The sequence below is a fragment of the Streptomyces sp. NPDC104309 genome, assembly GCF_055584025.1.
On the sequence record NZ_JBVJMV010000037.1, the window covers coordinates 1 to 82,196 of the forward strand.

Annotated in this window: 79 protein-coding genes and 3 pseudogenes; 21 read left to right on the plus strand and 61 right to left on the minus strand. The window is 69.7% G+C overall.

All coding sequences use genetic code 11. The annotated features are described in order from the left end of the window. The first annotated feature begins 655 nt into the window (after positions 1-655). Complete coding sequence (locus tag ACZ68L_RS35510) at positions 656-781, plus strand: hypothetical protein (protein WP_392190443.1); 126 nt, start codon at positions 656-658, stop codon at positions 779-781. 204 nt (positions 782-985) lie between these two features. Here ACZ68L_RS35510 and ACZ68L_RS35515 read toward each other — a convergent pair whose 3' ends face one another. The 20 genes and pseudogenes from ACZ68L_RS35515 to ACZ68L_RS35610 form a co-directional block, all read right to left on the minus strand. Continuing rightward, entirely contained in the window at positions 986-1,546 is a 561-nt protein-coding gene (locus ACZ68L_RS35515; RefSeq protein WP_469585693.1) for a hypothetical protein, read from the minus strand. Positions 1,547-2,331: 785 nt separating this feature from the next. Continuing rightward, on the minus strand, positions 2,332-2,970 hold the full coding sequence (locus ACZ68L_RS35520) for a tyrosine-type recombinase/integrase (protein ID WP_469585898.1): 639 nt from the start codon (positions 2,968-2,970) through the stop codon (positions 2,332-2,334). After that, positions 2,967-3,458, minus strand: coding sequence for a hypothetical protein (locus ACZ68L_RS35525; protein WP_469585905.1), 492 nt, complete (start codon positions 3,456-3,458; stop codon positions 2,967-2,969). Before ACZ68L_RS35525 ends, ACZ68L_RS35520 begins: the two co-directional genes overlap by 4 nt. Positions 3,459-4,005: 547 nt before the next feature. Then, positions 4,006-4,455 (minus strand): annotated as a pseudogene (locus ACZ68L_RS35530) (NUDIX domain-containing protein); the annotation flags it as partial. Then, complete coding sequence (locus ACZ68L_RS35535; protein ID WP_469585696.1) at positions 4,433-4,915, minus strand: GFA family protein; 483 nt, start codon at positions 4,913-4,915, stop codon at positions 4,433-4,435. The gene ACZ68L_RS35535 and the pseudogene ACZ68L_RS35530, both read right to left, overlap by 23 nt. Before the next feature lie 19 nt (positions 4,916-4,934). Next, positions 4,935-5,990, minus strand: a complete 1,056-nt coding sequence (locus ACZ68L_RS35540) for a phosphotransferase enzyme family protein (protein ID WP_469585699.1) — start codon at positions 5,988-5,990, stop codon at positions 4,935-4,937. Continuing rightward, positions 5,933-6,319 (minus strand): hypothetical protein, encoded by a 387-nt coding sequence (locus tag ACZ68L_RS35545; protein ID WP_469585701.1) that lies wholly within the window; start codon positions 6,317-6,319, stop codon positions 5,933-5,935. The genes ACZ68L_RS35540 and ACZ68L_RS35545 overlap by 58 nt, the downstream gene beginning before the upstream one ends. Beyond that, the gene (locus ACZ68L_RS35550; RefSeq protein WP_469585704.1) at positions 6,316-7,068 is read right to left on the minus strand and encodes a class I SAM-dependent methyltransferase; all 753 of its coding nucleotides are present in this window, start codon (positions 7,066-7,068) and stop codon (positions 6,316-6,318) included. Before ACZ68L_RS35550 ends, ACZ68L_RS35545 begins: the two co-directional genes overlap by 4 nt. A 61-nt stretch (positions 7,069-7,129) precedes the next feature. Next, the gene (locus ACZ68L_RS35555) at positions 7,130-7,795 is read right to left on the minus strand and encodes a D-glycero-alpha-D-manno-heptose-1,7-bisphosphate 7-phosphatase (protein WP_469585707.1); all 666 of its coding nucleotides are present in this window, start codon (positions 7,793-7,795) and stop codon (positions 7,130-7,132) included. Between the two features lie 52 nt (positions 7,796-7,847). After that, positions 7,848-8,828, minus strand: coding sequence for an NAD-dependent epimerase/dehydratase family protein (locus ACZ68L_RS35560; protein WP_469585710.1), 981 nt, complete (start codon positions 8,826-8,828; stop codon positions 7,848-7,850). Next, the gene (rfaE2, locus tag ACZ68L_RS35565) at positions 8,825-9,280 is read right to left on the minus strand and encodes a D-glycero-beta-D-manno-heptose 1-phosphate adenylyltransferase (protein ID WP_469585901.1); all 456 of its coding nucleotides are present in this window, start codon (positions 9,278-9,280) and stop codon (positions 8,825-8,827) included. The genes ACZ68L_RS35560 and rfaE2 overlap by 4 nt, the downstream gene beginning before the upstream one ends. A 54-nt stretch (positions 9,281-9,334) precedes the next feature. Then, positions 9,335-10,795, minus strand: a pseudogene (locus tag ACZ68L_RS35570) (PfkB family carbohydrate kinase); the annotation flags it as partial. Positions 10,796-10,893: 98 nt separating this feature from the next. Further along, positions 10,894-12,264, minus strand: coding sequence for a GDSL-type esterase/lipase family protein (locus tag ACZ68L_RS35575; RefSeq protein WP_469585712.1), 1,371 nt, complete (start codon positions 12,262-12,264; stop codon positions 10,894-10,896). An 80-nt stretch (positions 12,265-12,344) separates the two neighbouring features. Further along, positions 12,345-14,078 carry a carbamoyltransferase family protein gene (locus ACZ68L_RS35580; RefSeq protein WP_469585715.1) on the minus strand — a complete coding sequence of 578 codons (1,734 nt, stop codon included), beginning with the start codon at positions 14,076-14,078 and terminating at the stop codon, positions 12,345-12,347. Positions 14,079-14,148: 70 nt separating this feature from the next. After that, entirely contained in the window at positions 14,149-15,318 is a 1,170-nt protein-coding gene (locus ACZ68L_RS35585; protein WP_469585718.1) for a glycosyltransferase family 9 protein, read from the minus strand. After that, the gene (locus tag ACZ68L_RS35590) at positions 15,315-16,601 is read right to left on the minus strand and encodes a PLP-dependent aminotransferase family protein (RefSeq protein ID WP_469585721.1); all 1,287 of its coding nucleotides are present in this window, start codon (positions 16,599-16,601) and stop codon (positions 15,315-15,317) included. The genes ACZ68L_RS35585 and ACZ68L_RS35590 overlap by 4 nt, the downstream gene beginning before the upstream one ends. Before the next feature lie 2 nt (positions 16,602-16,603). Further along, entirely contained in the window at positions 16,604-17,905 is a 1,302-nt protein-coding gene (locus tag ACZ68L_RS35595; protein WP_469585726.1) for a cytochrome P450, read from the minus strand. Further along, positions 17,898-19,010 carry an archaeosine biosynthesis radical SAM protein RaSEA gene (locus ACZ68L_RS35600; protein ID WP_469585729.1) on the minus strand — a complete coding sequence of 371 codons (1,113 nt, stop codon included), beginning with the start codon at positions 19,008-19,010 and terminating at the stop codon, positions 17,898-17,900. Before ACZ68L_RS35600 ends, ACZ68L_RS35595 begins: the two co-directional genes overlap by 8 nt. A gap of 227 nt (positions 19,011-19,237) precedes the next feature. Then, positions 19,238-20,488 carry a helix-turn-helix domain-containing protein gene (locus ACZ68L_RS35605; RefSeq protein ID WP_469585732.1) on the minus strand — a complete coding sequence of 417 codons (1,251 nt, stop codon included), beginning with the start codon at positions 20,486-20,488 and terminating at the stop codon, positions 19,238-19,240. Between the two features lie 81 nt (positions 20,489-20,569). After that, positions 20,570-21,379, minus strand: a complete 810-nt coding sequence (locus ACZ68L_RS35610) for a hypothetical protein (protein ID WP_469585735.1) — start codon at positions 21,377-21,379, stop codon at positions 20,570-20,572. 747 nt (positions 21,380-22,126) lie between these two features. On the opposite strand from ACZ68L_RS35610, the gene ACZ68L_RS35615 reads away from it, so the two are divergent. Next, complete coding sequence (locus ACZ68L_RS35615) at positions 22,127-22,495, plus strand: VOC family protein (protein ID WP_469585738.1); 369 nt, start codon at positions 22,127-22,129, stop codon at positions 22,493-22,495. A gap of 121 nt (positions 22,496-22,616) precedes the next feature. On the opposite strand, the gene ACZ68L_RS35620 is transcribed toward ACZ68L_RS35615, so the two are convergent. Both ACZ68L_RS35620 and ACZ68L_RS35625 read right to left on the minus strand, forming a co-directional pair. Then, complete coding sequence (locus ACZ68L_RS35620; RefSeq protein WP_469585742.1) at positions 22,617-23,330, minus strand: transposase family protein; 714 nt, start codon at positions 23,328-23,330, stop codon at positions 22,617-22,619. Between the two features lie 230 nt (positions 23,331-23,560). Next, on the minus strand, positions 23,561-24,007 hold the full coding sequence (locus ACZ68L_RS35625; protein WP_469585744.1) for a hypothetical protein: 447 nt from the start codon (positions 24,005-24,007) through the stop codon (positions 23,561-23,563). 310 nt (positions 24,008-24,317) lie between these two features. Here ACZ68L_RS35625 and ACZ68L_RS35630 point away from each other — a divergent pair, with 310 nt between their 5' ends. After that, the gene (locus ACZ68L_RS35630) at positions 24,318-24,713 is read left to right on the plus strand and encodes a hypothetical protein (protein ID WP_469585749.1); all 396 of its coding nucleotides are present in this window, start codon (positions 24,318-24,320) and stop codon (positions 24,711-24,713) included. A gap of 1,071 nt (positions 24,714-25,784) precedes the next feature. Beyond that, positions 25,785-26,024 carry a hypothetical protein gene (locus tag ACZ68L_RS35635; RefSeq protein ID WP_469585753.1) on the plus strand — a complete coding sequence of 80 codons (240 nt, stop codon included), beginning with the start codon at positions 25,785-25,787 and terminating at the stop codon, positions 26,022-26,024. A gap of 5 nt (positions 26,025-26,029) precedes the next feature. Here ACZ68L_RS35635 and ACZ68L_RS35640 read toward each other — a convergent pair whose 3' ends face one another. The 4 genes from ACZ68L_RS35640 to ACZ68L_RS35655 form a co-directional block, all read right to left on the minus strand. After that, positions 26,030-27,382 (minus strand): phosphomannomutase/phosphoglucomutase, encoded by a 1,353-nt coding sequence (locus ACZ68L_RS35640; RefSeq protein ID WP_469585755.1) that lies wholly within the window; start codon positions 27,380-27,382, stop codon positions 26,030-26,032. 76 nt (positions 27,383-27,458) lie between these two features. Continuing rightward, on the minus strand, positions 27,459-28,499 hold the full coding sequence (locus ACZ68L_RS35645; RefSeq protein ID WP_469585758.1) for a mevalonate kinase family protein: 1,041 nt from the start codon (positions 28,497-28,499) through the stop codon (positions 27,459-27,461). After that, on the minus strand, positions 28,496-29,413 hold the full coding sequence (locus ACZ68L_RS35650; protein WP_469585761.1) for a radical SAM/SPASM domain-containing protein: 918 nt from the start codon (positions 29,411-29,413) through the stop codon (positions 28,496-28,498). Before ACZ68L_RS35650 ends, ACZ68L_RS35645 begins: the two co-directional genes overlap by 4 nt. 107 nt (positions 29,414-29,520) lie before the next feature. After that, complete coding sequence (locus tag ACZ68L_RS35655; RefSeq protein WP_469585765.1) at positions 29,521-30,327, minus strand: ATP-binding protein; 807 nt, start codon at positions 30,325-30,327, stop codon at positions 29,521-29,523. Positions 30,328-30,527: 200 nt separating this feature from the next. On the opposite strand from ACZ68L_RS35655, the gene ACZ68L_RS35660 reads away from it, so the two are divergent. After that, entirely contained in the window at positions 30,528-31,397 is an 870-nt protein-coding gene (locus tag ACZ68L_RS35660) for a helix-turn-helix domain-containing protein (RefSeq protein WP_469585768.1), read from the plus strand. After that, a complete protein-coding gene (locus ACZ68L_RS35665; protein WP_469585772.1) occupies positions 31,394-31,615 on the plus strand; it encodes a DUF397 domain-containing protein in 222 nt (73 codons plus the stop codon). Before ACZ68L_RS35660 ends, ACZ68L_RS35665 begins: the two co-directional genes overlap by 4 nt. Positions 31,616-31,839: 224 nt before the next feature. On the opposite strand, the gene ACZ68L_RS35670 is transcribed toward ACZ68L_RS35665, so the two are convergent. The 3 genes from ACZ68L_RS35670 to ACZ68L_RS35680 form a co-directional block, all read right to left on the minus strand. Then, a complete protein-coding gene (locus ACZ68L_RS35670) occupies positions 31,840-32,400 on the minus strand; it encodes an NUDIX domain-containing protein (RefSeq protein ID WP_469585775.1) in 561 nt (186 codons plus the stop codon). Beyond that, the gene (locus ACZ68L_RS35675; protein WP_469585777.1) at positions 32,400-33,365 is read right to left on the minus strand and encodes a phosphotransferase family protein; all 966 of its coding nucleotides are present in this window, start codon (positions 33,363-33,365) and stop codon (positions 32,400-32,402) included. Before ACZ68L_RS35675 ends, ACZ68L_RS35670 begins: the two co-directional genes overlap by 1 nt. Positions 33,366-33,474: 109 nt before the next feature. Next, entirely contained in the window at positions 33,475-33,891 is a 417-nt protein-coding gene (locus tag ACZ68L_RS35680) for an NUDIX domain-containing protein (RefSeq protein ID WP_469585780.1), read from the minus strand. A gap of 305 nt (positions 33,892-34,196) precedes the next feature. Here ACZ68L_RS35680 and ACZ68L_RS35685 point away from each other — a divergent pair, with 305 nt between their 5' ends. Continuing rightward, positions 34,197-34,697 (plus strand): GNAT family N-acetyltransferase, encoded by a 501-nt coding sequence (locus ACZ68L_RS35685; RefSeq protein ID WP_469585782.1) that lies wholly within the window; start codon positions 34,197-34,199, stop codon positions 34,695-34,697. 309 nt (positions 34,698-35,006) lie between these two features. On the opposite strand, the gene ACZ68L_RS35690 is transcribed toward ACZ68L_RS35685, so the two are convergent. The 4 genes from ACZ68L_RS35690 to ACZ68L_RS35705 all read right to left on the minus strand — a co-directional run bounded on the left by ACZ68L_RS35690 (position 35,007) and on the right by ACZ68L_RS35705 (position 38,769). After that, positions 35,007-35,597 carry an NUDIX domain-containing protein gene (locus ACZ68L_RS35690; RefSeq protein ID WP_469585783.1) on the minus strand — a complete coding sequence of 197 codons (591 nt, stop codon included), beginning with the start codon at positions 35,595-35,597 and terminating at the stop codon, positions 35,007-35,009. A gap of 191 nt (positions 35,598-35,788) precedes the next feature. After that, on the minus strand, positions 35,789-36,922 hold the full coding sequence (locus ACZ68L_RS35695) for a hypothetical protein (RefSeq protein ID WP_469585785.1): 1,134 nt from the start codon (positions 36,920-36,922) through the stop codon (positions 35,789-35,791). 9 nt (positions 36,923-36,931) lie between these two features. Then, on the minus strand, positions 36,932-37,849 hold the full coding sequence (locus ACZ68L_RS35700) for a TauD/TfdA dioxygenase family protein (RefSeq protein ID WP_469585787.1): 918 nt from the start codon (positions 37,847-37,849) through the stop codon (positions 36,932-36,934). Positions 37,850-37,875: 26 nt separating this feature from the next. Then, positions 37,876-38,769: an amino acid--tRNA ligase-related protein gene (locus ACZ68L_RS35705; protein WP_469585789.1), complete on the minus strand. Its 894-nt coding sequence runs from the start codon at positions 38,767-38,769 to the stop codon at positions 37,876-37,878. A gap of 424 nt (positions 38,770-39,193) precedes the next feature. Between ACZ68L_RS35705 and ACZ68L_RS35710 the strand changes: the two genes are divergently transcribed. From ACZ68L_RS35710 to ACZ68L_RS35750, 9 genes are all read left to right on the plus strand, one after another. Beyond that, the gene (locus tag ACZ68L_RS35710) at positions 39,194-39,328 is read left to right on the plus strand and encodes a hypothetical protein (RefSeq protein ID WP_469585791.1); all 135 of its coding nucleotides are present in this window, start codon (positions 39,194-39,196) and stop codon (positions 39,326-39,328) included. Between the two features lie 116 nt (positions 39,329-39,444). Then, a complete protein-coding gene (locus ACZ68L_RS35715; RefSeq protein ID WP_469585793.1) occupies positions 39,445-40,524 on the plus strand; it encodes a fatty acid desaturase family protein in 1,080 nt (359 codons plus the stop codon). A gap of 108 nt (positions 40,525-40,632) precedes the next feature. After that, positions 40,633-41,763, plus strand: coding sequence for an inosamine-phosphate amidinotransferase 1 (locus ACZ68L_RS35720; RefSeq protein WP_469585795.1), 1,131 nt, complete (start codon positions 40,633-40,635; stop codon positions 41,761-41,763). A 67-nt stretch (positions 41,764-41,830) separates the two neighbouring features. After that, entirely contained in the window at positions 41,831-43,114 is a 1,284-nt protein-coding gene (locus ACZ68L_RS35725; protein WP_469585797.1) for a hypothetical protein, read from the plus strand. Then, a complete protein-coding gene (locus ACZ68L_RS35730) occupies positions 43,111-43,974 on the plus strand; it encodes a DUF3865 domain-containing protein (RefSeq protein ID WP_469585800.1) in 864 nt (287 codons plus the stop codon). Before ACZ68L_RS35725 ends, ACZ68L_RS35730 begins: the two co-directional genes overlap by 4 nt. Further along, positions 43,974-44,414, plus strand: coding sequence for a GFA family protein (locus ACZ68L_RS35735; RefSeq protein WP_469585803.1), 441 nt, complete (start codon positions 43,974-43,976; stop codon positions 44,412-44,414). Before ACZ68L_RS35730 ends, ACZ68L_RS35735 begins: the two co-directional genes overlap by 1 nt. 123 nt (positions 44,415-44,537) lie before the next feature. After that, positions 44,538-45,410, plus strand: coding sequence for a dimethylarginine dimethylaminohydrolase family protein (locus ACZ68L_RS35740; protein ID WP_469585806.1), 873 nt, complete (start codon positions 44,538-44,540; stop codon positions 45,408-45,410). A gap of 111 nt (positions 45,411-45,521) precedes the next feature. Further along, positions 45,522-46,799, plus strand: coding sequence for a cation:proton antiporter (locus tag ACZ68L_RS35745; RefSeq protein ID WP_469585809.1), 1,278 nt, complete (start codon positions 45,522-45,524; stop codon positions 46,797-46,799). After that, positions 46,796-47,386: a nitroreductase family protein gene (locus ACZ68L_RS35750; protein WP_469585812.1), complete on the plus strand. Its 591-nt coding sequence runs from the start codon at positions 46,796-46,798 to the stop codon at positions 47,384-47,386. Before ACZ68L_RS35745 ends, ACZ68L_RS35750 begins: the two co-directional genes overlap by 4 nt. A 47-nt stretch (positions 47,387-47,433) precedes the next feature. Here ACZ68L_RS35750 and ACZ68L_RS35755 read toward each other — a convergent pair whose 3' ends face one another. From ACZ68L_RS35755 to ACZ68L_RS35870, 24 genes and pseudogenes are all read right to left on the minus strand, one after another. Then, positions 47,434-48,735, minus strand: a complete 1,302-nt coding sequence (locus ACZ68L_RS35755; RefSeq protein ID WP_469585814.1) for a transcriptional regulator — start codon at positions 48,733-48,735, stop codon at positions 47,434-47,436. 201 nt (positions 48,736-48,936) lie between these two features. Then, positions 48,937-51,618, minus strand: coding sequence for a WD40 repeat domain-containing protein (locus tag ACZ68L_RS35760; RefSeq protein WP_469585817.1), 2,682 nt, complete (start codon positions 51,616-51,618; stop codon positions 48,937-48,939). Positions 51,619-51,827: 209 nt separating this feature from the next. Then, on the minus strand, positions 51,828-52,892 hold the full coding sequence (locus ACZ68L_RS35765) for a hypothetical protein (protein WP_469585819.1): 1,065 nt from the start codon (positions 52,890-52,892) through the stop codon (positions 51,828-51,830). 425 nt (positions 52,893-53,317) lie between these two features. Continuing rightward, positions 53,318-53,866, minus strand: a complete 549-nt coding sequence (locus ACZ68L_RS35770; RefSeq protein WP_469585822.1) for a hypothetical protein — start codon at positions 53,864-53,866, stop codon at positions 53,318-53,320. 455 nt (positions 53,867-54,321) lie between these two features. Next, positions 54,322-57,117, minus strand: coding sequence for a tetratricopeptide repeat protein (locus ACZ68L_RS35775; protein ID WP_469585824.1), 2,796 nt, complete (start codon positions 57,115-57,117; stop codon positions 54,322-54,324). A gap of 76 nt (positions 57,118-57,193) precedes the next feature. Next, on the minus strand, positions 57,194-59,104 hold the full coding sequence (locus ACZ68L_RS35780) for a glycoside hydrolase family 15 protein (RefSeq protein WP_469585827.1): 1,911 nt from the start codon (positions 59,102-59,104) through the stop codon (positions 57,194-57,196). A gap of 145 nt (positions 59,105-59,249) precedes the next feature. Further along, complete coding sequence (locus ACZ68L_RS35785; protein WP_469585830.1) at positions 59,250-59,717, minus strand: hypothetical protein; 468 nt, start codon at positions 59,715-59,717, stop codon at positions 59,250-59,252. A 215-nt stretch (positions 59,718-59,932) separates the two neighbouring features. Next, complete coding sequence (locus ACZ68L_RS35790) at positions 59,933-60,610, minus strand: hypothetical protein (RefSeq protein WP_469585833.1); 678 nt, start codon at positions 60,608-60,610, stop codon at positions 59,933-59,935. 42 nt (positions 60,611-60,652) lie between these two features. Further along, positions 60,653-61,927: a hypothetical protein gene (locus ACZ68L_RS35795; protein WP_469585835.1), complete on the minus strand. Its 1,275-nt coding sequence runs from the start codon at positions 61,925-61,927 to the stop codon at positions 60,653-60,655. 156 nt (positions 61,928-62,083) lie between these two features. Next, complete coding sequence (locus ACZ68L_RS35800; RefSeq protein ID WP_469585837.1) at positions 62,084-62,842, minus strand: helix-turn-helix domain-containing protein; 759 nt, start codon at positions 62,840-62,842, stop codon at positions 62,084-62,086. A 62-nt stretch (positions 62,843-62,904) separates the two neighbouring features. Continuing rightward, positions 62,905-64,824 carry a helix-turn-helix domain-containing protein gene (locus tag ACZ68L_RS35805; protein WP_469585840.1) on the minus strand — a complete coding sequence of 640 codons (1,920 nt, stop codon included), beginning with the start codon at positions 64,822-64,824 and terminating at the stop codon, positions 62,905-62,907. Next, positions 64,824-65,204, minus strand: a complete 381-nt coding sequence (locus tag ACZ68L_RS35810) for a hypothetical protein (RefSeq protein WP_469585842.1) — start codon at positions 65,202-65,204, stop codon at positions 64,824-64,826. Before ACZ68L_RS35810 ends, ACZ68L_RS35805 begins: the two co-directional genes overlap by 1 nt. 65 nt (positions 65,205-65,269) lie before the next feature. Continuing rightward, positions 65,270-65,632 carry a Scr1 family TA system antitoxin-like transcriptional regulator gene (locus tag ACZ68L_RS35815; RefSeq protein WP_469585844.1) on the minus strand — a complete coding sequence of 121 codons (363 nt, stop codon included), beginning with the start codon at positions 65,630-65,632 and terminating at the stop codon, positions 65,270-65,272. A gap of 248 nt (positions 65,633-65,880) precedes the next feature. Next, a pseudogene (locus tag ACZ68L_RS35820) lies at positions 65,881-66,090 on the minus strand (helix-turn-helix domain-containing protein); the annotation flags it as partial. Continuing rightward, positions 66,087-66,350, minus strand: coding sequence for a DUF5999 family protein (locus ACZ68L_RS35825; RefSeq protein WP_469585903.1), 264 nt, complete (start codon positions 66,348-66,350; stop codon positions 66,087-66,089). The pseudogene ACZ68L_RS35820 and the gene ACZ68L_RS35825, both read right to left, overlap by 4 nt. Before the next feature lie 432 nt (positions 66,351-66,782). Next, the gene (locus tag ACZ68L_RS35830) at positions 66,783-67,631 is read right to left on the minus strand and encodes an SAM-dependent methyltransferase (protein WP_469585847.1); all 849 of its coding nucleotides are present in this window, start codon (positions 67,629-67,631) and stop codon (positions 66,783-66,785) included. Further along, complete coding sequence (locus ACZ68L_RS35835) at positions 67,628-68,848, minus strand: cytochrome P450 family protein (protein ID WP_469585850.1); 1,221 nt, start codon at positions 68,846-68,848, stop codon at positions 67,628-67,630. Before ACZ68L_RS35835 ends, ACZ68L_RS35830 begins: the two co-directional genes overlap by 4 nt. A gap of 21 nt (positions 68,849-68,869) precedes the next feature. Continuing rightward, positions 68,870-70,066, minus strand: a complete 1,197-nt coding sequence (locus ACZ68L_RS35840; protein ID WP_469585853.1) for a cytochrome P450 — start codon at positions 70,064-70,066, stop codon at positions 68,870-68,872. Next, positions 70,063-70,674, minus strand: coding sequence for a GTP-binding protein (locus ACZ68L_RS35845; protein WP_469585858.1), 612 nt, complete (start codon positions 70,672-70,674; stop codon positions 70,063-70,065). Before ACZ68L_RS35845 ends, ACZ68L_RS35840 begins: the two co-directional genes overlap by 4 nt. Next, positions 70,643-70,972, minus strand: a complete 330-nt coding sequence (locus ACZ68L_RS35850; RefSeq protein ID WP_469585861.1) for a DUF742 domain-containing protein — start codon at positions 70,970-70,972, stop codon at positions 70,643-70,645. Before ACZ68L_RS35850 ends, ACZ68L_RS35845 begins: the two co-directional genes overlap by 32 nt. A 23-nt stretch (positions 70,973-70,995) precedes the next feature. Beyond that, entirely contained in the window at positions 70,996-71,424 is a 429-nt protein-coding gene (locus tag ACZ68L_RS35855) for a roadblock/LC7 domain-containing protein (protein WP_469585864.1), read from the minus strand. Beyond that, positions 71,421-72,764, minus strand: coding sequence for an ATP-binding protein (locus tag ACZ68L_RS35860; protein WP_469585867.1), 1,344 nt, complete (start codon positions 72,762-72,764; stop codon positions 71,421-71,423). The genes ACZ68L_RS35855 and ACZ68L_RS35860 overlap by 4 nt, the downstream gene beginning before the upstream one ends. Beyond that, entirely contained in the window at positions 72,761-73,012 is a 252-nt protein-coding gene (locus ACZ68L_RS35865; RefSeq protein ID WP_469585870.1) for a hypothetical protein, read from the minus strand. The genes ACZ68L_RS35860 and ACZ68L_RS35865 overlap by 4 nt, the downstream gene beginning before the upstream one ends. Positions 73,013-73,343: 331 nt before the next feature. Next, a complete protein-coding gene (locus ACZ68L_RS35870) occupies positions 73,344-73,799 on the minus strand; it encodes a hypothetical protein (protein WP_469585873.1) in 456 nt (151 codons plus the stop codon). A 750-nt stretch (positions 73,800-74,549) separates the two neighbouring features. Between ACZ68L_RS35870 and ACZ68L_RS35875 the strand changes: the two genes are divergently transcribed. Both ACZ68L_RS35875 and ACZ68L_RS35880 read left to right on the plus strand, forming a co-directional pair. Then, a complete protein-coding gene (locus ACZ68L_RS35875) occupies positions 74,550-75,938 on the plus strand; it encodes a tetratricopeptide repeat protein (RefSeq protein ID WP_469585875.1) in 1,389 nt (462 codons plus the stop codon). Between the two features lie 66 nt (positions 75,939-76,004). Next, entirely contained in the window at positions 76,005-76,493 is a 489-nt protein-coding gene (locus ACZ68L_RS35880; protein ID WP_469585877.1) for an SAM-dependent methyltransferase, read from the plus strand. A 170-nt stretch (positions 76,494-76,663) separates the two neighbouring features. On the opposite strand, the gene ACZ68L_RS35885 is transcribed toward ACZ68L_RS35880, so the two are convergent. The 3 genes from ACZ68L_RS35885 to ACZ68L_RS35895 all read right to left on the minus strand — a co-directional run bounded on the left by ACZ68L_RS35885 (position 76,664) and on the right by ACZ68L_RS35895 (position 78,523). Beyond that, positions 76,664-77,140: a DUF6415 family natural product biosynthesis protein gene (locus tag ACZ68L_RS35885; protein WP_469585879.1), complete on the minus strand. Its 477-nt coding sequence runs from the start codon at positions 77,138-77,140 to the stop codon at positions 76,664-76,666. Positions 77,141-77,423: 283 nt separating this feature from the next. Then, positions 77,424-77,936 carry a hypothetical protein gene (locus tag ACZ68L_RS35890; protein ID WP_469585882.1) on the minus strand — a complete coding sequence of 171 codons (513 nt, stop codon included), beginning with the start codon at positions 77,934-77,936 and terminating at the stop codon, positions 77,424-77,426. Next, positions 77,933-78,523, minus strand: coding sequence for a P-loop nucleotide/nucleoside kinase family protein (locus ACZ68L_RS35895; RefSeq protein ID WP_469585884.1), 591 nt, complete (start codon positions 78,521-78,523; stop codon positions 77,933-77,935). The genes ACZ68L_RS35890 and ACZ68L_RS35895 overlap by 4 nt, the downstream gene beginning before the upstream one ends. Positions 78,524-78,965: 442 nt before the next feature. On the opposite strand from ACZ68L_RS35895, the gene ACZ68L_RS35900 reads away from it, so the two are divergent. The 3 genes from ACZ68L_RS35900 to ACZ68L_RS35910 all read left to right on the plus strand — a co-directional run bounded on the left by ACZ68L_RS35900 (position 78,966) and on the right by ACZ68L_RS35910 (position 81,962). Next, complete coding sequence (locus tag ACZ68L_RS35900) at positions 78,966-80,360, plus strand: helix-turn-helix domain-containing protein (RefSeq protein ID WP_469585887.1); 1,395 nt, start codon at positions 78,966-78,968, stop codon at positions 80,358-80,360. Between the two features lie 33 nt (positions 80,361-80,393). Then, positions 80,394-81,299 (plus strand): phosphotransferase, encoded by a 906-nt coding sequence (locus tag ACZ68L_RS35905; protein WP_469585890.1) that lies wholly within the window; start codon positions 80,394-80,396, stop codon positions 81,297-81,299. Positions 81,300-81,485: 186 nt separating this feature from the next. Then, positions 81,486-81,962, plus strand: a complete 477-nt coding sequence (locus tag ACZ68L_RS35910) for a hypothetical protein (RefSeq protein WP_469585893.1) — start codon at positions 81,486-81,488, stop codon at positions 81,960-81,962. Here the strand turns inward: ACZ68L_RS35910 and ACZ68L_RS35915 are convergent, their stop codons facing one another. Next, positions 81,963-82,121 (minus strand): hypothetical protein, encoded by a 159-nt coding sequence (locus ACZ68L_RS35915; RefSeq protein WP_469585895.1) that lies wholly within the window; start codon positions 82,119-82,121, stop codon positions 81,963-81,965. It abuts the gene before it with no gap. Between the last annotated feature and the right edge of the window lie 75 nt (positions 82,122-82,196).

Genomic DNA, 82,196 nt, shown 5'->3' on the forward strand with positions numbered 1-82,196 from the left:
CGCCGACCAGGCAACGGCCGAACGAACGAACCTGAAACCCCGTCAACCCGCCCTGACCAGCTGATCAGCACCTCCCGCACGCCGGGGGAACCTCACCCAGCCCCACATCGGGATTCCGGCCCGGCCGGGCCAGAATTGTCAGCACAAGAGCCACCAGACCGCTCACCGCGCCGACCACACCAGCCTTCGGATCCGCTTTCTCCCACCCGTCAACGATGACGCTGATGACCAGCCACACCGCAGCTGCCGCGCACACACCCCACGGCACCACACGCAACCAACGCCCCCTGTAACCCATAACGGACCACTCTGTCGTGACCCACACGTGCCACGGGCGGGAATGGTCAGATTGGCTGGATCGAGCAGCCTCTACCTCCGCCAGCAACTGAGCCAAGTCACAAGAACGGCTGTCGACGAGACATTCGTCATCCCCGGTGACACCGAACGACCCGGCAGAGAGAGCTTGCCGCGCCGGACGCGACGAGAGCCTGTCAGCGCGCATGCGACAGCGACAGCAACCCCCCGACGCCGTAGAAAAGGCACTGCACCACCGGCACAAGCATGTCGGTCGTATTCGCCCGACGGCGTCTACCTGGCAACGGCCAGCAACGATCCGTCCTTGCGGATTTGGGGTCGCCAAGGTACTTCGGTCACCATGACGCGAACCGAGCAGGCCCTCGTAACCCTGGCGTGGGTCGCGGACGCCACTGGCTACGGCCTCATCGGCGGTGGCGGGGCCGGAGCGTACTTCTGGAAGTTCATAGCGGCCAGCACCAGCTGAGTTGCGCAAAACACAGGTCCCACTGCGCGCGGTGTCGAACCCGGTGACGACGACGGATGACCGCGGTCCCGGTCATGACATCCGCGGCGGCGTCGGCCTCAAGGGACAGGACCGTGAGACAGAAGCGCTGTGTCCCTCAAATGGGACAGCCGGAGGTCCCAGATCATTACGGTGAAACGGGACATTCCAAATGCGAGCCTGCAGTCACTCAGGGGCGGAGGGTGGTGGTCGGTCCTTCATCCGCATGGCGACGTAGCTTGCGCGGTCTGTGGCGGAGTGCTGGTGCCAGCGGTGGGCCGTGGCGTCGCAGGTGCCGATGAGGTCGGCGAGCAGCTTCCAGTGCACGGAGCTGACCAGGGAGAGCCAAGCACCGTTGCGGGCGAGGCGCGTGGCGGGGATGCCGTGGCGGATGAGTCGCTCACTCAGGGCGTTCGCGGTGAGGTGACGGCCGGGGCGCATGCCGGGGAAGAGGTAGGGGGTCGCGCGGGCACGGGCGATGACGGTCGGTGGTGTGCGGCCGTCGATCAGCCGTTGCAGCAGCGCAGACAGGCGAGGCCGGAGCCAGAGCGGATCACGTCCGAAGAGCAGGCCGAGAGTGTCGGGCTCGTTCGGGTGGTGCTGGACGTCGTCCAGCGTGAGGCTGACGATGCGGGTGCACAGCTGCCCGTACTGGAGGACCAGACATCCGGCGACGCGGTCGGCGAGAGGGACGGTCTCGTCGGTCTCCAGCCGCAGGGCAGCCAGGACACGTTCGGTGTCGCTCATGATCGAGCGATCTTCCGCGCGCTGGGCTGCAGCGATGGCGATGCGTGGCGGGGACAGGCGGGCGTCAGCCGACCAGACCAGGAACTGACGGAGTTCTGCCTGGTAGTGGCCGTGCTGGGTGACCCATCGGTCGCAGCGGGCCTGCGTGCAATCGGCCAGGAGGACGCCGCAGCCGTGGAGATGGCCGAGGAACTGTCGGGCGACACGAAGACGACGCAGGAGATAAGCGCGTTGACGGGTTCTCGTAGGCGGCCAGCTCGTCGACGAGTGGCTGCAGCCAATCGGGTGTGGCGCCGGTGACCGGGTCGGTGGTGAGGACAGCCAGTCGGGTCTGTGCGGTGCAGGCGCGGCAGCGCGCGTCGGATTCGAGTCGCGCGAAGCCGTGGCAGGTGCGGCAGCGGTAGGAGAAGCGGACGCCGGCACACTCAGGGCACACGGGGCCGCCAACGTGGTGTTGGAAGGCGATGCTGGGCTGCTGGCAGCGGGAGCAGACGGCGGGGCTAGCCAGCACTTGGTCGACACATGCCCGGCAGACCGGCCCTTCGGGCCAGCGGATGCCAGCAACAGATCGACCGGCATCTTGGGCGGCTTGTCGCCGCTGACCAGCCGATAGATGTGGCTTCGGTCGAAGCCGAAGCCGTGCTCGTGCAGGGCCTCAGTCAGCTTGGTGGTGGTGTACCAGTTCTTCCGGACGGCCATCAGCTCGCGCAGCCGCCACTCGTACTGTGGTCTTGAGCTGGCCCTGACGTCTTCCGGACGAGGCTCCGGAGCGGGCACGGCCCTCATCACGCCCCCCTCCGGGAGTCGGTACCCTGCAGAGCGAGGGCGATCGCCAGCTCCTCATCGCACTCCGCCTCGAGATCGGCCTGAGCGAACGCGAGACGGAGCACCTCGGCCTCGGCCGCCTCCAGGTGCTGGCGGACCTGCAAGTTCTTGTACTCGCTGCTGAGCGCCGTGTAGATAGCCGTCGTGGCGGCGTGAGAGTGGCCGACCTGCTCGGTCACGAACCCCGCGTCGTAGCCCGACTCGATGAGCCTGGTGACGTACGTGTGGCGAAGACAGTGGGGGCCAAGTTCCTCGGCCAGGCCAGCCTTGTCCCGCCAGTGCGCGAACCGGTCGTTGAGCGACCGCTCGCTGATCCGCGAGCCCCGCTCGGTTGGGAACATGACGCCGTCGTCCCGACGGCCCTGGTAGAACAACGGCCGCACGTGCTCGACGTAGAACCGGACCGTGGATACGGCCCACGGCCACACGGACACCACTGTTCGGCGCCGCGGCGGCTGCCCGGCCATCGCCTTGCCCCAGCGCACCGCCAGGCCCCCGAAGTCCCCGAACTCCGGAAGTCGGGGCTGCCGACGCCAGTCGTGCAGGTCGAGCCGGGCGGCCTCCCGTCGCCGCAACCCCCACGCGTACGTGGTCGTCACCAGGGCAAGGTCCCGCGCCGCGGCCAGAGCCCCTTGTGACCAGCCGCCTGCAGCCGCCGGATCTCCGGATCGATCTGTCCGATCAGTGAGCGGATCTCCGGCCGCGTTAGCGGGCGGTTCCGGTTCGGTCGGCCGACGTAATCCTGGGAGTGGCGAACCCGGTTCAGGTCCCACAGAGCACGCTCGTTGAATGTGCCGAACAGTTCCTGGCAGACCTCGCGCCAGCCGTATGCCGGCTCGCACAGATACGTCAGATATAGCCCGACCTTCTGCTGGTGGGCGATCACCGTTGAGGTGGCCACCTTCTCGGCGAGGGCCGCCGACCATCGGTCGTACAGCGGCGCACCCCAAGTGGGCTGCCATGGGAAGGCTCCCGAGAAGGCCTGTAGCTGCCGCACGGTCCGCTCCCGACCACGGATCGTGTCCGGGTCGAGATGCCGGGCCCGCTGACTGTCGCCGAACCCAGTGAGGGTCTGCTCGAAGACCACCGATGGGGACCGCAGCCGGGCTACTCCGTCCGGCACCCGGTGGGCCGAACTCCCGGGCTCTGACCGTCGCGTCCGGCGGGTCGGCAGGTCGATGGTCGTGCTCATGAGCGGCTCTCCACCTCGCAACTCGCCGATGCGATGGAGGCATCGGTGATGCCCCCCAGTCATCACAACGAGGGAAGCCGCAGATGGGCACGCTGAACAGGCAGGCAAGAAGTGGTAGAACTACGGAGAGATCGCTCCAGAGATGCGGACAGGGCGGCACTTTGGGGACCGCGCCGATGATGACTCCCCCGCAACTCTGCGCGGAGAGGACCAGGACGCGGCCATCGGGTGCGAAGAGCCACGCCCAACTTTGCCGGACGGGGAGGCCGCTTGGGACCGTTGCGCTGTGCCAGGACCAGCGTTGGGGTTTCCGGGCGGTGGCCAGGACTTTGTATTGGTCCAGTGGTGTCGGGTCCAGGGGGCGGCCGTCTTCGAGCAGGGCGGTGGTGCCGTTGATGCGTGCTCGGAGCGCGGACAAAGTACGGCGTGCGTCTCCTGGTTTCATGATGTCCGGGAGCCTGGCGGGTTCGACGAAGTCGATCGCGAGGATCTCGCGGTCGGGCAGGCGGACTGCGGCGATCTGCTCAGCATTCCAGGTGCCGCCGTCGTACACGAACAGGACTTCGCCAGGGAAGCGGGTCTCCGCCGGGTATCCGGGGGTGTTGGAGGGGATCCAGTCGATGGCGAGGCCCCGGGTGTACTGAACGGTGACACCGAGTTCTTCCAGGGCTTCGCGCGCGGCGGCCCGGGAAGGCGATTCGTGGGCGTCGACGGCACCGCCGGGCAGCAGGTGGACATCGCGGTAGTCGACCCTCTGGACGAGAACTCGTCCAGAGGTGTCTGTGATCAGTGCGGACGCGCCCGTCCACAGGGTCGATCTGGAAGCGCCGTATTCCGCGTCCGTCATCGCCGTTTTGGAAGGGGAGGGGTCATTCGGGGGGACGAGTGTCATCTGATCTCCGAGCGTGTGGTTGATCAGGGAGGGGGCACGATGAGGCAGGCTCGCGAAAGGAGTGTCCGACGGGCTCGATGCCGTGCGGGTCGTCGAGGCTGAAGCCGGTCACCATGACCATGTCCGACCCGGCGGCGGCGGAGATGAGGTGGGTCCCGCATCGCGGGCGAAACCCGCGCTGGAGGGTGGGGCCTGTCGCGTACCAGGCCGGCTCGCCGCCGGGGCCGGTCCAGGCCAGTCCGTCTTTACGGAAGCCCACCCAGAGCACGGCGGGGCCGCCTGAGATACGCGTTTCGTGGATGCACGAGCAGAGGTCCGGATCATCTGGAATGCCGGATACCTCGTAGGTGATATGGCCGCACTGGCAGCGTCCCGTCCGCACCTCGGCCGTGGGCTCGGCGGTGCTGACACCCTCAGCCTGAGCCCGGCGCTGCGACTGGCCGACCGTGATCAAGTGCACGTTTCCGACCTGAGCGAGCTCAGGAATGCTCCCAGGTGAGAGTGCCCGGGTAGGGGCGCCCTTCCACGTATGCCTGCATGTTTGCCACGATGCCGGCGATGCGGCGCGGTCCCCATGAGTTCGCGACGGCTTCGTTGACGAGCACGGCCGCAGTGACGAAGTTCAGGATGAACGCGTCGCGCAGCAGCAGGTACGGCTCCAGGAGCCGGGCGAAATCTGCTGGCAGAGGTCGCACCTGGGTGTAGCCGGCCAGGAACGCGCGGGCGAACTCCTCGTAGACGCCCTCTTCGGTCCGCGCGATGCAGTGGACGGACGAGAGCACGGTGGCGATGTCGAGCAGGTAGTGGCCGGTGCCGCAGTCGTCGAAGTCGATGACGCCGATGCCGCCGCCGGGCAGCGCGATCATGTTCTCTCGGTGCAGGTCGCCATGGATGCGCCCGCGGTCGTCCTGGCCGCCCTCCTGGAGGGCTGGGGTGATCGACTCGGCGACCTTGCGAAGAGCGGCAGTGCCTTCGGGGCCCAGCTGTTCCCTGGCGGCCGGATCGGTGAGGGCATGCCCCTTGAGGAGGATGGTCTCCGCGTCCCAGACCGGCCGATCGAACTCGGGCAGTGACACCGTCGCGGCGTGCTCGTGCAGGTGGGCGGTCACAGTGCCCATCTCCTGCGCCACGCCGGGCTGGCGGTAGGGGGGCTCTGCTGTGCCGGGAAGCCAGTGCAGCAGGGCGAGGGTGGACGGAGCGTCGTGGCCGGGGACCTCGACGGGGACCACGTGGTGGCCGCCGGTGGTGGTGACGGGCTCGGGAACGGCGACCGTGCGGGAGGCGGCCAGGCTTTCCAGCCACCGCATCTCACTGGCTTGCTGGTGGGCGGGGCGGCCGTCACGGACGGACATGCGGGCCACGAAGGACCTGCGGCCTGGCGGGGTGACACGCCAGACGGCGTTGTCCTCGTACTGCTGGACCTCCATCCGTACGGCCGCGCCGTCGAGTCCGTAGTACTCGCTCAGCGCGGCCCGGGTCAGCCCTTCGAGCAGGTCGAGCTGCGCGGCGTGGGGAAGGCGGGAGAACGACGGCACGGAGGTACGGGCTCCTTGGTGGTCGGGGTGGGCACGAGCGTAGCGCGGGCCGGCCGGGGGCTGGTCGGATCGGAGCGGGAATGCACCGCTTCTGGTGGCCGCCCCGGCGCGCCCGTCGCACAGAGGTAAAAGCTGCTCAGGGTCTGCAGCCGGGCGGCCTGGGTGCCGTCGGGGTCGGCGTACACCTTCAGCACTTGGTCAGCGCACAGGGAGTAGACCTTGGCTTCGGTGCCGACGGCGAGGAGATCACCGGGGCCGAGGCCATGGGCGGCCAGGAGCTGTTGCTCGGCCTGGGCGGTGATGTCGTTGATGTCACGACGGTGGATCATGGGGTGGCTCCGGGGGCGGTGGCAATGACGACAGTGCGATTGGCGGGAGTGGGGGGCCCGAGGTGGAAGTCGCCGTGGAAGGAGATGCGGGTGAACCCCGCGGCGGTGAGCATGGTGTGCAGCTGGGCGCGGGTGTACATGCGGGTGCGGCAGGTGCGGGACCATCCGGGGCGGCTGTAGGTGACGTGGGCGAGGTTCTCGGTCCAGTCGTACCAGGATGTTTCAGTGACCGTGCCGATGAGGGCCGACTTTGTGCTGACGGCCTCGTCCGCGTGGCGGTTTTCGTGCTCGGCCCGTTCTCGGGTGGTCAGTTCCATGATCAGGGTGCCGCCTGGCGCGAGCACGCGGCGCCAGGCGGCCAGAGCGTCGGTGTCGTCGGCCGGGGTGCGCAGGTAGCCGAACGAGGTCCACAGGTTCAGCACGACGTCGTACGGGCCGGGAGGCGGGGTGCGCATGTCCAAGGCGTGGAAGTCGACAGCTGGCCACAGACGGCGGGCATGGGCGAGTTGGACCGGCGAGGTGTCGATGCCGGTGACGCGGTAGCCGGCGGCGGCCAGGGGGCCTGCGTGCCGCCCGGCCCCGCACGGCACGTCCAGAATGCGGGCGCCGGGGCGCAGTGCGGGCAGGGCCGTGAGGGCGGCGAGGTCCTGGGCGGTGGTGTCGTACTTGCCGAGCTCGGCGAAGGTCTCCTCGAACCCTTCGTCGAAGAAGGTGTCGGCCCAGTGGTCGGGTGACGGGGTCAGGTGCACGGGGCTACTCCTGGGGGAGGGCGTCGTGATCCGGCGCTGACAAGCAACCCCGCCTCCAAGATCACTCCCGAGCTGGGGAGCCCTGCCGCCACCACCGCGTATCCCCCAGCCTGTAGCACGAAACACGGCTATGCGAGCGGGCGCCTTGCAGTAAGACTTGCCCGCTTGACCTGGATTCCTGATCGCCTATCCCGCCACTGCCGTGTGCTTGCAGCACGAGGTGGAGTGCCTCGGCCGTCGTCTCGCAGCGCACGTCCGGGAGCCCTCCACCGCACGGGCTTGCCCCGACGAGTGCGGTGCGCGTACCGGCCGCTCGGCCGGCGTCGATGTCGCAGGGCGAGTCGCCGACAGTCCACGATCGGGCGAGGTCAAGTTGGAGGTCGTGGGCGGCCTGGTGGAGCATGCCGGGCGCAGGCTTCCGGCACGGGCAGGCCCTGCGGTAGTCGGGCACCGTGCCGTCGGGGTGGTGGGGGCAGGCGTAGATGCCGTCGAGCCGAACTCTGTAGGGGGTGAGGAGCGCGCCGAGCCGTTCGTGCATGGAGTCCAAGGCGTTCACGGTGAATAACCCGCGGGCCACCCCGCTCTGGTTGGTGACGACGACAAGGGCCCAGCCCGCGTGTTGGAGGGCGCGCAGCGGTGCGCCGACGTCCGGTTGGAGAACCAGGCCGTCAGGGCGGGACGGGTAGTGGCGGGGTTCGGTCAGGGTGCCGTCGCGGTCGAGGAACACGGCCTTCCGACGCTGCGGTCGGCCTGACCCGGGCGCGCCGGGCCGGGCAGGTTCAACCTGTCGCACGGTTGCGGAAGGTCGTGAACAGCTCGACGGTGCGCACTTGGACGGCGGTGTCCGACTCGGTCGGCCTGTCGGGCAGGGCATTGTCAAGCGCGGTCATGTCCGCGCAGGTGAAGTACTGGTAGGCGCTGGGCACGGGATTAGGGACGAGTTCGAGGTGCAGCGGTTGGCCGGTGACTTCGTGGTACAGCCGGGCGCACCACTGGGCGATGTCGGCGAAGGAGACGGCGCAGCCGGCGCCGAGGTTGTAGACCGCGGCGGGCACCGGGAGCCGGGCGGTGGCGAGGTGGACGATGGTGGTGGTGACGGATTCGACGGAGATGTAGTCGCGGGCGGCTGTGAGGGAGTCGGCGAAGACGCGGATGTGCCCTGTGTCCGCGGCTTGCCGCAGGAGTTGGGACAGGATCGAGGCCATGGGGCCCTTGTCGGTCTCGTCGGGGCCGAAGACGTTGGTGTAGCGCAGCCCGGTCCAGTCGAGGCCGGCGGGGTGGCGGGTGCGCATCTGCTGGTCGAGTGTGAGCTTGGAGGCCGCGTAGGGGTTGAGGGGGCCGGTGCAGCGTGTGGGGTCGGTGTCAGCGTCCTCGGCGATGGGGGTGCGGTGGTGGAGGGTGCCGTAGACGGAGTGGGAGGAGGCGTAGATCAGGCGGGTCCTGCCGGTGCGGCAGGCGTCGGCCAGGCGGAGCGGGCCGAGGGTGTTGGTCTCGTCCAGCTCGGGTCCTGCCGGGGCGCGGGTGGAGCTGTTGCCGGCCTGGTGGACGACCGTGGTGAAGCGGCCAGCTGCGATGTCGGCGAGGAGCTGTGGGTCGGCGAAGTCGCTGCGGTGCCAGTGGGCAGCAGCGGCGAGGTGGGAGGGTGCGGGGCGCAGGTCGACGGCGGTGACCTGATGGCCGGCGTGGTGGAAGGCGGATACGGTGTGGCGGCCGATGAACCCGGCCGCCCCGGTGACCAGGACGCTGCTGTCAGGGGTCATTGGGCGCCTGCCTGCTGGGCGACGTGGTAGATCCGGGTCGTGGTGGAGTGGCCGTCCAGGAAGGGCACTGTGACGACTTCTCCGCCCCAATTCTCGACTAGGTCGGCCTCGGCGATCCGCCGGCCCGCGTAGTCGCCGCCCTTGACCCAGATGTCGGGGCGGAGCTCGGCCAGCACCCTCTGGGGGGTGTCCTCGCCGAAGACGATGACGCCGTCCACGCAGTCCAGCGCCGTCAGCAGCTGGGCGCGCTCGCGCTCGCCGACGACCGGCCGGTCCTCGCCCTTGAGGCGCCGTACGGAGGCGTCGGAGTTGATGCACACGATCAGGACGTCGCCCAGGCGGCGAGCCTGTTCCAGCAGGGACAGGTGCCCGGCGTGCAGGAGGTCGAAGCAGCCGCCGGCCCCGACGACCTTCCCGCCGCGCGCCCGTACGCGGGCGGCCAGCTCCAGCAAATCCGCGCCTTCGGGAGCGCTCTGGGTGGGCGAGGCGGTCAGGGAGGCGGGGCCACCTGCTTCGACGTAGCCGGTGGCGGCTTCGACGGCCGCGGCCATGGCGTGGGAGGGCAGTCGTCCGGCGGCGAGCGTCATGGCCGCGGTGACCGCCAGCTGGTCGCCCGCTCCGCACGTGTCCCCGGCGGCGGGCCGGGCCGGGACGGCCAGGGGGTGGCCATCAGGATCCGCGACCAGGACCGCGCCTCCGCGACCCCGGGTGACCGCCACCTGCTTGACCGGCCACGCGGCCAGCAGCTGGACGGCGCGGGCGGTGTCGCCACCGAGGTCGCGCGGCCCGGCGTGCCCGGTGAAGTGGAGTGCTTCGTCGATGTTCGGCACGGCCAGGCCCGTGCCCGGGACCGGGACGGTGCCCTTGGGGTGCGGGTCCCACACCAGCGGGCGGTCGGTGCCGGCAGCGGCGAGGGCTTGACGGAGTTCGTCGTGGGAGGTGATCCCGCGCCCGTAGTCGCAGACTAGGACGGCCGCCGCCTCGGCCAGCCGGGTGCGGACCAAGACGGGCAGCGGCCCGAACGTCAGCGGGCCAGTGTTCGTGTCGAAGCGGAGCAGGGTGCGGTCGGCGGCGCGGACGCGGGTCTTGACCGGGGTGGTGCCGCTGGCGGCCAGATCGATGACCTCGACGTCGGCTTCGTCCAGGAGGGCACGGAGGTGTGCCCCGGGCTGGTCCTCTCCGATGCCGCAGACGAGGGTGACGCTCCACCCGGGGGCCCGGGTGGCGAGGACGGCGGCGAGCCCGGCGCCGCCGGGCCGGTCAGCACTCCGGGCTCCAATGAGGACGGGGACGGGGGCTTCCGGGGATAGCCGGTCAGCAGTGCCGGTGATGTCGCGGTCCAGGAGGACGTCACCGACCACCACGAGCCGCCGCACGTCGGCCTGCTCCGCGCCGGTCGCGGGGGCCGGTGCGGTGAGGTGGGTGTCGACGGCCGCGCACAGCAGGTGCACGGCGACCAGGTGGCACTCCTGGACGGTGGCGACCTCGGGCGCGTCCACGCACACGGCGTGGTCGCTCGCGTCGGCGAGCGGGTTGGGGGCCGGGCCGGTCAGCGCCCAGACGGTGAGGCCGAGTTGGCGGCCGGCTTGCGCGGCGGCGAGCACGTTGGGGCTGGTGCCGGAGGTGGACAGCAGGAGCAGGACGTCGCCGGGGCGGCCGTGCGCGCGGACCTGCCGGGCGAAGACCTGTTCGGGTCCGTAGTCGTTGGTGATGGCGGTGACCGAGGAGGTGTCGGCGTGCAGCGCGATTGCGGACAGCGGCGCCCGATCGGCGCGGAAGCGGCCGACGAGTTCGGAGGTCAGGTGCTGGGCTTCGGCCGCCGAGCCGCCGTTGCCCGCGACCAGCAGTCGCCCGCCCGCGGGGAGCCGCTCGGCTAGCACGCTGCCCCAGATCTGAAGGCGGGCGGTGTCGAGCAGGGGTAACGCGGCGGTGAGCGCCTGTATGTGCGCGCGGCCCGGCAGGGTCACGGGTCAGCTCCCTCGAAGTTCACGAAGTGGGCGGGGGCGGGGGTGGAGGGGCCGGGGCGCCCGGCGGTGGCCGACCAGCGTCGGGCGCCCGCGGCTTTTCAGGCGCCGGCCGGCCGGTACCGGGCGAACAGCGGCCCCCACGCGGTCAGCGCGGCGTGGCGCTCCAGGAGGGGGTAGTCGAGGAGCTTTTCGACGATGCGGTGCTCGGCGAGGAGATGCTCGGTCTGCTGGAGCAGGACGGTGTCGCCGAGCTCGGTCAGGTGGACACCGTCGCTCCAGAGGCCGGCCGGGTCGCCGGTGAGGTGCCGGGCGGCGGTAGCGAACGGGTTCCACACGTCCAGGAACAGCGCGCCGTGCGCGGCGGCGGCCTGGGCGGCTGCCGTGTTGTAGCGGGCGAGTTCCGCGTTCATGGCGGTGACGGTCTCGGGGTCCTCGATCGGACCGAACGGGGTCTCGGCGACGACGATGATTCGGCGGGTGTAGCCGCTGAGCTGGTCGAGCATCCCGGTGAGGTGCCGGGTGTACTCGTCGAGTTCGACCGACTCGGACAGCCTGCCCTGGAAGCGGCGCCAGACGTCGTTGATGCCGCAGCCGAGGAAGACGAGGTCGTAGTCGGTGCCGTTGGTGGCCCGGTCGCCCTTGACGATCCCGGCAATGTCGCGGCTGGTGGCACCGCCCTCACCGAAATTCTTGATGTCGAAGCCGACATGTGGCCAGGTGGCGCGCAGGGACAGGGCGAGGCGGTGGACCCAGCCGCGCTGGGTCCAGCCCTCGACGGTGACCTTGGAGCCGATCTCGGGCAGGTCGGCCTGGGTGGTCATCCGCGCGTTGACCGCCTCCAGGTGCTCCATGATTGAGGTCCCGAAGAAGCCGACGGTCAGGGTGCGCAGGTCTTCGCGTGGCACCGGCACGCCGTCGAAGGTGCGGCGGGAGTGGGCTGGGACGCCTGCGGCGACGGTGTCGGGGGCGATGCTGTGTGAGACCACCGCGTTCGCGCCAACCAGCGCGTTCGCCCCGATGCGGACCCCGGCGGTGACGGTGGTCTTGTTGGACAGGGTCGCGCCGGGCTCGATGACGATCGGCGCGCCCTCGAACCCGGACGCCCACGGCACCAGTTCGCCGTCCGGCGTGTTCGCGGTGGTGCGGGGGCGGTGGTTGTGGTCGTGCAGGTCGCACATGTTCGACAGCGCTGCGCCGGCGCCGATGGAGATGCCGACCATGGCGGAGATGAACGTGTGCTCTCCGATGGCCACGTCGTCGCTGAGGGCGACGGTTGCGCCGGGGTGGACCTGGATCGTGGAGCCGCGGCGGATCGAGACCCGGTCGCCGAGGGTCAGGTGGCCGCCGGGGGAGATCTCGACCACGAGGTCGTCGGGCAGGTCGCAGTCGTCGCCGAGGGTGAGGGCTGAGCCGTGCTCGGCGCGCAGCCGCGCGGCGACGGACTGGTCGGGAGGAGTCGTGCTGGTCATCGCGGGAATCGGTCCTTCGCTTGCTGGTGATGGCCGGGCCGGGCTCAACGTACCGGCTGTGAGCGGGCAGTGTCGGACAGTCAGTTGCGTCGGTCCTTGCGGACGAGGAACGGGCCGATCGCGAGCGCGTCGAGGGGGCCGGCGGCGAAGGTCGCAACGGCGTCGCGGGGGGTGCAGACGATCGGCTCGGCCTCGTGGTTGAAGCTCGTGTTCAGCAGCGCGGGCGGGCGGCCGGTCTGCTCGGCGAACGAGCTCAGCAGCCGGGCGTATGGGTCGGTGTCGTCGGGGGCGACGGTCTGCGGGCGCAGCGTGCCGTCGGTGTGCACGGCGGCAGGGACGGCCTTGCGGGCGGCTTCGGTGGCCTGCCGGGCGACGATCATGAACGGGTGCGGGATGTTCGTGCCGATCAGGTCGGGTGCGGCCTCGGCCAGGAGGGCCGGCGCCAGGGGGCGCCACGGTTCCCGGTGCTTGACGTGGTTGTTGATGTGGTCGCGCATGGTGGTGTGGCGGGGGTCGGCGAGGATGCTGCGGCGGCCGAGCGCGCGGGGTCCGGCTTCCATGCGGCCCTGGAACCAGCCGACGGTGCGGCCGAGCGCGATCTGTCCGGCGGCCACGGTCGGCAGATCGGCGCCGAGGTCCCGGTAGGCCAGGCCGTAGTCGTCCAGGACGGCGCGGACGGGCCCCGCGGCGAAGGCGGGGCCGAGGGCGGCGCTGCTCATCGCCGGGCCGGGCAGGGTGAGGTCGCCGCGGCGCAGCGCGACCTCGAGCGCCGCGCCGATGGCGCATCCGGCATCTCCGGCGGCCGGCTGGACGAACAGCTCCTGAACGCCGCGCAGTTGGGCGAGGCGGCCGTTGGCGGAGCAGTTCAGGCCGACGCCGCCCGCGATGCACAGCCGGGTGGCGCCGGTGGCGGCGAGGGCTTCGCGGGCCAGCTCGTTCAGGCACTGCTCCAGCAGGCGCTGGGCGGAGGCGGCGAGGTCGGCGTGCTCGGGCCGGTAGCCGGTGTCCGGGATGATCCGGCCTCCGGTGTAGGTGCGGGCGCGGCGGTGGGGCGGGATGCCGAGGTCGGTGTACGCGGTCGTGTAGGCGGTCTTGAGGCGGCGGTAGTAGCGCAGGTCGGTGTACTGGTCGTCGACGCGCTCGTCGGGGCGGATGCCGTAGTGGGACAGGTCCAGGTGGTAGCCGCCGGGGCGCGGGGTGAGGAAGTCCAGCTGGTAGCGGTCCGGGTTGCCGTAGCCGGCCAGGCCCATGAGCTTGCCGGAGCTGGTCCAGTCGCCGAGCCCGAGGTGTTCGGCGACGGTCTCGTAGAACCAGCCCAGGCTCTGGGAGAAGGGGAACTGGCGCAGGACTTTCAATCCGTCGGTGGTGCCGTGGGCGAGGGTGGCGGAGACGCCGTCGCCGGAGCCGTCGACCACCAGGACCGCGGCGTCGGCGAAGCCGCTGGGGTGGAAGGCGGAGGCGGCGTGCGCGAGGTGGTGCTCGACCACGGTGACCTGCCGGGGCCGGTGGTGGCCGAACAGGGCGGGGTCGAGGAGTTCGGCGATCAGCTCGGCGTCGGTGCACGTGTCGCTCGGGGTGGGCCAAGTCGGGTTGAAGGCGATGGCGATCTCGTCGACCTGGTCCAGGGTGATGCTGGCCTCAGAGAGGCAGTATGCCGCGGCCACCGCGCAGGAGCGGGAGTCCTTGTGGTGCTTGCGGCGGGAGAACCGCTCCTCCTCGGCGAAGGCGATCACCTTCCCGTCGATGACCAGGCAGGCGGAGGCGTCGTGGTAGTACGGGCCGCCCAGCCCCAGCACGATGGCCAACAAGATCACGTCCTTCTCTTCAGAGTCCGTCCCGCCGTCGGCGCCGCGGCAGCGGGGCCGGGCCGGGCTGTGCGGGTGGTCAGGCGAGGTGGTTAAGGGTCGCCTTGAGGACGGCCTGCGGGTCGATGGTGTCCATGCAGCCGCCGACCCCGCCGCAGGCGACCTGGTGGGCGCACGGCGAGCACGGCAGCGTGGAGCGCAGCGCGGTGACGTTCGTGACGTGCTTGGGGATGACCTCGGCGCAGTTGGACGGGCCGAGCAGCAGCACGGTGGGACGGTCGTGGGCGAGCGCGAGGTGGAAGCCGAAGGAGTCGCCGGTCACTACGGCGTCGACGAGGCCCGGCAGCGCGGACGCCTCCTCCAGGCTGAGCGGCGCGTACGCCACCCGCGTCTCGTCGAAGCCGCGCATCCGCAGGTTGCGCACCAGCGCCTCACAGGCGGCCCGGTCGGTGAGGCCGCCCAGGACCGCCAGCTGCGCACCGTGCGCCAGAAGGCCGTCGGCGAGGTCGGCCCAGTGCCGAGCCGGCCACAGCTTCGTGGGCAGCGAGCCGCCCAGGTTCAGGCACACCCGCGGCCCGGTGCGCTGCCCGAGCAGCCCGGCGGCCCGCTGACTCGCCTCCTCCGGAACCTTCAGGACGTACGGCTCGCCGGCGTACTCGTATCCGGCGACGGCGAAGTACAGCTCGCTCCACGTCTGCGTGTTGGTGGTGGTGCGGTAGTCGTTCCAGGTGTTCTGCCGGAAGAACTGCTGCGCGGCCTCGCCCATCGGGTACAGGCCGTGGTGGGGTCCGCCGAACGCGAGCCCAGCCTTGTGCCCGGCCTCGATCCGGTCGACCAGGGCCGCCGCCGACGGGGTCCGCTCGAAGGAGTACACGGCGTCGAAGCGGCGCGAGGGCAGCTGGGCGGCAGCCTCCCAGTCGTGGACGAGGACCTCGTCCACGTACGGGTTCATCCGCAGGATCGGCGCGTTCGCCTCGTCGACGAGCCAGGTGACGTGCGCGTGCGGGTGATCGTCGCGGATCCGCTTGGGCAGGGGGGAGGCGATGAGCATGTCGCCGAGCAGGCCGAGCATCACGATCAGCACCCGGTGATCGACCGGGTCGTGGTGCGGGCAGCCGTGGCACGGCCGCCAGAACCGGCACGGCATCCCGCCGGCGAAGTGCCTACAGTCCGGCCGGATCTCGAACGTCCCGGTGGTGTGGACCGGGCCGAGAAAGGCGCCCTTGCCGGGGATCTGGGCGGGGATCATACGGCGCCGCCAATCCCGGCCGCGGCGAGCGCCACCCGCAGCACCTGCTCCTCCGGCCCGGAATCCGGGGCCAGCGCCTCGGCCAGGGCCCGGGTGCGGGGCGCGACAACGGCCGGGTCCTGGCCGTCGCGCAGCACGGCGGTGAACACCTCGGCCAGTTCGTCGATGCCGTCCTCGCGCATCCCGGCCCAGGTGACCTCCTGCACACCCAGGCGCAGCCCGGCCAGCGCGGTGATGTGCGGCAGCGGGATCGCGTTGACGACGATCCCGGCCTCGAAGAGGCGACGGGATGCCTGCTCGGCGTCCATGAGCGGCGCGATGTCGATCCACAGCTGATGGGAGTCGGTGAACCCGTGCTTCTCCCCGCACACCGTGAACCCGTGCCCTGCCAGTGCCGTGCCCAGCCGGCGGGCGCCCGCGACGGTGGCCTGCGCGTACTCGCGGCCGCGGGCGTCCATCTCGGCGGCGGCCACGGCCAGGGCGACGACGTCGGCCGGGTGGTGGTGGGAGACGAAGTGCGAGGCGTGCTCGTCCAGCCGGGCCGCGAGCCCGGCGTCGTTCGTGGCCAGCAGGCCCTTGTGCGGGCCGGGGTAGGTCTTGTGGGTGGAGCCGCCCAGGGTGTCGGCGCCCTCGGCGAGCGGGTTCTGCCAGGCGCCGCCAGCGATCAGCCCCATGGTGTGCGAGGCGTCGTAGTGGATCACCGTCTCCGGGCCGACGACCTGGCGAAGGCCGGGCAGGTCCACGGGGAGCAGGCACATGAACGCGTCGAGGTACACCAGCTCCGGCCGCGGCCCGGTACCCAGGCGGCGGTCGAGCGCGTCCAAGTCGAGGGTGAAGGAGGCCGGATCGACGGGCAGATCCTTCATCTGCAGCCCCAGGCGGGTGCCGATGAAACGCGTCGAGCCGTGCCCTCCGTCGCGCTCCGCCAGGTTGAATGCCGTCGTCCACGGCTGCGCCAGCGCGGACAGCGCCACCGTGAGCGCCGACACCCCCGAGACGGGCCTGAGGTTGACGAACTCGGCGCCCAGCTGTGCACCGAGCCGTACGGCCGCGGCCTGTTCGATGTCGACGAGACCCTGGCGGCCCGGCCACGCCCAGTTCTCGCCCCCGCCCTGCCCTGCGGGGAAGGCGTAGCGGACGGCGGCCGCCATCAGGTGCGTTGTGCGGGCGGCCAGCGATAGCCCGTTCTCACTGGGCACCAGGTGCAGCCGGCGGCGGTCGGCCGCGTGGTGCGCGGCGGCCTGCTCGAGTACGGCGAGGGCGGGCGTTGTGGGGTGGTTCACGATCAGGACTCCTGGCGGACGAGGGCGAACGGCAGCGGGTTGACCGGGGCTTTGGCCGGCCGGTGGCGGATCCGGGTGGGCGGCCCGTCGGGCATGTGCGGCAGCCCCTGCCCGAGGACGGACGTCACGATCGCCAGGGCCATCAGCTCGGCGAGGGGCCGGCCCAGGCACGCGTGCGCGCCCCCTCCGAACGCCCACAGCCGCGACGCCGAGACCTCGCCGGCGAGGAACCTCTCCGGCCGGAAGGTGCCGGGCTCGGGGAAGACCGCGGGGTCGAAGTGCCCGGCCGACGGGGAGTACGCCACCCGCGCCCCGGCCGGAACCTGGTGGCCGCCCAGCGTCACGGGGCAGACCGCCTCCCGCATCGACAGCAGGTTCGGCGCGTGGAGCCGCAGGGTCTCGGCGAGCACCGCACGCAGGACCAGCAGCTCCTCCCGGTCGAGAAGGAGACCGGGCTCGGCCAACGCCCGGCGGGCATCCGCCGCCGCGAGGACCGCCTGCTCGCGGTTGCTGGCCAGCTCGACCAGACACCAGGTGACCAGACTCGCCGTGGTCTCCCGGGCAGCGATCAGCAACGCCAGAAGGTGATCCTCCAGCGGCCCCGCGGACTTGGGCGCACCCTCGAACGCGCGCACCAGCCGGGCGAGCGCCGAACCCTCCTCGTCCCGACCAACGACGGCGGCCTGCCGGGCGAACAGCGCGTGCAGGCGACGCCGCGCCACGAGTCCCCTCCAGTACCGGCCGGACGCGCGCCGTCGCGGGCCGGCCGGCGCGCCCGTCGCCGCCACGAACCGCTCGAAATACCCGGCGAACGCCGCACCCTCCACCGAACCGGGCGCGATGCCCAGCAGGACGCGGGCGCTCATCGCTCCCGTCGCCGACCGGGCCGCTCCGTACAGATCCAGACCGCCGCTCTCCGCCCACCGGGCCGCCACCGGACCGGTCACCTCCAGCAGAGCCGGCACGTATGCGTGCAACGCCCGCCCGGACAGGGCAGTCCGTAACAGGCGCCGGGCCTGGCCGTGCCCGTCACCGGTCAGGTTGAACAGGGCTTGGCCGAACAGGTCGTGGACCAGCGGGGTGTTGAGGACCTCCAGGCAGCCCCTCTCGGCCCCGAAGAGGTCCCCCAGCCCCGGCCAGGTGCCCACCAGCACCGTGTCGACGCCGTCCACCGGCATGCGGAACACGGGACCGTGCCGACGATGGCCCTCCTGGAGAACGCGCAGCGGATCCGCGTCGAAGCCGAGCTCCGGATGCCGGGGCGGCAGCCCGCCGACCGCGATCCCCGGGGCCGGCTCAGACACCGGACCGCTCCAGCACGTCCATCTGCCGGGCGGCGCGCGCCGTGATCGCCTCGTGGTCGAGAGCGGCCACGTCCAGCGAGGGCCGGCACGAGCAGTCCGCAGGCAGGTCGGCGACGTCGCCCGTCTCTCCGAACCTCATCAGGGCGTCCACCACGCCGTCCGCACAGACCGGGCAGGCGTCGGGGAAGACCGACTCGAAGTCGGTACCGCGCAAGTTCACGCACGCCACCCGCACCGCGAGCCGCTCATGGACCCGGCGGACCGCCTCCACCACCGTCCACAGGTTCGGCGGGGTGTACTGGCCGGCCCGCCACAGCTCCCACGCCACCGTGTTGCGCGACACCCGGGTCGGACACAGCGTCATCCCCTGCACACCTAGGCCGGTGAGGTAGTCCACCGACTCCACGACGTCGGTCACCGCCTCGCCCTCGGTCAGGAACGGCGGCTTGATCATCAGGTAGATCTTCGGATCGACGCCGAGGCCGGACATCACGGCAAGGGCGCGCTCGAAGGACCTCTGGGAGATCCGCGTGTTCACCAGGGTCTCGCGCACCAGCACGTTCGCCGACTGCAGCCCGATCCCGATCTCCAGCCGCACACCACCCAGCGCCTCCACGAACGGGGCCAGCACCGGCGCGATGACGAACTGCGGCAAGGACTCCACCACCAGCCGCTCCACCCCGGCTGCGGCAACCAGCTTGGCGATTTCCAGCTGGACGTCCCGGGGGATCTCCTTGGGCGCGAAGAAGCTCCCGTCGTTGTAGAGGGAGAGCACCCTGTACGGCGGCTCGTCGTTTGTCCGCTGGAGGGTCTGCCGGACCTGAGCCAGCAGACTCTCGGCCGAGACGGCGCCCAGGCCGTAGTTGTTCAGGTTCGTGAAAGGGCACATGGTGCACGTCGGCACCGAGCAGCCGCCCGACATCACGATGACCTTCTTGCGGCCCACCAGATCGCCGTCGGGCAGCCGGATCTTGTCGTAGTCGGTGAACCGCGGCTCCGCCGGCTTGGGCTCGATTCCCGACGTGCGCAGCCGCAGCGACAGGTCTCCGATGCGGCGCCGCAGGTTGTCGACGGGCACGGGAACGTCGAGTACGTGCTCAGGCATGAGGAGCCCCCTTAATCCCCGGTCGGACGTCCAGGGCTGCCCGCGGACCGGAGGCGCGGCGCAGCCGATGCACCCCTCGATGCGTACCGAGTGGAAAGCTCGGGCATGACCGCCGAAGGGCAGGCACCGAAAGTAGCCGCGAATTCACACTTTGGGTTCACTGCGGTGAACCCACGTCCGAAACAGGGGCCGCTCTGGCCGGGAAGCCTCCCCCACACCGCGTAGCGTCAGTTCGAGAGGCCTACCCGATGGGCGAGTCCGCGCAGGTCACGAAGACTGCGGGCAGGAAGCGGACGCCCGAGCAGGTGGGCGACGCAGTCCCGGACCAAGGGGTCCACGCGAAGCCGCTGCGGCGCGATCTCCTCGGCGCTCAGCAGTTCTTGGAGGGCGCGGGTTTCCTTCCCACGCAGGTGAGCAAGGGCTTTGCCCAGGTCGCTGTGGAAGGCCATCCGCCGCCCCGGGGCGGTGATCGCGTCGGGGTGGAGAAGGCCGCCCGCGTCAACGGCGGCACCGTGCCGGCCCAGGGAGGTGTTCAGGCTCACCCGGTGGATGCCGACGTTGGTGATGCCGAAGTTCAGGTGCCAGTCCTGGGTCTCGCCGGTGCGCCGGGCAAGCTGCTCGGCCTCCGTGAGGTGGGTCGCCGCGTCCACACGACGTGCCTCGCCGGTGCGGGTCTTGTCGCGGGCGATCGCGGTCGCGGAAAGCAGGTGGAGCTCGCCGAGCAAAGCCTGCGGTGCCCGGCCGGCTCCCAGATGGTGCTCCAAGGAGTCAATAGCGGCCTCTGTGCGGACCAGGGCCTGGTCGGGGCTTCCGACGGCCATCAGGACGTGCGCGGTGAAGAAGTCAGACAGTGCGCCGTACACCGGATCCTCGAGTTCGGCGATCACCTCGGCAGCGCGCGTCACGGCAACGTAGGCGAGGTCCGGGTAGCCCAAGTTCTTCAACAGCAGGACGCAGGCGGGGTGGTACGCGCCGGCCAGCAGCTGCAGCAGCCGCCGCCGTACGAGCCCGTCGTGGGCCGCCACCGCGGCTTGCAAGTCGGCCAGAAGTGCTGGCAGCTCGACGGCGAGCGTTGCGTACTCGGAGGCGTGGTACAGGTTGTTTGCCCGTGTGACACGTGCGGTCAGCAGAACCACCGGGTCCCCCGGCAACCGCTCGCCGGTCTGCCCGGGCACGGTCAGCCCCATCAGCGCAAGCCTCAGGGCCGGGGCGGCCGCATGGGCGCCGCCGGTACTCGGGTCCAGCGGTGCCACCGGCTGACCCGTCAGATCGGCGGGCGACACCCGTAAGGCGGCGGCGATCTGCTCGATCATCACCGAGTTAGCCAGAAGCCGTTTGCCGTTCTCCACCATGCTCAGCTGGCCCACCGAGATCCCCGTGATCTCCGCGAGACCCTTGAGAGTGATCCCGCGCTGGAGCCGCGCCGCACGGACCGCGGTCCCGACGGTCTTGGCTCGCCGTTCCTGAACCTCGTCCATGATCGCCCACCCAGAATCAGATGATCAAAGGCTAGGCCGCCTCGGCCCGGCGAAGCCGGGCATTCCCCAAATCCGCAGGCCTCAATTCGCTGTGCGCGGTCCCGAGATTCGTACCACCAACCCGCTGTCGGACTCAGTTGCGGGACGGGCCGTCAGAGCATGGGCGAGCTCGCGCGCCAGGGGGATGAGCCTCACGAACAGGGGAGCAGTGTCCAGGGCCGCTTCCACCTGTGCGGCAGCCTGCACGGTCTGACCGAGCCGGACCCGGCCGACTGCCCCGAGAAGCAGCAGTGCCGCCCTCCGAGCGGCCGGCACCTGGGCATCGGGAACCGTCGGCAACTGCACGAGCTCGTCGTACGCCCCGGACTCCAAAGCGGCACCGGCTCTCCACACTGCCACCGTCGCCGCCTCCGCATCGTCCTCCACGTGGTCGGCCGCTTGGTCGAAGAGCCGGGTCGCCGTCGCGTCCCTTCCCTGAACGGCATGAGCGAACCCGGTCGCGCACAGCAGCTCAGCGGACGGGCAAGAGCCCGCGAACTGCTCGGCGCGGAGCAGAGCGTGATCGGGCAGCCCCATGCTCACCAGCAGTTTCACTTCCTCCGCCAGGACGTGCTCATGCGGGCCGGCCGCGCGCGCCCGCTGAAGCAGACTCCAGGCCAGATCCCGGTAGCCCAGCCGCCGCAGCAGACCCGCTCCGGCGACCTCCGCGACCGTCCGTTCCAGCGCGTTCGCATCCGAACCTGAGGCGGAGAGGCGGGGGAGAAGGACCTGTGCCAGTTCGTGATCGTCACCGGCCGCTTGCGCCCGCCGAACGGCTTCTGTGTGCGAGTCGTCGACGGGCCCGTAAGCGGGTCTGGTCCGGGCGAGGTGACGGCGCAGGTGCCACGCCATCGCGTGCACTGCCGCATGCCTCGATCCGAAGGGTGCGTACGGCTGGCCGCTAAGCTCCGTGACGTCGACGTGGAGCCCGGCAGCCAGAGATTGCAGAATGCCATGCTGATCGATCCAGTCCCGGCCGCACTCCAGATCCGCGATCAGCTGTTCGGAAAGGCCGGGATGTGATGCCAGATCGGCCACCGAGAGGCCACGGCGTATTCGCCACTCAGCGACGCGTCCCCCGATCGGGGAGGGGCCTTTGCCATTCACTTCCGCCGTCACCAGGGTGCTCGCATGGCCACAGGGGCGCTCCGTGCTCAAGTCGTTCGGCAAGGGCCGTGGGGTGCTCTGGTCCTTCAACTGGACCACGTGGGTGTCGCAGCGACACAGTAGCCACAGGAAACCAGCCAGAACGAATATGCCAGGTCGAAGCATCAGCGCCCGTTGTCAGCCTGACCGTCACGTCCGTCCTGAAGAGCCTGCTACTGAGTGTCGTCACCAAAACGAGCTCGCCCCTCTGGTGAGACTCAGGGCGCCGATCCTCGGGGGATTCCACGAGTTGACGAGATCATCCGAAACACAGTGGCTGCGCCATCTTGAAGTGGCTGGTCAGCAGGGGTGGCGTGACCCCGTTTCGGGGCGCTCGTGCTGGTCGTGGGCGGCAGTCCGGGGTGTAGATCGTCCGGCCGGGTGGTTTTGCCGATGAGTTCACCGTCCTCGAACGGTCTACCCAGCGACACGACCGTTCTCGACAGGAGTGCCATGTCCACCATCCAGCCAGTGATCATCACTGCCGACCAAGACGTCCTGGTCGGCTTCTATACGAAATTGTTCGGCGCCGAGGAGATCTTCCGGGTACCGGCGGAAGGCCCGGCCTTCTACCTCGGCTTGCGCATCGGCGACACCGACCTCGGGCTGGTGTCCAAGACGAACCCGGGGACCGGGGCGGCACCGCGGATCCTGCTCAGCATCGGTGTCGACGACGTCGACGAGACGCTCAGCCGGGTGACGGCGCTGGGCGGCTCGGTCCGCGGCGGCCCCAACGACATGCCGTGGGGACAGCGCGTCGCCCACATCCAGGACCCCGACGGCAACCCGGTGAACCTCACCCAGCCGATCCCGGCTCAGTGACGCTGCTCCGAAATGCTTGTGCTGGTCGCGGGACGCCTGCGGTAGAGATCAAATTCCTGTAGTGGCCTCGATGTTCGTCAGTACGAGCAGCGCGCGAAGCAGGTGGGTGGCGCGGGCGGCGTCAGTGCGGAGCTTGGTAAGGATCCGCCAGTTCTTCAGGTGGGCGTCCGGCGGCCAGAACCCGGTTCGCCGTCTTCTGCCCGGGGGTGAGCTTGCGGTAGCGGGTGGCCTTGAAACCGGTCACGATGACCAGGTCATCGGGGTCGTCGGGCTTGTCCACGCCGAGGAAGCCCAGGTCGGCGAGCGCACCGAGGCCGGCCGCCTTGAGATGTTCGACGAGATGGTCGTGGCGGGCGGCGGTGGCGTCGTGGGTGCGGCCGGGCCGCGCGGCGGAGATCCAGATCAGGCGGCCCCTCTCGTCGGTCAGGGCGAGGAAGTGCAGGCCATGACGGTGGTGCTTGCCGGAAAAGTGTTTTCGGTTGTCGCGGCCGGTGCGGCGCTGGGTGGCGATGAGGGTGCCGTCGACCAGGACGACTTCCCCGCCCCGCTTCGCGATCTTCTTCAGGGCCCGGTCCAGGCGCGGAGCGCGGGCGGCAAGCAGGTGGATCATCTCGTCGCGCCAGCGGCGGACGGTGGACTCGGCGATGTTGTTGCCGCCGGCCAAGTCGGCCAGGCGCTGATCGTGGCGGAGCACGGCCAGGACGATCACCGCGATCTTCCCCGGCGGCAGCGACCGCCAGCGCGAACCTATCGATTTCAGGTGACGCCGCAGCAAGCCGGCGAGGTGGTTGACAGTGCTCGTGGGTACGGGCTCCTTGGTGGTCGGGGTGGGCACGAGCGTAGCGCGGGCCGGCCGGGGGCTGGTCGGATTGGCGCGGGAATGCACCGCTTCTGGTGGCCGCCCCGGCGCGCCCGTCGCAGAGAGGGTCGATTGCGCTGGGGGCGGCTATTCCAGCTGGTTCATGTGCCCGGGGTGCTCGGGGCGTGGGGTGGGCAGGGGGAGCAGGAAACGCTGGCGGTACAGGCGGTCTTGGGCGGTGTCGATGTCGGGAGTAGTGGGATGAGTCAGCGGAGTGGGCAGAACGGTCGCAGGCAGGTCGGCTTCGCTGTCGTCGGAATTGGTGGTGTGGGTGGCGTCGGGCCGGAAGCCGAGGTTGGAGACGAGGTTGACGGCGGGGACGATCGCTGCGCCGCCGTGCAGGAGGCAGGCCAGGGACCACTGGTAGTTCCAGTTCTCCCGGTGCTCTCCCCAGTGGATGGCATCCTCCAGCCGGCCGCGATCACAGACGACAGATCGGGGACGCCCTCGCGCAGCGGCGTCGGCACTGCGATCACCGCCACGTCGAACCCCGCCGCGTCGTCAGGCTCAGGCGTTGCCGTGGGGCGGTAGGTGCCGTCCCGCAGCAGCGGGCCCAACTGCGCCGCGGTGATGTCCTCGACCGGCGAACTCCCGCACGCCAGAGCCTCGGCGCGCCGCACGTCGGAGTCCAGACCCACCACACGGTGGCCCATCTGGGCGGCGCGTAACGCCAGCGGAAGACCCACGTAGCCCTGGCCGACGACATGACCCGCAGCGAACTCACATCAGCGGGACAGCCGACCTCCTCTACGACCGCCCCGCCCGCGACCGGTTCGCGTACTCGACGGCGTGGACACACTGAACACGAGCGCTTTGACTCACCATTCCTCCAGCCATCTCGGCAAGCGTCGGATGTAGAGACGAGCTGTGGTTCTCGGGTGGGGACGCCCCGGCACCTCCGACACGAAGGCGACGGCGCAGGACACCCGCACCGCCCTTACCGCTTCTGAAACGATGCCCTCCATGCAGCCGCTGCCCGCCCCGTGCCCCGCCGCCCTGATCCCCGACGCCACGTCCGTCGGCACCTTCAACGCCGCATACCGACAGGCCAAACAGCAGCACACGGTGTTCATCGCCATTGAGGAGCAGGGAAAACGGTGGACAGTGAAGGCCGACGCGCTCACCGCCGTCCCACACCACACCGTTGACGACAGCACGTACGACGCGATCCGCGCCGCGGTCATCCGCCTGATCAGTTCCCGCGAAATCCGCCCCGACTCGTCAGCCGGCCCGGTCTACCTTGTGTTGCATGACGTGCAAACCGAGCCACGAGCCCGTGAACTCGCCGCCGCACTCCATGCTGCCCTCTACGGAGACCTCGCACCGCTGACCCAAGCAGTGCCCGAGACGTCCCTCTGACGCACCCGACGAGTGCGCGGCGCCGCACCGACACCCACTCTGCACCCCGTGGACACCGGACAATGACCAATGCGAGCATTCTCGGGCTCCAGCGGCTTGAGGAGCCCCCAACTACCCGGATCCAGTCGCCCGCGACGCAGGTAATGCTCGCTGAGAGACGGGATTCGGGCGCTGATCTCACGGCCTCCGCACAGGTGCTGCGGCGCCGGATGGAACGCCTGTTGGAGGCCGAGCACGGTCCTGGGGTGGTGCCGTTGCCGTCACGCACAGTTTTGCCCTTGCGGATCACACACTTCGCTCCTGGGCGGACTCCGCACTTGGGACAGGTCACTTTCATCCACTCCCCAGTGGGTACTGCCTGGGCGTTGGCGCTCTTGAACGGTGCGCGAGCCCCGCCCCGGGAACGCGGAAGCGTGGACGCCGGGTCCGGCCTCGTTGGCCGTTTCGGAGGCGTGGTGTCGCACTGGCCAGCTGCATGAGCGGGCTTGCCACGCGAGCCCGGGTCCTTGCTCTGCTTCGGCGCGCCCTGGATAGGGCCACCATGCCACGCGCAGATCAGCGGGCCGGTCCGGCGAGAGCGTCGAGTGGGCCGCGGCGTGGCCTTGGGGCTGCGAGCTGCTTGGACTTCCTGTGTTCCGTCCGCGCGGGTCACGGTCACCGCAGAGGCCGGCGGTACATCGAAGGAACGCAGTCTCGGGGTGGCGGTATGGGTCTGGCCCCTCTGGCCGCCGCGGCCGATGCGTGATGCCATGCCCGGAGGGTAGAACCTGGACGGGTAGAAGTCTGCCCGCACAGCAAAGTTCACCCTATGGTGGCTGCCGCGGCTCCGGCTCCGAGTTCAGAGGGTGAGGACAGCCCAGATCCGCCGCCTGCAAGGACCGGTGTCCGTCCCGCACTCGGTAACGCCCCTGATGTGCGGTGATCTGGTGCAGGACGACGCTACGGCCGTCGTCGTGACCGGCCGTCAGGCGGTGTGGTGGGAGAGGGTGAACATGCATGCCCGGTCCCTACCAGCACCTGGCGTAGGAGTTCGAAGGACGGCTTCGTGTCCTGCAGGCCGCCGGTCAGGTCGTGGATCCGCGCGTCGCTCAGATCGAGCGGCTCAAGGAGGAGAACGCCAAGCTCAAGGCACGCGTTGCCGATCGAGACGAACAGCTCGCGATGCTGGTCGAGTTCAGGACGCTGGCGATCTCGCGGCTGGCCGCCCAGCATGACGAGATCGAGCGGCTGCGGGAGCAAGTCTCCTCGGGCGGCAATGTCAGTTCGCTTCCCCGCAAGGGTGGGGTGCCGGTCATCGGCTCGTGCAGTTGATGGGCTCAGCGGATGAGGGCGAGGACCTCGTCCCGCAGCGTCGCCATGGTGGCCTCGTTGGGGGCTTCGACGTTGAGCCGCAGCAGCGGTTCGGTGTTGGAGGGGCGGAGGTTGAACCAGCGGCCGTCGCCGAGGTCGACGGTGAGGCCGTCCAGGCGGTCCGTGGTGACGTGGTCGAAGTGCCGGTAGGCGGCCTCGACCTCGTTGAGGGTGCCGGGTACGTCGGCGACCTCGGAGTTGATCTCGCCAGAGGCCACGTAGCGGGAATACCCGGCGACCAGCTCGGACAGGGTGTACTCGTCCTGCTCGCCGAGGGCGGCCAGGACGTGCAGGGCGGTGAGCATGCCGGTGTCGGCCCGCCAGAAGTCGCGGAAGTAGTAGTGGCCAGAGTGCTCGCCACCGAAGACCGCGTTGTGCTCGGCCATCAGGGCCTTCATGAAGGAGTGCCCGACGCGGGAGCGGACAGGGGTGCCGCCGTGCTCGCGGATGATCTCCACGGCGGCAGCGGAGGTGATGACGTTGTGGATGACCGCCGAGCCGGGGTCCTTGGCCAGCTCGCGGGCGGCAACCAGGCCGACGATCGCCGAGGGGGAGACGGCCTGGCCCTTCTCGTCGATGAAGAAGCACCGGTCGGCGTCGCCGTCGAAGGCAAGTCCGATGTCCGCGCCGGACTTCTTGACCAGGGCCTGGAGGTCGAGGAGGTTCTTCGGCTCCAGGGGGTTGGCCTCGTGGTTGGGGAAGGTGCCGTCCAGCTCGAAGTACAGCGGAACCAGCTCGGTCGGCAGGCCCGCCAGGACGGCCGGGACGGTGTGTCCGGCCATGCCGTTGCCGGCGTCCGCGACGACCTTCAGGCGGCGGATACCCGACAGGTCGACCAGCGCGTTGAGGTGGGCCGCGTAGTCGGCGAGCATCTCGCGCTGGGTGAGGGTGCCGGCGGTGGTCGCCGGGGCGGGGATGTCGTCGTTCTCCAGCCAGGTGCGGATCTGGGCCAGGCCGGTGTCCTCGCCGATCGGGGCGGCTCCGGCGCGGCAGAGCTTGATGCCGTTGTCGCGGACGGGGTTGTGGCTGGCGGTGATCATCACGCCGGGCAGGTCCAGGCTGCCCGAGCAGTAGTACAGGTAGTCGGTGGAGCCGAGCCCGGCGTCGATGACGTCGGCCCCGGCGCTGGTGGCCCCGGCCGCGAACGCCTCGGCCAGCTCGGGGGAGGTGGAGCGCATGTCGCGGGCGATGACGATCCGCTCCGCCCCGGTGAGGCGGATGAACAGCGCTCCGACCCTGGTGACGAGGTAGGAGTTCAGCTGCGAGGGGACCTCGCCGCGGATGTCGTACGCCTTCACGAGGCGGGAGTAGTCGGGCATTACCTGCCTTCCGGTTCTGCGGTTGCGGGGCCTTGAGAGGAGGTTACCGACGGTGCATGGTCGGCCACACATGCGGTCATGTGAGGTTCAGGCGGGCGGTGGGCCCGTTGGTGGTCAGCCCGTTGGGCTCGCCGGCGGGCAGCACGAGCGCGGTCACCGGTAGGTCGGCCAGGGCCTGGAGGACCGGGGCCACGGCGTCGTCCGGGACCAGGGCGAACAGGCAGCCGCCGTGCCCGGAGCCGCTGAGCTTGGCACCGAACGCGCCTGCCGTGACGACCCGTTGCGCGCATGCGTCGATCAGCCCGGTCGAGCAGTGCACCCTGTCCCGCAGCAGGCCGTGGTAGGCGCTGACGAGCCTTCCGACCTCCCGCAGGTCCACACTCTGGGCGGTGAGCGCGTTGGTGAGCGCGTCGACCAGCAGCGGGGCCTCGCGGACATAGACGAGCATGTCCGCCTCCCCGGCCTGGTAGCGGTCACGCTTGGAGGCCAGCACAGTCTTGGTGGTGCGTCGCTTGCGGGTATCGATCAGGACCACGGGGACGCCGAGGGTTGGGGCCAGGCGCCGGGCGGCGGGGACCTGGCCGGCGTCCACGCGGTTGACGCCGCCGTGCGCGCAGGCCAGGAAGTCCATCCACCCAGCCCCCGATCCGAGTTCGCCGGTCTCGGCGGCCCGGGCGAGGCGGCAGGCCGCGTCCAGGTCGAGCGCGGCCCCGCTCAGGCCGTCCAGCGCGGCCACGGCCGCCAGGGTCAGGGCGGCGCTGGAGGACAGCCCGGCCGAGACCGGCAGGTCCGTGGTGGCGGTGAGCACGGTCCCGGCGATCCGGCTGGCGTCTCGCAGGGTGACCCGGGCGGCGGCCTGCAGGTGGTCGAGCACGTCGCCGTCGTAATGCCGCTCGGCGGCCCGCTGGGCGGGCAGCAGGCGGCTGCGGTCCAGGGGCGAGCCCGAGGCCAGGGCCAGGCTCTCGCCTGCGGCTCGCCAGGCGGTGACCCTGGTGCGAAGCGGGACGGCCGCGACGACGGAGGAGCCGCCGGTCATCCAGTCCAGCGACTCGCCTGCCAGGCACAGCCGCCCCGGCGCGGAGGCCGTCACCACCCTGGAGGGCGCCACGGCGGTCACCGCCGGGTCTCCGGCAGGACCTGGACGCAGGTGCGGCAGGCCGGGGAGGCCGACCAGTCCGCGAGCGCGTGCCGGGCCCGCCAGTCGGCCATCACACCGCTGTGGAACAGCTCGGCCAGGCTCGCGTCGCGCACGTTTCCTACGACGTACTCCCGGTGCTGGGCGCCCTCCGGGACCACGTTGCAGCACATCTTCAGCTCGCCCCGGTAGGTCACGCTCAGCGAGGTGGCGGTCATCTGGCACGGCGCCGTCCGCTGTCGGCCGGCCTGCAGAACCGCCGCGGTGCCGCCCCGGTCGTTGTAGGTGCCGATCGCCGGACGGATGATTTCGACGTGCATGCCGCTGTCCGCGTCGGTCCAGGACGCGGACAGGCCCTGGCGGACCTCGGAGAACGTCCAGTCGAACCGGATGTCCAGCAGCTTCTTCAGTGCCAGGTAGTGCCGCAGGTCGTCGTAGGTCGGCAGGGTGGTGGCCCGGTGCGGGTAGCGGGTGACGCGCACGTACTTCACGCCGTCCTTGGCCATCAGCTCCAGGACGTTGCGGTCGAACAGGTCGCCGTTGGTGTAGATCGCGGGCTTCGCGCCGGGCACGTCGGCCAGCACCCGGGCGATCTCCTTGGCCAGGCGGGGGTTGGCCAGCGGCTCGTTGTAGTTGTGGAAGGCGAAGAACCCGGCGAAGCCGGCCTCGCCGAGCTCGGCAGTGATCTTCGTGAAGACCTGCCAGTCCATCAGCTCCTGGCTGCGGCGAGCGTCGGTGTGCCCGTTGGGGCACCAGTCGCAGGTGCGGTTGCAGTACTTGGAGGTCTCCACCTCCACGTACTTCACGCTCGCCAGCGGACGGGCCAGCGGCACGGGCCGGGCCTGCGGCGGTACCACCGGCAGTAACGCGCCGGTCGGGATGTTCTGTTCGGTCACAGCTGTCCTCCCCATATGAGCGGATCGTGCTGGAGTTTGGGACCCACTAGGCCAGGCCGCGAGACACCTTCGGTACGACCGGCCCGGGCTAGTGCTGTCGGGGCCGGTCAGCGCGTGCTCGGGGTCGGCCCGGGCGCCGAGGCCCCGCGCAGGAGGTCGCCGACCGGGACGGTGTTGTTTGGGTCGCACAGGGACCGGACGGCATCCCGCAGGCGGACCGGGTCGGCTCCCAGCTTCAGGACGGCCGCGTCCACCAGGGCGTGGGCCAAGGACGCCTGGAGATGGGCCTCGCAGCTGTGGTCGGCGATGGCCACGGCGACCTCCTCCAGGGAGGTCAGGGCCTTGCGTCGCATGGTCTGCCCGGGCGGCTGGCCATAGGTCGTGGTCACCATGAGCTGCCGGCTCTGGGCGTCGAAGGCGATGCTGAACGGCAGGTCGCCCCGGTTCGGCTCGGACACGGTTCCTCCTGGGTAGGGCAGGCAGCAGCGAATCTGCTTGCCGGTCGGTGTCGGGGTGACGTGCCAGCCCGGGGCGAGGCAGTCGAGCAGGAACAGGCCCCTGCCCTTCTCCGCCTCGCCGTTGTCGGGGGCGAGGCCAGAGCGGCGAGGTCGGCGCTGCGGCTCGGGGTCGTGGCAGTTGACGTGCACTCCCTGCGGGCCGGCCTCGGCCTCCACCACCAGCGGGACGAAGTCCCCACAGGCCCGGACCGAGTTGCCCACGAGCTCGGACACCACCAGCTGGGCGCTGTCCACGACGCCGGGATCGACCCCGGCTCCGCTCAGCGTCTTGTCCGTCAACTCCCGCACCCGGCGCAGGTTCCTCTGGCAGGCGTTCATGTGCGCCGTGAACCCGGAGTGCCTGACCTGGAGATAGAACCCGGCCTCAGTCGCCGCCGGGTCCGCCGCCGTGAGCATGGCACCTCCTATCTGCGGGCTCGCGTCCGCGCAGCATCGGATCAAGTAGCGCTGAACAGAAATAAGCTGACTGCTAGTTAGCGCCTTTCCACAGAGGATGGACCCATTCCCGTCATGGGCGCAAGGTTTCTACCTGAATGAGTGAAGCGGTGGGTAGCGAACCCTCGTCTTGCGCACCGGGTCAGTGCCAGACTTCCCATATGTCGAACTCGCCTCTGGCTCCAACCGTCCGGCGCCGCCAACTCGGCAAGGCACTGCGGCGCCTGCGCAACAAGGCCGGCCTCACGCTCGACGACGCGGCCGAAGGAATGGGCTGGAAGGCCCCGAAGATGTCGAAGATCGAGAACGCCACCCAGTCGATCCGACCAGCCGAGGTCGCCGAACTGCTCAAGACCTACGGCGTCAGCGACCCGGACGTCTTCACCGCACTGGAGAGCCTGGCCAAGGACGCGGGCAAGCGCGGCTGGTGGCAGACCTACAGCGGGGTCCTGGCTCCGGCCTACGCTGACTACATCTCCCTGGAAGCCGACGCCGAGAGCATCCGCTTCTACGCGCCTGGCCTCATCCCCGGCCTGCTGCAGAGCGCCGCCTATGCCCGCGAGACCATCGCCGCCCACGCCACCAGCCGAACTCCCGAAGAAGTCACTGCTCTTGCCGAGGTCAGGCATGCCCGCCAGGCCGTCCTCAGCCGCCCAGAGCGCCCGCTGCAACTGTGGGCCGTCATCCACGAAGCCGTGCTCCACCAGCGCTTCGCCGTCCGGCCGGCCACCATGCGCGAACAGCTCCAACGCCTGCGCGATGTTGCAGAGATGCCCAACGTGACCATCCAGGTCATGCCGCTCAACGCCACCCCGCACCCCGGCGGAGCCGGCGCATTCACCCTGATCGGCTTCCCTGGCCCCGTCCCTGACGTCGTTCTCTTGGAGAACCTGCTCGGCGCGTCCTACGTTGAGGACGCCGACGGCGTCAAGACCTACGCCGGCGCCTTCGAGCGAATCGTCGCAGCCGCCCTGTCGACGGACGACTCGCTCGCACTGATTGCTCAAATGGAAGAAGGAACCCGCACGTGAACGCTCCGAAGGCCGACCTCTACACCTACGACCTCTCCGGCGCCACCTGGCGCAAGGCCTCAGCGAGCGCCGGTGAGAACGAGTGCATGGAGGTCACCAACCTGCCCGGTGGAGGCCGGGCCATCCGCGACTCCAAGAACCCCGAACGCCCCGCCCTGTGCTTCACCGCCGCAGAATGGGCCGCCGCCAAGCAGGGCATCCTCGCCGGCGAGCTCTAACCCCCAAGATGCGACGGCGGCTGGCTTCCCCTGCCCATAACGGGGGAAGACGGCCGCCGAAGCATTAAAGAACTACCCTGTGTCTCAGCGCCACCACACACCGACCCGCCCGCACACGGCGGGGGACTGTACAACCGAGAGTCGGGCCGCGTGACCTCCATGACCATGTCCGATCCAGCGGCGACGGAGATGAGGTGGGTCCCGTGAAGTGCCGGCGGGCCGGTCTAGGGGCTCGTTCCGTCAGGACCGGAGTCGTCGGGGGTGTGCTCGATGTAAGCGGTGGCACTGGTGCGGGTGGCCTCGTCGACTCTGCGTAGCCGGTCGAACGCCCGTGGTGGTAGCACGGGTTCCCATTCCGTCAGTGGGCGGGCGGCCCATTCGGTGTGCTCGGCGGGGTCGAGCCGGATGGCGGCTATGTTAGCTGGGCTCAGGATGCCTCCGTCGAACACGTATCCGTGCTTGGCGGCGGGCCACGAGGGCTCGGGCGGGAGGCAGTGTATGGCCAAGAGGCGGCCGCACCGCCGGGTGAGCCCGGTTTCCTCCCTAGTCTCTCTGACGGCGGCGGTGCGGGGGGACTCCTCGTGGTCGAGGTTTCCGCCGGGGAACTGCCAGAGCTGCCTGTTGCTGACGGCTTGGTAGATCCGGGAGCGGAGGAGGAGGGGCAGGCCGTTTGCGTTCCGCAGGTACAGGCACGCGTAGGAGGTCGCTCGGGGCAGGGTCTGGACGTACTGCTCGGGTGGGAGCCATGCGCCTGCCTTGGGGTCGAGTTGGGGTGGAAAGGCCATCAGAGTGTCGTCCTCCAGTTGAGGTCGCGCAGGACGGCGACGGCCCACTGGTAGTGGCCGGTGGCCTGGATCGGCCGGTCGTCCTCCGGGTACAGGTCGCAGGAAAGGATGGCGATGACTTCGGCGTACGCGCGCAGGAGAGGGGCGCGGCTGCTAGGGACGCGTTCGGCGGCCTGGTCGAGCAGGCGTCGCCAGGTGGGGAGCCGGTCGGGGCCGTACTGGCGGTAGTAGACGCAGGCTCCGGCGATGTCGTAGAGCGGGTCACCGGTCATGGTGAAGGTGCCGAAGTCGATGACCGCGGAGACCCTTTGTGTGTCGTCGAGCAGGAGGTTATCGGGGTAGAGGTCGCCGTGGACGACGGTCTCGGGCCCGGTGTAGGCGTCGGCCAGCAGATACCGCAGTTCCTTGACTACGGAGTCGAGGCGGGGGACATCCGCGGTCAGGGCCTGGGCGACGGTGGTGAGCTTGGCGTCGAGCATTTCGGAGAGGAACGGGTGCCAGCTGAGCCCGGGTTTGGCGCCTGGTGTTCCGGGGTCGGCCAGGAGCATGCGGTGCCCGAGGCCGCCGGGCAGGGACAGGGTGCCGAGGGCTGTGACGGCGTCGAGGTAGAGGGCCTCGCATTCGGGCGAGGTCAGGTCGCTGACCTCGCCCATTGGACGTCCTGCAAGGCGCGCTTCGCGCGTGGCCAGCAGCGGTCCGTGCCGCTCGACGGAGTGGATGACGGGCAGCGCGTAGGGCATGCCATCGCGGTCGAGCCGGTCGTAAAAGCTGCTCAGGGTCTGCAGCCGGGCGGCCTGGGTGCCGTCGGGGTCGGCGTACACCTTCAGCACTTGGTCAGCGCCGAGGGAGTAGACCTTGGCTTCGGTGCCGACGGCGAGGAGATCATCGGGGCCGAGGCCATGGGCGGCCAGGAGCTGTTGCTCGGCCTGGGCGGTGATGTCGCTGATGTCACGACGGTGGATCACGGGGTGGCTCCGGGGGCGGTGGCTGGTGATGATGAGGTCGTCGACCTCTGCACTGGCGACGGCCGAGGCTTCGAAGGAGCACGGGATGCGGCCAGGTTCGCCCGCCAGCTCACAGCCCGATGGCGGACTTCGGCCCCATATACGCCCCGGCTCCGGGAAACCCGTTCTGGCACAACTCTACGAACTGGTTGCTGAATCCGAGGGCCGGCAGGTTCTCCAGCGCAACGAATTCGACACCTCGGATCGGCCGTGTGTCCGCATCCTCCTTAACGGACCCGATCTCCCCGCCCACGAGGCGGACCTCGAACGTGATGTGCAGGACACCAGCATCAGTGTTGTCACACACATACAGCAGCCGGCCCACTTCCACGTCGGCGCCGGTCTCCTCACGCATTTCCCTGACCAGTGCCTGCTCCAGCGTTTCGCCGTCCTCGGCTTTACCTCCGGGCAAGGACCAGTTTCTGGGCCCTTCGGTGTCCTGGTCCAGCACCAGAAGCCTGCCTTGCTGCATGACGATGCCGGTCACGCGTGTATCCATCCGCCGACGATATCGGACGGTCGTCTGCAGAGCGGGCGGCCCTGGCGCACCGCCGCAGATCCGAACGACGCTCCGGACGGTCACCCGTCCGTGCTGGCGGCGATGATGGCTCGTCTCGGAGGCGCTACGAAGCTGGTGAATCTGGTCGGTGTCTGCCGTTCTGCACGGTATCTATCTCGCACACACCGGAGTCCTCACCCCGGACATCGAGACCCTCGCAGCGAGACTCGGCCCCTGCGATCCGCCGGGCGAAGCGATGTCCTGGACACCGTGGACCGGGCACTATCAGGGCCATGACACATACCGCCCGTCCAGGTCTCCAGTCCGCGTGGACGATGACTCCCGCTCCGTACGACGACCCGGGAGTTCAACAGCTTCTGCTGGGGCTTCACGACGAACAGCGCTCGATGTACGGCTTCGCTGACGATCCTGACGATCCTGCCGATACCCCCGTCTCCCAGTTCGCGCCCCCGCGCGGGCTGTTCCTGCTGGTGCAAGACGAAGAAGGCCACGCGCTCGGGTGCGGCGGGTGGCGATTCCTGGGCACGCAGACCGCCGAGATCAAACGGATGTACGTCCGCCCCGAAGCCCGCGCCCAGTCCTTGGGACGGGAGATCCTGCTGCGTCTGGAAGCCGACGCGAAACTCAGGGGCGCCACGTCCACGCAGTTGGAGACCGGCGTCGCCAACACCGCGGCCCTGGCGCTCTACCGCGCTCAGGGATACGTGCCGATCACCTCGTACCGGCCCGACAGAATCCCTGACGTCAACCGAGCGCTTCGCAAGGATCTGTAAGACGCTGCAGCGTCCGCCGGGGCGGCTCTGGTCGACTCGCCCGCCGGCAACGACGGCATCCGCCCGTGGGCTGACGATGAGGAGGGGACCGCCCGGTGGGACACGATCAAGATGGCCGGTCGCCGACGTACTCACCCGTTCGAGGGACAGCATTCGTGAGCCGATGGGGGCAGGCTCAGCAGGACACAGCGAAAGCGGGAATGGCGAGATCGGGGTATGCAGCATGGACGATGAACGCGGGCCCGTCGTGGCCGCCTACACGCGGGCACCTTCATGCGCGCGGTGTCGCGCCCCGGGCCGCACCTCCGGTCACGGGCCCGGCACCGGGCCATCGTTGGCGCCCGTGGCGAGCGAGCGGGACCAGGCGGTGGTGCGCTGCGCGGTCAGCAAGACCGCCGCGAGGGTACCGGCCTCGGTGATCCGGCCGTCGCCGCACATCGCCACCGCCTGCTCCAGCGCGACCCAGCGCAGCTCCATGTCGGCCTCGCTCGCGTCCCGGTGGTGCTCGCCGGTGTTCAGGCCCCGGGCGAGGTAGAGGTGCTCACGGGTACGTGCGCCGGCGGGCATGCGCCACATCATCGTCAGCAGCTCGACCTCGGCGGCGCGGATGCCGGCCTCCTCGTCCAGTTCTCGGTGCGCGGCCGCCAGCGGGTTCTCGCCGGGCTCGCATCCGCCACCGGGGCACATCAGCAGCCGCTGACCGCACACGTAGACGTTCTCCTCCACCAGGGCAATCCGGCCCCGGTCGTCGAGCGCCACGACCCGCACGCCGTCGACGGATTCCGTGTACTCGTAGGTCCCCAGGCTCTGGTCGGAGCGCCGGACCGCGTCGCGGCGCACCACCACCCGGACTCCCGTGTACTGGACGGTCGACGTAACCGTGTTCCAGCCGTCGATCATGCTGACTCCTCCTTCTGACCGTGGTGTGCCAGCAGGAGGCACAAGGTTGCTTGGTGCGGCCCCGCCCGTCCGGCGGAGCGCGGCGGGCACTCAATGGCCCGGAGTAGGCCGTGTCCGAGGGCATGAAGCCCAAGGCGGTCGTGCGGTGGTCCTGACGACGCCGGGCTCTGTGCGCGGCGGAGCCGTCCTGGTCAGGCCGGGCGGTTGGTGATGCGGAGCAGCGCCGGGGGGTGGCGGCGGCCGTTGACCTGGAGGGCGAGGTGGTAGCTGCCTGGGGCGAGGGCGGCGGTGCCGGTGGACTTCAGGGGGTGGGTTTTGGCCAGGCGCAGTGGTGCGCCCGCCTTGACGGTGGTACGGGTGAGGTGGGCGACATTCTCCCCGGCCGGGGTGCCGGGGTCGGTGCGGGTCAGGACGTACATGACGTGTACCGGGGTGTCGGTGGGGGCGGTGAGCTCGGCTTCGAAGGCGAGACCGTCGCCGAGCCGGTATTCGGTGTGGGGCAGGCGGAGGGAGCTGACGCTGACGGCAGCTTGGGGGTCGTAGCCGGTCAGGGTGTAGGCGGGTTCCCACCCGGCCTTGAGCCGGGTCTTGAGTGCCCCGCGGGTGATGAAGGCGAGTTCCTTGACCGTGGCTCGTCCTTCGGTGCGCCACCTGGTCAGAGTGGCGAGGACTTGTTCGGGGTGGGTGCGGGCGATGTCGCGTAGGTGGTTGGCGACCGACGTGGTCACGAAGCGGCTGCTGTCGGCGTACAGCACGTCGAGCAGCGGAAGAGCGGTGTCGACGGGCAGGCTGGCGCCAACGGACCAGGGCAGGTGAGGGCGGAGGGCCTCGCTGGCCAGCCGCCGCACCCGGTGATCGGAGGCGGCGGCCCACGTGGTGGCGACAGCCAGTGTCTGCTCGGGGTAGGTGCTGAGGAAGGTGTGGACGGCGTCCTCGGCGGAGAAGTACGGGGTGAGGGCGGCGAGCGCGGCGAAGGACTGGTTGAGGTAGTCCGTGTGGAGGTGGTGGGCGGCGACGTAGGCGGAGTGCGGGGCGTAGATGTACAGGCCGAAGTCGGTGTCCGCGCCGGCGGCCTCCGGGGAGGCCGGCAGAGAGCGCAGCACGGTGTCGAGGGCGGCTGGCCCGGTGACGGGCAGGTGTTGGTGAAGGCCTTCGGCGGTGCGGGCGATGCGGGCCTTGAGTTCCAGGCGGGGGAGGTCGGCGGTGACCTGGGCGGTGAAAGAGGCGGCGTCGAAGCCGAGGCAGGCTGCCTGCATCTCGCGCCCGATCCGGGCGATCCGGTCCGGGTTCAATGCCCGGTCTTTCATGGGCACTTGGGAACTCATTCGATCACCCTAGTGCCGGTTCGATCCGGAGGCGGGCGACTCGGCGGGGATTCCCCCGTCGGAGGGACCGGGGCGGCGTGTCGGCTGGCGGACAGCGGCGCGCACCAGCAGCCGCGGGTGATGTGAGCTGTCGCAGGGGGAGGCGGTGTGCAGGACGGCGAGGTTGTCCCAGACGACCAGGTCGCCCTGCCTCCAGCGGTGGGTGTAGAGGTAACCGGGACCGGTGGTGTGGGCTAGGAGGTCGGCCAGCAGAGCCCGGCCGTCAGCCTCGGGCAGTCCCTCCACGCGGGGGATGACCATGGAGCCGAGCAGGAGCGCGCGGGCACCGGTGGAGGGGTGGACGGGGGCGAGCGGGTGGGTGACCACGGGTAGTTGGGCGAAGGCGCCGGCCTGGGTGGAGGAGAGGCCGTCGGCGGCGTCGGCCTGCTGCGCCGCGAGGTGCTGGACGGAGTGGACGGCGCTCAGGTCGTCGACCTGGGCCCGGAGGCTCGCCGGCAGGTCGGCGTAGGCGCGGGTGGCGTCGGCGAAACGGGTCTCGCCGCCCTCGGCGGGGGTGATGACCGAGTACAGCAGGGTGGCGGCGGTCAACTGCGGCTTGAAGCTGTTGTCGGCGTGCCACTCCTCCTCCTGGTCGCCGTCGTAGATGCCGATCGGCATGCCGTCTTGGTGGATGTTGGAGATGACGGTGAGGCCGGGGAAGCCGGGGACGGTGTAGCGGCGGTCGGTGGCGGTGTCGACGGTGCCGAACAGGGAGGCGGCGGCGAGCAGGTCGGCGTGGTTGAGGTGCTGGTCGGGCAGGACCAGCACGCGGTGGCGGTGCAGGGCGTCGGTGAGAGCGCGCGCCGTGGCGGGGCTGGTCGTGCGGGCGAGGTCGGTCTCGACGCGGGCGCCGAATCCGCCGGGCAGCGGGGTGATCGCCAGGTCCATCGTGCCTCCGGAGGGCAGGGGCCGGGTCAGAACTGCGGGGACTGGAGGAACGGGGTGATGTCGCGCAGTCCGGTGGAGGCGGCGCACAGCCGCTCGATGCCGATGCCGAGGCCGGCGGTGTCCGCGGGTACGGCCCCGGCCTCGACGGCTTCCTGGGCGAGCTGCTGCTCGTCGTCGTAGAGCCCGACGGCCTTGGCCCGTTCGGTGAAGGCGCTTCGGTCCGTCTCGTCGGTGTAGCCGTGGACGAGCTCGATGCCGTCGACGATCAGCTCGAACCGCTCCAGGACGGCGGTGGCACCGGGGGACAGGCGGGCGCACGGCTCGTCGCCGCCGGTCGGGTAGTCGGTCAGGAACACCGCGCGGCCCACCGTGCCGGCCTCGAGTTCGAGGGCGATGTAGCGACCGAGGACGTCGCGGAACGGCTCACCCGCGTCCACGCCGATCCGGGCGGCCATGCGCGGGTGGAGGTCACCGATGGGCTCGGTGTGCAGGTCGATGCCGAACTCGTCGCGGACGTGGTCGGCGATCGAGAGCCGCTCGGGGGTGTAGGAGGGCAGGTGAGGGCCGACCAGGCGCCAGGCGAGGTCGATCAGGTCCTCGAAGCCGAGGTGCGCGGCGTACAGGTCGAGCATCGTGAACTCGGCGGCATGGAGGGCGTCCGGGGACTCGGGCCGGAAGCACGGGCCGATCTCGTACACCCGCGGGAGGTCTGCGCTCACGTTGACGCGCAGTGCCGGGCCGATCATCGCGCGCAGGTACCGGCCTTCGTGGAGGCCGGCGGGTATGCGGCGGCCGGGCCCGAGGTCGGCGCGGCGCGCGACGGGGGTGACGACCTCGGTGAAGCCCTCCTCGTGCAAGAGGGCCCGCAGGCCGTGCAGGACATGGGCCTTGGCGCGGATGGGACCGGACAGTGCGGACATGCATGCTTCCTTACAACTCGGTTACAGGGAAAGGGAGTTGGCGACTATAGAAGCGGCCTGGGTGGCTCGGCCTCCTCGGAGCGCCTCAAGGTAGCCGTACGCCGCCGACGCGCAGAAGACCGCGCGCATCGGGCCGTTCGGCCGGTGCGCGGCAGATGGCCGCGATTTGAGCGGCACGAAGTCGCGTTTTCCCAGGTCAGCGACAAGGTGGACGCAACGGGTACGCAACGCCCCGGCGCACCAGGCGCAACGCCACAACCCGTTGCCGGTGCCCCTGGTGCGGCCCTAGCGTGATGGCACGGCCACTCGGCGCGACGGCTTCACCAGCGCCCGGCCGGCTTCTTCGAGCCGCGCTCATTTCTGGCTCGACCATCCGATTCACCACGCGTGGCCGCGGCATGCCCGCGGCCCGAGAGGAGAGCACATGGACGACACCCTGAAGCTCGGCATGCGCCCCGGCGCGGGCGTCAAGCTCGGCATGCGGCCCGGCGCGGCCGCCGTGAAGCTCGGCATGCGCCCGGGCGTGAAGCTCGGCATGCGCCCCGGCGCCGCCGCCTGACCCCGATCGTCCTGATCGGCTGACCTGTTGGTGGGGCGGGGCGCCCCGCCCCACCAACAGCAGTTCGCGGAAGGCCAATGTCCCGTTCCAGTGCAGTGATGTCCCAAGGAGAGCAGATGGGCAGGCCCAGCCGGTGGTCGGTACGCCGGCGTGAGAAGACACCGAGGCGCACCCGGCACTCGACCGGCGCGTCCGGTCCGGTCCGGCAGGCGCTGGGCCCGAGGCTGATCGGCGAGCTGGAGGGCCTGTGCGGCGCTCCGAGTGTCGGCCTGCGGGACGTCGCGTACGACGTCGGCGCGATCGTCACGGCGGCATTCGTCGGCTCCCTGGTCGGGCACATCGTCGGGCCGCTGCTCGCGGTGCTGTACATCGGGGTGCGCCAGCGGCACCTTTCGAATCTGGCGCACGAGTGCGTCCACGCGAAACTGCTGGTCACCGCGCGCGGCAACCGCCTGGTGGGGTACCTGCTGACCGGGATGCTCGGCGAGGGGCTGCGGCCCTACCGGGCCACCCACGCGGTGCACCACGCGCAGTTGGGCAGCGGAGCCGACCCGATGTTCCAGTCGTACCGGGCCGGGCGCCTTCACACCGTCCGGGCGCCGACGAGCCGGACCGGGTTCGTACTGCGGGTGATCGTCAAGGCCGCGCTGTGGAGGCTGCCGACGTCGGCGCTGCGGGTGCTGCTGACCCGCGGCCCGCGGGAGAGCCGGTGGGCGCCGGCCGCCCGCGCGGTGCTGTGGGCGGGCGTCGCCCTCGTGTGCTGGTCCTTCGGCGTCCTCGGCGAACTACTGTTGTACTGGCTGGTCCCGCTGGTGTTCGTCCGGCCGGTGGTCACCTGGATCACCGACCTCGGCAACCACGCCGGACTGATCCAGAACCGCGACGACGTGCTGCTGCAGACCCGCGGCTGGTCCTCGCACTGGCTCACCCGGCACCTGCTCGGCGGCCACCTCGACGACATGCACCACCCGGTGCACCACTGGTGCCCCAAGATCCCCTGGCGGCGCCTGCCCGAGGCCACCGCCCTCCTCTCCGAGCGCCTGGAGCGCTTCGACGAGGTGCCGTGGTGCTCCGGCTACTTCTTCCGCCGCCGCTCCACCCCCCAGGTGCCGTGCGTGATCGAGGACATCATCACCCGCCTCACCTCCCAACCCGCACCCCAGCAGGCCGTGACCGCCGAGCGTACGGCCGCCTGACCGACCCCCTTCTTCCTGTCCACGACCGGCCTGCCGTAGTGCCGTCCGGGCGGCGCCCCCTGTCCGCCCGGGCCGTGCCGGCACCCGCCGCCGAGGAGGCGGCCACCCATGACCCAGCCTCAGTTCGCCCCGCTCGCGGGGGTGCACAGCTTCGACGACTTCACCCGGTTGCGCGAGGTCATCGTCGGCCGCGCCGACCACTACACCGCCCACGACGCCGACCCGACCTGGCGGCTGTTCTACTTCGAGAACGTCGCCCCCCACCTGCCCGAAGGCCAGCGGCAGCTGTCGATCCCGCAGCAGATCGTCGACGAGCTCAACGAGGACGTCGCCGGCTTCGCCGATGCCCTCGCCGGCTGCGGGGTGCGCGTGCTGCGCCCCTCCGCCCCGGGCAAGAACGTCCAGGTGTCCTCCCCCTGGTGGACCAGCGGCGCGACGCCGCCGCTGAACGTCCGCGACAACGCGGTCATCGTCGGGGAGACGATCGTGGAAACCGCTCCGCACATCCGGGGCCGTGTCTTCGAGAACGACCATCTCAAGCCCCACTTCAACCGCTACTTCGAGCAGGGCTCGAACTGGCTGTCCATGCCGCGCCCCGCGCTCGCCGCCGGCTCCCTCGACACCGCCTACTTCGACCAGCAGGGCATCGACGTCAATACGGCGATGGCCGACGAGGCGGCCCTGCCGATCGACGGCCTGGGCCTGGAGATGGCCTTCGACGGCGCGCAGTGCATCCGCCTGGGCCGTGACGTGCTGGTCAACGTCGCCAACCACAACCACGAGCTCGCCTACCGGTGGTTGAACCGCAACTTCCCCGACCTGCGCCTACACCGGCTGCCGGGGATCGCCGACAACCACGTCGACTCCATCGTCGTCCCGCTGCGCCCGGGCCTGATGCTGCTGCGCTCCCCGCAGTACCTGGAGTTCCTGCCGGAGGCGATGCGCGGCTGGGAGGCGATCTACCCGCCGCCGAGCACGGTGCCCGAGCAGGACTACGACGAGTTCGGGTTCGTGATCCCCACCGCGTCCCGGTACATCGACATCAACGTCCTGTCGGTGGACGAGAACACGGTGGTCGTCAACTCCCTCTACCCGGAGCTGATCGAGGTGCTGGAGCAGCGCGGCTTCACCGTCGTCCCGGTCAAGCACCGGCACCGCAGGCTCTTCGGCGGCGGGCACCACTGCTTCACCCTCGACACCGTCCGCGACGGCGGCCCCGAGGACTACCTCGCGGCCTGACGCCTGGCCCGCACCGTACACGTCCATCCGGCCGCGCCCGCGCGGCCCGAACCCGAAGGAGTACGCCATGAGCAGCAGCATTGGAGCGTGGCCCCCGCCCCGCACATTTTGGACCGACACCCTGCCCGAGAAGACCGCCAGCATGACCCGCCCGTACCTGTTCAAGGGCGTCGTCCCCGCCTCGGCGGCGAACGCCGACGCTGTCCTGGACGGCTTCGCCGCCATCCGGCGCGCCCACGCGGCCGGGGTGGAGATCACCGCGAACGCCCGGGTGTACGTGGGCGAGGAGGAACGCCCGGACCTGGTCGACACGGTGCTGTCCGCCGACGGCTGGCCGGATGACGGCTTCCCCGCATGGATGCAGAAGCAGGTCGGCGCTGAGCGGTTCAGCCTGGTCCTCAACACCCTGGAGAGCGTCAGCCCCCCGCTGGCCGAGGGCCTGGGTGAGTTCGTCGGCGCGCTGATCGACGGGTGGGGCGTCCCGGCCGGCGGCGTCGAGCTGGTCGCCTTCGTCGGCAACTACAGCGGAACCGCGTTCGGCATCCACGAGGGCTACGAGAACGCCTTCCTCACCCACTACGGGCCCGGCACCAAGGACTTCTACTGCTGGCCGGCCGAGGAGTACCGCAAGCTCACCGGCGGCAGCGACCCGCTGCTCGGCGACTACACGTGGCTCCTGGACCACGGCGAGCACTTCGCCCTGGAGCCCGGCGACGCGCTGTTCCTGCCCGAGCGTGTCTTCCACGTCGGCCGGCAGAGCGAGTTCAGCGTCTCCGTCGCCATCCCCCTCTACACCTTCCCCGACGCCGCGATCGCCCGGGGCTGGATCGCACCGGACCTGCTCGGCGCCCTGCTGGTCAGCGAGCCCGACACCGACGCCGGCAGGCCGTCCCCGATGCATCCGCTGACTGCCGGCCCCGATGAGCTCGCCCGCCGCCTGAGCGAAGTGACCGCCGCCGCGTTCACCGCCGCCGCCCAGCAGGCGCTGACCGCCGCCCAGGCGCACGCCCACCAGCGCTGGTACACCGTCCTCAGCAACGGCGGCTGGCAGCAGACCGACCACGACCTCGCCCGCGACGAGGCCGCCGCCGCGTTCGCCGCGGCCTCCCTCGTGCCTGGCACGAGCGTCGCGGTCCGCGCCCCCTACCGGCTGATGGTCACCGGCGAGCAGACGTTCCTCCGCAGCTGCGAGACGACGGCCGACCCCGCCGTCCTCACCCCCGACCTGGTCGAGCGACTCAACGACGGCACGGCCACCCTCCCCGACGACCCGCAGGTGATTGCCGCGATCCGCATGCTCGGCGCCACCGGCGGCCTGACCGTCACCACCACGCCCGAGGAGACCGAGTGACCACCACCACGCCCGCGCCCACGCTCGACACCCTGCGCGGAACCAGCCTCGTCGAGGCGTACCTGCGGGAGAACCCGGAAACCCGCAGCTACATCCACGCCACCATCCAAGGCAAGCGCAACAGCGGCGACGACCTCGTCGACAAGCACCTCAAGCCCATGATCGACACGATCTACCGGCAGATCCGCACACTGGTCGGCCTCAACACGCTCACCGTGGCCCAGGCCCGCATGTACATTGCCGAGCTCGCCGTCTTCGCCCGGCACAACGCCCAGTTCCTGCGACTGGCCGCCCAGCAGGTCTACGGCTCCTGCCCCGCCCTCGGGCACGAGTTCGACCGCAACTTCCTGGAGGAGGGCGGCGAGCCCGGCAAGGTCCCCGCCCACTACATCCTCTACACCCGCGCACTGCTCGCCGACCTCGGCCTGCTCGTCAACGGCCACGTCCCCGCCGACGAGACCGCCAAGCTGGTCCTCCAGCACCAGGTCCTCGTGAACTCCCACATGACCGGCCTCATCGCCGGCGGCTACTACGCCACCGAGGGAGTTGCCGTCGCCGAGACCGAGATCCTGCGGGACATCACCAACCGGTACGGCGAGCTGACCACCGGGGCCAGCGGCGCAGCGCTGAAGAACCTCGACTACTACTACCGGCTCCACCTCGACGAGGACCACGAGGCCGCCCAGATCGGCGGCATGAGCGTGGAAGAGGCCCACATCGAGGGCCTGGCCCGGTTCATCCGTCAGAGTGACCTCTTCCACCTCGACCTGCCGCAGACCCTGGAGGGCTTCCTGCAGATCTTCACCGCGATGGCACACTGGTGGACCCAACTGACCTACCGCGCAAGGGAATTGAACTAGTGTCTGAGACTGTCGCCACCACCGGCTCCGACCCCGAGGTCCGCTCCGGCGGCTGCCTGTGCGGGAAGATCCGCTTCACCGTCACCGGCCCGGTGGACGACCCGCACTTGTGCAACTGCGGGCACTGCGCCAAGCGCGCCGGCGCGCCGTTCCAGTGGTGGGTCGGGTTCCCGATGACCGGACTGAAGTGGATCGGCGAGGGCGGCGAGCCGACCTGGTACGACACCTACCCCGGCAAGACCGCCCGTGGCTTCTGCGGCGGATGCGGCAGCCACATCGCCGCCCGCGACTACGGTGACGACACGATCATCGGCATCCTCGTCACCGCCCTCGACCACTACGGCACCGACTCGGCCCTGGTCCCCACCAACCTCAACCGAGTCGCAGAGGCCGCCCCCTGGCTCGCCCAGTGCGACCCCCAGCCCGCTGTGGCCGGCTGACCCCGGACCCTGCGGGGGCGGCCGCGCCCGACAGCGCCCGCCCCCGCAGGCCCACACCGGGCCGTGCCGGGACCGCCTCCACCCCGCGTACCACCGCGCCCCGCACCGACCCCAGGAGGACCCGTGCGCTGCGACGTCCATGTCACCACCGAGTACGGAGCCCTGAAGCGGGTGGCCATGCGCCACGCCGGCGACTTCACCCGCCCCCTGGACGGCCCCGATGTCCACCCGGTCCTCGCCCGCCAGCAGGCCACCAGCACCTGGGCCTCCTACGATCCCGCCGCCGTCCGCGCCCAACAGGACCAGCTGATCGGTCTGTTGCGCGATCGCGGAACCGAGGTAGTCCTGCTCACCGCTGCGCCGGGCTGCTCCGCCCAGCACTACCCCCGCGACATCGCCTTCGCCGTCGACCACGTCCTGGTCTGGGCCCGCCTGAACTCCCCGCACCGCGTTCCCGAGACCGAGGCCCTCACCGACCCCGCGCTCGGACTGCGGCCCGTCGCCCTTGAGCGTGGCACGATCGAGGGCGGTGATGTCCTGCTCCCCGACACCGCCCGCGTCCTCGTCGGCCTGAGCGAGGAGACCAGCCTCGAGGGTGCGGCCGCCCTCCAGGAGGCCCTCGCCCGGCACGGCGTCGACCGCGAGGTCGTCGCCGTGCACTTCGCGGTCGAGGGGATCGTGCACCTCGACGACCACCTCGCCGTGGTCGCGCCCGGCACCGCCCTCATCCACCGCGAGGTGTTCAGCAGCGACCAGAACCGCTGGTTCGACGCCCACTTCGATGACCTCGTCCCGGTCACCGACGCCGAGGCCCGCGCGGTCCAGGTCAACGTCCTGGCCATCACGCCCGGGACGCTCGTGGTCGCCACCGGCAGCGACCGCATCGCCGCCGCCCTGGCCGCCCGCGGACTCGAGGTCCTGACCGTCGACTACGACGAGGTCACCCGCATCCCCGGCTCTCTGCGCTGCACCACCCTGCCCCTGCTGCGCACCTGACCCCCGCCCGCCTTCTCGAAGCTGCCCGCACCCGGCTCGCCCACCCCGCGCTGCCGGGCCGCTCGCGCACGCCCGCCGCCCCTCGCCGCCGTCCCCCGGAGGACCCCTGCGATGTCCAGTCCCCTCTCGCTCATACTCGTCGCCGTCCCCACCGTCGTGCTGGCCTGCCAAGCCGGAGGCTGGGCCGCCCGCCGCCTCGGCCAGCCGCCCGTCATCGGCGAGATGGCCGTCGGTATCCTCCTCGGCCCCTCCCTCCTCGGCTGGCTCGCCCCCGGCATCCAGCACGCACTACTGCCGCCTGCCGTCCTGCCATTCACCTCCGTGCTCGGCAACCTCGCTCTGCTGGTCTTCCTCTTCCTCGTCGGCCTCGAACTCGACCTGCGCTCCATGCGGGACACCCGCCGTGCCGTGGCCTCCGTCGCCGCCGGCAGCATCCTGCTGCCCCTCGTGCTGGGCGCCGGCCTCGCTAACGCGATGTACCCGGCCCTCGCACCGACCGGAGTGCAACGCCTCCCGTTCGTCCTATTCGTCGCCACCGCACTGTCCATCACGGCGTTCCCCGTCCTCGCGCGGATCCTTACCGACCGCGGCCTGGCCACCACCCGCCTGGGCACCTTCGCGCTCGCGTGCACCGCCGCAGACGACGCCCTCGCCTGGTGCCTGCTCATCGCCGTCACCTCCCTGGCCACCGCCGGTTCCCCGCTGGATGCACTCACCGCCCTCGCCCTGGCCGCCGCGCTCACCGCCGCACTCGCGGCGGCGCGCCCCCTCGTGAAGCGGATGCTGGAGCGCGCCGCCCGCACCTCCGACGACCTGGTGACGGTGCTGCTGGTTGCTGGGCTGCTCCTGGCCGCGTGGGCCACCGACCGGATCGGCGTCCACCCCGCGATCGGCGCGTTCCTGGTCGGCGCGACCGTGCCGCGCGGGGTGACGGCCGTCGAACGCAGCGCCGCCCGCCTCCAAGCGGTGGTCGTCCCGGTGCTGCTGCCCCTCTTCTTCGTCGACATCGGGCTGCACACCGACCTTGCCGCTCTCCCGGCCGGTCAGTGGGGCTGGGCGGCGCTCGTCCTGGCCGTCGCCGTGACAGGCAAGTGGGTCGGCGCCGCCGGGGCGGCCCGGCTCGCCGGCTGCGACTGGCGATGGTCGGCGCTGATGGGCACCCTGATGAACTGCCGCGGGATCACCGAGATCGTCGTCCTCGGCATCGGCCTTCAACTCGGCGTCATCTCCACAAACCTGTTCACGATCATGGTCCTCATGGCCGTCGTGACCACCGCCGCCACCGCGCCCCTGCTCGACCGACTCACCCGCAACGCCCCCGACCTCACCACCCCGGCCGCCAGCGAGCCGGTCACCGTGCTGCCCGAGGGCCCGGGGGCAGCCCGATGACCACCGCTCCCGCCGAACGGACAGCCGCCCGCGACGTCGAGACAGCGATCCGCACCCGGCGCAGCACCATCCGCCTCGCCGCGCCCGCCCCCGGCCCGGACGAACTCCTCGACCTCCTGGCGGCCGCGGCCACCGCGCCCGACCACGGGCAGCTGCGCCCCTGGCGCGTGATCGCGATCTGCGGCGCCGCCCGCGTCCGGCTCGGTGAAGCCGCCGCCGAGGCCGCACCCACCGCGGACTTGGCCGAGAGGATCGCCGCCAAACACCTGCGCGCGCCGCTGATGCTCGCCCTCGTCTTCCAGCCCCGCGACCATCCGACCATCCCACGCTGGGAGCAGCTGGCCGCGACGTCCGCAATGGCCACCACGCTGCTGCTGCTCCTCGACATCCGCGGCTGGGGCGGCATCTGGTTCGGCGGCCCGTACCCGGACGCGCCGCAAGTCCGCAAGCACCTCGGCGTCGGCGACGACGAGGTGCTTCTCGGCTACCTGTACGTCGGAACCCCCGTCCCCGGCGAGGCGCCCCGAACTCGCGTCGCCGCCGACGTCCGCTCCAAGCTCACCTGGCTCGACGACACCGCACTCTGAACCCGCTCCGTCATCGACCGGTTCGCGCCGGTCCGGCCCGACTGTGCTCAGAAGGCGTGGAGTGGGCCGCCCGCGGCGGCATCGGCCAGGCGCCGCGCCAGGCGCCGACTTTTGAGGTACTGAGTGGCCGTCTTTGCCCTCGCCAGCGACTCCTCCCACTCGGCCCGGTCGCCGCGCAGCCGCGCCAGCTCCGCACCGGTGATCAGCAACTCCACACTGTCGCGCGTTCGCTCCGGCGGCAGGCCCATCGCCACCTTCAGAGCCTCCTCGCCCTCCTCGGCCAGCCCGGCCATCGCCAACGCCCACGCAGCCTGCCCCTCCAACTCCGGGCGGTCCAGCCACGCCAGCCACCTCGGGTCCGACCCGCGCCCGGCCCGGTCGAACGCGGCACGCGCCCGCTCCACCGCCCCCCGGCACTGGCCGCCGTCACCGTTGTAGGCCCACGCCCTCGCCTCCGTCACCGCAACGTAGGCCCGCACCAGCGCCGGCGCGCCAGTCGCCGCGACCACCGCGCTGCGGGCATGGGTCAGCACCTCCCGGCCGTCACCACGCACCGCCGCCAACCGGGCCTGGTGAATGCAGCCGCGCGCCAGGCGACCGCGATCCCCGATCGCCTGCGCCAGCCGCATCGCCTGCAGGTCGTAGCGCTGGGCCAGGCCCGGCAGTTGGTCGTCGTAGGCCATGCTCGCCAGCGCGAGCACCGCGTCGGCGACGCTGCCGTACAGCAGCCGGCCACGCCCGGCGTTGAAGCCCCCTTCGAGCAGCGGAACGGTGTGAGCGGCGAGGAAGGCGGCGAACACGGAGCGGAACTGCCCGCCTCCGTGCCGGGCGTCCGTCCTGCCGTACAGGTCGGTGTGCGCGTCCAGGAGCTCGATGTCCGCCACGGTCACCCGCCGCTGCCCGCGCCTGGCAATCTCCGTGTCAGGCCGCATCACCAGAGCCTCGACCGCGGATGGCGTCGCCGCGAAGGGCATCCTCCGTACCGCTGCACTCCTGGGCATGGCGTCCATCTGCCACAGCCGCCGCAGCATCCGCACCGCATGCTTCAGATCGCCGTACTGGAGCGCCTGTTCGGCGACATCCATGTCCTCGGACGGCCACCCCAAGCTCTCAGGAGTCACCTGGCGCTTGCACGCCCGGCTCAGGACGTAGCACGCCGCAGCCGCCAGATCCGGCCCCGGCTCCGCGCCGGCGAACCATCGCGACACCGTGCTCTTGCTTACAGACCGGGGATGGCCGGTAGCCGCACAGCGCTCGCGGATCCTCGTGGCGAACCCTGACATCGACCACTTGAGCTCCTCCAGCACGATCCGTTCGAGATCGACGTTCTTCTTCGATGCGCCGCGCACTGACGCCGCCCCGCTCACGCGACTGTCCCCGGGATCTGGGTGGCCGTCAGTCCACGCATGCCGACCCCGGACCGGCTGGGCGAGGGTCCTCTTGCGGTGGCGCCGGGAACCCTGGGCGCTGCGGTACGCGCCCGCCCCGCCTCTGATACCGCGCTTGCCGCCGCAGTGCCGTAGAACGTGCACCCGACGCACTGGGAACGGTCATGCAGCCCCCCACGAGAGCAGGGCGATGTCCGGTCCGAAGGCGACGGCCAGGCGACCTCCGGGGGCCAGGGCAAGCGCGCCGACGTCCTCGGGGAGAGTGAGAGTGGACCCCACCTGCTGGCACGTCGCTGCGTCCCACAGCCGCACGGTTCGCCGGTAGCCTCCGACGGCCACCAGGGACTGCCCGTCGATCTCGGCTGCGGACAGGGCGCACACGGTGTCGCCGGTGGGGATGGAGCCCAAGCGCTCCGCAGTTGCAGGGTCCCAGATGTGGAGTGTGGCGTGGCACGCGGTGATCAGGAGCTGGCGCGCGGCCGAGTCCAGGACCGTCATGCGCTCGACCTTCCCCTCGTGTCGGAGGGTGCGCGATATCTTGCCGGAGGCCGGATCCCAGATCCGCACGGTGTCGAGGTCGGTGACCGCGACCACGAGCTGGTCTCCCACTGTCATGGGCAGGGCCGCCTTGATGTAATCGGCGTGCCCGGTCAGCGGGGGCAGCCCGGCCGGGCCGCCTTCGGCCAGGTCCCATCCCAGCACCCGGCCGTCGTATCCGGCAGTGAACCCCACCGTACGGTGGCCGCGGTCGAGGACAGACATGCCCAGCACCTGATGGCCATCCCGGCCGCCCACTTGGATCGTGCGCGTGAGCTCACCGGTGGACGGGTCCCACACCCGCAGTTTGCGGGCCTCGGCCGTCACGACCGCGGGCCGGCCGCCGAGACGCGTCGCAGCGACCGTGTTGATGCCGGCCGACTTGACGGTATGCAGATCGTGCAGCTCGGTGCCGTCGTCTAGGTTCCACACCCGGGCGGCATCGGCGCGGCTGCCGGTGACCAGATGCGCTCCCGAATCTGAGTCGCCCACAGCGACGGCGGTGATTTCGTCGGCGTGCCCCCGGCGGGGCCTCTCGCCGGGGACGGGAGCGGCCTCCAGGTCCACCACGACCGTGCGCCCTTGCGTGCTGACCAGAACCACCACGCGTCCGTACACGAGCGCCGTGCTCAGCGCGTCGACGTAGCCGTCCGAGCCTGAGAGGACCGAGACGGGCCCGCGGACAACACGCCGGTCATGGAGGTCCCACACTCTGACGACGCCCCTGTAACTGGCGGTCACGACCACGCTTTGGCCGTCGATCTCGGCGACCGCGGATCTGACACAGCTCTCGCCGAGCGCGTCGCCGAGCTGCATCCCGGTCTGCGGATCCCACAGACGCAGCTTGTCGTCGCCACTGGTCACCACGGTGGGCCGGCCGTCGACCCGGCCGATGGCAGCGTGGGAGATCCAGGCGTCCACACGGTCGGGGTCGTCCGAGGTGAGGGGCCGTCCCAGGGCCCCGCCGCTTTCGAGGTCCCATACCAGGCCGGTGCCGTCCTCTGCTCCGGTGACCGCGATGGGGCGGCCGTCCGCCTCGCCGACGGCGATCGCGGCGATGGCGCCGCTCTCGTCGATGTCCGGTGCCTCCGCGAACGGGGCGTTGAGCGGGGCTCCTGTCTCCAGGTCCCACATGCGCAGTACGCGGTCGCCGCCGCCGCTGACAATGACCTGCTTGCCGGCCACGGAGGCCACCGCCACTGCCCGCACGCTCCCCAGGTGTCCGGTGATAGGCGCGCCGGTCGGGGTGCCGTCGGTGAGGCTCCAACGCTCGATGCGTCCGCCGCACCCGCCGCACCCGTCGTCATCGCACCAGCCGACACAGGCGGCACCGGTGACGGCGATCCAGCGGCCGCCCGCCTTGGTGACAGCAAGGGCTCGGAATCTCTGCGGCGATTTTAGGCGTGCCTTGACGACGGTGGCGCCCGTGGCGAGGTCGATGACGTGCAGCTCCGACGTGTCCACCGCGACCAGGACGGACCGGCCCTGGACTACGGCGGTCACCTGGATGCTGCCGACGCCGTACCGCGCACGCAAGCGCGGGTCGAGCTGGCCCCCGGTGGCCCACTCAACCGTCCATGGCTCCGGGGGTGCCTCAGCGACCGGGACGGCGGCAATCGAACCGGCCAACTCGCCCGCTCCCCAGCGCGCGGCGTCCAGGGCCAGGACCTGGCGGCGTGCCACCGGGTCGCTGTCGCGGTGTCGGTCGACGGACGTGCGGTAGACAACGGCGGCCAGCCGTTCTTCGACCGAGGTGACGTGGTCCAGGAGCGGCAGGAGCTCGTCCGGGCGGGCGTGGACGAGTGTGTGTGCATCGACCGTGAGCCGGGTTCCTCCAGGCCGCCGGTCGGTCCCGGCGGGGAAGTCGAAGTGGTCGCTTGCCGCCCGCAGTTCCGAAAGCAGAGCGGAAAGTTGGAGGCCGTTGCCCGATTCCTCTCCACCCTCGTGGTCCACCCGGTAGACCCGGAAGGTGGTGCCAGCCGTCTTGGCGAGATCGACGAGGAGGTACCTCTGCCCCTCGTCGAAGCCGATCGCGTACCAGGCCCGGGGATTCTCTTCCTTGACCAGGCCGGCCTCGACTTCACAGTGCGCACCCAGGTGGACTTCCCACCCGAACTCGCAATCGAAGATGAGGCGTTGCCGCGACGGCCACTCCACCGCGAGCAGGGCCTGCACCGCGGGGGGCACCGGGTGCATGCCCACAGGAGTGCGCACCACCCACTCGCGGGGCTGGAACCCCTCGGGTATCCGGCCCTTCAACCGGTCTATCTGGGAGAGGGCATCTGGACTCAGAACGTTATTGGGCATGCTGTGCAATGGCCTTCCTAAGTAGGCGTGAAATTGCTCTGTTCCTGCGTCACACGGTCGGGTTCCGGTTCGGGGAACCGGAAACCGTAGACCGGGCCCCAGTCGATGTGCATGGCCGTTGCCGAAGCGGACGTGTCGTGACCAACCGGCTGGATCGGGGCTGTTCACGACACGACAGTTGTGAGGCTGTGCGGCACGGGCACACGGTCCTAGGTAAGTGCGGCAAGACCTGGACCGGGCACCCGCTCGGCCGGCCACGGTCTCCTCTGGTGTGTCGAGGCCGTGGTGTGCGACGCGGGGCGACGGGAGTACTTGGCGAGAACTTCATTGACCCGGTCGAGTCGCAGCCCCATCCGGACCGCGATGACGCCCTCAGCCTCGCCGTATTCATGACGGTTGAGGATTTCTGCCGTCGTGCGATCTCTGTGGCTGTAAACGCGTATGACGCGGGTAACTGCCGCGATCGGTACATGTAGGGCGGATGCGATCGTGGCACTGCTCTGGTGCTGAGCAACGCGTGCGAGGATTTCCTGATCCCGCTGCTGCCACCACGTCGGCTCTGGGAGAGATACAGGGGCGGCCTCTGGATCCGGTGCGTCGAGAATCTCGGCGCCAGCCGCTCGAAGCCCCGCAAGGACATTATTTCTGCTCAGGTGCAGCACCTTGGCTGTAACGGAAACTGATGCCACGATTCGATAGATAGCGTTCATCTTCTCTATATCGACACCCAGTATTTCCAGTCTGGCGAGTTCCTTCCCCCTCTCTTCTGCGACAACGTGGCAAACAAGACGGTCCGACTGGCCAGTAAGTCGGGCGATCTCCCTCTTTGCGTAACCCTTCCGGTAAAGCACCGCTGCAACCGCGGGCGGCAGCGGCCTCGCGGGTGGGATGAGTCCCAAGGGCGCAGCGATGAGCCGCTTCTGTGCTGTCCAGCGTGAGATGCCGCACTCGTGGCCGGCCTCTGCGAGAGTCATGCCGCCCTCGTACAGCTCGACCAGCCTCGGTACATCCACCGGCTTGGGGCGATTCCCGCGCGGGCGCACGGTGACGCCCGCGGCACTGAGCCGGTTCTGTGCTGTCCAGGGTGAGATGCCGCATTCGTGGCCGGCCTCTGCGATGGTCATGCCGCCCTCGTACAGCTCGACCAGCCTCGGTACATCCACCGGCTTGGGGCGATTCCCGCCCGTGCGCACGGTGACGCCCGCAGTGATGAGCCGCTTCTGTGCTGTCCAGGGTGAGATGCCGCATTCGTGGCCGGCCTCTGCGACGGTCATGCCGCCCTCGTACAGCTCGACCAGCCGGTCGGCTTCACCTGCAACGACCAGCGCGGAGCCGTCGACTGGGACGGTCTCGCCAGTAGGAACTCCGCGTGCTGCCGTCCGGCCGTGTTCTATCAGCCAGCGCGCACGGGGAGCAGAAACACCGATTTCACGCAGGAGTGACCTCGTGACTGCAGGTGCAGCCGGTGCGGGCTTCGCAGAGACCCGCACGTTCACTCCCGCGGTGCGCAGGTCCCTGCGCACCGAGGTATCGGGAACCTGGTAGAGCTCGGCCAGGTGCTCCAGCGAGTAGCGACCTGAGAGGTAGAGGACTGCCCATTCAGCGCTGCGGGGTGCTTGCCCATTTCTGACTGGTGGGCATGGCTGCGCAGGCTGGGAATTGGCAGCACGGCTGGAAGGACGCTGTGCGGGCGTGGTGTTCAACGCAGGGAGTCCTCTCGCGGCATGGGCACGTGGTCTTCGACGAGCGCGGCAAGACCTGATCCGGACATCCGTTCGGCCGGACGCTGCAACAGGTGCAGTGTTCTGTCCTGCTCATGACGGATTCGGGCGTACTCCCAGCCGAGGTCCGTGCACCAGCGGTCGGCCAGCCGCGCGGCCGGCACACAGACGCGGACCCACTCGTGCTTTGAGCGGGCCGCGTGGTCGACGGCCCAGGAGGTGAGGAGCCAGCTGAGGCAGTGCTCCGGCGACGGCGTCGTGATCACACGGACCAGGCCGATCGTCCGCTGCGCTGACTCGCGTCGGGTCCAGCCCGCATACGGCGGCTGATCGACCAGGGTGGTGGTGGCGATGACCTCGCCGTCCCAGGTGACGACCAGCGGACGGGCTGTCTTCTTCTCTGCCTGTGTCAGCTGCCGGTACTGGGTGGCGCCGATACCCTTCCGGGTTGCCCATCGGGCCCTTGCGGCCCGCAGGTGTTGTATGGCGGGCAGGTCGGCGAACTCGGCCGGACGTATGGCGTACACAGGAGATCTTTCACTGTCGGATGTCGAAGCGCCGAGTTTCATGGTGCGTTGCTCCTGGTGCTGCACTTCTTGGTAAAGGAATGAACCGACGGGCGGCATGAAAATCCGCGGCTAAGCCGCTATCCGGCCGGGGCGGTCCCGTTCATCACGTCGGAAGCGGTCAGGGGCGCGGGCGGGTGCCTGAGGAGGGCGCACGGATCGCTGTCCGGAGCCTTTTCGAGACCCCGAACCCGGCGCTGATCCGGACCTGGATCTCCGCGGCCATCGTCGGGTCCGCAGGCAGAGGGCGAGGGCAGCCGACGGACCTGGGCGCGGGGGCGGTGGGGCCGTCGGGAGGCAAGGGTGGGGAAATCGCAGGGGTCCTCTGAGCGAAGGAAGGAGTAGCGGGGGCGACGGCCGGGGGCTTCGGGCAGGTCATCAGGTCGGGGTTCTGTATCGCGTGACCGGTGGTCGGTTCAGCCGCACCGGGCGTACCGTGCGCCTTGTCTGATCAGGGACTGGTATGTCTCCTTGTCAGCGGGCGTGGCATCGATCACGGTTGTGAACCTGCCGTACGGGCGGGCGTCCTGCCAGAGCTCGCTCAGTCGGGGCAGACTGCCGCGCAGGACCAGCGTCCACGTTCCCGCATCGAGGTTGAGGTCGATGGTGAACAGGTCGGGGCAGTTGTCGAACGTCAGCTGGTCCGGGAAGACGGAACCGAAGTCCTCGTCGATCGAGGCGTGGAAACGGCGTAGTGGCGAACTGGGGCCGACACGAAGGGTGTCGGCGTGCACGAGGCAGTCCTGCAGCGACACCGTGGTCAGCCGCGACGCGGCGTCGAGGTCGAGGTGGCGGGTGCTGCCCTTGTACTCCGACTCCGTGAGCACGAGCGTTGCCAGCGCCGGGTGCTGGAACACGGACTCGTTCACAGCGGCGCGACACAGGCGCAGCTCGGTGAGGTTGGGGCAGCAGGCTGCGAGGTCGACGTGGGCGAGGTCGAGGTGGGAGAGAAGGCTCGCGGTCAGGCGCAGGTGGTTGAGTAGGTCGCCGTGCTCGCGCAGGAACGTGCGGAGCCGTTCGTGGCCGTCGTCGTCCAGGCGCTCCGCCACGAGAGCGAGCTTCCCCGCGCCGATGCGGGCGACGTCCGGGCCGTCGAGAAGGGAAATGGTGTCCGGGGTCAGGTGCCAGATCCACGCGTTGTCGGGCAGACACCGTGGCAGGAAGAATGCCTCCAGGCCGGTGGCGAGCCAGCTCAGTGAGAAGTCCTCCGCCACGCAGTACAGCTCGCCGGTCTGCCCGTCCAGCGCTGCCTCGGCTCCGTTGTGGAGCTTGCCGAGTTTGAACAGTCCCGCGAGACCGTCGGGTACGCGGTCGGCACCATACAGGCGGCCGCCGTCCCAGTCCTCGGTGTTGTATTCGCGCAGAGCTTCCCCGCGGCTGCCGTCGTCGATGTACCCGTGGAGTCGGAACTCGCTGGCCTTGCGCGGCAGGCCGACCTGCTCCAGGAACCGACGCGTGGCTTTGTGGGTGATGCCCTCGGCGTGAGTGTTGGATATGCCGACCTGCCTGCGGAAGATGCCGCACACCTCCATGACGGTTTTGAGATCGTTTGTCCGGTGGCGTCCCGGCGCCGGGACGGGCTCGGTGGGCTGCACCGCGTCGCGGGTGCGCCGGTGCAGCGCCGCCGCCAGCTCTGCCGCGAACGCAGGAAGTGCGTCGAACCGAGCCTGCCGGCGAAGCGGCTCCAGGTCCGTGTCCTCGACAATCTCGGTGGTGAGCCGCGAATCCCGCCGCACCGCCTCCTCCAGCGAATCGAGCGCACCATCCCGGTCGCCCGCGAGCATCCGTGCGTAGCCGAGGTAGTACGCGAGTCGGCCGTCGGGGTGCATCGCCGCCGCCTCGGTGAGGACCCGCACGGCTTCCTCGGCCCTGCCCCATTTGGCGAGGTAAAGACCCCGGCACAGCCATCCAGCGACGTACCCGGGGTCCTCCTCGGTGGCGCGGGCGTAGGCCGCCAGGGCGCCGTCGAGGTCGTGGTGGAAGCGCAGGACATTCCCTCGGAGTTTGCGGGCGGGACCGGCCGACTCACCGGCTGCGGCGGCGCGGTCGAGCTGGGCCAGCGCCAGGTCGCGGTCGAGGGCGCGCAGGAGCCAGCCGTGCCACAGCAGCGCCCGGTCGTCTTCAGCGTGCAGCTCAGCGGCTCTCGCGAACGCTCTGACAGCGAGATGGCGCAAGTCCTTCCGCACCGCCGCGAAGCCGAGCGCACGCCACCGTGCACCGTCGACGGGTTCGGCCCGGACCGCCGCGGCCGCCTCGTTCAGCGCCGGTGCTTCGGGCCCGCCCTCCTGGAAGCCGGCGCGGAAGCTGGTCAGCCCCCGGTCCACCTGGTGCGCGGAGGCGACGGTCAGCAGTGCCATGACCGCCCGCCGCCACTCGTCCGCCGTCATGGCCGGTGCCTCGCGGGTGAGCACCGCGAGCGCGGTGGCGAGCCGGTCCGGGGCGGCCGGAAGCGGGACGTCGGGGTCCATAGCGCCGGTGACATCGATCAGCAGCGTCGACCTCCTGGCTGGCGCGCCCACAGTGGCCGGTAACTCGTAGTGCCACACCAGGCCCTCGGGGAGTCCGGCGTGGCCCATGAGCGCGTACTCGATGCGATGCTTGCCGCCCGGGCCGTTCATCGTCGCCGCGGCCAGGCTGCGAAACCCTGGCTTCCCTTTGCCGGTGCGGGAGGCCGGTGGTCGCCAGCCTGCGCCGCGCAGGACCGAGAGGGTGTGCTCGGCCCGGGCCACGGCCTCGGCGGACGGGTTCCGTGTGAGTGCGTTCAGCCAGGCGGTCACGCGTGCCTCGTCCTGGCCGGACGGCCGGACGGCCTTGAGACGGCCGGTTCCTCCGCCGAGCGGCCACCACAGCCCCGTACCCGAGCGCCCCCACACGCCAGCCTTGTGGCGTATCCGGTCCAGCCACGGGACGACCGCGCCGGCGGCCACCGCATCCGGCCCGTGCAGGGCCTGCTTGATCAGATCGTCGAGGTGCCGCTCGGTGAGCACGACGGCGAACGCGAACTGGTGGCCGCCCGACTCTCCGGTCAAGCACAGGTGCTCGTGGTCCGGAAGGCCGCCGCCGCCCACGTCGAGCCGTGCTTCGGCGCCGTGCGGGCCACTGGCCACACCATCCGCGACCGTCCAGCCGGCCGCCCGTGCCGCCTGTGCGAGTGGGCGACTGGCTTTCTGGCCTCGCGGGGAGAGGGCGTTGTAGGAGGCCTTGTGGGTCATGGCGATCGCTTCCTCGGCAAGTGAGTGGGCGGGATGGGGTGAAGCGGTGTGTTTCGGTGGCTGCTCGTGCGACCGGTCAGTGCGAGAGACAGGCTCGGGTGGCGAGCGGAGATGGAAGGGGCAGTGACAGGGCGCTGGCGGTCCCGTGCCGCGTGGAGGTCTGCTGCGGGATGCTCCGGTGTTCACCGGCACTCAGGATTTCCTTCAGTGCATTCGCGGTGTCGCACAAGGGCCAGTGGCTGAATCCTTGCGGGAAATTTCCGACTTGACGTTTGAGCCGGGGATTCCACTCCTCCGCGAGCAGGCCGAGATCGTTGCGCAGGGACAGCAGCCGTTCGAAGAGCTGGCGTGCCTCGTCGACCCGGCCGATCACCGCCAGGTCGTCGGCCAGCCAGAACGAGCAGGCCAGGAACGCGCCCTCGTCGCCCTCCAGACCGTCGACGCCGGCGTGCTCGCCCTTGGTGGGGTAGCGCAGCACGAAGCCGTCCTCGGTGGACAGCTCGCGCTGGATCGCCTCGATCGTGCCGATCACGCGCTTGTCGTCGGGCGGCAGGAATCCCATCTGGGGGATCAGCAGGAGGGAGGCGTCCAGCTCCTGCGATCCGTAGGACTGCGTGAAGGTGTTGCGTTCCTTGTCGTAGCCCCGGTCGCAGACGTCGCGGTGGATTTCGTCACGCAGTGCGCGCAGCCGCTCCAGCGGCCCCTCCGCGTCACCGGACTCGATCAGCTTGATGGTGCGGTCGACGGCGACCCAGGCCATCACCTTGGAGTGGACGAAGTGGCGGCGCGGGCCGCGTACCTCCCAGATGCCCTCGTCCGGCTGCTTCCACCTCAGCTCGACCTGGCCCACGATCCCGGCCACAAGATCCGCCACCGGCGTGTTCGACCCGTCCCAGACGCCGTGCTCGTGGGCGAGCCAGAGCAGATCGGTGACCTCGCCGTAGACGTCCAGCTGGAGCTGGCCCGCGGCGCCGTTGCCGACCCGGACCGGGCTGGAGTTCTCGTAGCCGGGCAGCCAGTCCAGCTCGGCCTCGCCCAGCTCGCGCTCGCCCGCGATGCCGTACATGATCTGCAGGTTCTCCAGATCGCCAGCCACCGTCCGTACGAGCCAGACGATCCAGCTGCGGGCTTCCTCCCGGAATCCGGTGCGCAGCAGTGCGGCAATGCTCAGTGCGGCGTCGCGCAGCCAGGTGTAGCGGTAGTCCCAGTTCCGGGAGCCGCCGATGTCCTCGGGCAGCGACGTGGTCGGCGCGGCGACGATGCCGCCGGTCGGCGCGTACGTCAGGGCCTTGAGGGTGATCAGGGAGCGGACCACGGCCTCGCGGTAGGGCCCGTGGTAGGTGCACTGTTCGACCCATTCACGCCAGAAGTCCGCGGTCGCGTCCAGCGAACCCTCCGGGTCCGGCAGGCCCGGCGGCTCGTGGTGCGAGGGCTGCCAGCTGATCGTGAACGCGATCCGGTCACCCGGCGCGACCGTGAAATCGGAGTACGTCGTCAGGTTCTCACCGAAGGTGTCGGCGGGGGTGTCCAGCCAGACGGAGTCCGGGCCGGCGACGGCGACCGTACGGCCGTCGACCTTGTGCACCCACGGCGTGACCCGCCCGTAGCTGAACCGCATGCGCAGCTCGGAGCGCATCGGCACCCGGCCACTGATTCCCTCCACGATCCGGATCACCTGCGGGGCACTGTCACGCGGCGGCATGAAATCGGTCACTCGGACCGTTCCACGCGGGGTGTCCCATTCCGATTCCAGGATCAGGGAATCCCCGCGGTAGCGACGGCGGTCGGCGGAGGGCGGCTCGGCCCCCTCCTCCCGCGCTGGTCCCAGGCGCCAGAAGCCGTGCTCCTCAGTACCCAGAAGTCCCGCAAAAACGGCATGCGAATCGAAGCGGGGAAGGCACAGCCAGTCGACTGTGCCGTCCCGGCAGACCAGGGCGGCGGTCTGCATGTCTCCGATAAGTGCGTAATCCTCTATACGCCCGGCCATTGATAGTCCGTCTCTGAATCGTGGGTCCTGGCCGTGGAAGGTCAGGACCGATGGGGGTGATGTACGAATGAGGGCTTCGCGCATGCGGCGGCCCGCGTCGGATATATGCCCTTCGGGTTTCCAGCTCGGCCGCGCGCGTGCAGGTCTACGGGTACGCCGGGGGGATCGCACCGGTAGTGACCACACGGAAGACGTGGCCGAGGCGGACCAGGTGCGCCGGACTGTTCGCCCCCGCCTTGTCCATCAAGTCCCGACTTGCCGAGGTGACATCGCGTGGCGCCATTCCCGCTGCGGCGCCGACGAGAGCTGGGGTGGAGTGGAGTGCGAGCGCCAGCCACAGGCGGCGGTCCGCCTCGCTGAATTCGACGTGCGGTGCGGCTGGTTCCGGCAGGGCGAGCTGTTTCATCACGTAGGCCATCTGCACGCGTACTGCTGCCCCCATGACCTGAAGCTTTTGGCCCGCTCTCGTCAAGTGCACGTTGAACGTGCCTTTTGTGATGCCGAGTTCGGCGGCGCCTGTCGTGATGTCACGCCCGAGGGACAACTGCTCAAGGGCCCGCTTCTCGCTTTTGGTCAACGGGACGATGACAAGATTCGTGTGGCTGAGAACCATGCGGAGACCTCCGGAGTGAACTTCGAGGGGTGGGCAGGACCGTGCTGAGCTGCAGTCACTGGGTTTCGGGCGGTGTGGCCGCGGGTTCGGCCGACCAGCTGGCGGCGGGGTGCCGCTGTGCCGCGACCGCGTCAGACTGCAGGCCATCGCCTGGCGCCGGTTCCTGCGGACGCCGATAGAGCGACGGCGGGCAGGCAGGAGGTGCCGGCGGACCGTCAAGGGCCGAAGGTGGTCGGCATCCGTTCCTTACAGTCAAAGAGTCTCGATACATCGTCAGGATCTCCCGCGAGCAGCGCTGTCATTTCGTCGAGTGACACGATCGGATGGCTTTTGTCCGGGAGATCGGTGAGCTGCAGGCCCGGGCGGCAGATCCGGGTTCCGTCATGTGCCTTGTAGGCGGCGTACGGAAGACCGCGGCGCCGCAATTCGATGCACATTCGCCAGTGTTCCTCGTCCGACGTGGATATCTTGATCCCGTTTTCCAGCCGTAGTTTCGGCACGAGCGTGCGGTACGAGTCTTCGGAGAGCGGATTCCCTCTGATGTCCAGACGCCGTAGCCGTGAACAGTCAAGAATGGGAGTCAGGTCCTCGATGCAGTTCATCGGTGCGGTGAACCTGCTGAGAGAGGGGAGGTCTGCTATCCCGGTCACGTCCTTGAGGCTGCTGAATTCTACGACGAGGGAAGAGAGCTCTTTCAGGTCGCCGAAGCTGCTGAGGTCGATATTTTCGCAGCCGACGATCTGAACAATTTCAAGATTCGTGCAGAGAGACAGGTCTTCGAGAGTTCGGGCGTAGAGGATGTGCAGGTATGTGACTGATTGCAGCAGCTCGTCGGAAAATGGGGGTTGTTCTCCGGTCTCCTGGCTGATGGCTCGTGCTATGGACTCATCCATGGTGATGAAATCCCGGTCCCTTCCTGAGGTAGTGAGTAATGGTCAGCCGCTGATGCTTGTGAGTCGGTCCCGGAGCCGCAGTGCGTCGCAGTCGCTGCACAGCGACTCATACGCGGCCCGAGCCTGGCCGAACCAGTCGGCTGCTTCCTGGAGCAGCCCGGCCTCCTCGGCGTTGCGGCCGAGAAACTCAACGGTCCGGGCCGCCCACATGTACGCGCGGCAGGCCACGAACTGCTGGTGGGCGCTCTTGCCGAGGAGCAGGGATTCGCTGTAGTCCCCGCACTGGGCCGCAGCCCGCGACCACCACGCTTTCGCGCGGGCGACGTCGTACGGGTCGCCGGCCTCAGTGAGTGCCTGGTGTGCCTTCGCGAGCCGGGAGGCTGCGGAGGCAGGGTCGTTGCATGCCAGATCGAGCCGGCCGAGTTCGGTGTCCGTCAGCCCCACACCGCGCAAATCTTCGGCAGTGACGCGCATCCGGCGCGCGGAGATCAGGCGCCGGCGAGCTTGGGGATACCGCCCGAGCTCTCGGTACTGCACGCCTTGCTCATGTTGTGACTGGGCTGTCATCTGTGTGTCGCCGGCCTTCTCGGCCATCGATTCCACGTCCCGGAATACCTGCAGAGCCCGCTTGTGCTGGCCCGTGTTGCCGTATCCGAGGCCGAGAGTGTGCAGCAGCACCCGCTCCGCCGCGTGTTCTCCACATTGCTGTGCCGATCTCACCGCCATCTCGTGGGCTTCGATCCACCACGGATAGCGGCGGTAGTGTCGCCAGGCGGGCCACATCGCGTGAACCAACTGCCAGACACAAGCGTGCAGGTCTGCCCGGGCCGCAGCCCGGACCGCGGTCATCAGATTGGGGATCTGGCTCTCCAGCCAGGCCAGTGCCTCAAATTCCGACTCGAAGGAGAGCGGTACGGGCTGCCAGGCGGCCGTGTAGGTCCGGCGGAACTCGGCGTGGCTGGGCGTGATGAGCTGCTCGGCTGCGGAGGCGGTGGCGATCAGCCATTCCAGGGCCAGGCGCAGAACTTCCGGCTTGCTCTCCCGGTGCGCGGCGGCCTGGGCCCGGGCATGGACAAGGCCCTCATCGTCGAACACGAACACCGCTCCACGTCCGGGCTGTTCGTCGGCGCGTGTCAGGAGCTGGGCGTCCGCCAGAGCGGTCAACAGGTCCATGACGTCGGCGTGGGTGCCGTCGCATACGGCAGCGGCGAGCGCGGCGTCCACGTCCTTCACGGGCAGGAGTGCGAGGCGCTGGTAGGCGGTTGCGGCCTGGGACGGGAGGGACGCGTATGCGGCGTCGAGCGACGGGTGGGACACGGTGCTCCTGTGCAGGGCGGGTATGGGCAGGGAATCCTGGGCCCGGGCAGGGCCGGGGACCAGCGGTTCAGCGGTGCAGCGACGCGGCGAGAATTACGGACAGCGGCGCTGCGATCAGGACGGTGAGCCGCAGTGCGATCAAAACGGTTCGGGGCATCAGGTGACTCCGGTGTGGACGTAGGCGCGGCTGAGTTGTTCCTGCGCCGCGTGCACGAGTAGTTCGCGTGAGGCCGGCGGCGTGATGAGGTCCCACGTATCGGACATGAGAGTGGACAGGCGGCTGTCCGTCGGCAGGTAGAGGACACCGTCGTGCTCCGGCCGGGCGAAAACCGGGCCGGCCGGCATGCTCAGCTCGACCAGATGGCCTTGCGGCGTGGCGATCCGGCCGGGAACGACACGCACCGCACCGTCGGGCAGGTCGAGGAGGCACTGCAGCTGTGGCGCCATTACCGTGGGGGCGATGTGGTGAGCGTGGAGGATGCGCTCGTCCAGGATGTAGAGCGTGTGCGGTGAGGGCAGCGGGACGCCGGGAAGTGCGACCGAGGGGCATCCGACCGCGCGGGCGTACGCGGCGGTCTGCAGCGGCGGCGGAATCACCGCGGTGGAGAGCCACCGCACCCTTCGCGCCTGCCGGGCGCATCCGGCCAGGCGCCGGTGATGCCCGTCTGCGTTGTCCCTCGTCGCGCCCGCCGCGTCCTCGTGGGCCAGGGCGCGCAGTGCCTGCGCGTCCTCGGGACAGCGGTAGAGGTGACACAGGCGGGAGATGCTCTCGGACGTGATGCGGGCGTGGCCCGCCTCCATCGCCAGCAGAGTCTCCTCGGACACGGCCAGAAGGGCGGCGGCCTGCTCGGGCTGGACGTAGCGGCGCTCACGAGCGTCGCGCAGGTAGCCACCCGCAGCACGTACGGCAGTCATGGAAATGTCGTCCCTGCCGGAGCTGGGGCCCGGGCCTGTTGTGTAGGGGGTTCGGATCCGGCTCACCGAGCGCCTCCGGCAGGCTGAAGTGGTCGGTGGCCGAGGACCGACGCGATCAGCTCGTGCTCCCACAAGGGCAGGTGTGCGGGCACTGCCCAGTAGGCACCGTCGGCTGTCGTGCGACGGCCGGGCTCGGGCAGGCGCACCACACCGCCGCGTGCCCACAGCCGGCCCACGGCTCCGCGCCGATACGGCCCGCCTGCACCCGCTTCGGTGACCAGCACGGCTGTGCGAGCGGCGGGCAGCCCCAGGACCGGACCCCACCGGGTCACCTCGGTCCGTTCCAGCAGGGCATGGCATGCCTCGGGAGTGATCCGGACGAAGTCGTAGCCCGCACCGGCCACCTGCGTGCTTTCCAGACCGGAGCAGGCGGCGACGGGTTCGGAGCCGGGGCCCCATCGGTGGCCCGCGGGGACGATCCCCAGAGGGTCGTCCGGGTCCCGGACGGGGCGGGCGGCAGGACGGGGGAGCGGAACAGCGAGACGGGTCTCCAGACGCGGCGGCGTCACCCTGGCCTGAGCATCAAGGACGTGGCGCGCCCAGCCCTCGACCACGAGCCGGCAGTCCGTCAGACCGTGGGCCCGCAGCTCGCCGAGGCATTCCTCCACGCGGCGCTGGGGCAGACCGGTCACCGCCGCAATGTCGCGGACCAGGCGGTCCGCGGGGGTGTCCAGGACCAGCGCCCGCCATACGGTACGGACATCGTCCGCCACTTCCCACTTGCCGGGCGGTGGTGAGGGCAGCAGACGCTTCATACAGGCCTTGTGCGTCAGAGCCAGGACCGAGCCGACCTTCGCCGCCAGCAGGCAGCCGCGCAGATACTCACGTGCGGTGTCGGTGGCGATATTCATGATCGTCCCGGCCTGTTCGACCGTCAGCCCCTCCACGGCCATCAGGGCCAGTAGGTAGCGCTCACGGCCGAAGAGCGTCATCGGGTCGGAGCCTTCGTGAGGCCGGGGCTTGCCGCGGGGCACGACCGGCAGGGGGTCTGGCGGGGCCAGCACCGTGGTCTGCTCGTCCAGCACGCCGTTCTCCCAGCCCGCGAGGACCAGGCGGCAGTCGTTCATCCCCATGTCCCGCAGCCGTGCGAGCTGGCGGGCGACCTCACTCACCGCCAGCCCGGACTGTCTGCTGATCGCGCTGGGCAGACCGTGATCCGGCACATCCAGGACCAGCCCTCGCCACACGGCGGCCAGCGTCTCGGACAGGTCCAGGACCTTCGCACGCTCAGGCTGCTCCAGTACTTCTGCGCGCAGAGCCTCATGCACGAGGGCACGATGGGCTTCGACGCCGGCGACATGGCCGCACGCGCGCAAATGCGCATAGGCCGTGCTCCTACTGGTTCCGGTTGCCTGCGCGCACTCGTCGATGCTCAGGCCAAAGGCGCGCAGCTTCAGTACGCGGCGCCGTTTCCACGAAAGATTCCACGGGCAGCTCTCCTCTGGAGCGGCCCTCATATCGACGGCGCTGCCGGGATCCGTTCCTTCCTTCCCGGACAGGACCCCGTGAGCAAAGCCAAGTCGGACCAGCCCGAGCCAGGAAGTCCGGTACTTCTTCGTCAGTCCATCAAGCACGCTACGGACCTCGGCCAGCTCCACCCGGGCCATGGCAGCGAGAACGGGAATCAACTGCCCGTCCGGCACGTCCAGGCGCAACCCCGCCCACACCAGCTCCGTCACCGGATCCAGGTCGAGCACCTCGACCAGGTCGGGACGCTCCACCAAGCGAAGCGCGTGGCACACGTACAGCATCGCCCGCCGCGTCTTCACCCGCAGAGTGCCCTGCACGTTGTCGGCGTGGCCGTCTACCGAGGTGATGCCGATGCCCAGCGCCTCGGCGGCCGCACCCGGCGCCACTCCGTCGGCGAACAGCTCGATGACGCCCCGCTCACGAGGTGTCAGATGCGCGTTCTGTGGCGGCATCACGTCCTCCCCGAACACTCGGGGCGCTGCTGGGCGGCAAGTCCGTTGACAATGCCTCGGTCCGCGGGAGCGGCACGGCACACCATGCGTACGAGCCGGGACGCCACCGCGGTCGACAGGGTCATCTGGTCCTCCAGGGGCACGAGCTGCTCCGGCACCACGGTGCCGCTGGGCGGCGGGTACAGGTCGGCGTACACCCCGTACACCTCGACATCGGCGACCCACAGCAGCTGCCGTCCGCGCGTGCCCAGGACGGGGCATCTGTGCAGAGCGCACCGGGCGCACGAGCGCGGCATGTCGGTCGGGCCGGTGACGGCGGTGGGCTGTCCTGACTCCAGGAGCTGGGTCGTAGCGGGCCCTGTCAGCAGCGATCTGCGCATTTCATTCCACATTCAGATGCAAGGTCTTCAGGAAAGGTCGCGCCGGATCCGGCGCGTCTGTCGGGTCAGGAAAGGAAGCGTGAGCGCGGCGTCCCGTCGAGTGCCGCATTTCGGGCGTGGACCAGCCGTTCGCGCGATTCGGCCTCTGTCACGGACGCGCGGACAGCCCGCTCAAGGAGGCCGCCGAATCGGGACTCCGCCTCCAGCCCGCTGTGATACGTCGTGCCGTCTGCCTCCTCAATGGCGTAGAGAGCCACGCCGTCCGGCAGTACGTACTCGGTGAGTGTGGTGGGCAGGAGGAGCTGGGCGTCCAGCGGCAGAATCCGCAGTCGGATACGGCCCTGGTCGACAGCCGTGATGAGGTGCTGGATCTGGTTGGCGAAGACCGGTTCCCTCGATCCGCGGGCGAGGACGGACTCCTCCAGCACAACCATTGTGCCGGTGGCACCGATCCAGTCGGATACCCGGGGATCCGCAGGAACGTGGGAAGGAGCCACATGCTGAAGAACTCGCCGACAGCGGCCCGCCGCTCGACAGCCGCGAGGCGGTCCTCCCACCCCTGGCGCCCATCGACTGCCGCATACGGACATGGCGAAGGGAAGCGCCCCTCCACGTACCACTCAGTCTCCGAGATGAACCGGATAAACCCCTCGATGCCGGCCTCGGAGACCTTGTACTGGCCGGCCAGCAACAAGGTGGCCTCGGAGGGGGAAAGGGCCCGGCCTCCCGACTCGACACGGCTCAGGTCCGAGTGCGACATGCCCGCCCGGCCGTGGACCCCGGCTACGGACAGCCCGGTGGCGTCGCGAAGGCAGCGCATGTAGGTGCCCGCGACAACCCGCCCGGTCGGCGGGTCGGCCATGCCCAAACTGCGACGAGTGCTCATGCCGCAGCCGCCGAACTGATCGCGTGGCTCCTGGGAAACGGGCGGCGCGGCCCCACCACTCCTCCGTCCGGGAGCAGTTCACCGGTGTCGTCGAAGAGGAGGACGCCGTTGCACAGCAGGCTATAGCCCTGTTCTGGAACGTAGCGCTTCAGCCGTGCGGCGTCGCAGTCGGGAGCCGCCGCATCGGGGCAGGGAGGAGTGTGGGAACAGCCGTTCTTGGGAGGAGTTGTGTTCGGGGTTGCGGTAGTCAAGGGAGACATTCCTGTCGTCGTTGTCAGGTCGCTGATGGCGATGGCGGCGTAGGCCCCGGACCAGTCCGAGACGTGCTGCCTGGTAGTGCCTGCTTCTTCGCACGGCGTGAGCTTGGGCACCACCAGGTTGCGGCCACCGGTGGCATGAGTGATCGACAGACCCCTGTCCGGTGCCAGCGGTCTGATTGGCGGGCATGGTGCTTCTCTCTGTGCAGTGGCCGGGCCGGCTGTCTCCCGGAAGGGGAGGGGCGGGAGACAGCCGGGGCGCAGGGCTGCGGGCGGTATCGCGGGGGCCGGGACCGCCGGCAGATGTTGCGCCACCTTCTCCGGTGCCGGTTTCGCCTGCGGCCGTTGTGGTGGCCGCGCCGGTCGGAGAGGCCTCGGGAGGCCGTGTCCGCAAGGACAGCACCTTTGCGTTGCGGACACGGCTGGCTGGGATGGTCAGTGTGTTGCGGGTTCCGGGTGGAGCGCGATGGCCGCATAGGCGCCGCTGCAGTGGTCCGGGACCGGTACACGGCGCTGTGTGGGGTGGTAGTGGCTCACCGGCACGATGCCCGGGGCGCGAAGCCGCCAGGGCCGTTCTTGCGCTTCCATGAGATCGCGGATCTGTTCAGCGGTCCGCAGTCGGATGGGGAGTCCGGCCTCGATGAAGCACTTTGCCGCGGCCTTGGCTGATCCGTCGGGGGACAGGTCGGCCGTGGGATGAGTGAGCGAGAGGACGCTGCCGGGCGGCATCGAGTCGAGGATCGTTCCCACCACGTAGTGGGCGTCCGCCTCGTCCGTGATCGAGGACAGGGTGTTGTGGAGGAGCAGTCCCGTGGGCTGTTGCTGGTCCAGGTCGTGCAGGGGCAGGTCGTGCACGAGGCGGAGTACGTTTCGCAGGTCCGCGTGTAGGAAGCGGTGCCGCGTTGGCGGGTTGTCCAGGAGCGAGGGGCCGTGCTGGGTGACGTACGGGTCGGAATCGACGTGGAAGACCGTGGCGTCCGGTCCGGCGGAGACGGCTGTGTGAGGGAGGCGCGGGTTGGGTGTCGGTAGTCCGCTGCCCAGGTCGATGAACTGCCTGATTCCGAACTCACGGGCGAGCATCGTTACCGTCCGGTGCGCGTACGTGCGGTTGATCTGCACGGCTTCCTCGAACCAGGGCGCTGCGCGGAGCAGGCGCATGCCCAGGCGGCGGTCTGCGGGGTGGTGGTGTTTTCCGCCGAGCAGCCAGTCCGTGATCCTGGCGGCCGACGGGGTTGTGCCGGGAGCCGGAGCGCCCGTCGTGGCCGCGGGGGTGAGTGTTCTCATCGTGCGGCCCCCAGGACGACGTCGAGGCGGGTGGTCGTGTTGGAGATGAAGCTGGGTACCGGGGCGGGGTCGTCGCCGTCGGCCAGACGGACGTCCGGGTAGCGGTCGAAGAGCCGCGCGAGGGCGATCTCGCCTTCGGCACGCGCCAGGGGCGCCCCGAGGCATAGGTGGGCGCCGTGTCCGAAGGCGAGGTGCTCCTTATTCACACGCAGCAGGAGGAACTGGTCGGCGTCCGGCCCGTACTCGCCCTGGTGACGGCCGGCTGCGCTGTAGCACGCGAGGATCGGTTCACCGGCGGGGATGACGGTGCCGTCGGGGAGCGCGATGTCTTCGACCGGGTACCGCATCGGCAGGTTCGCGATGGGTGCGTCGCGGCGGAGCGTCTCCTCCACGACGTCACTCCAGGCAGCGCGATTCGCGCGGACGAGGCTGTGCTCGTCGGAGTTGGTGAGGAGGTTGCGGATCGCGTTGGTGATGAGTCCGACCGTGGTCTCGAAGCCCGCGGTGATCACCAGCAGCAGGGTGTCGACGAGCTCCTTCTCGGTCAGTGCCGTGTCCTTGTCGTCGCGTGCGGCAACCAGAGCACTGGTCAGATCGTCTCCCGGCGCCTCGCGTTTGAGCGCCACGAGGTCATGCAGCAGCGCGTAGAGCTCCGTCTGGCTGGCTTGCTGTTCGTTCCAGGTGTACGACGTCGAGAAGATCACATCGGCGAGGCGCCGGACCCGGTCGTGTTCCTGCTCGGGCAGCCCCATGAGCCGGCAGATGAAGAGGATCGGCAGGCGGCGGGCGAAGGCGGCGACCAGGTCCACCGGTTCACCGGGGCTGTGAGTGGCGTCGATGTCGTCGAGGAGTTGATCGGCTATCGACTCGATGACGGGGATCATGTCGCGCGTGCGCCGGGCGGTGAACGCCGACTGGGCGAGCTTGCGAAGCCGGCGGTGGTCCTGCCCGAACGCGGTGAACATGTTCTTGACGCTGACCCACAGCGCCAGGGGCCATGTGCCCTTCACGCGCTCGAAGTCGGGCCAGTGGGCCTCCGCGTCCTTCGAGACTCGCGGGTCGGTGAGCAACTGTCGCAGCAGCTCCGGGTCGGTGACGGCCCAGGCCTCGACGCCGAGGGCGTCGACGCGGGTGAGGGGGCCGCGGTCCCTGAGCGTGCGGTCCTCGCCAGTACGGTCGGGCGCCTGCGGGTTCAGTGCGAAAACGCTGCTGTCCATAAGGTTCTCCTCCGTGTGTGCTCAGTCGGGCAGGGGGGTTGCGAAGGTCACGGGCAGTGCGGCCAGGGCCCGGTGGAAGGGGCCCGGCCGCCAGGTCAGTTCCTGGGCCGGGCAGGCGAGGTCCATCTCGGGCAGTGCGTCCAGCACGTAGGTGATGGCGGTCTCGGCGATGAGGTAGGCGTGGGAGCGTGCCGGGCAGGCGTGCGGTCCGGCGCTCCAGGCCAGGTGTGCCCGGTCACCGGCCGTGTTGCCGAGGGCGGGGTCGTTGTTGCAGCCGGCCATGGAGATGACGACCGGTTCGTGCGCGGGCAGCAGGTAGCCGTCGAGTTCGACGGGGTAGGGCGGGTAGCTGATGCAGTAGTTGGCCAGCGGCGGGTCCCAGTACAGGACAGTGTCCAGTGCCTGGCGGACGGTGGCGCCCCCGGCGTGTACGTCTCCGCAGAACTGCTCGTCGGTCAGCACCTTGAGGATGGTGTTGTTGATCAGGTCGACCAGGGGCTCGATGCCGGCGCCGTAGAGAGTGACGAGCTGGTGGGCCATTTCCGTGTCGTCGAGCCGGGCTGCGTGCGCGATGAGACGGGAGGTGATGTCGTCGCCGGGCTGGGCGCGCCGGAACGCGACCTGGTCGGCGACCGCTTGGGCGAGAATCTCGTTGCCGCGAACGGCGTTCACGCCGTCGAAGACCTTCGCCATGCCGTCCGCGATACGGCGCCCGATCGCGTCGGGACAGCCCAGCAGGTCGCTCAGGACACGGAAGGTGAGGGGCCAGGCGAACTCGGCGAGCAGATCGGCGCGGCCGGCCTTACGGAACCCTTCGATCAGGTCGTCGGCGGTCTTCTCGACGAGGGCGAGCAGTGCGTGCTGATCGACCGCTCCGAGCGCGGAAACGTTGGCGTCCCGGTAGCGGGCGCGTTCGGGCCCGGCAGAGCGCAGGGCGTTGGGCCGCCATTCCATCATCGGCCTGACCGGGCACGTGTCCGGGATCGTCTGCTGCCAGGTGCGGGGGTCGGCCGGGAACCGCGCCTCGTCGTGCAGGATGCGCCGGGCCTGGCCGTAGCCGATGACGAGCGTCGCCGGCACACCAGGGGCGAGAGCGACCGGGGCGAGGGGACCATGGGTCTGGCGCATGCTGTCATAGGCGGCGTGCGGCGTGGCGGCGAACCCGGGTTCGTACATCGCGACACGGGCCGAGGATGCCTCGGAGGAGGGCGGGGTCATGGGGTGAGGCTCCAATGGGAGGCGTCGGCAGAGATCAGGTGCTCGAAGACCCTGATCAGGGCTTCCATGCTGGAACGGCGGTCACGGGCGTCGCACTCGATGAGCAGGACGTCGTCCTCCAGCGCGAGTGCCTGACGGATCTCGGCGTCCGGGAATGTGGGCGCGCCGTCGAAGCAGTTGATCGCCACCGCGTACGGGACCCCCAGTTCGTCCAGCAGACTGAGCGCGTCGTGGGAGGCGTTCAGGTCCCGGGTGTCGACCAGAACCAGGACGACCAGCGCCCCCTCGATCAGGTCCTCCCACATCTCACGGAACCTGATCTGCCCGGGCGTGCCGAATACATAGACGACGAGGTCGTCGCTGATGTGGAGGCGCCCGAAGTCGATCCCGACGGTGGTTTGGGTCTTGCCAGGGGTCTTGCCCAGGTCGTCCACCCCGGCACTGGCCTGGGTGATCGTCTCCTCCATGCGCAGTGGCCGCACCTCGGAGACGGCGCTGACAAAGGTCGTCTTACCGACCCCGAGCCCGCCTGCGATCGCGATCTTCAAAGACCGGATGGCGGTCGTGTGGACGGGTTCAGACCTTGGCGCGAAGTCCACGGAGCACATCCTCCAGAGTGCGGGTGTGGGGCTGGTCGGGACGGGAGTTGATCGGGGTGGCCAGGTGGCCGCTGTCGAGCAGATCGGACACGATGATGCGGACCGTGGACGGCGGCAGGTCCAGGCCAGCCGCGATCTCGACCACCCCGAGAGCGCCCCGTGCTCTGCCGACCAGGGCCATCACCCGGCGGGAGTCCGCAGGCAGGGCCGCGTCCGGGGCGGCCGCAGCCCGCACCAGGGATTCCAGGCGGACGTCGGGCCGCGTCGGACGGACCCGCCCGTTGGTGCGGACGTAGGGCCTGACCATGTCCGGATCGCGCCGCGGGCCCGTCACCTCTCTGGCGCTTCCGCGACCGTTTGCCTGTCAGCGACCGCCATCTCGTGCTGGACGCGGTCGGCGAGCCGGAGCATCTCCTCGGTGATCGCGGCGACATCAACATCCAGGGCGGTGGTCTCCACCCCGAGCAGCATGTTGTGCCCGGCCCGCGTGACCAGGTACAGGTGCCCGTCGGTTTCGATCACCACTTGGCGGAGGCCGCCTCCGCCGGACAGCTCGGCGTATGACAGCGCGGCCGCGCGGAGGGCCGCGGTGAACGCGGCGAGCTTCTCGGCCCCTTCCTGACCCAGAGTGGATGTCCGGGACGACAAAAGGCCATCGCTGGAGATCAGGAGCGCACCCCGGATGCCGGCGACGCCCGCGAGCTGTCCGTCGAGCAGCCAGCCGAGTGGGTTGGAGTGCGTGTCTGCGTAACCGGTCATGCGGGATCCATACCGTTCGTTGTGGGGGTCTGACGGGCGCGCCGGGTGCCTGCGGCCCAGGCGGCGGCCACGCTGGGGCGGCCGGGCCGCGCCGGCTGTCCGTCACGGGCGGGCTGTTGCGCTGCCTGCGCGGAGCGTGCTGGTGCGGTGCGCCGTACGGACAGTCCGCTCGCGGTGGTGGCCGCAGGTGGCTCGGGCACCGCCCGCAGCAGGGCCGGGGCCTCCGGGACGGGCGTATGAGGCGGCAGTTTGGTGAGCAGGTCCTTGGGGATGAAGACCGTTGCTCTGGTGCCCATGCGGGCGTTCGGCGCCTCTACTTCGACCCGGAACCCGTATTCGCGGGACAGGATCGCGGCCACTGGGAACCCGGTCCGCGGGTGCGCACCGAGGCGGGTGACGTCGCCCGGCCGTTCGCCGGCCAGGATCTGCCGTGCTTCGACGAGCTGTTCGGGGCTCATCTGGAGTCCTGAGTCGTCGACTATTACGGTGACACCGTGGTGGCCATCCCGCAGCATGACGTCCACCGTCGTCGGTGAGTACCGCAGCGCGTTGTCGAGCAGGACCGCGAGTGTGTGTACGAGCGGGCCGACTTGGCGGCTGGTCAGCGAGATATCGGACTCCTCGTGCCGGATCCGCTCGTACCCCTCCACATACCCCATGGCTGCGCGCAGCACGTCCGTCAGCGACGTGGCCGGCCAACGCCGCGTCAGCTTCCCGCCGCTGAGCACCACATAACTCTGGCCTGCGAGCAGCAGCTGGTGGCCGAGCTGATCGATGCCCACCCACGCCGCGTAGTCGTCGTGTCCAGCGGGCTGCCGGATCCCGTCGCTGATCTGCTGGCTGACCTTGGAGGCTGTCGCCACCAGGGAGGACGCGACGCTGCGCACCGCTGCCCGGGTCGCCTCCTGCGATGCCCTGCGGGCTTCGGCCGCATCGGCGCGGGCCTCTTCCCGGACCTCGGTGATCCGCGTGCTCGCGGCCAGCTGCTCGTCGTGCTGCACCTGCCGGACAGCACGGGCCAGGGCCTCGGCCACCTGCCGCAGCCGGTTCGCCACCACCGACCCGGTGATCCCCTTGGGCATGGACAAGTCGGCGCCGTGACCTTGCCCGGTCCGCGCGGATGCCGCCTGCAGCGCGGGAATCACGTCGGAGGCCAGCTCGGCGAGCACCCTCTCGACCGCCCGCATCTGCTGCTTGGTCGTATCAGCGTGTCGACGCAGCCGGTCTGCCCGCCGCCGCTCTGCTCTCGCCTTTTCCCGGTAGTGCCACGCCGTGCCGCCGCCTGCCAGGGCCAGCGCCGACGGCACCACTGTGATGGCGTGCTGTATCAGAGTGCTCATGCGACCATCACCGGCGCCGCATGCGTCAGCTCGCCCACAGGGACGGCGCACTCGACCAGGCCGAGCAGGGAAAATGTTTCGAGGATGAGGGAATCATCGAAAAAGCGGCGCTGGTCCGTGTAGGGGGCCGGGACGCCCGGGGGAGTGGCGGGAGCACTGCGCCAGAATCCGTGGTCCTCGGTGCCGGACAGGCCGGCAACGACGGCGGCCGAGCTGAAGTACTCGACACGCGCAGGGCGGCTGTTCATGGTGTCCGATCTGTAGCGGGGGCCCTGGGGGCGGCGTGCGGTAGCGGACGGAGTGGATCGCCGGCCGGGAAGGTCCGTCGCGGCCGGCGTAGAGGAAGGCCCTGGTGCGGAGCGGGAACCGGCGTGTGGCCGTGTGCCGAGGAGTACGACTGCTCCTATGGCGGCCACGACCAGGCTCGTGAGGATCTCGCCGGTGCGGGGCATCGGTGCCGCAGAACGGATCCGGCGGTGATCAAGGCGAGCATCGCGAGGGCGAAGGGCGAAGACAGCGACGCAGGCCTTGCGACGGCTTGCGCGCCGGACTCCCCGTTGCCCGGGCGCGTATGACTGTTCAGGCATGACATACCTCCCGCACGGACGGGTCGGACAGTTTCCCCACACCGCGGGCCAGTCGGGAGCGCTGCGTATTGATCGCCGAGTGCAAAGAGCCCGAGTTGGTGGTCCCTGCGCGAGGACCAGGGCCGAGCTGTTCCACCCAGATAAACGACGATGCGCAGTGCTTGCTGTAGCTCTGCCCGCACTTGATCGTCATGACTGTGGTGTGAGGGCTGTACTCGTCGCGCGTGGAATCCCACAACGTGTCAGCGGTTCCGGAAGGGACTGGAATCAGGAGTCTGGCGTGCCGGCGGCAGACCATGTACGGACCGACCGCCTCCCCGGTCTCAACGAGGTGGGCGACCGCGTACAGGCCCAAGCCCAGACCGAGGTGGACCAGGTCGAAACGCTCCGGAAGTTCGGGAGCCTCGCCGAAATGCACCATCACGGGGTGATGAGGGCGAGTGCTCATCAGGGGAATCATCAGCTCTCCGGTTTTGACGGGACGGGCCCGTCGCGGGTTTTCGATCACGGTGGTCGCCGAGCGGCCGCCGTTCTGAGCAGGACGTCTGCCCCAGCCGGCCGACGGGAGCGAGGCCGGAACCGTAGGCGGGCGCGGCTGTCGTTTACGCAGCGCTGTGAACCGGGCAGGGGGCCGATGGCCCGTCTGATCGATCAATGACTGCAACTCCCCGTCCGGGCACCGTAGATGGACACGCGGCTGAAGGAAGCCGACAGCCCGCGTTGTCTGCTTAGCCGGCTTCCGGGTCGCGCCCGGTGCCTGTGCCCACGGTCCCGTCCGTGGTCCCTCGGAACCGATCTGCATGAGGTGGCCACGAAGGGGCTCGGTGAGGTCCGCCGCGTCCTGAGCGGAGGCTGGGGCCGAGGCGCCCTTGCTCAAAACGAGAGCGACGGTCTCGGGCGCTGCGACGGCCGATTCCCGGGCGTGCCCCTTCCCATGACCGTGGCTGGCACGCGACGTGGCACCAGGCGATGCAGGGATGAAGCGAGAGGCCACTGAGCGAAGAAGCACGGGCTGCCTCCTTGGGGCGAATCGGATACCGGAAAGCCACGAACGTCGTTGGCGGAGCGCGTGAGGATGTGAACAGGCCCTGGGAACAGCTACGTTGAGAGAACCGTGAAACACCGTTGGTGGGCAGCCCCGGAGCGAGGGCAACCCCGTCAAAGGCGTCAAAGATCGTTTTGAGGTCAGGGATCGTCCATGGCTCGTACGCGCAACGCAGCGCTGGCAGCTCGAATCGCGGAGACCGGCTGGTCGCAGCCGAAGGCCGCCGCCGCCGTCCTCCGGGTCGCTCAGGAATCCGGAGCCACCGAGCTGTACGGCATCAGCCGGTCCCACATCGCCATGTGGGTCCAAGGGACGCGCCCCAGCGGGCCGGCACCACATATCCTCTGCGAGACGCTGACGCGGAAGCTCGGCCGCCCCATCACCCTGGGCGACATCGGACTGACACCAGGCTCGCACCAGGTTGCGGGCGACAGTTCCGACTGGAGCGCCAACACGCAGACCATGCTGGCCGAGTTGGGAAGAGACGACCTCGACATGCTGCACAGACGCCAAGTACTGGCCAGCACCGCCTACTCCGTGGCTGGACTGGCCATCCCCAGCCCCGCGTGGTGGGAGCAGGCCCCCGACACGACCACAGGACGCCACGCGAAATCGACCCAGGCCCTCACCACAGCGGACACCGACGACATCCGCCAGACCACCACCTTCTTCTCCGCCCGCGACCAACAGCGCGGAGGCGCCGCCGGCCGCTCCGCACTCGCCGCACACCTCAGCCTGGAGGTCGCCCCGCTCCTCGCCCGGCGCTTCCCCAGCGAACAAATCCGCCGCGACCTGTACTCCGCCGTCTCCGAGATGGCCTACCTCGCCGGATGGATGGCCTTCGACGCCTCCGAACACCGACCCGCACAGCGCTACTTCACCCTCGCGGCGAAACTCGCCGCCGAGGCCAGCGACGGTCCCCTCGCCGGACACATCCTGCGCGCCATGGCGCACCAGGCCGTCGACCTCGGACACCCCCGTCAGGCCCTCGACCTCGCCTCCGCATCCATGGACCCGACACGCTACGGCCGGGCGAGCTGGCGAGAGAAAGCGCTGCTGGGCATCGTCCACGCCCGGGCCCTGGCCGCATCCGGCGACCGCACCGGCACCCTCACCGCGATCAGCCGCGCCGAACGAGACCTCGGCCGCCACACCGGAGACGCCCCGGACCGGGTCGGCTTCTTCGCCGAGGCATCCCTCGCACACGAGACCGCCTGTGCCCTGCGAGACCTTGGCAACCCCCGCGACGCCGAGATCCACTTCAAGCGCAGCGTCGCCACCCGGCGCCGCCAGCTCTACGCCCGCACCCACAGCGTGACCCTGGGCTACCTCGGAGCCGTCCAAGTCCGCCAAGGCCGCCTCGACGAGGCATGCCACACCTGGGCCCAAGCCCTGGACGCCATGACCGGCATCCACTCCGGCCGCACCCGCGACATCCTTGTGCGCATGCAGCAAGACCTCTCCCCGGTCCGCCAACGCGGAAGCCGCCACGTCGCCGAACTCGACCAGCGCGCCCGCGAAATGCTGCGCACCATAGGCTGACCGGACCACGCGACCGGCCCCCCACCGCCACGCACCGGCGGTTGTGGGCACAGAGAAGGAACGACAGTGACGACAGAGAAGTCGATCGAGATCACGCCGATTGCCACCGTGGTGGGTGGCCATACCGAGGTTCTGGACGACTACCAGGGGAGAACCGAGGCGATCATCCGGCTCCACGACACTTACCCGGTCGAGACCCTCCAGGGCATCGGGGACTTCAGCCATCTGACAGTCACGTGGCACTTCCACCTCGCGCGCCCCGAGGACGTGCAGCTCCACGCACGCAGCCCGCGCGGCAACCCCCGATGGCCCCAGACGGGAACGTTTGTCCACCGCAACCACCGACGGCCGAACCAGCTCGCGATCAGCTACCCGCGCCTGCTCGGCGTGGACGGGCGGGACCTTCTGGTATCCGATCTCGACGCGGTCGACGGCACCCCGGTGATCGACCTGGCGCCCTACTTCGCGGAGATGGGACCGCGCGGCCCTGTAGGGCAGCCTGCTTGGCCCGGTGAGATGCTCACGCATTACTGGGCCGACGCCAGCAGCCGGTAACTCGCCCATGGTCCCAGAGGTACGGTGCTTGCCCTTGAGCGCTGGCTGCTCTGACGAAGGCAGCGACAACCGCTGGCTCAACCTCACCTCAAGGCCTTGTGTCTGAGGCCAAACAGCACGACAGGCTCGTGCTCCGGTCAGGACGGGATGAGCCCGTCGGAAGTATTTGGTCACCGCTGCCGCCGGGTGACCGTGGTATCGAACGAAGTGTCGAGTGGGTGGTTCGGCCTGTTCACCGCCGCCGCTTCCCGCCCGGAACCCAGCGGCCCGGGCACGGGCCGCGCACCGTTCATCTCAGCGAGCACCGTCTGCAACTGGAGGGCCAGCTTCCGCAGATGGACACGCGACTGCAGGAAGTCGTCGGACGGAGGCGCCTGCTCGGCCAGCTGCCGGACATGGTCCAAAGCCTGAGCCCACGGTCCTGTCTGCGGCCCCTGGGCGGCGAGTTGCATCAGGTGGCCGCGCAACCGGAACAGGAGGTCCTGTACGTCCCGTTGCGTCTCCGGAACGGGGGCTGCGTCATCGAGGACCAGGGCGATGGTCTCTGCGGCGCACGCAACCGCCGACCGGACGACAGGGCTCGGCTCGTTCCTGCTCGGGAACCGGTCCTGCACCAGGCCGACGGCACGCGCAACTCGTTCCCGCACACGCAGCCCCCACGAGCCCATGCCCGGACGGACGCCGAAAGACCCCACCGCGGCAACGGATACGGTCCACGCCGTGCCGCGCTCTGCGTCGACGGCCGGCCGACGGTTTCGCCTGGGCCCGGCGAAGGGCCAGGCAGCACGATCGGACATGAGCATCCTCAATGCAACGTAAGAAGAAGGAAGAAGAGGGGGATAGCCACCGGGGCGGGTGAGGCTGGGCCGCAACCCGCGGAGGACGGCGTACGGACCGCCACGCACCAGCCCCGGTGGCCGGTCTGAGGGGCTACGGCTTACAGCCGCCGAACAGCCGCAGCGCGTCACCTACACACCCAACGAGCTCGGTGCCGTCGAGTAGTGGACAAGGGGCCTCGGTACAGGCTTCCCACGGAGGGGTGTCCCATCGCCAGCCGGATGAGGGCGGAAGGACCAGACGCCCTCCTGCCCCGGATTCGACCCGGACGTTCTCGATCTCGGCAAATGCCCTGCCGGTCCCGGCCTGGATCAGGAAAGTGGCCTGGTCGTGAGGCGCGATCAGACAGGGCACCGGCCCCATGTCCCGTCGTCCGAGCAGAACCATGGCCTCCAGACCGACCACGCGCGGAACCGTCACGGCATCCATGGCAGAACAGGTCGTGGTCAGCGGGATGCGCGGATCCTTCACCAGGGCTGCGGCAGCACGGTCCGGCGAGACGAACGTCGATTCGACGAGCAGGGGCCAACCCAGAACCCGCCCATATGCCTCGACCGCCGCCCCCACGTCCCAAGCCTTCGGAGGCCAGCTCGCAACCGCCTTCATGCCGTCCTCCTGCCGTCGCCGTCGGCCACGGGCTGGCCCAACGGAACCCCTGCTTCAGTGATCCTGTTGAGTGCGAGCCGGAGGCAATCCGCAGGAGGCAGAAGGGTGTCCACAACGATCTTCGGCTCCGGAATCGGCTCCGCTGGCTCGACGAGCCGTCCGGGCAGAGCCTGGGAACCGTCCGCTTGGTTGCCACGCTGGGCGGCCACCGCGTCAGGACAGACACACTCGATGATGTGGAGCGCGTGGCCGATGCCGGCGGCGAACCGGCGTAGGGACAGGACATCACGGATCCGGGTAAGGGGGCGGCCGTCAAGCACGATCACGGTTCCGGGTCTTCTATCGAGCTGCCACGCAGCAGCTTGGAGGAGCCACTCGTACAGTCTGTCGTTCAGTTCGGGTGAAGCCGTGACCAGATCAGGGAAGAGCACCCGTCGTAGCGCTGCCTTGTCGAGCAGGGCTCCGGGGGCGGCTTCGGCGAGGGCCCGAGCGAGGGTGGACTTGCCGGTGAGGGGGCGACCGCCAAGGGCGACGATCATGCACACTCCTGTCAGCACTGAAGTCACGTCTGTGCGCCGGTCATGCATGCTGGGCCAGCGGATCGGGCCGGTCTGCCAACTGAGCCTGAGAGCAGTGGCGGAAGACCAACGAACGACTATTTCGGCCCCGTCCCCGTGCGGCAGTGCCACACGGAACTGCCGGTTCAACAAGGCTGTCAACACGTCCACCTCCCGGTTCTGGGTCGCGGGCGCCGTACCTCTGCGCGTCGGCACAGGGGCACGGCACCCGCAGGCTCGCCGACCACGACAGGGCAGGTCCTCCGGCCGACGAGCAGCTTCTCGGGCTTCCGAGATCAGCAAGATTCGCCCTACGCCCGTCGTCGAGCAACCGTGACGGTTCACTGATCAGTGACTTCGGAGGCGAAAGGTCACTGATTTGGACACTGATCCGTGAAGAAGTCACTGTTCTCACGCATAGTCGATACGCCGCCACTACGCTCTTGGAAAGCGAGCCGGACAAGGAGGGCTGATGGAGCGCACATCTCACCGCCCATCCTGTGCGAAGCGGTTACGGCTGGAGGGCATCCGCCGCGGTGAATCCTTCAACGGGATCGCCCAGACCATCCACGACCACTGTGCTGTATCCCGCTTGCGCGCTCAGCGTCTCGCTCGCGGGCTGACGTTGAAGAACGCCGCTGAGGGCCTGAACTCCCTCAGCGTGAGCCGTCAGGACGCACCCCGGGCCGATGGCGATCAACTGGGGCACTGGGAGACCGGCCGCCATCAACCACGCCCTGCGACGCTGGGGTTGCTGTGCGAGTTCTACGAGTGCACGCCTCAGGGCCTGGGGTTCGGAAGCGCAGCGGCTGCAGTCCTACCCTCATCCTTTGCCCTCGTCGTGGCAGGACCGTCTCCATGTCCGCCGACCGCTCTTCGGGAGCCTTTCGCCACTGACTCTCTGGAACAGCAAGTCGATGCAGCCCGGCGCTCAATGGACCGCACCCTAGCGGTGGGTACCGTCAGCGCGAACCAACTGGACCAGCTCGATGAGCAGGTACTTTGGACCCGAGAGCAGTACGTTTACACGCCGCCTGCCCCAATGATCAAGGCTCTCCTCGGCCACCTGAGGGATGTCGAGGACCTGGCTGGCCACCGGCAGCCGGCCACCGTCCAGGTTCGGCTGTCTGAGCTGACTGCCATGCTCTCCACCCTCATGGCCGATGCACTCATGAAACTGGGACACCTGACCAGCTCGCAGAAGTGGTATGCCACGGCACGGAACGCCGCGGACGACAGCGGCAATACAGAGCTTCGAGCCCGGGTGCGGGCACAAGCCGCGATGCTCCCCTTCTACTACGGCCCCCTCGAAGCGGCAGTAACTCTCTCTCGAGAGGCACGCATGATCTGCCGCGGCCGGCCTAGCGCCACTGCAGCCTTCGCCTCGGCGGCCGAGGCACGCGCACTGGCGAAGATGGGAGATGCCGAGGGGGCGGAGCTCGCCCTCCGGTACGCTGCCGCCGCCTTCGAGCAGAGCGGAGCCGGCGGCCCGACCGACAACGATGCCTTCGGCTTCCCAGAGAGACGATTCAGGCTTTACGAAAGCGGGACTCTTACGGCCCTTGGCCGGACGAGTCAGGCACGGCGCGCGCAGGAGGCGGCGCTCCGCCTCTACCCGACGAAGACCGGTATCGATCCGGCACTACTCAACTTCGAGACAGCCCTATGCCTGGCGCGTGATCGCAACCTGACCGAGGCGTGCCAACTAGCCAGTGCCACCTTCCTGCGAATTATCCCCGAGCACCGCACGCCAATCGTAGAGGAGCGGGCCCTGGAGGTCATCGGAGCCCTCCCACCTGGTGCGCAGGCCGGCCGTGCGGCGCGGGAACTCCGCGAGATCCTCGCACTTCCTCCCGGGCAGATGTGACAGCAAGGCGGATCGTCGGCGAGCCTGGACCTCATGACACAAGCGGCGCCCGGCGGGTTCGACCAGTCTGAAATGCATGAAGTCCTGGAGCGGGGGTGCATGGCCGTTGGCCTTGACTTCTCTGACGCTCGCCTGCTTCGAGGACACACCAACGCGGTAATCCTTCTCGAAAAGGCAAACGTAGTAGTCAAGATCGCGCGGCGAGGATCCCGTATAGACGACGTGGCCCGGACGGTCGCGTTCGTTCGCTGGCTCATGGACGCTGGCTTTCCCACCGTCCCCCTACATCCCGATGCCGTCGACCAGCCTGTTGTCATAGGCCAACATGCCATGACCTTCTGGAAGTACCTGCCCCAGCCGAGCCAACCAGTCGCCGCTGCCCAGCTCGCCAAGCCTCTGCACGCCCTTCACACGCTGACCACGTTGCCCGTGGTGCTACCAGTCCACGACAACCTCGCGGCGATCCGCCGGTCGCTCACAGCGATCACCTGCCTTCCCGAAGAGGCTCTGTCGTTTCTGGCCGAGCACGCCGACCAGCTCGAGTTGGAACTCAAGGCGGTGGAGTTTGAGCTGCCGGAGGGGGTGATCCAAGGTGATCCACAGCATCGCAACGCCCTCCATACACGGAGCGGTGAAGCCGTGCTGTGCGACTGGGACACGGTTGCGACCGGACAGCCGGAGTGGGATCTGGTCACCGTGGAGGTCCACTGCAGGCGCTTCGGACACGGAGAACAACACTACGCGGCCTTCGCCGACGCCTACGGGTGGGACGTCACGAGGTGGCCGGGTTACCAAACTCTGGCTGCGATCCGTGAACTACGAATGATTACGACGAACGCGCGGAAGGTTCATCACGCCCCGAGCAGCCTGCAGGAGGTCGTGCGGCGCGTGGACGGTCTCCGCCGTCACGACGGGCTCCTGCAGTGGAACATTCTCTGACTCCGGCACATCATGTGGGCACCGTTCCGTCATGGTGCGCACCGAGGAAGCGGTGATTATCTACGCCCGGTCGGGCAGGGCAGGAGATCCGCCGGCCCTGCGCTCTGGCGTAGGTCGGCACGAACCAGCGATGCAGAAGGTGAGAAGTCGCTACCGTGGGTGTAGGCGAACGTGAGGGGGCGGGCCGTGCCGACGCAGGTAGTGGGATTCCGGCTGGGCAATGACACCACCGGTCGACAAGTGACGGTGCTCGTGTCTGAATCCGGTGTGCTCTACCGCTCGCACGGGCTCTACGGACAGCTGGCGAAGCTGGCCCACCCCGAAATCCCGCACGTTCTCACTCATCCGAACGTTTCCCTGTTTCAGGGCGAGCATCCTCTGAGCCGGCCGATCGCCGAACTGCGTCTCCACCACACCGGCTACACAGAGAAGGGATACACCCGGGCGCTGATCCCGCCCGGCGCCGTAACACTCCCCGTCGACGAAATGCTGCCACCGGTTCTGTCCGGTCGGCCTGAGCTCCCGCACCGCGAGCTCACCGATGCCTTCATCGGAACGGCGCCGCCTGCCGGTGGCACACTTGAGGAAGCGATCCGGGCGTTCAGGACCTCTCTCGGCCTCCCGAGCCGACCTGAGGTTCCCCCGCAACGCGGGAGTGGCTGACTAGCTGATCAGAGCGGGTTGACGTGGTTTCAGGTTCACTTGTTCGGTCGCTGCCTGGTCGGCGTAGTACTTCTCCTCGAATTCGATCGGGCTGAGGTAGCCCAGCCGTTTCTGGATGCGGCGGGGGTTGTAGAAGCCGTCGATGACCCTGTTGCCCAATTGATCTCAGGCCGCGAGCTCGAGAGCTGCCAGCCGGGAGGTCCGGGTCCCGGCAAGAGGAGTCTCGTTCCACCA

What these genes read in the sequence shown, in the direction of transcription:
- ACZ68L_RS35510 (WP_392190443.1), top strand. Translation starts at nt 656, where the DNA reads ATGACGCGAACCGAGCAGGCCCTCGTAACCCTGGCGTGGGTCGCGGAC.
- ACZ68L_RS35515 (WP_469585693.1), bottom strand. Translation starts at nt 1,546, where the DNA reads ATGAGCGACACCGAACGTGTCCTGGCTGCCCTGCGGCTGGAGACCGAC.
- ACZ68L_RS35545 (WP_469585701.1), bottom strand. Translation starts at nt 6,319, where the DNA reads ATGATCCACCGTCGTGACATCAACGACATCACCGCCCAGGCCGAGCAA.
- ACZ68L_RS35560 (WP_469585710.1), bottom strand. Translation starts at nt 8,828, where the DNA reads ATGACCCCTGACAGCAGCGTCCTGGTCACCGGGGCGGCCGGGTTCATC.
- ACZ68L_RS35575 (WP_469585712.1), bottom strand. Translation starts at nt 12,264, where the DNA reads ATGACCAGCACGACTCCTCCCGACCAGTCCGTCGCCGCGCGGCTGCGC.
- ACZ68L_RS35585 (WP_469585718.1), bottom strand. Translation starts at nt 15,318, where the DNA reads ATGATCCCCGCCCAGATCCCCGGCAAGGGCGCCTTTCTCGGCCCGGTC.
- ACZ68L_RS35600 (WP_469585729.1), bottom strand. Translation starts at nt 19,010, where the DNA reads ATGCCTGAGCACGTACTCGACGTTCCCGTGCCCGTCGACAACCTGCGG.
- ACZ68L_RS35605 (WP_469585732.1), bottom strand. Translation starts at nt 20,488, where the DNA reads ATGGACGAGGTTCAGGAACGGCGAGCCAAGACCGTCGGGACCGCGGTC.
- ACZ68L_RS35610 (WP_469585735.1), bottom strand. Translation starts at nt 21,379, where the DNA reads ATGGCGTGGCACCTGCGCCGTCACCTCGCCCGGACCAGACCCGCTTAC.
- ACZ68L_RS35615 (WP_469585738.1), top strand. Translation starts at nt 22,127, where the DNA reads ATGTCCACCATCCAGCCAGTGATCATCACTGCCGACCAAGACGTCCTG.
- ACZ68L_RS35625 (WP_469585744.1), bottom strand. Translation starts at nt 24,007, where the DNA reads ATGGGCCACCGTGTGGTGGGTCTGGACTCCGACGTGCGGCGCGCCGAG.
- ACZ68L_RS35630 (WP_469585749.1), top strand. Translation starts at nt 24,318, where the DNA reads ATGCAGCCGCTGCCCGCCCCGTGCCCCGCCGCCCTGATCCCCGACGCC.
- ACZ68L_RS35640 (WP_469585755.1), bottom strand. Translation starts at nt 27,382, where the DNA reads ATGCCCGACTACTCCCGCCTCGTGAAGGCGTACGACATCCGCGGCGAG.
- ACZ68L_RS35655 (WP_469585765.1), bottom strand. Translation starts at nt 30,327, where the DNA reads ATGCTCACGGCGGCGGACCCGGCGGCGACTGAGGCCGGGTTCTATCTC.
- ACZ68L_RS35660 (WP_469585768.1), top strand. Translation starts at nt 30,528, where the DNA reads ATGTCGAACTCGCCTCTGGCTCCAACCGTCCGGCGCCGCCAACTCGGC.
- ACZ68L_RS35670 (WP_469585775.1), bottom strand. Translation starts at nt 32,400, where the DNA reads ATGGCCTTTCCACCCCAACTCGACCCCAAGGCAGGCGCATGGCTCCCA.
- ACZ68L_RS35685 (WP_469585782.1), top strand. Translation starts at nt 34,197, where the DNA reads ATGACACATACCGCCCGTCCAGGTCTCCAGTCCGCGTGGACGATGACT.
- ACZ68L_RS35690 (WP_469585783.1), bottom strand. Translation starts at nt 35,597, where the DNA reads ATGATCGACGGCTGGAACACGGTTACGTCGACCGTCCAGTACACGGGA.
- ACZ68L_RS35695 (WP_469585785.1), bottom strand. Translation starts at nt 36,922, where the DNA reads ATGAGTTCCCAAGTGCCCATGAAAGACCGGGCATTGAACCCGGACCGG.
- ACZ68L_RS35700 (WP_469585787.1), bottom strand. Translation starts at nt 37,849, where the DNA reads ATGGACCTGGCGATCACCCCGCTGCCCGGCGGATTCGGCGCCCGCGTC.
- ACZ68L_RS35705 (WP_469585789.1), bottom strand. Translation starts at nt 38,769, where the DNA reads ATGTCCGCACTGTCCGGTCCCATCCGCGCCAAGGCCCATGTCCTGCAC.
- ACZ68L_RS35710 (WP_469585791.1), top strand. Translation starts at nt 39,194, where the DNA reads ATGGACGACACCCTGAAGCTCGGCATGCGCCCCGGCGCGGGCGTCAAG.
- ACZ68L_RS35715 (WP_469585793.1), top strand. Translation starts at nt 39,445, where the DNA reads ATGGGCAGGCCCAGCCGGTGGTCGGTACGCCGGCGTGAGAAGACACCG.
- ACZ68L_RS35720 (WP_469585795.1), top strand. Translation starts at nt 40,633, where the DNA reads ATGACCCAGCCTCAGTTCGCCCCGCTCGCGGGGGTGCACAGCTTCGAC.
- ACZ68L_RS35725 (WP_469585797.1), top strand. Translation starts at nt 41,831, where the DNA reads ATGAGCAGCAGCATTGGAGCGTGGCCCCCGCCCCGCACATTTTGGACC.
- ACZ68L_RS35745 (WP_469585809.1), top strand. Translation starts at nt 45,522, where the DNA reads ATGTCCAGTCCCCTCTCGCTCATACTCGTCGCCGTCCCCACCGTCGTG.
- ACZ68L_RS35750 (WP_469585812.1), top strand. Translation starts at nt 46,796, where the DNA reads ATGACCACCGCTCCCGCCGAACGGACAGCCGCCCGCGACGTCGAGACA.
- ACZ68L_RS35760 (WP_469585817.1), bottom strand. Translation starts at nt 51,618, where the DNA reads ATGCCCAATAACGTTCTGAGTCCAGATGCCCTCTCCCAGATAGACCGG.
- ACZ68L_RS35765 (WP_469585819.1), bottom strand. Translation starts at nt 52,892, where the DNA reads ATGACCGTCGCAGAGGCCGGCCACGAATGCGGCATCTCACCCTGGACA.
- ACZ68L_RS35775 (WP_469585824.1), bottom strand. Translation starts at nt 57,117, where the DNA reads ATGACCCACAAGGCCTCCTACAACGCCCTCTCCCCGCGAGGCCAGAAA.
- ACZ68L_RS35780 (WP_469585827.1), bottom strand. Translation starts at nt 59,104, where the DNA reads ATGGCCGGGCGTATAGAGGATTACGCACTTATCGGAGACATGCAGACC.
- ACZ68L_RS35785 (WP_469585830.1), bottom strand. Translation starts at nt 59,717, where the DNA reads ATGGTTCTCAGCCACACGAATCTTGTCATCGTCCCGTTGACCAAAAGC.
- ACZ68L_RS35790 (WP_469585833.1), bottom strand. Translation starts at nt 60,610, where the DNA reads ATGGATGAGTCCATAGCACGAGCCATCAGCCAGGAGACCGGAGAACAA.
- ACZ68L_RS35800 (WP_469585837.1), bottom strand. Translation starts at nt 62,842, where the DNA reads ATGACTGCCGTACGTGCTGCGGGTGGCTACCTGCGCGACGCTCGTGAG.
- ACZ68L_RS35805 (WP_469585840.1), bottom strand. Translation starts at nt 64,824, where the DNA reads ATGCCGCCACAGAACGCGCATCTGACACCTCGTGAGCGGGGCGTCATC.
- ACZ68L_RS35810 (WP_469585842.1), bottom strand. Translation starts at nt 65,204, where the DNA reads ATGCGCAGATCGCTGCTGACAGGGCCCGCTACGACCCAGCTCCTGGAG.
- ACZ68L_RS35825 (WP_469585903.1), bottom strand. Translation starts at nt 66,350, where the DNA reads ATGTCTCCCTTGACTACCGCAACCCCGAACACAACTCCTCCCAAGAAC.
- ACZ68L_RS35830 (WP_469585847.1), bottom strand. Translation starts at nt 67,631, where the DNA reads ATGAGAACACTCACCCCCGCGGCCACGACGGGCGCTCCGGCTCCCGGC.
- ACZ68L_RS35835 (WP_469585850.1), bottom strand. Translation starts at nt 68,848, where the DNA reads ATGGACAGCAGCGTTTTCGCACTGAACCCGCAGGCGCCCGACCGTACT.
- ACZ68L_RS35840 (WP_469585853.1), bottom strand. Translation starts at nt 70,066, where the DNA reads ATGACCCCGCCCTCCTCCGAGGCATCCTCGGCCCGTGTCGCGATGTAC.
- ACZ68L_RS35845 (WP_469585858.1), bottom strand. Translation starts at nt 70,674, where the DNA reads ATGTGCTCCGTGGACTTCGCGCCAAGGTCTGAACCCGTCCACACGACC.
- ACZ68L_RS35850 (WP_469585861.1), bottom strand. Translation starts at nt 70,972, where the DNA reads ATGGTCAGGCCCTACGTCCGCACCAACGGGCGGGTCCGTCCGACGCGG.
- ACZ68L_RS35855 (WP_469585864.1), bottom strand. Translation starts at nt 71,424, where the DNA reads ATGACCGGTTACGCAGACACGCACTCCAACCCACTCGGCTGGCTGCTC.
- ACZ68L_RS35860 (WP_469585867.1), bottom strand. Translation starts at nt 72,764, where the DNA reads ATGAGCACTCTGATACAGCACGCCATCACAGTGGTGCCGTCGGCGCTG.
- ACZ68L_RS35865 (WP_469585870.1), bottom strand. Translation starts at nt 73,012, where the DNA reads ATGAACAGCCGCCCTGCGCGTGTCGAGTACTTCAGCTCGGCCGCCGTC.
- ACZ68L_RS35870 (WP_469585873.1), bottom strand. Translation starts at nt 73,799, where the DNA reads ATGAGCACTCGCCCTCATCACCCCGTGATGGTGCATTTCGGCGAGGCT.
- ACZ68L_RS35875 (WP_469585875.1), top strand. Translation starts at nt 74,550, where the DNA reads ATGGCTCGTACGCGCAACGCAGCGCTGGCAGCTCGAATCGCGGAGACC.
- ACZ68L_RS35890 (WP_469585882.1), bottom strand. Translation starts at nt 77,936, where the DNA reads ATGAAGGCGGTTGCGAGCTGGCCTCCGAAGGCTTGGGACGTGGGGGCG.
- ACZ68L_RS35895 (WP_469585884.1), bottom strand. Translation starts at nt 78,523, where the DNA reads ATGCATGACCGGCGCACAGACGTGACTTCAGTGCTGACAGGAGTGTGC.
- ACZ68L_RS35900 (WP_469585887.1), top strand. Translation starts at nt 78,966, where the DNA reads ATGGAGCGCACATCTCACCGCCCATCCTGTGCGAAGCGGTTACGGCTG.
- ACZ68L_RS35905 (WP_469585890.1), top strand. Translation starts at nt 80,394, where the DNA reads ATGACACAAGCGGCGCCCGGCGGGTTCGACCAGTCTGAAATGCATGAA.